Origin of the sequence: Corynebacterium pseudodiphtheriticum DSM 44287 (genome assembly GCF_000688415.1) — a bacterium.
Lineage (GTDB): Bacteria > Actinomycetota > Actinomycetes > Mycobacteriales > Mycobacteriaceae > Corynebacterium > Corynebacterium pseudodiphtheriticum.
This window is the reverse complement of sequence record NZ_JIAH01000006.1, coordinates 115,343-230,685: the sequence shown is the minus strand read 5'-3', so window position 1 is coordinate 230,685 and position 115,343 is coordinate 115,343. Positions and strand designations below refer to the sequence as shown.

The window sequence follows — 115,343 nt, the reverse complement described above, 5'->3', positions numbered from 1 at the left end:
GTACCATCGCTGTGAGTATTTTCCGGAAATTCCGGTGGTAGAGCGTCTTCAACACGCACAATGGCTGCTACGCCTGCGGGGATTTTAGCTCCGGTCATGATTGGCACGATCGTCTCACCGCTATTGTCAGGGTCAATCCCCTGTGGATATTTCAGCGCCGGATCAGCTCCGGCTGGAATATCCGCCCCCACGGAGAAACTACCCGGCAGGCGGTCCAAGGCTGCCTGGCTTAGGGCATACCCATCGACCTGTGAATTAGAAAACCGCGGCGAATCATACGGCGCGGGAACAGCTGTAACGAGGTAACGGTCTAAAGCATCAGCCACCAGAATGGATTCTGTACTCGGCCAGGTACCGAATTGGGCAATCAATTCGGTGATATTAGCCAAGTGTTCTTCTGGAGTTAGCTTTGTGCTTCCAGCCGCTTGCTGTCGACAGTTGCTCATAATTCTATTTAAGCACTGTTCTATTTAAGGTGTGTTCTATTAAGCAGTGTTCTGTTTAAACACCATGTATTCCAAATGCGTTATTTAGCCCCTTCCAACGCTCTCAGCCGGGTATGTTCTAGAACATGTTGAGTCTAGAAAATGTTGAGTCCGACTCAGATTTTCAAGCTATTGCATACTCCCGAGCCAACCAGGCAGAATAGTGGTTACCATGCTGAGCATTCATTATTTTTCCGCCGCACGAGCCGCCGCCGGAACCGCAGAAGAAGTAATCACCGAAACTGACCACGAAACACTAGGGGAACTCCTCGATTCCCGCGCCCAGTTGCATACCGGGACCACAGATTCTGGGATGAGTTTGGCAGACATTTTCCCGCGGTGCAGTTTTCTCGTCGACGGTGCTTCCGCGACTCGGTCTACTTCACTGGCTGGAGTGCAACGCATCGACGTATTGCCGCCCTTTGCCGGTGGTTAAAGCACTACCGCAGACTGTCGCCAACGGATATTCCCCGTTAAGTGACTAAACCCATTAAGCATTTGATCTGACCAAGCACCTAAACTAATAACATGTCTGGAGCACAGGAAGGCACGGGGCCTGGTAGAAAAACTGCACAATCCGCTAAAACTCTAAAACCCGCTAAAACCGCAAAAATCAAGGCTGCACCCGAAGAAGTCGCTGCCAGTACTTGGCTTGTCACCGCGACCTCGGCACTTGACGTCGATCCGCAAGTGCTTCGCGCCACTATCAAGGACGTCCTCGACCTCACCAGTATTGTCGCCCACGAACACTCCCGTCCGGCTGCACCGGTGACAGCATTTCTAGCAGGTTTGGCCGCTGGTCAACGTACTGCTGGGAGCACCCATGCTGAACAAATCGAAGCTATACAACAACATCTAGCGCACCTAGCTGATTTAGCACGCAGTACCAGGTAGGTTGTCCGATATGACGCGAAGGCTTACATCCCGTACTCCAATCACCCGCGTATACCGCGAAGAAATCAACCCTGATATTGCTGCTACAACGGACGCCAGCACTAAGGCACAGTGTGTCAGTCTCGCCAACTCTCGTATTGTTGTCTCCGAACGCGTCGATTCACTCGCGGTCGAAGAACCCTTGCAGATCCGCGTCGATGGCACAGATTTCTTAACGACGATGCGCACACCGGGCAATGATTTCGAGCTCGTCCACGGGCTCCTGCATGCTGAAGGCATCATCAGACGGGCATCCGATATTGCGACAATTCGATACTGTGGCGGGGCAGTCGGCAATGACGGCCTCAACACGTATAACACCCTTGATGTGGCTCTAACCCCTGCAAAAACAGAAGATAGCAACCAAGATTTTGCCACTGTCACCGCAGGCAAAAGCGACAGTCAGCCGTTTTCATTGCCTGTACGCTCAGTGCTCACTACCTCAGCTTGCGGCATTTGCGGAACCACCTCGATCGATGACGTCGAAAAGCGTAGTTCCTACCCTATTCACCCAGTTCGCCCCACCGCAGAATTTGTCTTGTCCTTACCAGCGGCACTAGAAGCTGGCCAAAAAGCATTCCGCCGTACCGGTGGTATCCATGCTGCAGGCGCTGTCAGCAGTGACGGGCAACTCATTCTCGCCCGCGAGGATGTGGGTCGGCACAATGCTGCGGACAAGGTAATCGGTGCGATGTTGATGCATGGTGATTTGCCGGCAAAACAGATGTATTTGGTGATGACCTCGCGCGCCAGCTTCGAGCTCGTACAAAAAGCCGTACTTGCTGGATTCTCCGGATTGGTGACTGTATCAGCGGCCACATCATTAGCGGTTGATCTCGCACGTCAATCAGGACTTTTTCTCAGCGGGTTCACTCGTGAAAATCGTTTTAATTTGTACAATGGATTCTTAGAAGATACCCCCTAGAGACGTTTTATCAGGAGAGATTCATGCTTTCTCGTAACCGCGCAACCACCATTCGTCGCATCGCCATGGGCGCTGTCACGGCCAGCGCCATCACTCTGGCTGGTTGCCAATCGAATGCCGGAAACACTGCTGGCTCCACAGCTGACGATTCCAAAGATACTGCTACAGCGCAGGACGTCACCCTGTTCGCCGCAGCTTCTACCCGCGTAATTGGCGAGGAACTGGTAGAAGAAGCGAAGAAGCTCGACCCACCAGTAAACTTAACGATCAGCAATGCAGGATCCACCGATTTGGTAAATCAAATCAAAGAAGGTGCGCCTGCCGACGTCTTGTTGACCGCGGATACCAAGTCCATGGACAAGGCCAAAGCCAACGGTGACGTCGAAGAATCCAAAATGGTGGCCGCAAACACACTAGTAATGGTGGTTCCCGCCGATAATCCGGGCAATATCAACAGCATCGAAGACCTCAACGAAGACACCACCCTGGTCCTCTGCGACCCGTCGGTTCCATGCGGCAATTTGACAGAGCAACTGGCAGCGGAAAACAACTTAGAGCTACATCCATCCTCGCTGGAACACTCCGTCACCGACACCCTGGGGAAGGTTACCTCCGGCCAGGCTGATGCAGCATGGGTTTATAAAACCGATGCTATTGCTGCCGGTGATAAAGTCGAAGTCATTGAAATTCCCAACTCTGAGGGTTTCGTGAATGACTATCCTGCAGCGGTTCTAAAAAATACGACGAACGCGGAAGCTGCTCAGGCTATTCTCGAATTGCTCCACGGTGAAGCAATGCGTTCGGTGTGGGAAAACGCTGGATTTTTGCCAGCAGCCGCCAAATAAATCACCGTTGAAAATACCGCGCCATGGCACACCCGCATTCTGCTGATTGGACCCCATCCCCAGTTCGACCGAAAAACCCTATTGCCCTGGTTTTTCTCGCTGCGGTAGCCGTGGTGACGGTACTGGGCCCGCTGTTAGCCCTAATCTTGCGTGTCCCTTGGGATCGCTTTACCGAAATTGCCACTAAGGCTTCCACGCTAGAAGCCTTAGGCTTATCCCTGTACGCCGCAGTTTTATCGACGCTCATCACCTTGGCGCTAGGCATTCCGCTTTCACTGTGGTTATTGCAAAGCCGTGCAAGCGGTTGGTTCATTCGCTTACTTTTTGTATTACCGTTAGCAATGCCACCTGTGGTCGCCGGTTTGGCACTCACCGCAGCAATCGGCCGACGTTCTTATACTTCCGGAGTCTTGGATGCGCTTGGCATTAACATCGCTTTTACCTTTAATGGTGTCGTCGCTTCTCACGTCTTTATTACATTACCGTTCATCATCGTGTCCGCAGACTCTGCGCTGCGCCAAATTAACCAAGAAATCATAGATTCCGCACTCAGCATCGGCATGAGCTACCGTCGCGTGATCTGTCACGTGATCCTGCCAACGATTTTGCCTGCGGTCGGCACAGGTGCGGGGTTAGCCTTGGCTCGTTCACTGGGAGAATTCGGCGCCACACTCACTTTCGCTGGTTCCTTACCCGGTGAAACTCGGACGCTCCCGTTAGCGATATATCTTAACCGCGAAGTAGACGCAGATATTGCATACGTACAAGCAGCATTGCTAATCTTCATCGCCATCATCGTTCTCTGCCTGTCGGCTCTTCCAGCAGTATGGAGAAAGCGCCATAAGCACCGCGTAAGTCGCAATATCGGGCTCGATCGGCAGCGGCTGGGTGAGCTCACAAGCGCAACCACTAACCCCGTGGGAATCAACGTGAATGGTTGCCACATTGAAGCAGGTTGCACCACCGCGGTGGTAGGCGCCAATGGTGCCGGGAAAACGACGCTTATGAAAGCAATCGCGGGACGCTTGGGCGGGGCCGAACTGGATTTTTTTGCTGCTTCTGGCCACGAATCCGCCGATAAACCGCGAGTCATCATCCTGACCCAAAACCCAGCACTGCCTCCGGCTTCCACTGTGTTACAGGCAATCACCATGGCAACACGAGATACAGGGCGTGCGGAAGAATTGTTAAACGCAGCTGGGTTAAGTGAGCTAAAATCTGTCCCCGTACCGGCCTTATCCGGAGGCCAATCACGCCAGGTAGCCATCGTCCGTGCTATTGCGGCCAGCCCAGAAGTTTTGATTTTGGACGAGCCATTTGCCGGTCTGGATAGCTCTATTGCTGCCCAATGGAAAGCTTATTTCCGCTCTACCTCCCAACAACGCACAACATTGCTAGTCACGCACAATGGCCATGACATTTCTTCCTTGTCTGATTACGTAATGTCAGTTGCGGCTGGCAAAATTGTCTCGTATGACAAAACTACGAAACTCACTTCTGCACCAAGCACGAAGTTTCTCGCCACGACTCTAGGGCTTAACGCCCTTGTAGCGCGCTTGTCACAGAATGTAGGGGCAAACGCACTGGGTAGCGGTAGCGTGCAAATTAGTTGCGGGCAGCTCTCACTAACCGTGGGGGAAAAACGCATTGAACTTAGCGACGAAGACTTAAAGGCAAACAACGGAGAAAAGCTCCAAGTCCTTGCAACCTGGTTACCTTCAGATGCCTGGTTAAAGAAGGGCGAAGCGAAAGAGACTACCGCTGAAGAAAATTGTTGGGTCGGCACGATCACGGACATCTCCGTGCCGCACCCCACAGTGTGTGACATAACTGTTTGTACTCACGGCGAACAAGTAAAGATTACTGTCTCGCCACTCGATGCTTCCGAACTCGGATTAGAACTCGATGATGAAATCACCTGGGGCGTCAGTGCCGATAAACTGGCTGTAACCAGCCTAGCTGCAGAAGAACATAAGAACTAAGAAAATTCCGCAAACCATCTGGTGGTGAGCACTGCCCACCGCCCCGCCAAAGACACAGCGTCCCCTAGACAGAAAAACTAGGAGCCCGAAGGCATACACGAACTTGCGGGCTCCTAAAATTCTCAGCGCTATTTTTTAGCGACATTCCTCGGCGCAGTGAAAACTAAGCGTGGCTCACACTAGTTTCCACAGGTCCGGCGACTCCAAGTTCAACGACTTTGAGGTTCTGTTCGCGGGCGTCAGCAAGTAATGCTTCGTCAATATCCTCGGTGTGCAGGACCATGATGGTCGGGCCTGCTCCAGACAAATAGGCAGCATAACCGCGATTGCGCAAACGGTTGACCCACTCGGCCGTCACTGGCAGCACATCAGAGCGGTACGGCTGGTGCAACCGATCGCGGGTACCTTCCCACAGCAAATCCGGGTGATGCTGGATGGCCACCGTCATGACGGCTACACGGGAAACATTGAATGCGGCGTCGCCGTGTGTGACGTGGCTCGGCAGCACCCGGCGGACTGCTGGTGTTGAAGCATGGAAATCTGGGACAATCGCAGTCGCACGAATCTCATCGTGTACATCAAGGCTTACAGCCTTATATTCTGGTGCAGAACGTCCGTCCACCGGCACCGTCATCCACGATACCGTGGCTCCACCGAGCACCGAAGCAGCAGCATTATCCGGGTGTCCTTCAAATGCTGAAGACAACTGCACCACCTGGTTATCGGAAAGAGGATATCCGGCAAGGGCATTCGCGGCAGCCACACCAGCGACGGCCGAAGATGCCGAAGATCCTAGGCCACGCGATTGCGGAATGGCGTTGGTACATGTGACTCGTAGGCCGGGCGCAGTAGCATCAGCTGCGTTTAACCCAGATCTTAAAGCTTTGACGACCAAATGTGAGCCGTCCCGTGGAAGGTCATCTTCACCTTCCCCATAGATCTCGATTTGCAGGCCGGATGAGATAACCTCGACTTCGATGACATCATAAATGCCCAATGCAAGACCTAATGTATCGTAGCCTGGTCCCAGGTTTGCTGAAGATGCAGGAACGCGAACGGTCGCTTTCGTGCCGATTTCAAGTTCAGTGCTCATAAACTGCGTAGCTCCCCTGATTCCCTAAACATCCAAACGGATGACAGAATGCACTTTCTTGACGTCTGAAGACTTCTTCAACGCCTCGACGGTGTCGTGCAATACAGATTCTTTCGCACTGTGGGTGACAACAATAAGACGGGCGATACCGTCTTCATTCTCCTCCTGGCGCACAGTGCGCAAAGAAATCCCCTGTTGTGCGAAAGTGGCAGACAGATCAGACAAAACTCCGGCGCGATCGACCACTTCCATGTCGATATGGTAGCGCGTGTGCACCTCGCCGAAATCAGCGATAGGCAGGTTGGCGTAGGTGTTGTCACCTGGTGCGCGGCCGCCATGCACTTTATTCCGGGAAGCTCCCACGAGGTCGCCCAGCACGGCAGAAGCAGTTGGGTCGCCACCGGCACCATTGCCGTAGAACATCAGCGAACCAGCGGCTTCTGCCTCCACGAAGATCGCGTTATAGGACTCATTAACCGAGGCCAGAGGGTGATCTTTCGCCACCAGAGTTGGGTGCACCCGCGCATTAACGGCGTCGTTGCCCTGATCGTCGGTGATCTTTTCACAGATTCCAAGCAGCTTAATGACATACCCTGCTTTATCTGCAGCCGCGATGTCTGCAGCGGTGATGTCACGGATACCTTCACAGTGCACATCTTTGAAGTTGACGCGCGTATAGAACCCAAGTGAAGCCATGATCGCTGCCTTGGACGCGGCGTCGTGGCCATCAACATCGGCAGTGGGATCTGCTTCCGCATAGCCCAAGTCGGTAGCAATTTGCAGAGCCTCGTCGTAGCCCATGCCCTCGGTAATCATCTTGTCCAGAATGAAGTTCGTCGTACCGTTGACGATTCCAGAAATACGCTGAATCTGGTCACCGGCTAGCGAACGGCGCAACATACCGACGACTGGGATCGCCGCGGCCACAGCTGCCTCGAAGTATAGATCTACTCCAGATTCTTCTGCAGCTTGTGCGAGTTCATCGGCATGAGCTGCGACAAGCGCTTTATTTGCCGTAACCACAGATTTACCAGCACGCAGCGCAGCAAGCACCAGCTCGCGGGGATATTCAATGCCGCCAATGAGTTCAACGACCACGTCGACGTCGTCACGCGCGATCAAAGCGTGTGCATCGCCGGTAATCATTTCCGGATCTACACCGCGGCGCGGCTTGGAGGTGTCGTCAACTGCAACTCCGCGCAATTCCAATGGGCCCCCGACGCGCTGACGGAAATCCTCGGAATTTTCCGCAAGCAGGCGGATTACCTCGGTACCGACGGTACCCATTCCTAATACCGCAATTCCAACAGGCTTGCCAGCATTGTTCTCGGTATAGGTTGGTGAATTAGCGACCATGTTGTTTCGCATTCCTTCGTAAATCGTCGTTAGTCAGTTACTCAAACGAGCAATTACGTATCTACGCAATCACTCATTCGGCGGTTTTCACGGGCGTGCGCATTCAATGGTACCGGCTTTAACGGCAGACTTAACTTGCTTGGCGAAATTTATTCAGGCCGCATTCGCTTCAGCATCTGTGCTCAGTACGCGCTTCCACTCCACATAGTCAGCTCAATCCGCGTCCCGCACCACCTCGAGGCTAAGCAAATCCTCAATGGTTTCGCGACGCAGCATAAGCTCCGCTCTTCCGTCCCGTACTGACACCACTGCTGGGCGGGTAAACGCGTTATACCGCGATGACATCGGATAACAATAAGCTCCCGTCACAGCTAGACCCATCAAATCACCAGTACGAACATCCGCCGGGCAAGCAAAGTCTGGGATCAGAATATCCCCAGATTCACAATGTGCACCCACGAGGCGGGTAGATTTTTGGTGTCCATCAGTAAATCGTGAGACCACTCGCGCATCGTAATCTGCGCCGTAGAGTGCAGGACGAATATTATCCGACATTCCACCATCTACCGCAAGATACCTCCGGTAGCGCCCCTCGTCGATTTGCACGTTTTTATCAGTACCGACTTCGTAAACCGTTACCGCTGCCGGACCGACAAGTGCACGACCAGGCTCGACAACAACCTTCGGCGGTTCAATTCCCAAAAAAGCCGCCTTATTATGCACTGCAGTAATCAAATCTTCGGCAATTCCTGCAATGTCCAGCTCGGAGTCATCGGCGAGATACGGCACTCCGTACCCCCCACCCAGGTCCAAAATGGGTAGCTGCAACTCCAAATCTTTGTGCACGCGCGCAAACAATTCCAGCAAGCGATCCGCGGCTAACTTGAAACCATCAGCATCGAATACTTGTGAGCCCACATGGCAATGGATTCCGTGCAGATCTAAGTTGTTCGCCTGGTGCGCGTCGACGATGGCCTGCCAAGCATCACCAGCGGCTAAGGAAAAGCCAAATTTTTGGTCTTCGTGACTGGTAGCAATGAATTCATGCGTGTGTGCATCCACGCCAGGCGTCACTCGCACCAAAACTGGCTGCTTCCTGCCCAGCTCGGCAGCAATCTCATTAAGTTCGACAAGTTCGCCAGGCGCGTCCAGCACCACGTGTCCTACATGTGCGGCAACGCAATGTCTTAAAAACTCCCGGTTTTTGGTATTGCCGTGCACCGTAATGTGTTCGGCTGGAAATCCGGCGCGTAACGCAATCAACAGCTCATTAAGTGAGGCTACGTCTAAAGACAAACCCTCGTCATTGACCCAACGGACAATATGCGTCGACAACATTGCTTTCGAGGCGTAATGCACATTCCTGGCCCCGTGAAACGCCTGCGCCATATCCCGGCATCTGGACCGGAAATCATCTTCATCAAACACCATGACGGGAGTACCGTATTTCTCGACGATTTCTGGCAAAGACACTCCAGCAATAGCCACCGTGCCGTCGTCCTCACGGCAGGCATTACGAGGCCAAACATGGCTAGGTAGTTCGTTGAAATCAGAAAGGTGCATGCTCATGCGACTACATCCGTTCCGGAGCGTTAACCCCCACCATAGTCAAACCGTTATGCAGTACCTGTCGCGTTGCCCGTGCCAATGCCAACCGAGCGCTATGAATTGGTTCTGCGTCTTCACCAGCTTTTGGCAGAATCTGGCACTGGTCGTAAAAACGGTGAAAAGTCGCCGCCAAATCTTCTACGTAACGAGCGATTCGGTGCGGTTCACGCAACTGCGCTGCGGTGGCTACTACCTCCGGGAAATCACCCAGAGTACGGATCAAGTCACCTTCCTTATCGTGCAACAACAGACCGAGCTCGGGTTCATTGCCGTCGACTTTGAGCTCAGCAGCTTTACGTTCGATGGAGCACAGCCGAGCGTGACCATATTGCACGTAATACACCGGATTGTCGGCAGACTGCGCAGTCCACAATTCCAAATCAATGTCCACCGAGGTATCAACGCTGGAGCGCACTAACGAGTAACGTGCCCCGTCCGTACCAATGGCTTCGACCAAATCCTCCAGGGTAATCACGGTTCCAGCACGTTTCGACATGCGCACCGGTTTGCCATCGCGCAGCAGGTTAACCATTTGACCAATCAATACTTCGACGTTGTCTGGCTCATAACCCAGCGCCTGTGCCGCAGCACGCAAACGTCCGATGTAACCATGGTGGTCGGCACCTAGCATATAGATTGCTAAATTGTGGCCACGATCAAATTTATCGGCGACATACGCGATATCACCAGCAATATACGCGTGGTCACCATCCGATTTAATCACCACACGGTCTTTATCGTCACCAAATTTTTCTGCGCGTAACCACCAGGCACCGTCAGCTTCATACAAATTGTCGTTGTCTTTCAGCGTGGTAATTGCTTTTTCGACTGCACCAGACTCATATAAAGAGTTTTCATGGAAATAAACGTCGAACTCAACACCAAATTCGCGTAATGAGGCTTTGATCTGCTCGAACATCATCTCTACGCCAAGCGCACGGAAGTTTTCCTGCACTTCGGCTGGCTCACCATCAAGTGCTGCGGGGTTCTTTTCGACGACTGCACTAGCGATTTCCCGGATGTAATCGCCTCCATAGCCATCTTCGGGAGTCGGCTCACCTTGCGCAGCAGCCACCAACGACCGCGCAAAGCGGTCAATTTGCCCGCCGTGGTCATTGAAATAATACTCTCGGGTAACTTCTGCCCCGCAGGCTTCCAATACGCGGCCCAAAGAGTCCCCAACCGCGGCCCAGCGAGTTCCACCAAGGTGGATGGGGCCGGTAGGATTCGCCGAGACGAATTCCAAATTGATCCGCTGACCAGACAGTGCATCCGAATTTCCGAATGCTTCCTCTTCCCGTAGGATCTTGGCGACGATTTCCCCCTGTGCGTCGGCAGCCAGGCGAATGTTCAGAAATCCCGGGCCCGCAATTTCTGCTTGATCAATCGCGGAGTTTCCTGCTAATGCTGCCGCCAGCCAGCTGGCGAAGTCGCGCGGGTTTGCCCCGGCCTTTTTCGCTACCTGTAGAGCCAGATTACTGGCGTAGTCACCATGCTCCGGGTTGCGCGGCCGTTCCACTGTCACCACCTCAGGCAACGCAGACGTGTCTAAGCCGCGCTCTGCCAAGATGGTGGTGGCGGTGTCTTTAATTAATTGCGAAAGATCAGCTGGAGTCATAGCTCCTTAGTGTAATAGACAAGCAACCTGGCTTAAGAAACAGGCAAATTGAACATTTTTAGAAGTCCACAGAACGGTCGTACGGTGTCCGGCGTTTCCCGACACCTTGCACAACTTAAACCGCTAGCATCGCATGAAGTAACTATTTTCACTTTCGCCACTTTTGGAAGGACTTGCGAGTGCGATCGACACCATTTTTTCAACGGAGCCGTACCACTATCGCCAGCGTTGCTTGCCTGGGCGCTTCCGTTGCGTTGTTCCAACCTTTAACAGCACACGCCGGCATCGCACAACACCCCGCCCGCAATGCAGAGATTACCTGGGAAGACTGCCCCGCGCAGGTTACCGACGACAATGCAGAATGTGGCCGCATCGACGTTCCTACCTACCACGACACCCCAGAAGCTGGCAGCATCTCCGTCGGCTTTGTCCGGCAGAAAGCTTCTGGAAGCTCGCGCGGCGCATTATTCGGCAACCCGGGCGGACCTGGCGGAGACGGTTATTCTTACTTCGCAGGTGACATGTTCGAATGGCCTGATGGCATCACCCAAGAGTGGGACCGTATCGTCGTCCAGCCACGCGGCCTACCGGGTTCTACGCCAGTGCGCTGCGATGAACCCCGAGATATCATTGCCAATAATCCCATCACCCGCCCTGGCGGATTCTGGAAAGATGCCTGCGAGAATTCCACACCGGGATACACCGATTCCTTGACCACGCAGAACACCGCGCATGATTGGGAGTGGGTACGCCAGGCGCTGGGATACGACGAAATCTCGATCCTAGGCCTGTCCTACGGCACCTACTTGGGATCTGCCTACGCAAGCGCGTACCCACAACATACAGATCGGTTAATCCTCGATTCCGCCATGAACCCCTATGCTTCGTGGGGTGGTGTACTCACGCAACAAAAACGGGGATACGACAACGCCTACGCAGATTTTTTCACCTATGTGGCTGACCGCAATGACATTTATGGTCTCGGCACCACCCCGCTAGCCGCCTATAATTCATGGTCGCACAAGGTTTTGGAAGAATCCGGAGTAAACCCCACCAATCTGCCCCCAGCTGCCCGAATTGGTGACCTACCAGCAGGATTGGAATGGTCCGGGGAAATTGGCACAGAAATTATCAATGCCACGAGTCAGGGTTCTGCCCAGCTGGAACATTTAACGCGTTCCGCACTCGCCCCTGGCGCCAGCCTCGATCAATCCTTGACCGCTATCGTCACCCACCAGTTGGTTCCGCAACCACGCCAGTGGGACAAGCTCGCGAAACAAATCAATGGCAGCGAGGATATGTTTGCTGAACTGGAACAGCCTACCGAACTCAGTGATGAAGAAATTGCGAAGATCCAACAAGCGCAAGTTGCCACGATTGCGACGCAGCAGTTATTAGTCTGCAATGAAAACACGACGCCAACGAACCCTGCGTTGCTGCCGGAATACCTGTGGGCAAACTATGTCGTCAGTGATATTCCTACTGCCAATTCTTACAGCTTGGCGGCTGGCCACACGTGCAACGGTGCGGCACCGATTACCGGAGTGGCTCACTTGGATGGCGCCGAACTTGCCGTGCAACCGCTTCAGGTCAGTGCCACTGGAGACCCACAAACCGTCTACGCTGACCACAAAGCTCTTGCCGACGTCATGAACGCGCACGTTCTCACCGTCCATGGCCCAGGCCACGGTCACGTGGGCAACAGCAACAAAGTCGTCGACGATATCGTCGTAGACTACCTTCGGACCGGCAAAACCCCACAGCAGTCCGATGCACCGGGCTACTTCGAGCAATAACCAGCCCTATTTTTCCCAGAAACACCCGCGACCTGCTAATTATTGCCAATGAGAGACGAGATGTTAGTATTTAGGTCGCGGTAAATTCCGCGGGATTGCCCCCGTAGCTCAGCGGATTAGAGCGTCGGTTTCCGGTACCGAAGGTCGAAGGTTCGAACCCTTTCGGGGGCACACTGTATTGTCTCGAGACATCGTTGCTGTTTTCAACGGTGTCTCGAGACTTTCGTCGTTTAGCTCATTTTCTCTCGCACATAAGCCTGTTAATTATCCGGCCCGGGAGCAGACGATGCAGACGGCGGACACCCATCGGCTGCTTCGTATCCAGGGATATTGTCCACCGCGAGCACGGCATTCATAAAGCGTTGAATGCTTGGTTTATCGTCCTCATCTAAATGATCGAAAATCAACCTGCGCACCGACTCCACGTGATCAGGCACTGCTTTTTGCAGCCGCTGCATACCGTCATCGGTGAGCACCACGCTGACGCCGCGGCCGTCACCGCTGAAGCGTTCTTTACGTAGCAATCCCCGCTTTTCCATACGCGTGATCTGGTGCGAAGTTCTGGATCGGTCCCACACCAATTCATCGCATAGTGCGCACAAGCGCAGGCAGTGATTAGGCGCTTCCGAAAGAACGACAAGCACCCCGTATTCCGCAGTCGACAATCCGCTAGCATTCAGCAGTGTCTCGTCTAAAACGCGATTGATCTTACGGTTTGCCTGCAAGATGCTACGCCACAGGTCTTGTTCATGATCATCAAGCCAACGTACTGGTTCCGCCATGACCATATACTAACGAATTTTGTTGACAAGTCAGATTTCACCGGATTGATCACTATCCTGCTGGTTATTCAGATGCGTGCTTAATGAACTAACCGGCGGTCAATTCACGCATCGAATAGCGCTGGGCGCCCACCACCCGGGAATAGCGTTCCGGCATACACGTCAACACGAATACCTGAGTCTGTCGGGCAATTTCACTAAATAACGTCGCCATAAGCCGGAGCCGTCGTGCATCAGTCGATCCCAGCGCATCGTCGACCATAACCGGCACAGGAATTATTGGCAGCTCACCTTCAGCAGTACTGCCCTGCTGGCCGTGAGCAGTCAATGCAGCAACCGCAAAACGAACCAACAACGCCAATTGCTCCTGGGCTCCGCCAGATAGATGCTCAGTCTCTAAAGCCTCATCACCAATGATGCGCTGAGAAATCGCGAGGCTTTCATCTAATTCGAAACTGACAGATTGATCAAAAACCACGCGGGCGAAACGCTCAAGTTCACGGGCAAATGGTTCCATGTATCGCTGGCGTGCAGCATCCCTATGCCGGATTAACGTCTCCCGCAGGCGGGCTGCAGCGTGGGCCCGTCGTTCGACGACTGCATAGTCAGCTTTTCGGTTCTCCAGCTGCGCCTCGGCCTTGTGTAGCCGCTCCGCCGCGCCGGTAGCGGCCTCGATGTGCGAGGTTAGGGCTAGTTTACGATTCTCGGCTTCGCGTATGGTCCTTTGTAACTGAACAAGATGGGCTTTTGCACCCTCCCAGTTCCGCATGGCCATGGAAACATCAGCATCATCGGCAGCGGCTTGTGCAGCTTCCCGTTCGTTGATCGCTTGCTGCCAATGCATATTCGCAAGTTCAACATTTTCACGCAGCTTCTCCATCGAAGCAGAATCCGCACTCACCGAAACTTTTTCTTTAGCGTTAACAACGCGCTCAGTGGCTAGACCGTAGCGTTCACGCACACGCATCGCCTCCGTTTCGGCAGGCCGACCATCATAAACTGCAAGCTTATTTGCTGCGTCTTCCAATTCTTCACGGGCCTGTTCTTCAGCTGCTTCGGCAGTACTCAGTTCTGTTGCAATCTCATCAACAGTCAATCCTGCTAGCTGGTCCGCACTCGTTTCGGTGGCAATTTCGGTGCCAGGTTCAGTACCCGAATCCGCGACTCCACCATCATTGGCATACTGATCTAACCCGGCAAGCTCTTGGACCACATCGTCGATATCCTTATCACCTACGACACCAGCTCGCCGGTTCCGCAAAGCAGTGATTTCTCCATCAAGCGCATCGCACGTGGTATAAATCTTTTCTGCACTCTCCAGATCAGAACACTGGAATTCACGCAATAGTTCGTCTAAATGTGCCCGAGCCTGTTCCAGTGCAGATAGCGCGGACTGGGTGTCTTCCTGTTCCCGCTGTGCACTGCGATAGATCGCAGTAATATCGCCGAACTGCACCGACATGCCGTCGGAAAGCGCAAGGCTGTGTTCCGGCTGGAATTTTTCGGTAGCTTGCTCGTCATGTTCTCCGGCCCCGCTCAGCACAGGCGACCCGAGAGAAATTTCGCGGCTACCGGTGTCATCTACGACAGTGACCGTAGTTGGAGAACCTGCACACAGTTCCAGTCGCGCAGCATGGGCGTCGGCAAGCTTTTGTTCAACCACCACATCATCATGAGCTTGGCGCAGACGTTGCCATGCAGACCGATCTATATACGCGGGTAGAGCCGCCAGCTCCGCACGAGCTTCCCCGATCTTTGTATCAATCCCCTCTACCTGGTCTAGTAAGTGACGCAGTTCCTGTGCCCGCTGTGCGTTGCGTAGTTTGCTCGAGGCCACACGGACTGCCTTGTGCCGATCCCGTTGCGCTCGGTATTTTGCATCAGCCTTGTTTTTCGTATCCTGCAGCTGGTCAATGATTACTGCTTCTTGCCTTGCCGCTTCTTCTGCCTGCTGCAGCTGCTCTGACAGTTCGTCCCGGCGCGATTGCTCCTGCTTAAGTTCGTCGATCAGAGCAGTACGGGCTTCTAATAGCTCTAATTGCGAATTTTTCTGCTGCATTGCTTGCCGTACCGATTCCACAGCGTCGCTCAGCCGTTGCTGTACTGTTTCCGCATTCTGCTTCGCAGCTTCCGAATTGGCATATTCGTGCTCTGCATCGGGGATTTCGCCCGCGGCGAGTTTTTCACGTTCACTGAGTTCTTCGTATTCTGCAACGTATCCAGCTACGTGGTCGAGTTGCTTTTTTGCCTCGTCATAACGGGATTGAGCAGCGTTGAGTTCTTCTTCTGCAGCTTTCAACTCTTTCGCAGGCTTACCGGTCTTTGCAGTGTAATAACGTGCGTATTCTGCATTGACGGCCGCAAGCAGCCGTGATTCTTCCTGCGCTTGTTCCGTGCTCGTGCCTGACACAGGAGAAAAGTCAACGTTTTCTGGGATCTCGATTGCTGTGCCTGCTATGTCCTGGGCCGTCGTATTCACGGAGCCGTTGCCTTCATACCATACATGCCCGGATTGCAATGAGCTTTCCACGCTAGGGATGCCGGCTGCGGCGAGCGAATGGTGTAGTTTTCCTTGTCGGACAAACAATGCATCCAACAGGTCGGTATCAAGATATTCACTGATGATCACGCGGAACTCGTTTTCGGCTTCATCACCGCGCAAACTTGCTTTTTTCGGGCTTTGGAATTTCAGCTCGCATTTTTTGCTCGCGGCCGAGCTGGAAAATTGTTTGTAGATTTCCATGCGGTACGGACCAATCGACAGGTCAAGCCGTATCTCTGGCCATCCGGAGCCGTCGGCAGGAACGAGAGACTTAATATCCTTCGGAAACCCCGAATACTTATAATTCAGGCACGCGTCGATGGCGTCCATGATGGTGGATTTTCCCGCCTCATTATCACCATGAATCACGACGACGCCTGTCTCGGGTAACTCAGAAAGCTCCAGCTGGCTAATTCCTCGGACATTGTGCAGGTTGAGTGAGTGTATACGCATCATCGGCGCGCCTCCTTCGTCAATCGGAATAGTAAGTGTGCGCCGTCACGCGCGGCATCGTCGTGGTCAGCATCATTCAACAACTCTTCAAGCGCAGCCCGGGCATAGCCACTAACGTCGAGATTTTCTAGCTCATCTGCTTCTGGCTGGAGATTCAGCCCCTGCGACGACCGCGATTCATACAGTGCCCCGAAGCTAGGGCGAAGCTCCGCTAACTCACGCTCCAACCGCATGGTATCGGTCAAGCTCAACGCACCGCGCAGATAATATTTCACCACCGTGCGTCGCTTGTTGGCGTAACTGTGCAGGTAGTTCAGAAACCCATCAACGGTAGCGGCATCATCGAGTTCGGGTTGAAGTGCGTGAAATTGCCACTGGCCAATAGTGTGCTTGACGACGCTTACTGCTGCTTGCTGCACGGAGTGTGTGGCGGGCTTGGTGATACTGACGACCAACACGTTCCCAGAATCGGTTTCTCCGCCGTCTGTGGGAAAACCCCAGTCCGTTAGTTTATGAAAATCCGTTGTTTCTGGTGCCCCGGAGAACCATACTTTTCCGGTGGTGCCCAGTGACGCCGTGGAATGGGTATCACCAAGAGCGAGATAATCGATAGTCCCTGACTCTAAAGCTGTTTCCACACAATTCAGATCAATCAAATCGGGCTTGATCTCATCGCCATACGATTCCACCTGCCCGTGGCCCACCATCACGCGGATGGCATTTGTTGGTTTCAGCCCCTCTAGTGCGGCAGCTACCAAATCATGGTCCGGGCTTTTCACCAGCAAGGGAGCGCCAACGAGTTCGACACCATCTGCTACTTCCTGTGGCGTGTTGTTATCGATGACGTGAATATTGGACAATTCCCGTGCACTGAAAAAGATGGAATCCGCCACGAGTGGATCATGGTTTCCGGGAAGCAAATACACCGGCACCGGTAGCGATTGCATCGTCTCTAATGCGCGATCTAATGTCCGTCGCTCTAAGGAATTATCGTCGAAGACGTCACCTGCAACAAGGATGAACGCGCAGCCTTCTTGCTGAGCAAGCTCACCTAATTTTTCAATCGCTAACAGACGTGATTCTTCAAAGCGTGCGCCTGCATCGCCGTCAAGGAAACGTCGATGCATACCCAACTGGAAATCGGAAGTGTGGAGGAAAGTGACGGTCTGATCTGTGCTCGAATGCTTCACAACTACATTGTTAACACAGCCGTCTCACATTACTGCTTCCTGTGCGTTAAATGATGGTACATATCTTCGATATCGGATACGGCACGCAGCAAATCAATATTGGTGTGGCTAACCGCGCGCAATGCTTTGCGCAGAAGGTCTGGGTCTGAATCATCCAGCGCAGGGGCGATCTTTGGGCTGGGCACGGCTGGTAATTCCCTGCCACTCCAAAAAGTTTCTGCACCATCTTCGGTGGCTTTGCGGGCGACGTCCTGTGCAGAGGCAGCGATCATCTCTTCGAGTTGCCGCAGTGAGATTCCGCGCAGATGAAAAACGGCTGCCGGATCGGCGTCCAATTTTCCGCCCAGCTCCTCGGCAAATGCGACCAGGTGTTTACAGATCCACGCACTGTCGGGACAATCGCAATAACAGCGAATATCACTATCATCTTCTGCCAGCAGCACTGCCAGGACGTCGTCGGCAAGCTCACCGGCACGAACTCGCTCCATCGCCCCGGAAGTTTCGGCCAACATCCGCCCTACGGAGTTCAATTCAGAAACCGACCGCGGCGGGAGTTGGATAAGCACCGAAAACGGTTGATTCTGTGAGCCGGCTACCTTGCCATGCGCAGCACCGTTGTGAATATCGATCTCCACTACATGACCGCTGCGGGCGTAATCGATACCACGCTGATAGCGTCCGTTATCCGCATTCTCTAGGATCATCCGACGTAGCTCCAAGCCAGCAGATCCCTGCAATGGGCGTGAGCGTTGCATTTGTCGGACGGTCTCATGCAAATCAGGGGCTTTTTCTACCCGCTTTCGTGCCCCAAAGTTCGCATAAATGACATTATCCGACCCGGAATCCGATTCAGAGTCTTTCACACCCTTGGGTACCCCATTCTGCCTACGCTTATCATTCATAGCTATTGCTCACGGTAACTCATTAATTCTGCCAATTGTTGTGGGTCCAATTCAGTAATCCAGCCTTCACCTTCACCCACGATGGCGCCTGCCAAATGTGTCTTTCCGTCAAGAATATCCTGAATGGATTCCTCCATCGTCCCAGCGCTGATCATCTTATACACCGCCACATTCTTCTGCTGGCCAATGCGGAAAGCCCTGTCAGTCGCTTGGTTTTCCACCGCCGGATTCCACCACCGGTCCATGTGCACAACCATCGAGGCCGCAGTGAGATTCAAGCCGGTCCCGCCTGCTTTCAACGACAGAATCATCACGGCCGGACCGTCGTCTGCCTGGAAATCACTCACTAGCCGGTCGCGCTTTTGTTGCGGAACGCCGCCGTGCAAAAAAGGCACGCTTTCTCCGAGTTGCTCGCTCAAATATGGCTGCAGAATCTCCCCAAATGCCCGGTATTGCGTGAATACCAGCATGCGCTGGCCAGACTGCACGGCGTGATCCACCAGCTCCATGAGTTTCTCAATTTTTCCTGAGCGATGTTGGCCTTTCAGCGTCACTGGTGAGCCATCGCCTAAGTAATGTGCCGGATGATTACAAATCTGTTTCATCCGCGTCAGACTGGCCAACACCATGCCCCGGCGCGCCATGCCTTTATCTTTGGTCTCGAGCTGGCGTTGTACGTCATCAACTAGAGCTTTGTACAGGGCAGCCTGTTCATCGCTCAACGTGACGGTGAGCACTTCCTCTGTTTTTTCCGGAAGATCATCGATGATGGCGGGATCTGTCTTCAGTCGCCGGAGAATAAACGGTGCTGTCAAACGTCGTAACCGATCCGTTAATGCCTCATCATTATCGCGTTCAATTGGTTTCGCGAAGTGGTGTCGGAAAAAGCTTGCCGAGCCCAGCACACCCGGATTGGTGAAATCGACAATGGAACGCATCTCGGACAGGCGGTTTTCTACCGGGGTACCCGTCAAAGCAATGCGATGGCGAGAAGGCAAAGAACGCACGCTTTTCGACGCACGCGTCGACGAGTTTTTAATAGCCTGCGCCTCATCTAGCACTACGCGATCCCATTCTATGCGTCCCAGAGCAGAAAAATCGCGACTCACAGTGCCATACGAGGTAATAACGAGATCACGTTCTGTCGCCACACGAACAAACTCATCACCAGTGGCACGCTGGCTGCCGTGGTGCACCAAGATTCGCAGGCTAGGTACGAATTTCGCTGCCTCCCGGGCCCAGTTTCCTACCACTGAGGTCGGCGCCACGACGAGTGTGGGACCAGTCGATTGTTCGCGGTGTTTTTCGATCGCAGTCAAAGACAACAGTTGCAGTGTCTTTCCTAAGCCCATGTCGTCGGCAAGCACAGCCCCCAGGTTGTTGCGCGACATCCAGTACATCCAATCCACGCCGCGGCGCTGATAATCACGCAACTGCGCATGCACGGTATCTGGGATCTCTACCCTCTGGGGTGCTGGTGTTTCCATGCCTCCGAGCAGGCTAGCGTGCCAGTTCGATCCGGTAAATTCGATGGGCTCATCGGCCATCGACTGTAGCGCCAGCTCGCGGAGATCACCGACGGTCACTTCCTGGGCACTAAAACCCCCATTGCCTGGTGCGCCATCTGCATGGGCGGCACCTGCGTTGTTCTTGACAGCGTCGTTATAGGCCTGTCGCAATCTTTCGGCTTCTGCCGCCAGTTCGTCAGCGTCGGGGGAATCCGCCAAGCGTGCCATCTCCGCTAAGCGTGCGGCTTTTTCCATCCGCTTTTTCGCGCGCTTCGTGGCAGTTTCCGACAGCTGATCCATATAGCTACTGATGCGGTTGAGGGCCTGCGTATCTGCCATAACCCAGTTACCGCGTAACTTGATCAAGCCGGATTTCGAGTTCACCAATTCCGACATTTCGTCGTCGCTCAGTTCCTGGTCGCCGATGGAAAGCCGCCAGTTGTATTGCACGAGCTTATCCATGCCCAGTTGCGATTGGGTTGCTTTCTCATTGACCTCGCGAGTTTCTAGTTTGGCGGTGGTTTCGAGCTGCGACCAGGCACGTGGCAGCATGACAGTAAACCCCGCTGTACGAAGATCAGTAATGTCTGAACTCACGAAGTCCACAACATCTTCGGTATCGACGTAGACATCCCAATCACCTGCATTAGCATCGTCGTGCCGACGACGCATGCGCTCTACCGGGTCCAGGTTTGGTTCCAACATCGGCGACACCCGGATTGCTTCCAGGTGCGATTTACGAAGCAACTCGACGCTCGAGTGGTCGAGCTGGTCTGTACGAATGGGCTGTGGAGAATCTGTTCCGGAACGAACTTGCACTCGGATAGGCCACTGCGCATCCGGTTCATCTGGCGGTTCATTCACAATCACGACTAATTGCAAATCAACAGAAGTAATCGAGTCGTTCCAGTCGTTTAGACCACGTAAAAGCGCTCCTTTACCCCGCCGGATAGGTTGACCTTTCAACAGAGCTTGCGAAAAATCATGCCATGGATAAGGGCGGGGTTCGCTAGCTAATGACTGTAACTGCGCAATGGTTATCCAATGCACCAGGTGGTGGGACAGCTCATCGGAAAGATCACGGTTATTTACCGTCAAAATACCCGGACATGCAGCAATCATTTCGCTAAGCCAGCCACGTTCTGACAATCCGGTAGCAAGGTGCCACTGCGGGAACCATTCACCTGCTTGATAACTCAACCGTATAGTGACTCGCCCAGCCTGAACGAATTTCGTCAGCCCCGTATACATACGAATAAGCCAATATAAATCCGGAGCGATCGCATTGCGCTGAGATTCGGTTGCCGCAGGGGATGCGCTGTCAAGAAACTCGAGTTCACTCAGGATTTTCACAGAATCTTCTGGGGCAAAAAGCCCCATCGGAACCATAAGCGAGACGTCTTTGCCCTTGGGGGTGCGCAAGGATATTCGCGCACGATTACGGAAGCTCCGCCGCTGCAACAAAGACTCCACGATCGGAGGAAAAGTACCAGCTGGGACCTGCTCCGGTAGGACAATTTTCCGTCCTTCTACCCTCTCGATCCATAAACTCAAGCCAGAAACAGGCAGCCATAGACCATGCAGAAGGAACGAAGACATAATGGACAGACTACCAGTTCGTAATCGCGACAGAATCCAATTGTTATTATTCTGTTACTTTTGTCAGTGTTCCCTGCTAAGAGCCTAAAAATCCTGATATTTCTCTGAGTTTGACGCAGCTAACATTTGGGTGAGCTGCGAATTCTCACTACGGTAAGGCATTGGTCCACAAAAACCAGGCGTTTTGCTGTGCACGTCAACAACAGTGACCACCGACAAGGTGCTCGCGGTGGCTTGACCACGCAGGAGGCTGCCAGGTTTTCAGTGGTAAGCAGAGCTCGACAAAAACTCTTGCCTGGCCGACTAACGCCAGGCCGTGTACAAGAAACACGTATTTTACAGTACGTCAGATGTCTATTTATTAGGAGTAACGGTGACAGAATCAACCTGGTTTGTCATCGCGATCATCATCTACATGTTCGGGATGCTCGCGATTGGCTACTGGAGCTATAAACAAACAGATCAATACGACGACTACGTCCTCGCCGGCCGTGGCCTACCACCGTTCGTGGCCGCCTTATCCGCTGGCGCATCGGACATGTCCGGATGGTTGCTCATGGGACTTCCGGGCGCTTTGTTCGCATCCGGCATGGTTGAGCTGTGGATCGCCATCGGCCTCACGATTGGTGCATGGGTCAACTGGAAGGTTGTCGCCCCACGACTGCGTGCTTATTCCGAGATCGCCGATGACTCGATTACGGTTCCTTCCTTCTTCGAAAACCGCCTAGCAGATAAATCCCGTGTCCTGCGTGTTCTGTCCGCAGCGGTTATCATCTTCTTCTTTACCTTCTACGTTTCGTCTGGCATGGTCGCCGGCGGCCGCTATTTCGAGTCAACATTTGATGGTGACTACCTGCTAGGCCTGCTGATCGTGGCTGCCATCACGGTTGCCTACACCTTTATTGGTGGATTCTTAGCGGTTTCCTACACCGACACCGTTCAGGGCATCATCATGTTCCTGTCCCTGATGATCGTTCCGGTCATGGCGTTCGTTTCTTTGGACAACGGCTCCGATATCTTTAGCTTCGCAGCAAACAACAACTACGCCACCGACGGCGTTGTTGAAGCAAACCCCGAATTCTTTAACTTGTTCAACGTTGGTTCTGCTGCAGCCGTGGCAGCCATCGTCGGTAACTTCGCTTGGGGCTTGGGTTACTTCGGCCAGCCACACATCATCGTGCGTTTCATGGCTCTGCGTAACTCCACCGACGCCCGCGCCGGCCGTTTCTGGGGTATCGGCTGGATGCTGCTCTGCGTCATTGGCGCAGTATTCGTAGCCTTGGTCGCTACTGTCTTCTTCACCCAGACCGGTAACTCCATCACCGATCAGGATTCCTTCGAGACCGTATTCTTGGACATGGCACGGGTAATGTTCCACCCATTGCCAGCAGGCTTGGTCCTGACTGCAGTTCTGGCAGCGATCATGTCCACCATGTCCTCTCAGCTACTAGCGGTGTCCTCCTCTCTCATCGAGGACCTCTACAAGATGTTCGCCAAGCGCAAGCCAAACGAGCAGGTCCTGATCAACCTGTCCCGCACTTGCGTTGTTGCCGTTGCCGTTCTTGCAGGAATTCTGGCAGTGAACCCAAGCGATTCCATCCTCGGCTTGGTTGGATTCGCCTGGGCAGGATTCGGTTCCGCATTCGGTCCAGTCGTGCTGTTCTCCCTGTACTGGAAGCGCCTAAATGCTCCTGGTGCTATCGCCGGTATGGCCACCGGTGCAATCGTCTCGGTTGTCTGGGGCGTATGGTTCTCCGACATCATCTACGAAATCGTGCCAGGCTTCGCCGCCTCGGTAATTGTGCTGGTACTGGTCACCTTGGCAACCAAGGAACCAGAGACAAAGGTCAAGAAGCAGTTCGATCAGGCTTCCAAATTGACTGACATTGCTACCGAGAACGAAGACGTAGATTTCGACGAGGCAGCACAAGAGGTTAAGAAGTAACTTCTTCTTTTCCACCTCCGATTATTCTCGTGGCACGAGATCCTACGGCTGCGGGAATATAAGACATCGATAGCCTTTGGGCGAGCAACATCTCGCCCAAAGGCTATTTTTATGGTCGTACGGAAACTGTTCGCAAATTAGGCGATATCGGTTGGCTTAGTGGAGCATGGAACTTTAGCGCAATCTTTGCCGTCCAATCGCTTATGACCGCTCAACTGATGCCGCTGACTCGCACGAAGACCGCAGAGCCGGAAAAACCATCGGCTAAATCTGACAGATCACATTCGGTAGGCACGCTGATCTACCGTGCATTTTTGCTGCTTTTATCCATAGCAACCATAACTGCATTGGTGATGGGTGCATGGTCCAAACTAAACCCCACGACGTATGACAACGCCCTCATGCTCCCTGAGTGGCAGGAGTTAGAGAACCAATTAATAACGACACCACAAAGGCAAAAAATTCCAGGATACGAACGGGACCGCTTCGGCCGTGGTTGGGGACAACAAGGAGCCTGCTCGACGCGAGAAGCCGTGCTTCTTGCATCGAATATGCAGCCACGTTCTGAAGAATATCGCCGTCACTCCAATGAACTACCACAGCCCGCAGAACCAGAATCCTGCAAGATAAAGAATATCGAGATTTGGGATGAATATGCCGGTGGCTCAATTTCGATTGTAGATTCAGCGCGCCACGTAGATATTGACCATATTTTCCCGCTTTCCGCGGCTTGGGACTTAGGGGCACATTCCTGGGAACAGACCCGTCGCCAAGATTTTGCAAACGATTACCGGAACTTGGTTCCTACCGATGCAAGTGCAAACCGAGAAAAATCAGACTCCCTACCAAACGAATGGATGCCATCTGACGTCTCAGCACATTGCTGGTACGCTCGCAGGGTTGCATATATCGCAGTGCTCTATGAGCTATCGATTCCCGAACCAGACGTTAAGCGAATGAATAAGGCGTGCCGACTCTTCGGTCTCTTCGCTGGCTAACTATGCGCTGGTAGAGTGGCATGCGGAGTTTTTGCCCCCACTAATTTCCTTACCGAAAGGGATAGTCCATGACAAGTTTTTTGATTATTCTGCACATAGTCGCGGCGGTACTGTTTATCGGCCCGTTAATGGTTGCTACTTCTGCATTCCCTGCACAAATCCAAGAAGCCAAATCCGGTACCGCTACCGCAAAAGGTGCGGCTTCAGTCCTCTACCGGATCACCAAAACCTACGGCTTCCTGTCCGCGCTTGTTCCGCTGTTGGGTCTCGTAGTTTTCCTTAGCGATATGGAAACCTATGGCACCCAAGGTAAATTCCACGCATCGATTTTATTGGCAATTATCGCTTGGGTTATCTTGCTCGTGGTCATTCTTCCACGCCAACGCACCGCCTTGGGAGCATTGGGGATGCTTCCAGAAAGCGAGGCCTCACCAGAAGAAGACAAGATCGCTAGCTGGTCTCAGGTGAAGAAACAACTATCTATGTACGCCGGAATCTTTAATCTCATCTGGATTGTGGTTCTGGTTCTGATGTTCGTATAAGTCAAACAGATCCCAGAATTCCCGTAGCTTAGCCAACAAACAGCCAACGCCCGGGCCAGGAATATTTTCCTGGCCCGGGCGTTGATTATCTACAGCATAGCTACTTAGAGCACCCTACTAGCTCAGGATAATAAGCTAGCAGGCTGGACGGGAGCTGGCTAATTACGGAATTTTCCGCCTTTGCGGCCGCCCTTGTTCTGCCGACCACCGCCGTCACCGCCTCTGAAACCACCACGCGATGGCGCTCCATGATCTTTCCGGATCTTAATCAATTCACCAGAGATCCGGGTATCAGACAAGCGGTCCAATACTGCGGGATCCAAATCGCGTGGCAGCTCAACAATCGTATGCTCGGCTCCGATGTTAATACGGCCGAAATCTTTGCTACTCAAACCGCCTTCATTTGCCAATGCTCCGACGATGGCACCTGGACGTACGTGTTGGCGTTTACCCACTGCCAAGCGGTAAGGCTGGAAGTTACCATCTCGGTTATTCCGGCCACCGCGATCACGACCGCCACGATCACGGCCACCACGTCCACCTCGGTCATCAAAGTCACGGCCACCGCGTTTATCATTGAAACGGTCTTTGCGCTTATCAGCCGGCTGTTCTTTCAGCAGGAATTCTTTGTCGCCTTGCATCTTCACAGCCAGAGCTGCAGCGATATCGTCCATGGCAACGTCATTGTTCTTCGAGTACTCACGAATCATGGTACGGAAGAAATCTTTGTCCTTCGCTGCAAGCGCCTCAGTGATGCTCTGTGCGAAGTTTTTCTTTCGCACTTCATTTACTTCATCAACCGTCGGCAACTGCATCTCTTCGAGCGTCGCCTTGGTAACTTTCTCAATGGAACGTAGCATGCGACGCTCGCGTGGAGTTACAAACAAGATCGCTTCACCACTACGTCCGGCTCGAGCTGTACGGCCGATACGATGCACATAAGACTCGGTATCGCCAGGGATATCGAAGTTAATAACGTGCGAAATACGCTCTACGTCTAGGCCTCGTGCGGCAACATCAGTTGCAACCAGAATATCTAGACGACCAGACTTCAGCTGTTCAACGGTACGTTCGCGCTGGTTTTGTGCAATGTCACCATTGATTGCCGCTGCGCTATAACCCGCTGCACGCAGTTTTTCCGCAACTTCTTCTGTCTCATGCTTCGTGCGAGTAAACACGATCATGCCGTCATAATCGATGACTTCCAAGATACGGATGAACGCATCAAACTTAGCGCGGTGCTGCGTAAAGAGGTAGCGCTGAGTGATGTTTTCGTTAGTACGCGCCTGGGACTTAACAGTTACTTCTGCTGGGTCATTCAGGTACTGCTTAGATAAGCGGCGAATACCATTGGGCATTGTGGCGGAAAATAGTGCAACCTGTTTTTCCTCAGGAGTATCGGCCAAAATGCGCTCAACATCTTCTTGGAATCCCATGTTGAGCATTTCATCTGCTTCATCGAGCACAAGGTACCGGAGCTTGGAAATATCCAGGCTGCCTTTTTCCAAGTGGTCGATGACACGGCCAGGCGTGCCGACGATAATTTGCGCACCACGCCGCAACCCGGCTAGCTGAATCCCGTAGGCTTGCCCACCATAGATCGGCAAGACCTCGATACCACCGAGGTGTTTGGCAAAAGACTCAAAGCTATCTGCAACTTGCAGTGCTAGCTCGCGAGTAGGTGCCAATACCAAAGCTTGCGGGAATTTCTCGGTGGAGTCCAGCTGAGCCAGAACAGGTAGAGCAAAAGCTGCAGTTTTTCCTGTACCAGTTTGAGCCAAGCCCACCACATCGCGACCCTGCATAAGGATCGGGATGGTTTGTTCTTGAATTGGAGATGGCTTTTCAAAACCTACGGCTTTTACCGCTTCTACCACATTGGTAGGCAGGTCGAGGTTGGAAAAACCCTGAGGACTATCGTTGGCCGTAGCTTGCGCTGCAGCGTCGGTGTGCTCAGAAGTTTCGCCACTCTTAGCAACGGCACCTGCGGTGTCCTTGGTGTTGCCTTGCGAATTTTCCTGAGATTCCGACCTAGTCGATGGAGACTGACTGAAGTTATCCGGCTCGTTGTCGCCGCCGGTGGCGTTATCGGTAATGCTCATTGCCTGATACACACTACGTCAGCAAACAGAAAAACACCATTTAGCGCCAATTTTCGCACACCCGAGTTCCCCACAGCACAAAGCCACCAACCTAACAGTGAGGTGAAACACATTATTTTTCTCTATACTTGTGGCATGACTTCTCATTCAGCTGTTTCCTCTACTCCACACCACTGGGATGGTCGACACGATGGCGATGGTCCAGAATTCCACCGTTGGCATTCAGTTATCGACACAATACGAAGCAAGCCTGGAGCCGCAATTCTCGGCTTCGCATGTGATGAAGGAGCCCGGCGTAATGGATGCCGTCGTGGCGCCGCCGAGGGTCCGCATGTACTCCGCGAAGCTCTAGCTAACCTTCCAGCTCACAACGCACTACCCCGATACGACGCCGGCACCGTCGCAGTCAACGGCACCGATATGGAAGGCACCCAGAACGAGCATGCCAAACTGCAAAAATAGTCGCTACCGCGCAACAGGCATTTCCTGAAGGTTAGCGTCACGGCTAAGCAAGGTTTCACGTCCCGGGATCCAAGCAAAGAATGCCAACGCAGCTACTCCAGCACTGAGTAAGAATGCCCAAGTAAAGCCCCAGTTATCAGCGGCAGCACCTATCGCGAGAGGACCGAAGATCATCCCAAGGTCCATGGACATTTGAAATGCTGCGAGGACTTTGCCTCCGGAGCGTTCATTGCCAATTACATCAGCCAGTGTTGCCTGCTGCGCAGGAACTGCAATCCCAGCTGCTGCACCACTCAGGGTTGAAAGAACAAGCAGAAGCCACAATGTGTCTGCTGTTCCATAAAGCCCGACACAAAGCGCACTAGCTGCGAACCCCACCATAATCATGGGCTTACGGCCGATCCGGTCAGCTAATCGACCCGAAAACTGCAATACTATGGCGTTACCAGCTGCATAGGCAGCTAACGCGTACCCGGCAGCAGCTGCACTATCGGTAAATACCGCAGCAGCAAACAATGGAATGACTGCGACGCGCACCCCCATATTGACCCAGCCATGCGCAAAATTCGACACCAGCACGCTACGAAATGCAGTATCCTGCATAGCTTCCCTATAAGTCATTTTCGCATTGTTCGTGGGCTGCTGCGTCGAAGCATTCATTCTCGGCATTAATACCCAGACCACCACCGCTGCGAAACACAAACCGATACCATAGATCAAAAACGGCCACCGAAAACCCAAAAAAGCAAGAGCTGAACCCACTAATGGCCCGAGGATGCTGCCTAACAAAAAACTCGTGGCATAGGTGGCAGAACATTTACCTCGAATTTCTGGCGGTGCGAGTTTCACGATCAGGCCCATTGCAGAAACGGTAAACATAGTGGAACCGATTCCTGCTAAAAAGCGCAGCAACAAAATTTGCCAATATTCTTGTGCGATAGATATGAGTCCGGTGTTGATCGCGACCAGCAGCAATCCCGTTATGTATACCCGCCGAACACCGAGTTTGTCAGCTAAGATTCCCGCACCTGTCGCAAAGATGAGACGCGATACGGAAAACACCGAAATAACAGCCCCTGCAGCGGCCATGCCAACATCAAAGCTCACGACGAATTGTGGCAATAAAGGCGCTATTAAACCGTACCCCAAAGCAACCAAGAAAAACGCTGCGACCAGGACCCAAATTTCTTTGGGGATCTGCGGCCGTTCTGACTGGCTTTCAGGCTCGTAAGCATCTTTATTGGGGTTCGCAATAGGCATAGTTCTTGCGAGCCTACTCCGCAAGAACTATCAGTGTGGTGTAACCAGCCAGAATCACACCTAACACATAACGAACAAAAATTCGAACTTTTTATATCTCGTGTGCTCCCAGTTCCCTATTATCCAGCGTATGACTACACAACACGCACTTACGCACATCTCGCACACCACCCGTGACGTTGTAACCGAGATTCAGACAACCGCGAGTGATCAGCTCTTCAAGCTGGACAGTGTGCTACATCATCCGCGTTCACTAGCACGACCAATGGCAAACTGGCGTCCGCCACATCTGACCCTTGCAGTCGGTAAACATCGCCAGCTGAAAGCAACTCTTTCACGTTACCGAGTTGGCCCGCTAGCGCAATCAAGAATTCGCGGATACGGCGAACAGCGCACCCCAGCCTATGCCGTCAGCGTACGGCTCACAGACCCGGCCGGAACGCCTCCGCCCATGGTTGTGGCCGAGGCCTGGATTCGGGCTATCGTGCCCCAGGACATGATCAATGCAGTGCACCTCATCGACAGGAAAGATGACACCGCGGCAATCTACGTTTGGCTCGTTGATGCAAATTATGTGCCGATACACTCACCGGCTTCAATGTTTGCAGGTTTTTCTAAAGCAGCATAGAAATCCTTTTGAGATCTATGCTGTGTTCCTAACCAGGGAGCTAAGGGCACAACACAAATTTTTATTGTGACTCAATGCCGTCATCACACGGTTTTAGCTGGAGTTCCCAGTCGTCGGCCTGCTCAACGCATAAGGACAAGACCTCAAACAGCCGGTCAAAGTCAGTGAAAGTTCCCAACTCCAGAATTTCAGGCTCTCCCCCATACTCCAAATCCCCTACTCCGGAAAAATCACTGTCAGTGTCCTGGTCATCTTGATCAACAGGCTCGCCTAAGGGCGATATCAATTCCGCATTCGCATCGGGGGTATAAGCCAGGAAAGACAAGCTGGCGGTTGGTACTCCGTCAGACAATTCCACTGACACGCGCAAATGAGAATTTTCTGCAACGTCCGCGAGCACCACCGCAGGATCATGATGGTGATGCTCAAATTCTAAGTCCGCGATCCGTTCGTCCCGTCCCTCCAGCAAATCGCGGAGGACTGTGACCACTTGGTCTGTAGCAATATGCTCGGCGACAGTAGCCACGGCATCTTCCACAGAAAATGCTACTGACACCAGCGCAGCTTCGAAATATTCATCGTCTTCGTCAACATCAGCCGCCGCAATATAGACATTTGCGGCTGGCAATACCGCATCAATTTCCACAAACTGAATCTCTATATCCGAGGTTATTGGCACAAACAGCACATCGCCATTTACGCGTGATTCCACCCCTTCGGCATCGAGGGCAGCAGCTATATCTTCAAAGAAGCTCATAAGCGCTAATCTACTACGGTAAAGCTAATCATCGACGCGGAATCCTAAATCTCTCAATAATTCTGGACGCCCAGCGCCCCATTCCAGCACGTTATATCCCTTCCAAGCTCGACGCTTGTCAGCTTTAGGGTCGTATTCCACACGAGACTGCGCATCGAAAACCATAGTTGGACGTGAGTGGTGCTGATCAGTCGGCGGTTTATATTGCGGCCAGTCAGAACCCGGTTGACCACTAGAAATAAAACTCGCCCAATGACGCTGCATTTCTGCGGTCAGCCGCTGCATGGCTTCGTCATCACGTCCAACTTTGGAGAGTAAACGAGTTTTCGAAGCTTCCGGGGTGCCAAAAACATTTGATAACTCAGCAGAATGGGCAGCGCCAATTCCGAGCTTCCGCATTAGTTGCGGGGCAAAATCAAAACGATACATCCAGGTTGGGGCTACTTCATTGTGATGGCTAGCGATCCGCACAGTCGGTGCCCAAAACAAAGCATCCGTTACTAAGTCTGCAAATTCCGCACGGCTGCGCGCGCCACCATAAGCTTTCAAAACGGTATCCGTATGTTCTGGATCATAGGGATAGAGCAAGCGTCGCCCCGCTTTAGCACGCCGAGCCGTTCGCTGGAAAAAATAGCGGGTAATCCCTGCTTCATCCAGGTTTGTTCCCAACATCAAAGGAACACGTGCCTGCCTGCCATGCTGAAATGCCACCATCGGGTGTTCCGGCAGAGACTCCGACTCCACCGTCGGCCCGAACGTCGAGTTCAGGAATTGTAACTCCCCTGCTCGCCACATCATAGACATGCCAGCACGCACTAATTCATCCGCACTAAAAGTACGCAGATCTTCTACTGTACTGTCGTGCGACAATCCCAAACGGGTCAGCAGTTGCCGCGCCCATAATTGTGACTGTGCTTTAGAATGAATCAATCCGATAGGCGGTGATTGCGCAATTGCGCGATGGAAAAGGCCGTGCGCCGGCGGTGAGCACAACAGTGCCAACACGGCAGCTCCCCCCGCTGACTCCCCCATGATCGTCACCGAATCCGGATCGCCACCAAATTGCGCGATATTTTCACGAACCCATTCCAAGGCCAAAACTTGGTCCCACAAAGCAGGATTAGCGACGCAATCTCCACCCAGACTGCGTAGATCGAGGTAGCCAAGCACGCCAAGCCGGAAATTCAGAGATACATAAACAACATTCATTACGCGGGCTAAGCGATAACCTCGCAGCATGTTTTGATGGCTTGCACCCATCAGAAAAGAACCACCGTGAAAATAGACCACAACCGGCAATCTTTCCACGGAGTGTGGACGCACAATGTCCAAATGGAGGCAATCCTCATCCCCTGTGAGCCGTTCACTGAGTCCATAGTTCGGTTGCGGGGCCGGTGATTGGTAGCGTGTGCAATCTAAAATTCCTTGCCATGGCCGTGGTGGTTTCGGCCGACGAAACCGCCCTGCACCACCCGTAGGCGCACCAAACGGGACCCCTTTCCAGACTGCAATAGTGCCGTCCTGAGCGAATTCACCTTGAATTTCTCCACTACTGATGCGTACCCGCGGATAATCCGACGTCAGGTGTGACGATTCATCCATAATGCCCCAGGCTAGTTACCCCAGCAAGGATTAGCACGTACCGTCGCAAGCAGTGAAATACACGCGTTGGCATATGAGGTGCCATTACACAACGCATAAGCGCGTAGAATGAATGCAAACTGTCTATTAAGCTTGAAAAGAGCGTAAGTCAGACAGCAAATGCGCAGATTAAACGAATGCACGCAAATTAACGGAAAGAGGCGAGCACCTGCCGTGAGCACTAACAATCCCTTCGGCTTGAGCACCTGGCTAGCAGACGAGTTGTACCAGGAGTACAAGAAAGATCCACAGTCGGTGGATAAAGAATGGCGCGAGTTATTTGATAAGCACGGCGCCCCATCCAGCATTGCCGAGTCATCGGAAGCCAATTCCGAGAAAACCGCCGGCACCACCAAAGCCCAAAAAGCTCAAGGTGGAAAAGAGGCTGCTAGTGTGGCACCACCGACACAGAAATCGTTGTCGCATAAGCGGGAACAACGTGAGTCTGTAGTAGAAGAATCTGCACGTAAGGCTAAGAACAAGGCAGGCGTTGATAAGCGCGACGTCGCTCCAAAAGCGCCGAAGAAGGCACCTTCACCGTTAGACGAACTACCGGACTACGAGGGCGGCGAATCCAAGGCTCTCAAAGGCATGTTTAAAGCCATTGCCAAGAACATGGATGAATCTCTAGAGATTCCAACCGCTACTTCCGTGCGTGATATTCCAGTCAAGCTTATGTGGGAAAACCGCTCCCTAATTAACGAGCACTTGAAGCGCACCCGTGGTGGCAAGATCTCGTTCACTCACATCATCGGTTATGCCCTGGTCAAGGCGACCCAGAAGCACCCTGACATGAATGTGCGTTATGAACTTGTTGATGGCAAAAAACCCACCGTGGTTTACCCAGAAGACATCAACTTGGGCTTGGCCATTGACTTGCCCCAAAAGGATGGTTCCCGCGCGCTCGTAGTTGCCGCACTGAAAAAGGCGCAGGAGAAGAACTTCGCCGAGTTCATCGAAGCCTACGACGACATCGTAGCGCGGTCCCGCAAAAATAAACTGACCGCAGCCGACTTCCAAGGTGCAACGATTAACCTAACCAACCCAGGTGGCATCGGCACCCGACACTCCATTGCGCGTTTGACCAAGGGGCTTGGAACCATCATCGGTGTTGGATCCATGGACTACCCTGCCGAGTTTGCTGGTGCCTCTTCCGACCGTCTGGCAGAACTTGGAGTCGGCCGTTTGGTCACTCTGACCTCTACTTATGATCACCGCGTCATCCAAGGCGCAGAATCCGGCGAATTCCTGCGCACCATGTCACAGTTACTTGTCGACGACGTCTTCTGGGATGAGCTGTTTTCCGACCTGCAAATTCCTTATGAGCCAATGCGCTGGGCCCAAGATATCCCGAACACAGGAATCGATAAGTCCACCCGCGTCATGAACCTCATCGAGGCATACCGTTCGCGTGGTCATCTGATTGCTGATACCAACCCGCTGCGTTGGAAGCAACCGGGCTTGCCTTCCCCAGACCACCGTGACTTGGATATCCGCACCCATGGCCTGACGCTCTGGGATCTGGACCGCACCTTCCATGTCGGTGGATTCGGCGGTAAAGAATCCATGACTTTACGTGAGGTTCTCTCACGCCTACGTACCGCCTATACGCTCAAGGTCGGCTCTGAGTTCACCCACATCATGGACCGTGATGAGCGTGAATGGCTGCGCGATGCCCTTGAAGCCGGAATGCCAAAGCCAACCAATGCCGAACAGAAATACATTCTGCAAAAGGTGAACGCTGCTGAAGCATTTGAGAACTTCCTGCAGACAAAGTACGTCGGCCAGAAGCGTTTCTCCCTGGAGGGCGCAGAAGCTCTGATCCCTCTGATGGACTCGGTCATCGACACCGCCGCGGGCCAAGACCTCGACGAGGTGGTCATCGGCATGCCACACCGTGGTCGTTTGAACGTGCTGTTCAACATCGTCGGCAAGCCACTGGCAGAGGTCTTTAACGAGTTCGACGGCAACTACAAGGGCGGCCAAGCTGGTGGCTCGGGTGACGTGAAGTATCACCTCGGCGCTGAAGGCGAGCATCTCCAGATGTTCGGTGATGGTGAAATCAAGGTCACCTTGACTGCGAACCCTTCACACTTGGAAGCTGTCAACCCGGTGGTAGTTGGTATTTCCCGGGCAAAACAAGACATCCTGGACCGCATCGAAGGCAGCCATGACAAGCGAGTCGTGCCTCTGTTGCTGCACGGAGACGCATCCTTCGCTGGATTAGGCATTGTGCAAGAAACCATCAACTTGATGGGACTAGATGCTTATAACGTAGGTGGTTCCATCCACGTAGTCGTCAACAACCAGGTTGGTTTCACGACTACTCCAGACTCTGGTCGCTCCACTCTGTACTCCACAGATCTCGCGAAGGGCTTCGATTGCCCAGTTTTCCACGTCAACGGTGATGACCCGGAGGCTGTTGTTTGGGTTGGTCAGTTGGCCACGGAATATCGTCGACGCTTCGGCAAAGATGTCTTTATTGACCTAATTTGTTACCGCTTGCGCGGACACAATGAGGCAGACGACCCATCAATGACCCAGCCACTGATGTACGAGCGCATCGGAAACCGCGATTCGGTTCGCCAGAAATACACTGATGAGCTCATCGGTCGTGGTGACCTCTCTGAGGAAGACGCTGAGGCGGCCGCTCGAGACTTCCGCGACCAGATGGAATCCGTGCTTAACGAGGTTAAAGAAGCCGAAAAGAATGGGCCGCAAGAACAAACTGGTATTGCCGCTTCTCAGGAGCTGACTCGCGGTCTGGATACCTCAATTTCGGCAGATACGTTACGTGAGCTGGGTGAAGCTTATCTGAATCTGCCAGAAGGCTTCGAGCTACACGACCGCGTCGCACCAATCGCGGAAAAACGTGCCAAGTCAGCCGTCGAAGGCGGTATTGACTGGGGCTGGGGCGAGCTCATTGCTCTGGGTTCTCTGGCGAGTGAAGGCAAGCAGGTTCGTTTGGTTGGTGAAGATTCCAAACGCGGTACATTCACTCAGCGCCACGCAGTGACTTTCAACCCGAACACCGCTGAGCAGTACAACCCGCTACACGCACTGGCTCAAGAAACCGGCAATGGCGGCAGCTTCGAAACCTACAACTCGGCGTTAACCGAGTTCGCTGGACTGGGCGTTGAATATGGTTATTCTGTCGGTAACTTGGATGCTGTTGTTGCTTGGGAAGCGCAGTTCGGCGACTTCGTCAACGGTGCGCAAACCATCATCGACGAGTACGTCTGCTCTGGTGAGGCTAAATGGGGCCAGTTGTCCAAGGTCATCCTTCTCTTGCCACACGGTTACGAAGGACAAGGCCCCGACCACTCCTCTGCGCGCATTGAGCGTTTCCTGCAACTAGCTGCAGAAGGCTCCATGACCATCGCCCAGCCATCGACGCCAGCAAACCACTTCCACTTGTTGCGTCGTCACGCACTGGGCACAATGTCTCGTCCGCTCGTGGTCTTCACGCCGAAATCTATGTTGCGTGCAAAGGCTGCAACCTCTGAGGTAGCAGAATTTACCGAGGTAACCTCTTTCCGTTCTGTTATCAACGACCCTCGTTTGGTCGATGCCGATAACAACGTCATCGGTGACGCAGACAAGGTGAAAACTGTAATGCTGTGTTCCGGTAAGGTCTACTACGAATTGGAAAAGCGTCGCCAAAAGGATGAGCGTGAAGACATCGCGATTGTCCGTATCGAGATGCTGCACCCAATCCCGTTCAACCGCCTGTCGGAAGCATTCGACAGCTTCCCGAACTTAGAAGAGATTCGCTTTGTTCAGGATGAGCCAGCTAACCAGGGCCCCTGGCCGTTCTACAACGAGCATTTGCACGAGCTGATTCCAGATATGCCTCGTATGCGTCGTATCTCTCGCCGTGCACAGTCTTCGACGGCTACCGGTATTGCTAAGGTGCACCAGCTGGAGCAGAAGCAGCTCATCGACGAAGCATTCGCTGACTAAAACCTGGTTCCAGTACGCGCATTCGCTTAACCCGCTTGCGGTGAGCCAAGGCATCTGTTGTCTTGCATCACCGTAAGCCCCGAAAAGCCATGCAACTGGTCTTTGTAGCGCCCTCAAACGGACACCGCTACATTTCGACGGTGCTGGCTGCAGACTTCCTATCTCTGCAGCCAGCACCGTCGCACCATTGCATGGCTTTTCTGCTGCGCAAACTTAAGTTCGAAGCCTTCGGGAACAACCAAGGCGGCACAACTTTCCAGCTCGCCATCACAGGGGTCCAATCCCTACCGAAGCTTGCGCGGCTTTACAGACGCTAAGCCCCAACCTCGTGCAATCAAGCCTCGTCGCTAACCGAATCTAGGGATTCCCCAGTTACGTTGACGCTAGCCCATTGCCCAACCGCATCCTCGGCGCTGAGACCGTCGGCAAGCTTGTCTTCTAGTTCTTCCAAGGCCCGCTTATCGATCAGCCGAGTAACGCCCTCAATTGCTCCAAATTCCTCTCGGTCAAACAAACGAGAGCTAAACAGTGGTGTGAAATCTTGCGGAAGATCCAATTCTGCATCCGGACAGCCTTCAGCAGATGACGGATTGGTAGTCACGATATGCACCGGTAAAAGGCCCATAACCTCACGGTGTAAGTGTTCGTGAATATCCGTCGCGTTAGGATCACGCTGTCCGTCCTCATCTTGCTGGCTGGCAAGCTCCTTCGCGAGTACCGGGCTCGTGTCTTCCACGAATTTTCCAGTACAAGTAATCATGAAATCTGCTTTTCCGGTCTGCAACTGTTCCCAGCGGTCCGCGGTACTAACGGCGTCGTCGCCGAGTACGTGGGCTTCACGGCCAGACTCACGAAGTACTTGACGGTAAATATACGCCCATAAGAGTTGCTCGGTTGATGAACTGTCTGCAGTAATGCGCACTGCACGGTCTTGAGCATCAGCTGCGGCGGTACGAGAATCTGATTGCTCTTTATTGTTTGCCCGCTCAACCTGATTAACATTCTCTGGTGAGGAGCATGCAGTCAACAGCACGGTGGTTGCCAGCACAGTTACAAGCGAGCGTTTTTTCACGTTATTCATCGTTATTCATCCTAGCCACGCTGTGCAGTTTACAGATTAACTAGCAGGACTAAGATGGGTAATAATGAGTGCCATTACAGAATCAGCAGTCCGCGAAGCCTTGGCGCGCGTCGAAGACCCGGAGATCGGAAAACCAATTACTGATCTCGGCATGGTGAAATCCATAACAATCGACGGCGCCGACGTTAATGTCGAGGTGTACCTCACCATTTCTGGGTGTCCGATGAAATCGACAATTCAGTCGAATACCCAGGCAGCCGTTGCCGAAGTCGACGGCGTGGAGAATGTCTCGGTATCGCTTGATGTCATGAGCGATGAACAACGCAGGGAGTTACGTAACTCCCTGCGTGGATCGCAGCGCGAACCAGAAATCCCGTTTTCCAAGCCAGAAAGCACCACGCGAGTTTTCGCCGTCGCTTCGGGTAAAGGCGGCGTCGGCAAATCGTCAATGACTGTTAACTTGGGGGCTGCGCTAGCAAACCAAGGATTAAAAGTCGGCATCGTCGACGCCGATATTTACGGCCATTCTGTGCCCAATTTACTGGGGTCTACTGAGGCTCCGACCGTGATCGACGATATGCTCATGCCTCCGCAAGCCCATAACCTAAAATTTATTTCCATTGGGCAGTTTGTGGAAGGTAACGCCCCCGTCGTGTGGCGTGGCCCAATGCTGCATCGTGCAATCCAACAATTTCTTGCCGACGTATTCTGGGGCGATCTCGACATTCTGCTGTTGGATCTACCACCGGGAACTGGAGATATTGCGCTCTCAGTCGCGCAGTTGATTCCTAACGCCGAGTTGTTAGTAGTCACTACGCCACAAGCGGCAGCAGCAGAAGTCGCAGAGCGTGCAGGATCGATCTCCCAACAGACGCGGCAACGCGTAGCCGGCGTTATCGAGAATATGAGCGCCATGGTGATGCCGGATGGTTCCACAATGGACATCTTCGGTTCCGGTGGCGGAGAAATCGTTGCTCAACGCCTGACTACACTGGTAGGTACAGAAGTTCCGTTGCTGGGACAAGTGCCACTCGATCCCCCTTTGCGTTCACACAGTGACGAAGGCACCCCCGTGGTTTTGGCAGAGCCCGGCAGCCCGGCAGCAAAAGAAATCACAAAAATCGCTGCCGGTTTAGCGAAACGACGCACCTCACTGGCTGGCAAGCCACTAAACCTTGGGGTTAATTAAATTCTGCAGGGTTGCTCCACGGGATAATTTCTCCGCTGGGGCATCATTTAGGTACGGCACCTCGCCAGCCTAAATCACATCAGCCCAGTTAAATTCCGCTTTACCGCCGGGGTTCTGATAACCTGTGCCTGATTGCCGGGGTCGGCGAGCCTGCTCATCGATGGTATTTTCCTGGTTTCCGGCCCGCTGTTTACCGGCTGAGTCACCTCCGGAGCTTTCTAAGCGATGCTTATGCTCCGGCTGCACCTGGGTACGCTTTTCTTGGCCCTGAGACGTTTTTGCAGAGCCCAGTCCGCTAGCAGCATCTTTCCCGCGCCCCTGTTCTTTCAAAATGGTGCGGGGGTCAAATTGGTTGAAGAAGTCATCGTCTTCGTCGAAAAGCGTCTTCGCGATAGCAGCACGCGGGCCCATACGGCTCAATTGACCAACTTTTTCAAGAGGTGCACGGAATTGTTCAAACTCAGTGCCGAGTTCTTCGAACTCGCCGTTAAGTTCTTTTTTCGCATTATTGATGGCCTTACGGGCGGCAAATACCGCGGCTCGAATATCCTGTAATAGCCCAGGTAAACGCTCGGGACCGATGACGATAATCGCCACCACAATGATGACGGCAATCTCCGACCAACCGATATTGGAAAACACGAAACTAGTTTAGCGTCTAGTCGGAGCGATTTCGAAGCACCGTACGTCCCAACTTTTCAAGACGACGCAGCAAATCGGACTGTGTTTTTTCACATCGGGCATCATCTGATTGGGAATCGTTAGATACATCCGCTATCCCTCGCAGTCGGTGTAACAACGATTCAGGCACTTGCACCTGCTGATCACCGTTGCAGCTACGCAAAGCCTGGGCTGCGCGACGTTGTCTATGGACATCAACACGGCAACTTTCGCAAAGCACAAGATGTACCCGTGCGTTGTGTTCTGATTTGCGTGTCATTTCCCCGTCCACAAACGCGGTGATGGCCTCAGGTCCTAGATGGTCGAATCGACGGCGGGGTTTTGCGACACGCTTCTTTTTCTCCGGGCCGGATTCTGCAGGCGTCATGATAAAAATTGACTCGCCTCCCTCGTGAATACTCAGGTTAGCCACGTCCACATTGCTAACGTGTACGCAGCAAGATCTGGGTTTCTTCGTTGTGGGTCGCTTCTTGCTCTAGGTAGGCACGCAGTTGTGAACGCCCGCGGTGAATACGGGAACGCACGGTGCCCATCTTCACACTCAGCGTAGCGGCAATTTCCTCATAGCTCATCCCTACGACATCACACAAAACGATTGCGACTCGGAAATCCGGTGCAAGCTCATCCAATGCTTTTTGCAACGCAGGATCCAAATTGGCGACATTATAAGCCTGTTCAGGCGTCATACCGTTACCAGCAAAACGCTCATAATCCTCTGGTAGCGATTCCATACGAATCTTGGAGCGATGCCGCACCATGTCTAAGAATAAGTTGGTCGTGATCCGGTGCAACCAACCAGCGAAAGTACCGGGTTGATAATTTTGCAGCGAGCGGAATACACGCATGAATGTCTCTTGCGTGAGGTCTTCAGCATCTTGTGGATTTCCCGCTAAACGAAACGCTAAGCGGTAGACGCTATCAGCGTGCTCAACCACTAACTCGTCCCAGTTTGGCATCGCACCAACACCTTCATCGAATGCTTCGGTGCCGCGCAGTTCCGCGGTGGATTCTATGCTCCCTGGGGCGCCATCCTGGATCGTCATAAGCATGATTGTGCTACAAGTCTCTCAAGAAAGCCAACCTACTACCTGTGTTATCACTGTGAACCACTAACAGCACCAACCAGGCGCTATGCACCGCAACAACCGAGAAACACTACAGACAAAGTCTTCAGCAAAATAACACAGCAAAGCACGCTGGAGAGGACTATGAACACTCGCTGCTGCTTGGGAAAAATTTAACTAAAGGCGTTTAGCAACGGTTTTCGCTAATCACCCGCGCCACGTTGCAGCGTATACTGCAAAAAATATTTAGACTGTTGGTGTGTCTACTTCAGAGAATTCTCCGCACACTTCACCAGTCTCAGCCATGCTCGGATATATTGACTCCACCGCGGTGGTTTCTGAAGGCCTGCAGGCTGCACTCGCCCACGCCCAGGAATATTCGCTGCCTGCCCCGGATGCTACTGTCGGGCAACTTTTAACCACCCTCGCTGCAAGCGCCACGCATCCAGACAACCCAAAAAGCGCAGGCGTAATCGCAGTCAGCCCAGCGTCAAGCGTGGTTGGCCTATATCTCTTGCAAGGCTTACCCGAAAAAGGAGTTTTGACCTGCATTGACCCCGAGGTGGAACATCAGCGACATGCCAAACATGCATTTCGGGAAGCCGGATACAGTGCTTCGCGAATCCGCTTCTTACCGTCACGTCCACTCGACGTAATGGGAAGATTGGCTGCAGCCTCGTACCAAGTGATTTATGCCGACGTACCGTCGACCGATCTCCCGAAATTGGTCGAAACCGCCTGGCCATTATTGGGGCGCCGAGGCACCTTAGTTCTGGCAAATTCGCTTCTCGACGGCACCATTGGTGACTCCTCACGCAACGACCGCGCAACCCACGCTGCACAAACCGCAGATGAATACTGCAGGAAACTCGACGACGCTATCGTCACCCGCCTACCCCTGGGCTCAGGGTTGACTCTGGTCACAAAACTGTAAGCACAAACCTATCCTGACCTGCAGTGCCCCACTTTTAGCAGGCATTCCTGCTGCAAGACATTGCAAACATCACTACCCTGGTCGTGAGTTCAAAGACCCAAGGAGAAATCATGACTGAGATCCATCGACCGGAACTCCACATCACCCCAGAACGTGGCGTGCTAGATGCCCCTGCTGGAGTTCTGCTCGACGGTAATGATTGGCACGTGTTCTATCAGTACCGCCCCGAGGTTCCGGGACCGGCACGCTGGGCACATACGATCTCTCAAGGTGATCCGTTCTCGTGGTTCGAATGCGATGACGTATTAGCACCGGTCGGTGGGGAGCTGACGATTCGTGCTGGTTCTGTGGTTCCTATCGACGGAGACGGCACACAAGATGCCAACTTATATTTCACTTCGGTAACTTCCGCTGGCACGAATATTCAGCTCGCAAAGATGAATGAGCTTACCGCGGATTGCCCGCTGTCTGAAGAACACACAGCCTTAAACCCAGCGATCAATCGTGTCTCGGCGGTGCTCGAAAATCAGGAAGGTTTCCAACGTTTCCGTTCACCGTGTGTGGTTCCGAATTGGCAAACCCCGGTCAATCGAGAAGCTGGGCATGCTGGCTGGTTGATGTTGGCTTTAACTGGTGATGCGGAGACTCCTACCCCGGTTATCGCCACGTCACAGGATGGTCAGTCTTGGGATTTCCAAGGGGAACTGGAATTTGAGGGTGAGCTCGGTTTAGATCTTTCCCCGGAAGAAGGCCAGCTCTCCACTATCGTTGCCCCACGTATTTTGCGTTTGCGTGATGAGGTCGACGGCGAAATCTATGATATTTTATTGCTCACTCTAGAGCGCGCTGGCGTGGATATTTCCGGTTACCTCGTCGGCACGTTACGCGGGACAACCTACCATGTGCGCAGTGGCTTCCGCCGTATCGACCACGGCCATGATTTCACACGCCCACGCAACACCAACATGACCACAGGCACTACCCTGCGGGGATCCACGAATAACTCGACAAACCCGGCTGATTATTACACAGAAGCCGCTCTCTTTGGATTCATCAACGGGGTAGGTCGACACGACGATCCAACCCAGCATCCTTCGCTTACCGACGAAGGTTGGGCGAATGCTTTAACGCTGCCACGCATGATTTCTCTGCAGGACGGTCTGCTGTACCAAACACCACCTGCTGGGCTACCGGAAGCTATATCTGCATCTGAGCGAGCACATGGCTACACCGTTTTGTGTGAGGTTCCGGCCGATGAAGGTTCCGCTCTAACGGTGTCGTTAATGGACTCCAACGGCAAAGAAACTGCCCGTATCACGCATTCCGGTGACACGCTAAGCATTGACCGTAGCGTCGGTCCTAGTGATCGATACCGGGACGAAGCCCCCGCTGTAGCAGAACTTGCCGATGGCGACAGCGATTCTTTGACCATCATTGTTGATGGTTCCACGGTCGAAGTTTTCGCGGATGGCGGCTGCGTGGCAATGACTTCGCGCGTATATTTCGACGGTGGATGCTCTGCGATTGAAGCTAAAACTACTGGGCATGCGAAAATAGAGCGCGACTGGCACCGCAGCGCTTCCTAAATTTAAACTCCCCATGCTCGATGCATGTGAAGAGCTGCGCTCAAGCGGGTTTGCTGAAGCAGTCCACGCGCCCCCGCGCAGTCACTGTCATGATTTCCGGTAGTTTCGCTAAACGCTTTTCCAAGTCTGTAGCAGCAATATGGCGCGCGGACGGGCTCATGCCAATCTGGGCGCTGATCGAGGACTTATCCAAACGCATCGTAAATTCGACGTACGTCGGATCGTCCAATGAAGTTAATAGTCCTTCGGCTTGGTCATGTAGCCGAGCAACCTTGTCTTCTTCCACGTCAACGATGCCCAAAGGTTCCCGCAATTCTTGCAAATGCCCAGCATGGGGAGTCAGCACAACCAGTTGACCACCAGGTTTGAGCACCCGTGCAAATTCCGGCATGTTCCGTGGAGCAAAAACCACAGAAAGAGCATCAGCGCAAGCGCTAGCGATTGGTAGCCGTTGCCACACGTCTGCGACCACAGCTCCTGCTTTCGGATGGCATTTAGCTAGTTGTTTCGCGGCCGGGGTGGAAATATCCAGCCCTATCCCGCGTGCTCCTGCAATGCTATCGAGAGTATGTGACAAGTAATATCCAGTACCTGCGCCCGACTCAATAACTACCGGGGCATGATCGCTACCGGTCAATGCTGCAGTATTAGCCAAATCAACCGCCGCCACCATCGCAGAAGTGACGGCCTCCACAAACGGCGCAAAATGCCCGTGCGAAAGAAACGTTTCCCTCGCTTGCACCATTGCTGCGCTATCACCATCGTGCTTGCGGCCCGCCCCCGGAAGCAGCGTAACGTAGCCTTGTTTAGCAACGTCGAAACTATGGCCAGATTCGGATACTAGACGGCGAAATTCATCTTCCCCGTGCAACGCTGTCCCATCGTTCGGATCAGCCAGCAGGTCAACTACCTCATGGAGCATCTCGTTCTTCCTTTTATCTCTCAGTATCCTGTGCACGTTGTGCATGCGGGGCTTGTTGCGCACGCAGGCGGTCTATTTCTGCTTGACATTCGGCTAGTACCGCATCAACTTGATCCGCACGGTAGCCACGCGGCACAACCGAAAATTCCACCGCTGCAAGCTGCCCGTGTGCGACAGCTCTTCGGTTAGCAGAAACAATCTGGCTCTCCGTCTCTTGGTGTGCAGCATCTGCAGAGTCCCCACTGCTTTGTGCGCTACCAGGGTGGGCTGCCAAGTCATGAATGCCGAAAAATTTAGCCCAGAGCACAATTCCCAATATTACGAGAACCGCGATGATGAGCACTAGAAAAATCCATGATAGAAACATCGGCCCGAATTATTCCTTGTCATTAGTAGTCTACGAAATTATCTAGAATGCTCATGCCGGTTTAGCAGACCCCATAGTCAGATAGACTCGGGCGTTCTAGACTTTGTGTCTGCGTTAGCGCTGATATTGCCCCATTCAACTTTAAATGTGTCGCTTCGGTAGTTCGTCCTAGTTTGTCTGAACCAAGGCAAGGATACTGTTCGGCCCGTCCAAGAATTGTGGCCGCAACTACATCTGCCATTGGGGCTAATTCTGCCAGGGGTTTGTTCCGATGATGTCGGGTACCTAGCTCTACCTGAGTAATAGCAGCAGCACCATAGGCGCCAGCAATATCGATCAACAATCCAGCTTCGACACCAAATCCACCGACAAAAGGAAGCGTTAACGCCGCTGAACGTCGAATCGCATATTCCCCACCCAAAGGTTGCGCGATGTGTGCCAAATGCGGAAATAGTAGTCTTAGCAGGGGTTTCGCAGTTAGTTCCGTCACCCGTCCGCCGCCACTATCGGCACCCTGGTAGCCCCGACGATAGATTGGTTTCACAAGTTGCTTGGTACTATCTTCTGCCAATGGTCGCGCAAGTCTGCCGACTAGTTCAGCAGGGGGCTCTACCAAATCGGCGTCGACAAATACGACATAATCCCCGCATGCTTCTGCAACTCCACGCCACAACGATTCTCCTTTGCCTGGCTGTGTTGGCACACCGCGGCCCGGCGCAGCATCCTGCCAGTTAATAACCTTGGCACCAGCAATTTTCGCACGATGGGCAGTGGCATCGGAAGAATCAGCATCGATAACGATGATTTCTCCAGGCTGCTCTGCAGCAATTGCAGCCACTACTTGCCCAACAGTATTTTCTTCATCGAGTGCGGGGATCACTACGCTTACGCGGTGCATGAAGTCGGTAGCCTGCATCATAATAGCCCGCGAATGGTGTCTTCAGGCGCGCGTAAACCTGCAATTGCTTCTGTCATTTTAATGACATCGAGAGTTTCTGCCACCTCGTGTACGCGGAAAGCTGCTACCCCACGAGCAGCAGCCCATGCGGTTGCTGCCAGTGTCCCGACGACTCGCTCACGGGGCGCTCGTTGTAATGTTTCGCCGATAAAATCTTTATTCGACAGTGCCATAAGAACCGGCCATCCGGTCGCAACAAGTTCATCGCAACGGCGCAATAATTCCAGCCCATGAAAGGTATTTTTTCCGAAATCATGCGTGGGGTCAATGAAGACCTTATTTTCCGGCACACCGCAGGCTACGGCACGTTCTGCTAATGACGTGGTCTGTGCAATCACATCAGCTACCACGTCGTCGTAGTGCACGCGATGTGGGCGGGTGCGCGGAGTGTTGACTCCGGTATGCGAGCAAACGTATCCGACCCGGTGTGCCCCGGCAACTTCAATGAGTTCTGGGTCATATCCGGCCCACGTATCGTTAATGAGCCTAGCTCCGGCGCCAATCGCTGCCTCGGCGACATCAGCACGCCAGGTGTCCACAGAAATGGTGACGTTAGGGTTTAGCTCATACACAGCAGCGATCGTTGGGATTACCCGGTCGATTTCCTCTGCGACATCAACGTCGTCACCGGGCCCAGCTTTTACTCCTCCAACGTCGATAATGCTCGCCCCATCGGCAATGGCTTGTTGTGCACGTGCCAACGCGGAATCTTCGGCAAAAGTCGCGCCTTTATCATAAAACGAATCTGGGGTGCGATTAATAATCGCCATGATCTCAGTCATCAACTCTAGCCTTACTATCTGCGGTGTTCGTCTCAGTAAAACGTTCGTGGACGCGCACAATATGGGCAATAGCCTCGTCTACGTCGTCAGTCACGATGAAGAGATCTAGATCGGCCTGATCGATCATACCTTCTGCGACCAGACGTTGCTGCAACCAATCCACCAGGCCAGACCAAAATTGCTTCCCGACAAGCACGATCGGAAAGCTAGTAACTTTTTTGGTTTGCACCATGCACAGGACTTCAAATAACTCATCGAGCGTTCCCAAACCTCCAGGTAAGCAGACGAATGCTTGGGAATATTTCAAAAACATGGTCTTGCGTGCAAAGAAATAGCGGAAATGAATACCTAACCCAATATAGTCATTGAGTTGCTGCTCAAATGGCAGCTCGATGCCTAGCCCCACGGACCGGCCACCGGATTCGAAGGCTCCTTTATTGGCGGCTTCCATCAATCCTGGTCCACCCCCGGTGATCACTGCGTAATCATTCTCAACTAGTTTGGCAGCGATCTGCTCGCCCCACTCGTAGTATTCCTGCCCGCGTGGGATTCGGGCAGAACCAAAAACCGTCACCGCTTTCGGCAACTTCGCCAAGGCATCAAAGCCAGATACAAATTCGCCCTGGATGCGTAAGATCCTCCAGGGGTCGGCATGCATCCAGTCATGGTCAGCACTGCGTTCCAATAAGCGCTGGTCATAAGTTGATTGCGAAAGGTTTTCGTCGCGCGTGATCACCGGACCCCGCATATTCATTTCCCGACGCTGGCCGTCACGCCTTGCATCGCCGTCACGCCTTGCATCACTATTGTCAGCTTCGTGGGCGGAGTAATCTGCATGCGGGGAACATTGTTCATGCGGGGGCACTGAACGCTCTTTGGGGGTTTCTGCAGCCATATTAGGAAGGTAATTCCTCTTTCTGGAGGTAGTCAACAAGTTGTTGCGCTACCTGGGTAATCTGCGCTGTCGGGCATTGTTCATCGCGTTTATGCGCAAATCCTGGGTCCCCGCAACCGAAGTTGACGGCTGGCACACCTAGCGCACTGAACCGAGCTACATCGGTCCAACCAAGTTTCGCGCGATAATTTCCGCCTACCGCTTCTAATAAGCGCTTAGCGACGGGCGCCCCCAGGCCTGGTAACGCTGCGCCTGCACTGTCATCAATTTCCACGCTCAGTAGCGAATCGTCGGCGAGATTTCTAAGCCCCAATACCTCGAGTGCGTGTGCGAGTGCTTCGTCTTCACTACGGTCCGGGGCGTAACGGAAATTCACGAACATCCATGCATCATCCGGAATAGTATTTGTCGCAACTCCTGCTTCCAGGTGCACAATATTGAGGCCCTCGCGATAAGTACAGCCATCAATCGTCACTTTACGTGCCTCATAATCGGCGACTTTGACCATCACCGGCGCCAGAGTATGGGCTGCATTCGATCCCAACCATGACCGAGCAGAGTGCGCGCGTTGTCCACGCGCAGAGATTTTCAACCGCAGAGTTCCCTGACAGCCGGCTTCAATCATGCCGCCTGATGGTTCACCCAGTAGTGCCAGGTCGCCAGCCAACCACTCAGGGTGATCGCGTTGCAGATGGTACAGACCGTTGTACTTGGTGGCTACCTCTTCGCCCTCATAGGCGATCATCGTGAGATCGCACGAAAGATTGCCGGTTTTTACCAACCGCGCAAAAACGTGTAGGTAAACAGCCAAACCAGATTTCATATCGGTAGTTCCGCAGCCATGCATAATTGTTTGCCCATTCGCATCCTCAGTCAAATGGTGCGGCACGTTATCCGCAATAGGAACGGTATCCACGTGACCTGCGAGAACAACGCGGGTATCACGCCCGGTATTGGTTTTTGCGCAGACCGTATTGTTATAACGCTGCACCACAAAATCGATTGCTGCATGCTTCCGAACTGCGTAGAGCGCGGATTCGATGGCATCAGCAATATTCTTTTCATCATGGGACGGTGATGCAATGTCTACCAATGCCGCAGTCAAAGAGACTGGGTCAGCATCGAAATCTAAGTACGGCACAGCCTGCTCCCCGGAATTCCGCGAGCTATCTTCTTGTTCACTAGACGACTGATGTTTTTGCTCGAGTGGTGTCTTCACAGTGCCCAAGCCTACCGCGCTTGCGGTCTGCATTCGCACCCTATTTTGCACAAACTGCCGGTTCACTCCCCTTCGATACCGCAGCAACTAGCATATTTTCTTGCTCGTGAGTCCACGATCCGGACCATCCGAGGACAAGTAACCGGCATTTACTTCGCCCCGTATCGTGAGCAAGAAAACGTTCTGGACTAGGGTGTTGAGTATTCTGCAAAGCGATTGTTCATTTTAAGCAACAGTCACCGGAGCCATCGGACGCAGATCGACCGGCCATAGCGGGACCGGCCGAAGAGAAAAAGAAAGGCGCAACTCATGTCGCAACCGCAAGCTGGGGCGTCACCAGCGAAAAAACAGGGCGCGAACCTGATGAAAACCCGCCATCTGACCATGATGGGGCTGGGTTCTGCTGTCGGTGCAGGGCTGTTCTTAGGGGTCGGTCTGGGAATCCAAATTTCCGGCACCTCAGTATTGCTGTCCTATATCGTCGCCGGAATTCTTGTCACCCTGATCATGCGCATGTTGGGTGAAATGGCCGCCGCCCGGCCATCATTGGGCTCTTTTTCGACGTTTTCTGGCATGGCTTTCGGTAACTGGGCACGATTCACCAACGGCTGGATTTATTGGTTCATGTTAGTCATGGTGATGGGAGCGGAAATCACCGGAGCATCAGCGATTATTGGTGCCTGGTTTGGTATTGCACCAGTGATTCCGGCCCTCGTCGTTGTTGTCCTTTTTGCTCTGGTGAACTTCGCTAACGTCCGTGGTTTCGGTGAATTTGAGTTCTGGTTCGCCATCATCAAAATTGTGGTGATCATTGGTTTTATTGGCATAGGTTTGCTACTGATTTTCGGCTTGTGGCCGAATGCTACAGGCGCTAACCCCGGCGAGTTCATTGAAAACTTTGCCCCTAACGGTCTCTCCGGCATTGCCGCTGGCCTATTGGCAGTTGCTTTCGCATTCGGTGGCATCGAACTAGTGACCATTGCTGCCGCAGAATCAGAAGATCCAGCAAAAAACGTCAAGACAGCAGTCAATGCGATCATTTTCCGTATTCTTTTCTTCTATATCGGATCCGTACTGGTCATCACACTGCTCTTACCTTTTGATTCCATCCAAGACGCAGACGTTGCTGCAGACTCACCGTTTACCCAGATTCTGTCCATGGCTAATATCCCTGGGGCAGCTGGATTCATGGAACTGATCATCGTTATCGCTCTGCTTTCAGCTTTCAACGCACAGATCTATGCCACCTCGCGCCTGGTATTTAACATGAGCCGCGATGGAAATGCCCCAGCAATTTTCTCCAAGGTCAACAAGGCATCAGCACCACAAAACGCGGTCGTTCTCTCAGTTATCTTCGCTTTTGGTTCAGTCGCGCTGCAATGGTGGAATCCACCTGGGCTACTGGAATTCTTATTCAACGCCGTGGGCGGATGCTTGTTGGTAATTTGGATTCTCACCATTTTGTCGTACTTGAAATTGCACCCAGTGATGAAGCGCAACGGAGAACTGGGAGAACTCAACGCCGGTTTTTACCCATGGGACGCATATATCTCGTTGGCTGCGCTGGCTGGCATCATGATCCTCATGCTGACCGACCCAGGAGCGCGCGGTCAACTACTAGCAGTCGCTGTACTGCTTTCGGGGTTGCTCATCATTTCGATATTCGTGGGACAAAACCGCAAACGCAAAGGCCTATCCAACGTCGTTAAGCAATAAAACCACAATATTTCGGGTATGCTCGAACTCGGATAGCAAGCCACAATTGCACCCGCAATCACAGTTGTGACATGCACAGTTGTGACTTGCGCGCTTGTGACTTGCTTTGACAGTTTCCGAAACAGAATAGGTAGCAGCTTTTCTATGACTTCAGCATCGGCACGTGGACTCGCGACTGTCACTCATGACGGCACCGTCCTCGACGTCTGGTATCCCGCACCAAAGCTCGGAGAATCCGTCTCCTCCAGCAAAACGAGCAAACTAGACGAGGTTCCCCAACAATTCGCCAACCTGGTGGGGCCAGACGAAGAGCGAGGGGTCGCGCGTATAGCTGTGCGTACTGACATCGCCGATTTAGACCAAGCCCCCAAGGATACTTACGACGCTTACCTGCGCCTGCACTTGCTATCGCACCGCTTGATCAAACCCCATGAGCAGAACCTCGAGGGTTTATTCGGCCTGTTAGCAAATGTTGTGTGGACTAACTACGGACCATGCGCAGTGGAAGATTTCCAAATGGTGCGAGGCCGCTTGGCAAGCCGTGGCCCAGTTACCGTCTACTCTGTCGATAAATTCCCGCGTATGGTCGACTACGTAGTGCCATCAGGAGTGCGCATTGGTGATGCAGACCGGGTACGCCTCGGCGCTTATCTCGCAGAAGGTACCACCGTCATGCACGAGGGCTTTGTCAATTTCAATGCCGGTACTCTTGGCTCCGGCATGGTCGAAGGCCGGATATCTGCCGGTGTAGTCGTAGATGACGGTTCTGACGTCGGCGGCGGAGCCTCGATCATGGGCACTCTTTCCGGTGGCGGAAAAGAGGTTATCTCCGTCGGTAAGCACTGCTTGCTTGGTGCTAATGCCGGAATCGGTATCTCCTTGGGCGACGACTGCGTCGTAGAGGCCGGATTGTATATCACCGGTGGCACAAAGCTCACCGTCTTCGGACCGGTAGCCGAAGCCATCGGAGTGTCTCATGGATCAACGGTCAAGGCCAGCACCCTTAGTGGTGCCAGCGGTATTTTGTACCGCCGCAATTCAGTCTCCGGTTCTGTGGAGGCCACCGAATGGAAAGCTTCGGCGGTCCAGCTCAACGAGGAACTACACAATAATTAAGGGCTAAAACCAAAGCGCTGCGGCATAGCTTCCGGTGACGGAAAGCACCGCAACCTAAGATATTGGGGAGTCGAGAACCACTCGGCTCCCCTTTGGGCTTTTTCGGAAAGTCCAAAATTTATTAATCACAAAATTAACTGGCATAGAAACCAATATCGACAGCGCACTGGCCCAATAAAACTTCGTGCGCAGCCCAGTGGAATCGTCAAAGACACTTTCTGAGAGTGCAATTGGCGAGCCTGGGTTCATGAGCAGCACCAAAACAATCTGTGATACCACAAGAGCACCAATACCAGTGATCATAAATGGCACAAGCCCGCGAATCCACCCCACCGAAGACACGCCTTTAAACGTCCACGATCGGTTCAACTGATAATTCCAAATATTCGCAATGACGAACGCCACCACGGTAAAAACGTTATACCAGCGGATGTTGAAATCAGTGCCCAAAAGTGGCAGAAAAACCTCACGCTCGTTTAACGCAAAGACCACCTCTGCGAATTTTTTGCAAATATATACAACGGTGAGGTTGACGATCACTCCGGAGCCACCGACCATCCCAAATTGGATAAATTGACGGAGGCTCGCTAACGTCTGCACCGTCTTCGGAGAAGTTTCGGCCACAAAGTCCCTTTCGACGATTGACCAAGCCACTATTTATCAGAGCACAATCGCGAAACCGCGGCTGCTATACGCTCATCCGTTTCGGTCAGCGAAATACGCACATGGTTTTTACCCTTAGGGCCGTAGAACTCTCCGGGAGCAACGAGAATGCCACGCTCCGCAAACCAGTTCACAGTGTCACGACAGGGCTCATCGCGGCTCGCCCACAAATACAGCCCGGCCTCAGAATTATCAATCCGGAAACCAGCGTCCGATAACGCGCCAAGCAGCTTAGCTCGCCGTTCACCGTAAATCTGTTTTTGTGCTAACTCATGGGCGTCGTCGTCCAAGGCTGCCACCATCGCTGCCTGAATTGGCCCCGGAACCATAAGACCAGCGTGCTTACGTGCCTGCAGCAAAGCGTCGATAATTTTCGGGTCTCCCGCCAAATATCCGGCCCGATACGATGCGAGATTAGAAGTTTTCGATAAGGAATGAATGGCAATCAAGTTGGTAGTATCACCGTCACACACCCTCGGATCCAGGATAGACAGTGGTTCGTCTTCTCCCGCAGACTGCCACCCGAGACCTAAATAGCATTCGTCAGACGCGACAATGACACCGCGAGATTGCGCCCACCCCACCACTTTGCGCAGGTGCTCAATGCCCAAAACTTTACCAGTTGGGTTCGATGGGCTATTGATAAACAGCAAATCGGGGCGCGCTGGGCCGATCTGTGTCAAAGAATCTGCACGAAGAACATTTGCTCCTGCCAAGCGCGCAGAAACTTCATAAGTCGGATACGCCAGCTCCGGTATCACCACAAACTTGGCGCCCAGCAATGTTGGTAACCAGGCAATCGCTTCTTTTGTTCCGACGACCGGCAAAACTGCCTCTACGTGCATGTGATATCTACGCCGCAGCGCAGACGAAATCGAATCGCGTAGCTGCGCAGTGCCAGCAGTTTGTGGATATCCTGGCGCGGAACCGGATTCTGCCAATGCCAGCTGGATGCCTGGGGCTACTGGGTCGACTGGGGTTCCAACCGATAAGTTAATGATCCCGTCGGCATGCGATTCCGCAATCTTTTTCGCGTCGGTCAAGCTGTCCCACGGAAAATCTGGAAGAGAAGGGGTACGCATCATGATTTTAGTCCTTAATCGCTAGTTATTCACCGACGTGGGCTAAGGGATTTTTCTCCCTGGCCAGGCAAGCGCGCCAAGTAGCCAATTAGGCGTCCACGTCTTGGTTTTGTGGCGGAAGCTTGGCAATCATTGGATGGTCAAAGTCTTGTGGCCCCAAGCCAGCGGCACCACCTGGTGAGCCGAGGTCATCAAAGAATCCGACGTTGGCATCGTAATATTCTTCCCACTCGTCAGGGGTATCGTCTTCGTAAAAAATTGCTTCTACTGGACAAGCTGGCTCACAAGCACCACAATCCACACATTCATCCGGGTGAATGTACAGCATGCGCTTGCCTTCATAGATGCAGTCGACCGGGCATTCTTCCACGCAACCGCGATCCATCACATCCACACACGGTTGGGCAATGATATAAGTCATGGGCTCTCCTGATTGATATTCACTATTTCGGTACGACAGCTTTATGGTTTTTGATGACCGACCAAGCTGCTCCTGCTAAGACGGCACATACCAAAGCCACCACGTACGCGACCGCAGCTGACGTGGGCGACATCAGCCCAACTACTCCCACCCAGACTACCGCGGGCAGTAGCTGAATAAGGTAGTTTGCCGACCACAACGTGGCGGTTTTCACCAAAACCATGACCCAGCCGTAGGCTAATGGAATAGTCCACGGCAGGTTCGTAACCTCTACTGTGATGGTAGCGGGCAAATACCAGAGACAAAAAACCGCACCTATTGCGGCAAAAGTACAGAGCCAGGCTAATGCCCCGACAACCTCACTACGACTGAATTCGGTTCGTATTACGCGTTGTCCCACCGGTGCTGCTCCTGTGCTCGAGCAACCGGTCCGGGACCAAACGGCAACTGGTAGTGTTCAGTTCGCAAAATGGGATAAGCATATAGATTCGACAAGGCGTATACCCCGGCAATGGCATCATCATGAGAGGCCACCACCCTATCCGGATTGACGGTCGAAGCTCTTCCGTCGGCGATCCAAACTTGCGTGGCGTGTGCTGCCATTGCTTCACGTTTAGCAGTCACTTCAGCTGGGCTGAGTTCCAAGCCGACATCGACAAAATCATCGGTTCCGTTGAATAAATATTCCTGCCCCGGCCATTGCCAACCCTCTGGCAAAACAAACTGTTGCTGCCCATCTATTACGTCTTGCCGGTACAACACTGACCACCACACTTCAGGATCAATTCCAGATGCATGAACCCGAGACAACGCCTCGTGCGTAGCATTGTGTGCGGCAATGTGATCAGGGTGCCCATATCCCCCGTCAGGGCCATAGGTAATCACCAGATCAGGCGCCTCGGCCCGGAGAAAATCCTCTATAGCAGCTGCCGCTCGTTCGATATTATTTACCAATGCGTTAGGATGCTGCGCGGACTCAGCCCCGGCCATACCGGAGTCTCGCAGATTCAAACGTTGGCCAGAAACTTGTAAGACCTCTAGCGCTTCTGCCAGTTCGCCCAAACGAAATTGAGCCAGATCATCAACGAGTTCCGCCCTGCCAATAATTTCGCCTTCCTCGCCATTCGTGCATGTCAGCACTGTGACCTCGGCGCCTTGTTTAGCAAACCGTGCTAACGCCCCGCCTGTCCAAATAGATTCGTCATCCGGATGCGCGTGGACGGCTAAAACCTTCATTATCTTCCTCCGAGGATAGGGGCCGGGTACCGTGAAATCTGATTGTACCCAGTCCACGTACTACCCTTCTTGCGGGTTTTCTATCTGGAGCCCTCGACCAACACCGCCCACGCCGGCTTTATCCCCAGCAGTCAATAAACGCCACTGTGGAGCCGATTTCAGCCCAGCTGGCCACCGCTCTAACTGTTCTTCCGGGCCAATAATCCCACTGCCCAGAACCCGGATTCTTCGTTCACCGAGCACAGGAATTTGCAATACGTATTCGGAATCTAAGCTACTAACTAAATCAAGTCCGTATTCGGCATCTACACTGCCTTCGAGAACCTGAATCCACGCATCGTCGAAATCTGGTAGGCACTGTGGAATCCACGCGGCTTTCTCAGTACTCAACCCCGGGGCACGACAGAGTAGTTCGTCGGCGAGGTTCACAGAAGAAGCACTCGTATCTTGCCAACTCACCACTGCATCGACGTCCCCATTTGGCACCATTTCTCTGGCGATAGTAGCAAAATCATTTGCAACGACCTCAGCATGGACTCCCACCGCGACCAACTTATCAACCACTGCAGCTGCTGCAGCACTAGCAACGGGATCGGTGGGATCAGCGGCAATCCTTAGTGGACGCTGCAGAGTGCTGCTTTCGCGTAACCGTTCCACTTGCGCGGCAGTCGCGTCACCGTCAATAGTGTTTTTGTTGGCATCGGGTGCTTCCTCACCTCGGGTTTCACTATGGGCGCCGGATTCTGCATATCCCGGGACTCTCACGTCCGTTCGTCGACCAGCCGCTTGTACGGCTACCTCGGGTCTATCAATCAATCTGGCAAACTCGGATCGAGCCAATTGTTGGCTAAAAATCGGTGACTGCGTCAACAAATCAATCTGCATTTGCCTCGGAGTATTGAAGCGGAAAACCTGTGTTCCCGGCAACGAGTTGTAGGCAAGGAATGTGGTTTCTTCAGGGGTGAGATCTGCAAACGATATCTGGCCGGAACGCATGAGATCAAGCCCTTGCCTGGGGTTTCTAATCTCTGTCAGTTCAATCACGTCGATGTTGGCCGGGTCGGCACCCCAGAATCGATCATTACGATGCAATGTTAGCTTGCCACGTGCCCAATCAACACTGTCGATTTGGTAGCGACCTGCACTGGAAGGTATTTCTCTTACTGCTGCGAACGGGGCATTCATCAAGTGCGCCGGCAAGAGATAATGGAATAATTCTTGCCAGTCGTGTACACGCTGGGAAAAAGCAACTTCAACCACTTTGCCCCCGGCGGTAGAGGTGATGTCCGAAATTGCAAAATATCCTGAAGCGCGCACCACACCCGGAGTTGTCGTCATCTGCTGCCACAAATAAATAAAATCTTCGCCGGTAATTGGGGTTCCGTCAGACCATTGCGCTTGCTGTGCGATTTCGTAACGGACTCGCTGCACGACGACTTGGTCTTCAGCACCTTCCGGTTTGGGCTCTGTGGCAACGGCGTCTGTGTCCACGCCTGTTAGTTCCACTTCTTCGGCCGAGTCCAATAATTCCGTAATTTCGCCGTTCACAAAAGCAGATGGCAAGGCCAATGCTGCAATATCATCGACGACGGCTTGTTGGTTCGCCTGCAAATGTGGATTCAGCCCGTTGTGTATTGGGTCAATCCCAATGCCTACTTGGGATTCTTCTACCGAATTGCGGCGGCCTCCTGAACGTTCTTTTGCACCATGATCCGCCCCTGCGTGGTTTTCCGAGGAATTAGAGCTTGCCTTGGCATCACCACGGGCTACATCCGCCGCACTAGATTCAGCTTCTTGTCCGGTTTCGATCGGTGGTGGCCCTGGGTTGGCCACGCATGAAGTCAATAAACCAGCAGCAGCCACGATGACTAACGGAAATCTATAGCTCCGGGTGACTTTCATCACCCAATTTTTATCCGCGCCTATCGCGGCGGCATTTCCTAATCTGCGCATCATGGCTGTTGGTGCGGATCTATCCGCTGTTTCTGCGAATTACTTCTGATTTTTCGCACGCGAGGCTGCACGACGACGTTCAGAAGCGTTCAGCTCAACCTTACGTACTCGTAGAACCTCCGGGGCTACTTCAACGCACTCGTCATTGCCGCAGAACTCCAAGGCTTCTTCCAACGACAAAGTCTTAGCTTTTGCCAGCGTAACGGTAGTGTCCGCGGAAGCTGCGCGCATATTCGTCAGCTTCTTTTCCTTCGTGATGTTGATGTCCATATCTTCATCACGGTTATTAGCACCGACGACCATGCCTTCATAAGCTTCGGCGCCCGGTTCAACGAAGAAGTTGCCACGATCAGCCAGCGACATCAAAGCAAACTGGGTGATCTTGCCCGAACGGTCAGCCACAAGCGAACCGGTTGCGCGCGACTTGATCTGCCCGGCCCAAACATCCATGCCATCAGACATGGAGTTCGCGATGCCGGTACCACGGGTTTCAGTCATAAACTGTGTGCGGAACCCAATCAGGCCACGGGCTGGAATACGGAAGACCATGCGAACCCAATCGCCTTCTTTGATGTCCATGGACTGCATCTGGCCTTTCCGGCCTGCCAATAGCTGGGTGACATTACCTTGGAATTCACCAGGCACGTCGATCGTGACGATCTCATAAGGCTCATGCACCTGTCCGTTAATCGTCTGTGTAACAACCTCTGGCTTACCAACGGTCAACTCAAAACCTTCGCGACGCATCGACTCAATGAGAACCGACAAAGCCATTTCGCCTCGTCCTTGCACTTCCCATGCATCTGGCTTTTCAGTCGGCAAAACGCGCAGCGAGACGTTACCAATGAGTTCCTGGTCCAGACGGTTTTTCAGCAACCGAGCTGTCATCTTGTCGCCACCGCCGCGTCCAGCCAACGGAGAAGTATTCACGCCAATCGTCATGGAGATTGCTGGCTCATCGACAGCGATACGAGGTAGCGCCTTTGGAGATTCTGGATCAGCGACGGTATCGCCGATCATGATTTCAGGGATACCTGAGATCGCAACGATGTCACCTGCGATAGCTTCTTGCGCTGGTTTGCGATCGAAGCCTTCTGTACGCAGCAGCTCGGCAACCTTGACATTGGTAGTCTTTTCGTTGCCGTCTTCGTCGTAGTGAATCCAGGCCACCTGCTGCCCTTTGGTAATCTTGCCTGCGTACACGCGTAGTAGCGCCAAACGGCCAAGAAAGTCCGAGGAGTCCAGGTTGGTGACATGCGCCTGCAACGGAGCATCAACGGTTGCAGATGGCTCCGGCAGAACGTCGTAGATCACATCGAACAGTGGTTGCAGATCTTCTGAATCTGGAACATTGCCATCTCCCGGATTTTCTGTCGAGGCCTTGCCTTCACGCCCAGACGCGTAAAGAACCGGCAAGTCCAGAAGTTCTTCCGCTGCTGCAGCGGCCTCTTCGTTTTCCAATCCGGCGGCGATTTCCAGCAACAAGTCCTGGGATTCTTGCACAACGGCATCGATGCGAGCGTCTGGGCGGTCAGTCTTGTTGACCGCGATGATCACCGGCAACTTCGCTTCCAACGCCTTGGTGAGAACGAAACGTGTCTGTGGAAGTGGCCCCTCGGCGGCATCGACAAGCAGAACTACACCGTCAACCATCGAGATTCCGCGTTCGACTTCACCACCAAAATCCGCGTGGCCCGGGGTATCAATGACGTTAATGATAAGGTCAGCACCGTCTTTACCAAGACCTTTACGGCGGACCGCAGTGTTTTTCGCGAGGATCGTAATGCCACGCTCTTTTTCCTGGTCATTCGAGTCCATGACGCGATCATTTACTTCGCCATGTTCGCCGAACGCTCCGGATTGCTCGAGCATCCCGTTGACGAGCGTGGTTTTGCCATGGTCGACGTGTGCGACGATTGCGACGTTGCGGAACTCAGTGTTCACAGTACTCCTGAAAAATCGTGGGTTTTAACGGTTCAACGATACTCCCCTTGCCCATTCGTTGCACCTTTTCTTTAATGCAATGCCCCCAATCCCCCATAAATCACAATACGAGCACCGAAAACCAATTGTCGTTTGCACCAGGCGGCTTACACCATGCGGCTAACCGTCTTGAGCTCTCTTGAGTTTTCTAAAGAAGCTTGCTCGAGGCTGCAGTTCACACGCGCGGATAATGATGGTTAGGTGACGGATAGAGCACAAATCTCGACATGAAGGCAATAACGCACCCCTATTGCAGATAAGGAACAACCCAACTAATGTTGTGAGAATTGTGAGCAATGTTTTTAGTGTTACTCATGTGACGCCCAAGTGTCGACTACTTCGCTCCATTCATCTTATTCAACGGTAATTTCACAGCTATCGTTCACAGACCATTTCCCGGAGGAACACATGGTTGCAGCCCCCCGCACCCGCACAGTCATAGCTAGCATCGTCGCCAGCTGTGCCTTACTCGCGTCATCGGCACTGCAGGCTCACGCAGCCCCCCAAGCATCCAGTGTGTTACCTGCACCGAACCCTGCCTCGCAACAGGGACAACTGCTCAGTAGTCAACTCAACGATCTGTTTACCCGGTATTCTCCAGTCGATCACCTGGGGCGACCAACTCCGGAAACAGCCGCCCAAATCCGCGGTTTCGCGCACCAGCCATGGGTCCCGCCACAGGCAAAAGACGCCATCTTACAGGCACTGGATTTCGCAATCGGAGCAGGTGAAACTGGCGGACCGGATTTACCTAAACAAGGCCCACAATTCACGCAATTTGGCTGGCCTACGGTCGCCGGTTCCTGCATCAACGGCGCTCATAACAGCGTCGGTACAGCTATCGCAGTACCAGGCCCCGCAGACATTCCCTTGCCTGGCGCCAAAGCACATGAAACCGCTTTCTTGTTCACAGCATTAGGCACCGCACCCGCCGCACAACACCAAGATATGCGCGCTCATTGGTTCAACCTCTCCAATGGCAGGCGCGGCAGCATCAGTCTTGGAAACCACGGTATTAATCCAGAAGGGCCGGCAACCATTTCTGGTGTCGCGGACACCGGTCGCGGGATTATCGTGGTCTTACTAGAAGGCAGCGTCCACACAGAAGATAGCACCTGTAACTACTTCCCTACCGCCGCGATCATTACTAGCTAACACTTCACAGGTCACGATCATGCACCCCGTTAAACACGAAACCTTTGCCACCGAGAGCAAGGTGAATATCGACCCGAAAGGTTTTCACCGCCACGTCGATATTTATCGCACCACCGATTTCGGCTTATACATGGCCCGAGGTGCGGATCACCCACAATTCGGTTATCTCGAATCATGGCTGCTTCCAAAGCTGTCGTTGCGAATCAGCATTTTTCACTACCGTCCAGGCTTCGAAAGACCGCAAGATTTCTACATTGACATTGTCGAAATCAAAGACGCTGTCGAAAACAAACTTCCTACTGCTGAAAACACAGCAGGTGAACCATTGCCTGAGGAAGAATCGGCAACAACATCTACGGTGGCGAAAGTAGAACCGGCTTGGCACACTCGTGACCTCTACGTAGATATCGTCTCCCTCACCGGCCATCCAGTTGAGGTTCTCGATATCGATGAACTTGCGGAAGCCACCTCACAAGGTTTAATTAGCGCCGACGACGCCGAACACGCAATTGAAGCAACTTTACGGGCTGTCGAAGGCATCACGCGGCATAACGACGATATTCTAGCTTGGTTAAGGTCTCTGGACATGCCCATCTCCTGGGCCCACCCCGAATCGTTTACCCTGAGCCCTCCAATAGAGAGCTAGGCTAAAGCCAATGTGGGGCCACAAAATCGATGGAAACTATTTAGGCACCCAGTAACAACGAGACTGCCATAATCGCCATTCCGGCAATCAAGCCATATATCGCGGCATGATGGCGGCCCGTAACCTCGGCCGTCGGCAGGAGTTTGTCCAAACTGATAAATACCATGACGCCGGCTACAGAAGAGAACACGAAACCAAGTGCCACTGGTCCCATCACGGGCATAAGCAAAGCAAACCCGACAAACGCCCCCAGCGGTTCCGCCAACCCCGACAAGGTTGCTGCTGCCCACGCTTCCACCGGGATCCTAGCGCTTCACGCAGCGGGATGGCTACCGCAATGCCTTCAGGAATATTATGGATCGCTATCGCCAACGCTACCCCCACCGCGATTTCTGGTTCTTCTAAACCCGCAATGAACGTCGCCAACCCTTCTGGGAAATTGTGAATTGCGATTGCCACGGCAGTAAAAACCCCGGTCTTCAGAAACCTACTACGTGCGTCTTTCTGAATCTGCAAAGGTTCATGGGGGTTGACGTCTTCTGGGACTAACCTGTCGACCACCAAGATCAGCGCTATGCCTGCGAAAAAGCCAGCAACCGCCCAACCACCGATACTCTCCATGGCCTTTGGCAAAATTTCCACAAACGAGACATACAACATAACGCCAGCAGATAAGCCCAAAGCTATCGCCATAAAAGCCGGACCTGGGCGTTTTTTCGCAACCGCAATCGCGCCCCCGATACCGGTAGAAAGCCCGGCTCCAAGGGTAAGTGCGAACGCAAATAAGATCGTGGAAGTTTCGTACATTCTTTTTATTAGACTTTATTCGACTGGTTAATTTAAGAAGCTCACTAAGCTGGTCAATTTCTGGTGTGCGGATGCAAGGTTTCTACCTACAATGCTTAACCAGAAGTTAATTGCAATACGCGGTATAAACCATGGTAGCCACACAAAACTATAAACACGATAAGCAGGGTGATCGAAGTGCAGTTTTTTCCGCTGCCTGCTAGCGCTGTCCACGTCAGTGACCCAATTCCAGCTGAGAAGGCGTTCAGCGCAGCCATTTTGAGCCTGCCAAGCATTCACGTGGCTCCACCCAGCGGGCGGCACTCTCGCGATGATGAGGACCATGCGAAACAGTTCGAGATTCCAGTAACTATGACGTTCCAGGGTAAATGGCGAATCAACGCGTCGAAGGGGATTATCGGCGTACTTCCCGACGTCGAGGCATTACGCCCATTGCGGACTCTCAAGATTGCAGCAACGGCACGCATTTCTCTCGATTCCGGGTATATAGACCTAGAAATTCTAGCTCCAATTGCACCGTGGATTGTCGCGGTAAATAACCCTGCAGGTCCGGTAACTGTGGGTTCACGATACTATCCCGTGCACTCTAGTTATGACATGCGTACTTACGGCACGTCACACATGTACGCAGTGGTTTCGGGTACCAGTGTGTTCATCGATGGCAATAAACTTGGCTCAATCCCTGTCACAGAGCCGATCGCTACCCCGCTCAACGTTCGGGCATATTGTTCGGAAGGACACGTGGTCGTCGCGCTTCCCCACGGTGACGGGCGTGTAGTAGAGATTCCTAGTCTTGCGCAACCACTGGACATCTACCCTGCAGCCACAATCTTGCAACCACTGCCGCACGGCCAACGCAGCATTCAACAACCTGCCAACCCAATTGGACCACAATCCTCGCCTTAAAGTTCATAAACCTTAAACTTAACGCGCGGGCTTTCCTTTAGGCTCTCACCACGTAAAATTAAGGGAATGAAGTCTTTAGCAGGCGGATGGTCCTCAAGTGCAGCCAAATATTTTTTATGGCATTCTAGCGAAGCAATAGCGGCTTGTTCATCATCGCAATCCACCCGATAAGCGTGGTCTGCAGCCACGTCATTCACTATCCAGAATTGCCGAGCGGACCAGGCCGGTTCTGGTAGCTCACGAAAGACCCACGGATTAGCGGCATCGCGGGCAGCATCGAGTGCTGCCAGTCCAGCTACCCGGTGATCAGCTTGGTTCAATCCCCAGGACAACTCCAAGCTCATGGGCAAAGTCACGACGGCATCAGGCTGAAATTGGCGAATTTTGCGTGCAATCGCCTTTCTTAATTCCAGACTATAAACGAGCTGACCGTCCAGGAAATCTAATATTTCCAGTGACTCCACGCCAATCGCATTACAGGCCTCGCGTTGTTCAGCAGCACGCAGCGGACCGCACTCTTCCGGCGTCATCGTCGCGATGCCGGCCTCGCCAGAGGTTAACAGCAAATAGGCGATCTCAATGTCTGAGTGCTTAATCCAAGCATGTGCGGCCGCAGAGAGACCATATTCGGGATCATCTGGGTGTGCCACAACAACCAGGATTTTCTTAATACCCGAAATATCTAATGGCGTTAATTCAGGTTCTGGTTGTTCCTGGGATTTGGATACTGCTGGTTGTGTCTCATTCATATTTACGTGATTTCCCTAGGGCTTCACAGGCATTTCGCGCTTTTTCACCCAGGCGACCACGCGATAAGTTACCGGCAATAAAACTGCTTCCATCGCCGTCTTCCAGACAAACCCTACGATTACGTAATTCACCAAATCCGAGAATGTACTGATACCGATCGCGGTCGCTGCAATCAGGCAGAACACCAAGGTGTCACCGAATTCGCCAACGACGGTCGACCCCATCAACCGCTGCCATAATGGAGCGTTGGCATTGCGGTTTTTCATCGTGGTCAGCACCCAGGCGTTGAGCAGCTGGCCAACAGCATAACCAGCCAGCGAAGCCGCCACAATCTGCGGAACCAACCCAAGAACTGTAGAGAATGCCTCTTGATTTTCGTAAAAATCAGCAGCTGGCAACCAAATGGCGACATAAAACGCTAGTACCGCCACTAATGCCGAGGCAAAACCTGTCCAAATGGCTACCCGAGTAGCTTTGAACCCATAGCATTCCGCCAAAACGTCGCCAATAATATAGGCGATTGGGAACAAGAAAAATGCGCCATCCGTAACTAGCGGACCTATCGTCACACCTTTACTGGCGGTTATATTCGAGATGACAAAAACAACGACGAACGCAGCCAGAAAAATTGGATATAGCCCGGCACGAATCGGGATGTAGCGAGCGTGGGCATCACCGGTGGTCTGCTGGGAAGCATCTTGCGGGGTGTTCTTTGTCATCTCGAAGTTCTTTCGGGTTGTTCCAGACGGCTGTGTTAAGCGCCGGTCTTCCAATCACATACGTCGCCATCTTGCATAACGTAGTCCTTGCCTTCCAGGCGCACTTTGCCAGCGTTACGCGCTGCAACCATGGAGCCTGCCTCGTCGAGATCAGAGAAAGACACGATTTCACCTTTGATAAAGGTTTTTTCAAAGTCCGAGTGGATCACGCCCGCTGCCTGTGGGGCTGTAGCTCCCTGCTTGATAGTCCACGCACGGGCTTCTTTCGGTCCCGCGGTCAGATAGGTCTGGAGCCCGAGTGTCTCAAAACCAGCACGCGCGAGGGTGTTCAGCCCAGGCTCATTTTGCCCGACAGATTCCAACAATTCGGCTGCTTCGTCTTCTTCTAATTCGAGCAATTCAGTTTCGGTCTTTGCGTCCAAGAAGACGCAGTCGGCTGGCGCTACTAATTCTGCCAATTCGGCCCGCTTCGCCTCATCTGTCAGTACCTCTTCATCAGAATTAAAGACATACAGAAACGGTTTAGTGGTCATCAAATGCAGATCACGCAAGGGAGCCAATCCAATCTCACCGTTTTTCGCAGCTGCGTACAGTGTGCGGTCGTCTTCCAATACTGAACGAGCTGTCTTCGCAGCTTCAACGACCTCGGTCAGGTCTTTATTCTTTTTGGCTTCTTTTTCCAGTCGCGGGAGGGCTTTTTCCAAAGTCTGCAAATCCGCAAGAATAAGCTCAGTATTAATGATGGAGATATCACTAGTTGGGTTGACCTTACCGTCAACATGGATCACGTTGTCATCGGCAAAGGCACGAACCACCTGGCAGATCGCATCGGCTTCACGAATATTCGACAAGAACGCATTTCCCATGCCTTCACCTTCCGAAGCGCCTTTCACGATGCCGGCGATATCTACGAAGGAAACGATGGCTGGCAAAATCCGCTCAGAGGAGAAAATCTCCGCGAGCCGACGCAATCGTGGATCCGGAAGCTCCACCTGGCCGACGTTGGGCTCGATGGTGGCGAACGGATAATTCGCTGCCAGAATATCGCTACGGGTCAGGGCATTAAACAGAGTGGACTTGCCAACATTGGGCAATCCGACGATTCCTAAAGTAAGACTCACACGGCTCATCCTAACGTATTAGCTTTAGGTACTTCGAAGCCATCGCAGGATTGGAGTTAACTTGCCCAGGCAACGATCCCACAGCGCCCTGCGAGTGAATCTGCATCTGCGTTCTTCGCCTAGCAGCTAGGAATAAGGCATGATATTAGGCGTGAGTACGAAGCCAGACCGAGCACAAGATCGCCAGGAGCAAGAACCTGCTCCACAGGATATCGAGTGGTCAGATATCACGCCGCACCCACCCGGCGATCAAGTCGATCGTTCTGTGGTGCTCGGCCACGGCATTAAACAGGCCGCCACCTGGGCATTACGCCTAATTATCCTTGGTGCATTCATTTACTTTTTGGGCAGGATCGTCGGTCGCTTCTGGGCTGGCGTATTGCCGATTGCATTTGCATTAATCATCTGCACCATGCTGGCTCCGATCTCGCGCCAGCTAAGAAATGCAGGCTTTCCGAGTTCACTCGCGGCGCTAATAACCTTGGGCGGTTTCGTCAGCTTAGTAGGCGGAACTATATTCTTCATCGCCCCCGACTTCGTTCGTCAATCCCAAGGCCTTTACTTACAGACGGTGGAAGGCATTCAACGAGTGCAAGTCTGGTTACAAGGCCCACCTCTCCACCTCAATAGCGATGATCTCTCAAATTTCATTGAAGAGGTATTTACCTGGCTGCAAGAACAGGCCGACACCATCGTCGGCGGTGTTTTTGCTGGCATCGAAACAGCAACCTCAATGGTCATCACTCTATTTGTGGTTTTAGTTCTGACCTTTTTCTTCCTCAAAGATGGACATAAGTTCCTACCTTGGCTGCGCCGCGCTACGGGTCGTCGTACTGGTTGGCACTTGACCGAACTCTTCACCCGAGCGTGGCTCACCCTGGGCGGATTTATCCGCGCACAAGCCTTAGTGTCTTTAATTGACGCCATCTTTATTGGTCTCGGGCTCGTTATCATCGGAGTTCCGCTGGCACTAGCACTGGCGATTATCACCTTTATGGCCGGCTTCATTCCCTTTGCCGGGGCGATTACCGCCGGAGCTTTATCGACGCTAATTGCGTTGGTGAGCCTTGGATTTACTGAAGCAATTATGGTGCTCATCGTGGTCGTCGCAGTCCAACAACTTGAGAGCAATATCCTCTCACCGTGGTTCCAGGCGCGCGCAATGAACTTACACCCAGTGGTCGTGTTGATTTCCGTAATTACTGGTACTGCACTGTTCAACCTAATCGGCGCATTCTTGGCAGTACCTGTCGCAGCAATGATCGCCGTCGGTTATCGTTACGTCCAAGACCTCCTCACCTTGAATTCTGGTGAGCGCCGCGCACGCGATATCACTTCGGTGACGATCGCTGGTGAGCTGGCCGCTAAATTCACCGAAGATAACGGACGCAACTTACGTCGTTCCTGGCGGCAAGACGGAAGCACACACGCCCATGCCCACGAGGATGCCGCGAAATACACCAAGGAAGCCACCATTCATCTCGACGATGATCTCGAAGATCAACTCGAAAAACGCATCAATTTAGACGCCCGGCCAAGCATCAACAAGTCCGACCGCCAACATCACCGCTTGGCCACCGACCGCGTGGAACGCTGGTGGGCAAAAATGTCCAAATCAAATAAACATAAGCATCAACCTGATGCCTGATCGCTTTTCCCCTACTCTCCGCAGGCCATACCATGACCATTTCTACAGTTGCCATCGTTTCCGTATTTATTGCACTCGTGTTGGGCATCGCTCTCGGATGGTTCGCACACGGTAGCTTGCGCCCACACGGCACAATAAACGCCACTCGATCCCTTGACCGCCCGAAGTTTGCAGGAGACTCGGGGCTACTCAATGAAGAGTCAGTAAATCAACATCCCCCAGCTTCCCGGCCTGAACCTGGGCTCACGCCCGCGCTAGAATCTCTCGCAGTCGTGGAAAGATCGCTGGAAAGCATCAATGGGCAATTGCGCACCATGGAATCCGAGCGCAGCCATACCGCGGCATCGCTGACCAGCCAAATTCAGGCACTATCACGCACATCTACGCGTTTAAACGAACGCACAGATCAGCTTGTAAACGCCCTGCGCAGCCCAAATGTCCGAGGCCGCTGGGGTGAGATGCAGCTCGAACGCGTCGTTGAGCTCGGGGGAATGGTTGAACACTGTGATTTCAGTGTGCAAACAAGCGCCAAGCTGGGAGAAAGACTCGTTCGCCCCGATATGGTTGTTCATTTAGCTGGGGGTCGGCAGCTCATCGTCGATGCCAAAGTACCGTTCACGTCATATCTGGATGCTCTTGATACCGATGATCCGGAAGAACACGCCGGTTATTTGCGTCGACATGCTCACCTACTGCGCAACCACGTCGCAAATCTTTCAGCAAAACCCTATATTGATGCATTCCAACCCAGTCCAGAATTCGTGGTCATGTTCGTACCTGCGGACCCATTCCTTGATTCGGCACTCAATACCGACCCGGAATTACTCGAGTATGCATTTTCCAGAAACATTGTAATTGCAACACCGACTACACTATTTGGACTCCTACGTACGGTAGCTTTGGGCTGGCGACAAGAAGATTTTTCCGAAAAAGCCAAAGAAATTCATGAGCTGGGCCGTCAGCTATACTCGCGGTTAAATACGGTCAGCGAACATTACAATCGTGTCGGAAGGAGTCTGGACAAGGCTGTTGAAGCCTACAATTCCACGCTCTCTTCACTAGATTCCCGAGTGCAGGTTACTGCTCGACGATTAGCAGAAATGGGAGTGAGTTCACGAGAACCCACCAAGCCGTATCACGCAGCACACCGTGCACGGCACAGCTCCACAGACTCTTCGCCTACGTATGTAGATGTCGCAGACTATCACGAATCTGACTTCCGCTAAGATGACCTACTGTGTCTACACAGTCTCGAAGGTCCCCCGCGCCAGGTTTTTCCGGCCTGTCGTTGTCGCTTGCACTTGTACTAGTGCTGGCCGCCAGCGTGACAGGACTACTACTTAGCATCTTGTTTAATGGCCTTGGCTGGCCTTTCTTGTTGTGTTTTTTGCTTGCCGCGGTTTTCGTCACGCTCTTCGTAGAAGCAGAGTCGTTATTTCTGACCGTAGCGCCGCTTCCGCTAATTTTTGGTTTTTTCGCGTTCTCCACCTCCTGGGGCAACAACATCGCTTCAGCGCCAGACGGGGCCAAGGCTGCATCACGCACGATGGTATGGACCTCGATTTACGCCGTGGTCGAATATTTTCCCGCGCTAGCTTTGATCACCGTCATCTCCATCGGTATCGCTGTGGCTCGATTATTGCTACTAAACAGTCAAGCAAAGATACACGAGCGAAACAGAAGGCAGCAGCGCAGCCGTAATCAAGAATCTAATCGACGCAATATTCGCTCTAGTTCGCGCGCCCGCGAACGCACCAACCGTGTAACCGTAGAAGAATTGATGGCACGTAACCGTGCTGACAACGCTACTTCTTCCCCGGTGCGTTCATCACGGCTCCCCCGATCAACACGCCCAAGCAGTCAACTGGAAGCCAATGCCCGAAGGGCGCAGGCTAGCGCACATGCGTCGAAGTCCGCTAATGAACCAACGGCATCCACAGAACGCATCCGCCCAGCAGCTCCCACTCGTACGTCAGCGCGACGGGCAGGCGAAAGATCTTCGGCCTTCTCCCGGAGCAATAACCGGGATAATTAATGAACCAACCACAATCTTAGTTTTGGACCTGCTTTTTCCGGTTACGGGCTGGACGGAGATCGCGCGGCAGTGAGAACTGGATCGTCTCGGTTGTCGTCGTCACTTCTTTCACATCAGAGAATCCACGCTCATCGAGCCATTGTATGACGTCACGAACCAGTAATTCTGGAACCGAAGCACCACAGGTCACACCAACGGTTTCCACACCGTCCAACCATTCTTCCTTGATCTCATCAGCAAAATCGACCAAGTACGACGCTTTAGAACCAGCATCAAGGGCAACCTCTACCAATCGTTTGGAATTCGAAGAGTTCGTCGATCCCACCACGATTACTAATTCACACTGCGGGGCGATCGCACGAACCGATTCTTGGCGGTTTTGCGTCGCATAGCAGATGTCATCACTCGGTGGATTTTCTAGGTGCGGGAATCGTTCTCGCAATTTATTGACGATTTCCATGGTCTCCGTTACCGAGAGCGTGGTCTGTGAAAGCCAAACAATCTTTTCATCAACCAACGATTCCGGAAGCTTGTCAACCCCCTCCACACCGTCGACAAGATAGGTCACCTCTGGCGCATGCCCAGCGGTGCCTTCGACTTCTTCGTGGCCTTCGTGGCCGACCAGCAAAATATGATAGCCGTCGCGGGCGAAGCGTTCAGCCTCACGGTGTACTTTTGTCACCAGCGGGCAGGTGGCGTCAAGCGTAATCTGTTTTCGCTCACCAGCTTCAGCCCGCACCGCCGGCGAGATACCATGTGCAGAAAACACCAGGTGGGCGCCTTCTGGAGCCTCCGATGCTTCATTTACGAAGATAACGCCCCGCTTTTCAAAGGTCTTCACCACGTACTTGTTATGCACAATCTCTTTGCGCACGTAGATCGGTGCTCCGTATTTTTCTAAGGCTTTTTCCACCGTTTCAACGGCGCGGTCCACACCAGCGCAGTAGCCGCGGGGTGCCGCGAGAAGAACATTGGGTTGTCGCTCAGCCTGTTCAGTCATGCCCTCCAGGGTATCCAATACGTCAACACCCAGTACAATGGGCAGCTGTTACCGGGTACAACCGCTACGCGCATCGTTGGACGAAGGGATCGTTGTTGAGTAAACCACCCGCTACATTAGAGAATCCATGGTCAGTCAGCACTGCCAATACCGAGATCAAGGGCTGGATTGAACGGCTCGGTTATTTGTGGGTCGAAGGCCAACTCACGCAGGTCAACATGAAACCGTCGTGGAAGCTGTCCTATCTCACTTTGCGCGACGTCAACCAGGAAATGTCGGTTTCTCTCACGACCTCCACGCAATTACTGCAAAATTTGCCTACTCCGATTAAAGATGGCGATCGCATCGTGGTGTACGGCAAGCCAGCGTTTTACGCAGGCCGCGGGTCGTTTTCGTTATGGGTGACTGATATTCGGCATGTGGGGGTCGGTGAACTACTCGCTCGCATCGAAAATCTGCGTCGGCAGCTTGCCGCTGAAGGTCTGTTCGACGCCTCGAAAAAACTTCCGCTCCCTTATCTTCCCCGTACAGTAGGTCTGATTACCGGGCGCGGATCAGCTGCTGAACGTGACGTTCTTTCAGTAGCACGTGACCGCTGGCCTGCCGTGGACTTCCGTGTTATTAATACCGCAGTGCAGGGTGCCCAAGCGGTCAGTCAAGTAATAGACGCACTCCAGCAGCTAGACGCCGACGACGAGGTTGATGTCATCATCATCGCACGTGGCGGCGGCAGCGTGGAAGACTTGTTACCGTTTTCCGAAGAAGCTCTGCAACGTGCAGTAGCAGCGGCACGCACACCCGTCGTTTCAGCAATCGGCCATGAACCAGATTCACCGGTTCTGGACAATGTCGCAGACCTACGTGCAGCGACTCCGACGGATGCGGCAAAGAGAGTCATCCCTGACGTCGCCGAGGAACGCGCGCTTCTCGACGAAGCACGCGCCCGAATGGCGCAGGCTATCGGACAGTGGGTAGCACGCGAACGACAAAATCTGGATGCTTTATGCTCCCGCCCGGTGCTGGCGGACCCGCGTACCCCGATCAAAGCCCGGCACGACGAACTCGAAAATGCATTAGCTGCTATTCGTCGGGAAATCCGTCATGTCGTTGGCCAGGAAAGCTCGCGGGTTGCAGCTCTACGCGGACAGGTTTCTGCGCTCGGGCCAGCATCCACATTAGAACGTGGTTATTCAATCGTGCAGGTACTGCCTCGTGATGGCGATTCAGAGGTTGTAACCACGATTGCACAAGCACCTCCTGGTTCTCAATTACGCATTCGCGTCGCCGACGGCTCGATCACTGCGGCGGGTATGGGAACCCAGCATGCGGATTAGGCAACGAGCAGTCCCCTCCTCATGTCATTAACTTGTTGCTGAGTCCCTGTACCTTGCGTTAACTCTGTAATTATTTATTTCGAAAGGCTGCACAATGAACGATTCTTTTGGTACCGGAAATCCTTCCCCAGAGCGCCCAGTTGATGAACTCAGCTATGAACAAGCCCGTGACGAGCTGATTGAGACCGTCAAAATTTTGGAATTAGGTCAGATGGGGCTTGACGAATCGCTAAAGTACTGGGAACGTGGCGAGGCCTTAGCTAAGCGTTGCGAACAGCATTTAGATCGGGCAAACCGCCGTGTTGACGAGGCAATGAGTGCTAGGAATAGCGCAGGAGATGAATCTGGCGCACAGAATCGGGATTCTGGCACCGATCACGGCGAATAAGGATAAAACACGTTATTGAGCACGCCGAACGATACCCGGATTGATTTCCTCTATTTATCCGAACAGGACATGGTTGACGCACAAGTCACAGATTCTGCCCAATGCGTCAAGACTATGGAGGAAACTCTTATGCTGCTTGTCGACGAAGACGCCGGAATTACCGGAATAGCCGACCACCCCAAAAGAAACTTCTGCGAGGAGCAGACATCGCCGTCACTACTGTGACCGAGTTACTCGATTTTTTCGAAGCACATTCCGTCGAGTATTTGGATATGCGTTTTACAGATCTGCGCGACACCGAGCATGCGTTGACCATTCCGGCAAATACTTTTACTGAGGCTTCAGCGGTAGCGGGGTTTGCCTTTGCCGGTTCGTCGATTTATGGTTTCACTACCACCAATGGACCCGACATGATTCTGCGCCCAGATATTTCCACCGCGTATATTGATCCATTTCGTGCGCACAAGACGGTCAATATGAAGTTTTTCGTGCACAAGTCGGCCTCCGACGGCACACCCTATTCCCGGGATCCACGCAGCATTGCCCGTCGCGCTGAAGAATACTTGCAAGACACTGGCATTGTCGACACCTGTTATATCGGGTGCGAGGCGGAATTTTTCGTGTTCGATTCCGTGCGCTATTCCACTTCAGTTAATACTGCATTCCACCGCGTCGATTCTGATGAGGGCTGGTGGCGTTCTGGCGAAAAGACCATGATCAACGGGAGTCTGAACCGCGGAAACCAAATCCAAATTAACGACGGCCGCTTCCCCGTCGCCCCATATAACAAGACCATTCCGGTTCGTGATGAAATCGCACATCACTTGACGGGGTGCGGGTTTGCAGTAGAGCGGTTCCATCACGAGATCGCTACAGGCGGTGCACAAAAGGTCGAGTGCAGGTTCAATACATTGTTGGCTGCTGGCGATGATTTGCAGACCTTCAAATACATCGTGAAGAACGCAGCCGAGTCTATGGGGCGGACTGCAACGTTCATGCCTAAGCCATTAGAAGGTGTTTGGCGTATTCGGAATCAAATAGTTCTACAGCCATTAGAATCTCGGCTGTAGGAAATAACCTGGATGTCAAGCGCTTAGAATTCCGTGCGCCAGGTCCTTCAGGGAATCCGTATCTAGGTTTTGCTGCGCAGCTACTAGCAGGCTTGGATGGTATTCAGAACCAGATTGATCCAGGCAACCCTGTTGATTTCGATTCGTCTGACTCGTCTAGCTTGTCTGACGTCAGCTTCTCCAAAGCAAAAGCAGTTGCGCAAGTGCCGTATTCACTGGAACGGTCCTTAGAAGCTTTGGACAATGACCGAGAATTCCTAACGCGCACAGGCGTGTTCAGCGACTCTTTGCTTGACGCTCATATCCGGTTGAAATACGACAAAGAAATTATGCCGCTGCGTGAAGGGCCTACCCCAAAAGAATTTGAGCTCTATTACAACGTGTAGTGCGCTACCTATGCAGGCTGGTAGGCGTCGGCCTGCAGGGTGTTTGCAATGATCGTGGTGAACTCGTCGTCAGAAGCAACCCCGTCAAATAGCAACGTGGTGCCGTTTTTCTCCACTCCCCACAGCCTGCTTACGGAAGCGTCGTCAGAAGATTTCACGGTCACCTCGCGGCCGACAATCTGACGCGCTTCTTGGTTCGGACGATATTTGCTGTCAAATTTCTGCAACGCTTGCGCAAGTGGCACGCCTGTTTGCGCAATTTGGATGAAACCGCGCTCTGCTGTCACCCATCCAACGACACTGGAGGTTTCGCCGTCGATCAGTTTGCGGCGCGCTGAGTTCGGAACCCAATCCTGTGGGGCCTCCGGGAAGTAGATGTCGTACGCACTAGCACGGGCTTCATTATCGATAAACGCCTGCGGGTCTACTTCGCGCACCGGCTCGAATTCTGGCTCCCCTGGGCTATAAGACCAGAGCCCTGTAGGAGCTACTACCACAATCATGGCAATAACAATGACGGCGACAGAGATAAACATGTCTCGGCCACCTTGAAAAATTGCGGGTTTTTTAGATTCGCCAGCCACGTCCAACAGTATGGCACGTTTAGCTATTAGAGGTGGTAATTCCAGGCGCGAATTCACAACGAATTCACAACGCCCAGCGATGTGTTCAATCAACCATGTGATCGGCTGACTCACACATTTCATCGGCTTTATTAGCGGCTTATTGGGTGTGCCCCACAACGGTTGACTATTTTAGTGGAACAATGGGGGGCACGTTTATGCCCAAGCTAGAACCCAGGAGGATTTATGTCCGCTCCCACCTCGTATATCCCTGATCGCAACCTCGCCATGGAATTAGTCCGCGTTACCGAAGCCGCAGCTTTGGCCTCGGGGCGCTGGGTAGGTCGCGGACAGAAGAATGAGGGCGACGGTGCTGCAGTCGATGCCATGCGCAGCCTGATTAACTCGGTGCATATGGACGGCGTCGTTGTGATTGGCGAGGGCGAAAAAGATGAGGCTCCAATGCTCTACAATGGCGAAAACGTTGGCACCGGCGAAGGCCCAAAGGTAGATATCGCAGTAGACCCGGTTGATGGCACGCGATTGATGGCAGAAGGTCGCCCAAATGCCATTTCCGTCATTGCAGCTGCAGAGCGTGGAACAATGTTCGATCCATCCGCGGTCTTCTACATGAACAAGATCGCAGTTGGCCCAGAAGCACGTGGTGCGATCGACATCAATGCTTCGGTAGCTGACAACGTAGCCGCCGTCGCTAAGGCCAAAGGCATCAAGGTTGCGGAAATGAACGTCGTAGTCTTGGATCGCCCGCGCCACGAGAAATTGATTAAAGAAATTCGTGAAGCTGGTGCCAAAGTACGTCTCATTATGGATGGCGATGTTGCTGGCGCAATTGCCGCTGCACAATCGCATGATTCCAACAGTGTTGACATGATGATGGGCATCGGCGGCACCCCAGAAGGCATCATTACCGCCTGCGCGATGAAATGTATGGGCGGTGAAATCCAGGGCAAGTTGTGGCCACAAAGCGAGGAAGAAGCAGAAAAGGCGCGCGCTGCCGGGCACGACTTGGACAAGGTTCTAACTACTGACGACTTGGTTTCGTCGGACAACTGCTACTTCGCCGCCACCGGCGTGACTGATGGCGATATGGTCCGTGGGGTTTCTTATCGTCCTGCCGGCGCTGTCACACGTAGCTTGGTGATGCGTTCGAAATCCGGCACAACCCGTTATGTCGAATCAATTCACCAGCTCGCTAAGCTGCAGGAATACTCCGTGATTGATTACAGCAGCAAATAAGCAACAATTTATACCGGAAATAATTGCGCAACGCTGGAATACTGGTATGCAGCACAGGCCATTACCCGGCCAAGTGCACAGCTTCCCGGCTACACAAATTACGCAATTAAGTATTGACTTGAAGGTGAGAAAATGACTGAGCAAGAATACCGCATCGAACACGACACGATGGGCGAAGTCAAGGTACCAAAGGACGCTTTGTGGCGTGCACAAACCCAGCGCGCAGTGCAGAACTTCCCTATTTCTGGCCGTGGTTTGGAATCTGCACAGATTCGCGCAATGGGTCTGCTAAAGGCCGCATGTGCACAGGTTAATAAAGACAACGGTGCTCTGGACGGTGCCAAGGCTGACGCCATCATTGCCGCTGCCAAGGAAATTGCTGAAGGCAAATACGACGACGAATTCCCAATCGACGTCTTCCAGACTGGTTCCGGCACCTCATCGAACATGAACACCAACGAGGTTATCGCATCTCTGGCAAAGCAGGCCGGCACCGAGGTTCACCCGAACGACGATGTCAACATGGGCCAGTCTTCCAACGACACCTTCCCAACGGCTACCCACGTCGCAGCTACTGAGGCCGCGGTGAAGGACCTCATCCCTGGTTTGCAACAATTGCACGATTCGCTGCTAAACAAAGCTAAAGAATGGAAGGATGTCGTCAAGTCGGGCCGAACCCACCTGATGGACGCTGTTCCTGTGACTTTGGGCCAGGAATTTGGTGGTTACGCTCGCCAGATCGAGCTTGGTATCGAGCGTGTTAAGGCCACCTTGCCGCGTCTGGGTGAGCTCCCAATTGGCGGTACCGCAACCGGAACCGGACTGAACACCTCCGCTGATTTCGGTGCCCAGGTCACCGAAGAACTGAAGAAGCTAACCGGACTCGAAGAACTGCGCGAGGCAGTAGATCACTTCGAAGCCCAAGCGAACCGCGACGCACTGGTGGAATTCTCAGGTGCGATGAAGGTCATCGCTGGTTCGCTGTACAAAATCACTAACGACATCCGCCTGATGGGTTCCGGTCCACTGACCGGCCTAGGCGAGATCCGGCTGGCTGACCTGCAGCCTGGTTCTTCGATCATGCCGGGCAAGGTCAACCCGGTTCTGTGTGAGACCGCCACCCAGGTCTCCGCACAGGTGATCGGTAACGATGCTGCTGTTTCCTTCGGTGGCACCCAGGGTCAGTTCGAGTTGAACGTCTTCATCCCTATGATGGCACGCAATGTTCTAGAATCGGCTCGTCTGCTGGCTAATACGTCCCGTGTCTGCGCTGAGCGCCTAATCGATGACATCGAGCCAAACCGCGAGATGATGAAGACTTCCGCGCAATCATCCCCATCGATCGTGACTCCGCTAAACTCGGCTATCGGCTACGAAAACGCTGCGAAGGTAGCAAAGCATGCACTGGCCAAGGAAATCACCATCCGTGAGGCCGTCATTGACCTGGGCTTCGTTGGCGATGATCTATCCGAAGAAGAGTTGGATAAGCGCCTCGACGTACTCGCCATGGCCAATACCGACCGCGATCGCTTCTAAGGCTTGCAGTTCTGCCTGCAGCTAGCCTGGCCGCAGGCAGCTGTACACACAGCTCTTACTGCACGTTAAATTAACGCTCTAGGCTCAATGCCTGGAGCGTTAACCATTTCTATGCACACCCAGAAATTCGCCGGCCCCTAATGCAGAATTTTTCTTTAGGCTATCCGCCTATTTTTGCTGTGCACGTAATTCCTTAAGCGAGCTCACGACGGTTATTATTAGTCAATGACTTTGCCAGCTTGCCCAGAGTGCACCAGTGAATACACCTATGAGCTACCTCCAATGATCGTTTGCCCCGAGTGTGCATACGAGTGGAATCCAAGCAACGATTCCACAGATGGCGCTGTAGATGCCTCCAACAACATCATTAAAGACAGCGTGGGCAATGAGCTCGCCGACGGCGACTCGGTCACGATCACACAAACGGTAAAGGTAAAAGGCGCCCAACAACCACTGAAGACAGGCACCAAGGTGCGTAATATTCGCTTGAATTACGACGCCGGCACCGGCCCGGAAGACCACAATATTGATTGCAAGATCGATGGATTTGGCGCAATGACGCTGAAGCCCGCCGTCGTGAAAAAGTCTTAATTACTTTCTCTTCTCCACTTTGCCAACCCCGAAAGGGATTTCTGAGGCTTTTCCGCCAGAAACCTGACAACGCCGCTGAGAAAATCAGGGGCGTATTTTTCTATTCGGGGCTACACATTGTTCTTTCAGCACCCCCTGTGCCCCAACCGATGTCGGCATAACGCACCGGAAATACCCCCAGATTAGGGGTAGAACAAACAGGCCCTAGCTTTACGGCCATGAACACGCATTTCACCCCACCCAAAACCAGGGTTCGAACATGTTCCCGTTTTAAATTTTCCCAGTTCTCTTCCAGGCAATATTTAGCTACAACCCCACACGTCTCAGATTTCACAGCCCTCTAATATTAAAGTGAGGCAAATCCACCCCGACTACGCTTGCAAAACCCCGCCGCCAGCCATTTAATTCACAGCATTTTCTCTCGAAAAACTATCAAGAAAATATCTAACACTCAGGCCATACTAGGCTTATCGAACTCAGCCCCGAATGCATTCCCGCAATCCAAAGCTTCCTTGAAATGGTTGATCAATCATGTATTTTATTTCTTTGCACCCGGCGGGACAAATCACCGGTTCTCATGCACAATGAATTCCGGCGAACGAAATCAGTTCCCGCTGATTATTCGCTGAGAGCACGTTTGTAATCACCGGCTAGAAGCGGGGGATCATTGATGCAGCTACTTCGGAACGGCCTCACGCTGGCTGCCGATTCGGCCTTGAGCTACGGCCTGGTTAACCACATTCGGGGGAATAATGTTAACCAGAATCGTCGTTGTTCAATCACCGTGTCAGGCGCGCGGAGGTCAAGGGCTGCATCAATTGCTCGGGTTTCGCCTGTGAAGACGAAAGGAGGCCCGAGAAGCGGCTATAGCCGAAGCTGCCTATTCAGCGGATACACGATGGGGGTCATCGCGTGTATCGCCAGCGTGCTCTCGGAAAGCGCTTTCGGGGGCGCTTTCCAAAAGGCCACAGGATTCCGACCCAATGGGGGTTATGAGTAATCAATGTTGATCATCGATTGCTCGGGTCGGAATCCGGCTGATTTTAGGAAATAAATTAATAGGGTTGCGAGCGCGAGGCGCCCCGGATCTCACCGCAGTGTTGATCCTGGGCGCCTCGCGTCTATCTAACAAAAGTTCTCGGACTGCACTAGTTCGCTGAGTACGGGAACCTTCTGACCTAATGCAGAGTCTAATCCACTCGTAGTACTCCTCCCCTGATAATCCAAGATCACCAATAGCTATTGAAAATAGGATGGAAGGAAAGCTGATGAGCAGATACCGAATTAGCCTAGCGACATTGCTTGCCGGCAGCTTAGTCGCAGGCTGCACCTCGGACAATGCTTCTGTAACCGAGAGCGACGATGATGCCGTAGCCGATGAACCAGTACAGGAATCCATCGAATTTGCTGACTGGGTGCCCGAACGCGGACCCACGGATCGTCACGCTCCCGACTTCGAATTATTCAACTTATGCGACGAAGCACCAGATTCAGTCTGGGAAAAGGCAGGTTTGCATTATCATCCGGAAATCTCCGAAACGAGAATCTACGGAACACATATCACATGCTTTCTCGGTATGTCCGAAGATCTCACCGAGTCTTACTCAACCGGCCAAGCAGGAAACCTCGCAATTACGGTTGATGATTATTCTATGAAAGAGCTCGAGGAAAAAAGAGAAATTCTCGACATTCCATCCGATTCCTCCATTGCAGAGGTCCACTTCAGGGAATTGACTGCTACTGATGAATGCACTGCTGGAATCGAAACTGTAAAGGGGCGTATAAACATCGGTGACCACGGCAAACTTAGAGGTCTTACACTAGAAGAAAGTTGCATGATCGCACTAGAGAACTTAGAAAAAATCGTTCTCAACTAGATAAAAATCGGGGGCAATTATGGAATTAAACATTTCAACCGAATCACTATCCGCTATCCGATCAAAGCTGGCGGGAATTGGAGCGTCGGCATACCAAGCTAGCCGGGAAAGTGGACGCTCACGCCTCTCTGAGGCTTTTTCACAGATCCCAGGGCTAGGTTTCCTTGCCGCCGAGCATGGTAGAACGCTTTCTGGTAATCCTGGTGCTGCAGCGGAAGAATTCATGGCACTACGTGACAAAATTTCATGGGCCGCCGACAACCTGCACAACCTGGCAAGCGCAGTCTACGAGCAGGATGAATACCTCTCCAGCAGCCTGACCCACATGTATTCTGGCCATCCTTCCGCTAGCAGCAAGTTCTTTACCGCCGCTGAACCATCTGACAAGTCTGCTCCGGTAGCAATCAACAGCCCCGCTATCGGCCGGGTTCCGGATATCAATCTGTTGGCAAGTTATTTTTCCAGCACGGTTGATTCTGCAGCACACCACGACGCTGATCTCTGGCAGCAACTCAGCCAAGCCGCCACCGAAATTTCCGATGGCTTGGAAGAAGTGGCCGCGGATCTAGAAGCAAATAACTATGGTGACGCAATCTCCGGTGGTGCACAGAAACTACGTCATTTTGCAGAAACCAGCCGGACATTGAATGCTAATTCTCAGATCATGAACAGCACCATCAATAACCTGATCGGCACGATTGAGGCGGCACGGAATAACACCAGAGCTGTGCAAGCCGCGGTGGCTCTAAATCACACCCCAAGCGCACGCGAATTGATTGAGAAAACTTATTTGGATATTTTCCCTACCCAATTCAGCACCGCCTTACAGACGGCCGTTCCGCGTCTCCTGGGACTGAGCATCCCTAGCCCAGCCGCTAGCGGCGGCGAAAACCAAGCAGTTGGCACCGGCCATGCAAAATCTGGCGTGGAAGAAGCACGGGCCGCCATGCAGTTGCCCCGTGAAGTTCAACGGACCATCGCCGAATACGGACCAAACCAAGCAACATTTGCTGCCGCAGACAACGGCACAGCACAAGTAGCGAACGTGGGCCAAAATAGTGTGTCAACCCATGCCGCAGCCCACCATTCTGCGGGCACCAATAACACGCCTACTAATGTAGCTTCGCAAGCAGCAACTTTTAATCCAACTAATGCGCAACAAACAGGTTTTTCTGCTCCCAACCATGGTGGCGCTGGATCCCCTGGTTTGAGCCGCTTCGAAGGTACGCCGGGAACCATGGCTGCCAACAATTCGCCTAATGCTGGTGCCGCCCGTGTTTTAGGTAATGGCAATACCGGTACCCCGCTCAACACTGGCATCACGCATCCATCCCCAACAACTACGAACGGTTCCCAACCAATTAATGCATCAGGCACAAATGTGTTTGGTGGTGCACGCGGTGCCAACACATCGTTACCAGGGGTGTCAGAATCAGGACGGGGCGTCAACAACAGCATCTCTGGCCGTGGCGGAATGAATCCTGGCGCGCAACTCGGAATTGGAGCGCGCGGGTTGGGTTCAACTGCGATTCCTGGTGCCGGCGGTTATTCCGGAGGGCACAGCGAAAACTTTTCTGCCCGTCCCATTGGCTCCAGCGGCGGAGCTTCCCATGCGGGTGGCCCCAATCAACCTGGATCCCCCGGGCCACATGCAGGCCAAAACAGCCCCAATGCAACTGGTAACCATGGCTCTAATGGACATGGCGGATCCGGTAGTTCTGGTTCCAATGGACAACACGGTGCCCACAACCCACACGGCAACAGCGCTTCCGGAAACCACAGCTCTCAAGCAGGAAACTCTGGTCGTTCGGGTTCCGGCCACATGGGTCGTGGAATGATGCCAATGATGGGTGGTGCCGGGCAACAAGGGCAAGGTACTGGAACAAATTCCAAACCAAGCCGTGCAAAGGCTGTAACCACAGCAATTGAACGCGAGGGGAACCAAAAAGCACTACTCGGTGAACGTCGACCGGTAGTACCTGGGGTTATCGGTGCCTGGGTGCGAGATTAACGGTTTAAGTACCTTTAATCCGTTCAACCAGATAATCCGTTGGGTACAGCAGATAGCTGTTATCCGTTACGTCGGAAATCGCGTGGATTTCGCCCCCAACGCTTACATGTAAGCGCGGCGAAATTCCACGCTTGTCAGCCGCAAATAATGCCAGTGCCGCTCCCGCCATCGTTGCCATACCTTCAGCTAAGTCATTTCCGTACGTGACTGGGCGAATTAACACCATGTCTGGTTGTGGCACCGCAAAAAGTATCCCAGCGTCGAATTCTTCACCAGGAATGAAACGCTGCACACACCAATCTAAAAATAGCGGCATAGAAGACCAATGCGGGTTCGAGCAACGCAACACATAGGCGTACTCTCCGCCCGGCCCACTACGTCGGCGTTGCACATCCACTTGTGCATTATCTAAAGCGCGAAATAAATTCTTTCGCGCAATTTCCACAATTGTTTGAATGTCGTCGTCAATTTTTCGTACCTCATACGCCGGTAGCCGAAGATAGCTTCCAGCGCCACCAACCACCAGATAGCGAGCCAAATCAAGGCTAAAGCTGCCCCACTCACCACCGCGCTTGGCATCCAAATGCATAAAAGCCCCGCGATAAAGCTGCGACAAGGTCAAACCACGCGCAACGGTTTCGGTCTCGTAACGGATGATCTTTGCGACGAATTCATCCACACTAGCCGACAAGGCAGCACCATCAGCAATGTCTTCTAACAGTGGCGCCAGCTCCCTGCTAGTCTCGTGGCCTTCTCGCCACCGCAAATGAATTTTCCGTCCAGTTAACTGCATGCTTATACCTGCAGTGCTGAAGGTTGTTTCTAATTCAATTTCCAATGCTTTAGCTTGTGCAACGGGTAAGCCCCAATTTTTCTTACCGCGGGCAGGCATAAACCTAGGTTTCGGGTTAATTCTCTTAGGCCACATGGTATTTTCGCGCCGTTGGTAGTAATTCGCAGCCGGTCGCTAAGTGTCCCGACGCGGGTACTGATCCCCGGGACCGTGACCGTTTTCGTCTTCACCGTCACCAACATTATCTATATCAGCTGGTGTATCAGGCAATTCAAAATCGTCCGGCAACGGCGGCAATTCGCCAGATTCCCAAATACCCCCACCAGATTCAATCGCAGCCTGTGGATCAAAGCCTCCTTTGATCAGCTGATTCATGATATGTGCGTTTGGTGCGATTTCAATTTGTTGGCTACCTGGCGTCCAATTAGAAATCGTAGTGATCTCGCCATCGTCATATACGTGCACTAGTGGTGAAACTGTTGACTCCGCACTATCGGCAATCTGCGCAGCCACCGGAGCCATCCGCGAGATACCTTCCAACAGGTCAGTGCCTTCAGTCACCGCACGTACCAACAGCAAATGTCGAGTCGGCATAGAAAATAGCAAGCCATTACTGGTGTCAATTTCCGGTGCCCACATGTCGATAAATTCCTCTAGCAGCAACGGGGCCGAACCGAGATAGTGGGAGCTCGATTCAAAAGTCCATGCTGAAGCCCCTGGTGATTCGGCGGGACCATTATGATATTGCACGTCGATATCAGTAGTGCGCAATTCTTCGCGCAAATTCGTCCGCGCAGCACGCTCTAAAGCATCAATATCATCAATTTCAGACAGCTTTTCCAAAGCAATTGTCTGTATAGAAGAGGCCGTATCCACAGCAATCGTGGCGGAGGTATCCTGTGTGAAACTGAAAAGCGTCGCCGAATCAATAATTTTTTGTTCTTCCGCGCTGAGATCACGCGTCGAAACTAGGCGTAAACGCAACCGCGAATAAATCGATGCGGTATCCAACTGTTCCATATAGGTATCGTCGTCAAGACTTGACATAAATGACGCTGCCAGGTTCGGAATCGCTTTCGGATGCTGCGAGCTTGCTACTTGGCGCACTAAATCATCTAGGCGCACCGACATGCGGCCTCGTCTCGGGTGTTCAATAGTCGCCGACATGCCGTCAAAACGAATCGACGCACCTTCAGCTGCCAGCTGGCGACGCAGCGAGGAACGAAGCTGATCCGCAGTTTTCCGACTTAGGCTCGGAAACGACGGATCTGGCTGCCGCAACAGGCGGTTTTGGCGATAGCGTCGGAACATCATGGTGCTAGTCTAACGGCAACTAGGAATCTAGGCGGTCCAGTACATGTTGTTGTGCAATATCCAGCAACTTCCGCAAAGCCACGACGGCGTCGTCACGTCGTTTTTCCCGCAATAAATCAATGATTTCCGCATTCTGCGAGATAAACGGTTCATGGATATCACGCTGCGCAAGCGACAAAAAGGCAATGCGCGCTTGGGCAATGACCGGGCGAATGTCTTCCACCAGCCGGTCTACTCCAGCAAGCGCCACGAATTCGAGGTGCACCTGGGCATTGAGACTGCCGACGACATGCCAATCATCATGTTCTGCAGCCCGGCGCGCCTCGGTAATAATTGTGTCGAGGTGCGACAAATCAATGCTGTCTAAATCAGATTCTGCCACGGCTGCGCACTCGACGATGCGACGATACGTATAGATTTCGCTGATCGCCTCGGCCGTCAGGGTGCGTACAAAGACCCCACGATTAGGAATGTGTGTAACGAGCCCATCGTTAACCAAAAAACGAAAGGCCTCACGCAATGAGTTTCGTGAGCAATCGAGTTGCCGGGCAAGGCGAGTTTCAGGCAAGCGTTGACCCGGGCGGAGGTCTCCGCGCGTGATGCGCTGCGTGATCTCGCGGGCCAAAGAATCAGCGATCATACACAGTAATTTTATCGTCTTTACTGTCATTAGCAATTTTTCATGACGCATGTGCCCCCTGCGGATTTTTCCGTGAGTTAACCCACAGTTATGCTATCGTTGTTCAACAATCACCACGATATTGGTTCCATGCCACTTCCCAGCAACTGCTGGGAAGTCAGCAGCAAATAATCTCGCTTTCACGAAAGTCACCCTTATATAGCCCTGTAACATCCCACAGCCCTCTAAGAGCAAGGACCTGGAAATGTCTTCATCAAGCAATGCTGGTACTTCGGCCTCCAGCCCCCAGCCAAACAGCACTCCACAACAGCCCAATCTAAAACAAGCGACAGCAACTGCCTCAACACGCAGCATCCTAATGGGTGCGATCTTCCTGATGGCTACTTCTGCCATCGGCCCTGGATTCCTGACGCAAACTGCGGTATTTACTAACCAGCTAGCTGCGGCTTTTGGTTTTGCGATTCTGGTGTCAATCATTATCGATATCGCGGTCCAAATGAATGTCTGGCGCGTCATCGGTGTTTCGGGACTACGCGCCCAAGAACTTGGCAACGTGGTATTTCCTGGCCTGGGCTACTTACTTACTGCGTTGATTGGCATCGGTGGATTTGTTTTCAATATCGGCAATATTGCCGGCGGTGGCCTTGGACTAAACGCCCTGTTAGGGATCGACGCAAAGTTAGGTGGTCTCATCACCGCTGGACTGGCCATTATCGTCTTCCTCTTCCAACGCCTTGGTGCGGCCCTGGATAAGATCCTTGTGGTCCTGGGCATCGTAATGTTCGCGCTGACGATCTACGTTGCGTTTGTCTCCCAACCACCGGTAGGTGAAGCTCTCACCCAAACCGTATGGCCAGAAACCGTAGACTGGGTGGTTGTCACTACGCTGGTCGGCGGCACCGTCGGTGGCTATATCACCTACGCTGGCGCACACCGCATGCTTGACTCCGGCACCACCGGGCCAGAAAACGTCAAGGCTGTAACCCGCGCTTCTGTTACCGCCATTGTGCTGACCGGCGTTATGCGCTTCGTCCTTTTCCTCGCAATCCTCGGCGTCATTGCTGGTGGAATCGTTTTGAACGTCGATGACAACCCAGCTGCAGAAGCTTTCCAAGCCGCCGCAGGTGATTTCGGTATGCGTGCATTCGGTGCAGTCTTGTTCGCCGCTGCACTGTCTTCGGTGATCGGAGCTTCCTATACCTCGGCGACGTTCATCATCCCGAAGAAGGATAAGCTCCGCAAAGCACAAAACATCGTCACCATCATCTTTGTTGTCGCCTCCGCTACTACTTTCGCTTTCCTCGGCTCTGCACCTGCTGCTTTGCTGGTATTCGCCGGTGCTTTCAATGGATTAGTCCTGCCCGTCGGCTTCACGATGATTATTTACGTCGCCATATTCCGGCAGAAAGACCTGCTCTTTGGTTACCAATACCCACGCTGGCTCATCGTCCTGGGCATGATTGGCGTAATCATTGCCTGGTTTTTGGCCATCCGCTCATTCAGCGGAGTCTGGGACTTCGTGTTCTAAACGACAACTAACTCGTCAAAACCACACAATGCAGAACCGCATATAACCACCCCATCCCTGTGTCAGGAGAGACAACCACGATGAGTACCGCATCCGAAACCTCGGCCCTGCACATCGACCTCAACAGCGACCTCGGCGAAAGCTTCGGCAACTGGACCATGGGCAACGACAATGCCGTACTGGACCTGGTCAGTTCCGCCAATATCGCCTGCGGGTTCCATGCTGGCGACCCAAAGGTATTGCTCGATACCGTCAAAGCAGCACACGAGCGTGATGTTCGCATCGGCGCTCACATCGGCTACCGCGACCTGCCCGGCTTCGGCCGCCGTTTCATAGACTACGACGCCGAAGAACTACTCGCTGAAACCATCTATCAGCTCGGAGCAATCAAGGCTGCCGCCTCCGTGGTTGGCGCGGAAGTCAGCTATGTCAAGCCACACGGGGCGTTATATAACCGCATGGCCACCGATAACTACCAGGCAGAAGCAGTCATCGGCGGAATACTGGCCGTCGACCCACAGCTCAAACTCATGGCCCTGTCCGGCACCCCCGTCGTCGGTGAAGCTCGTGCGGCCGGGCTCGAGGTCATCGAAGAAACCTTCGCCGATCGCACCTACACCGACGAAGGCCGGCTGGTCCCCAGGAAACAACCGGGTGCAGTGCATGACGACGTCGACACCGTCGTCAAGCAAGCCCTGGCGATTGCCACCGGGCAGCCATTCGCCTCCGTTAATGGCACACCAGTTGAAGTTTCTGGCCAGTCTATTTGTGTCCACGGCGATAGCCACAAAGCCCTGGAAATGGTGCAAACAATCATCACCGCACTTAAACAGGAGGGCATCGCTATATGTTAATTCCATACGGCGACCGAGGTCTGTTAATCGACTTCAGCGACCACAAGGACCCATTGGGCCAGGTACTGGCCTACCAGTCACAACTGCAGCGCGCAGGCCTCGAATCCATCATCGATCTCGTTCCAGCCGCACAAACCCTGCTGATCACATTCGATCGCAACCCCAGCCAGATAACTCTGCCGGAACTGGACGCACAGGCCGGGGCACACAGTAGCGGCAATGCACACATCATTGAGGTCTCCTATAACGGGGATGACCTGGACGAGCTTGCCGACGAACTCGGTGTCAGCACCGAAGAACTCGTCACTGCACATACTGAGACGACCTGGACGGCCGCATTCGCTGGATTCGCGCCAGGCTTTTTGTACTTGCGCCCTGACCTCACGAACCCACACGCAAAGGTGTTCGCCAATATTTCCCGCCGTAGCCAACCACGCACCTCTATTCCTGCTGGTTCTGTGGGCTTGGCCGGAGGTTTTTCCGCAGTTTATCCCCAAAGCTCGCCCGGCGGCTGGCAGTTGATTGGCACCACAGAAACGCGTATGTGGGATATAGACCGCGACCAGCCAGCTTTACTCCAACCCGGCGATACCGTGCGATTCCAGGAGAAAACATGTTAAAGGTGTTAGAAACCGGACCACAGGCAACTTTTCAGGATCTCGGGCGCGCAGGTTATTCCGGCCTCGGTGTGAGCCCCTCCGGCGCGTTTGATCGCGGTGCTGCCCGTCGTGCAAATCGCATGCTCGGAAATGACGAAAACTCGGCCGTTATCGAGATCCTTTTCGGAGGTTTTGAGGTGGTCGCTGAAAAGCCGGTACGCATCGTTTTTACTGGTACCGATGCGGACGTATTCGTCGATAAGCGACGTATGCGCACCAACACGGTACTCGATATTCAAAAAGGCCAAACAGTCCGCTTGGAAATCGGCACAGGGTTGCGCGCTTACCTGGGTATTTCCGGTGGCTTCGCGGTCGAGCCAGTGCTTGGTTCAGTCGCCACTGACATGCTTTCCGGTATCGGCCCGGATCCGATCACATCCGGGACTAGTTTGCCGACGAATGCGAAAAACCCAACCGTGGAATTACCACGCATCAAGCACCTGCCTACACAATTCGTTCCGAAATCACATGAGGTTCTCGACATTGTTCTCGGACCACGCCAAGATTGGTTCGCGGAGACCGCAGAGCTGTTTAACCAAACGTTTCAAATTTCATCCGATTCGGACCGCATCGGCGTCAATCTGATAGCCAGCCGCCCGTTGCAACGAGCCTATGACGGTGAGCTAGCATCCGAAGGCGCAATGCGCGGTGCGCTGCAAATACCTCCCAGCGGGCACCCCGTGGCCTTCGGTGCTGATCACCCGATTACCGGCGGCTACCCTGTCATTGGTGTACTGACCAGCGAATCCGTCGATAAGATGGCGCAGCTAAGCCCCGGCACTATAGTGACGTTCCGGGCCGCAAATTGCACAAACTAGCGCTCAGCGCTAGGCCGCTGGCGGACCAAAAGCTACTTCTCGTCTGGTTTTTTCAGCAGCTTTTCCCAAACATCGGTATCGCGCCATTCCCCGGCGCGCTCGCCGTAAGTCATTTTCGCCATATGGCTAAACGTGCCGACCTTCTCATAGCCACGGGATTCATGCAGTTTTGCCGAGCCTTCATTCTCTGGGAAAATCCATGCATGGATGGCCCACTTGTGCAGCTCTTCTGCCACCTCAATCAACTTATCCAACAGCGCTCCGGAAACGCCACGACCCTGCGCGTCCGGGTGCAAGTAGATTGAATCCTCCAACACGCCGTGAAACGCCGGTCGGTGGCTGGCAGGTGCACCAGAGACCCATCCCAAAATCTTGGAATCATTGCCCTCTTCTACAGCCACAAACACTGTTTCCATGACTTTCAGGCGGGTGAATTGCTCCCAGGTTGGCGCTTCCGTCTCATACGTTGCGTGGCCGGTCTCTAAACCGAGTTCATAAATTTCGCGAACCTGTGGGTAATCATCCGGCCGGATGGGGCGCAGGTTGAAGTCGTCAGACATTGCTGTTGGTCCTCCCGTGACTATGTCGAGTTCAATGTTTTCGAGCTTATGGTGTCGAGTTCACCGGAAAGTTTTGGTACGACTCGCAGCAATGCGTGAAGTACATTTGTCCTTCGTCAGGCTCCCCAGTTTACACCCCAGCATCAGCGACGTTTCTTCTTGCGCAGTCCACCCGGCGCTTGCCCACGTGCCCGCGTTGCCTTTCCAGATTTTTTCTTGCCGCTGCCACTTTTCCCGGCACCGCTCCCAGAGTTTTTCCCAACACCTTTTACGCTGTTGTTCCCAGTATTTCTCCCAACACCTGCCCCGGGCCTTTTCTTTTGCCGCGTCTCTTTTAGCGCCCTATGCCGCGTCGACCCTGCTTTACGCCCTTTCGCAATTCCGACGAAATCTTGGATGGCATCCCCATCTGCAGCTACTTTCCATACCAAAGCGATCTCAGTCTGTGCCACGGCACGTTGGCTTCCTGAGCGCCCGTCTGTTGGTTCTGTGTCTGACCCCCCTGTTGATTTTGCACCGCCTACATGCTCGCCGTTGTACGGCAGCACACGGATCTGATTTTTCGACAGCATCTTCAAAAGCGGCAGTGGCCCTATCGTCACCCCAACATTGGCTGCAACCACTTGCAAAGACTCACGAAGTTTGTCTACATCAATCGGACCAAGTTTTTCTGCCACAAAATTGATGATCTCGCCTTCGATGTCTCGCGAGCCGACGGGCTCACCAACTTCTGCGAACACGCTGTCTTTCGGTACCGCGATCCCGCATTGCTCGGTATAAAGCTTGACGACGTGAAACTCTCGGCCGATTATGGCTTCATCGATGCGTGAATCAGGTAACCGCATCAGCGCTACCTCGCAGCGATCAGCTGCACTGGCATCGCCATGCGCTACGCTGTCGGCGTTCGCACCGTCGGCAAGCATTGCGAAAGGATCATCCGCCGCCACTGCTTTGAGCCCATGCGGGGTATCACGTTGAAATCGCTGGAACCATTTGCCGGGTTCGGTTCCGGTAGCGAATACGAGGTGCAACATGACGGCCATGCTACCGCGGCTGGAATATAATAAGAGAACTTAGAACACCTTAAAGGAAGGACTCCCGTGGAATTCAAAGCGATTGCCGAATGGACACTGTTTGAAGAAACCCCGATCCCAGACGATGTCTATCCACTCCTGACCAGCGGCGAACAAGCACACGTTGCGTTCAAGACTTTCCGCGACAGTGCGGTTTTTACCAATAAGCGGCTGATTGTCCGGGATTCACAAGGCCTTCGCGGCAAGAAAGTGGAGATGTATTCTCTGCCGTACTCCGCGATCAATATGTGGTCCACGGAAAACGCTGGGACGCTGGACTTCAACGCGGAAATTGAACTCTGGACCCGCGCGGGCCACATAAAGATCAAGATTGGCCGCAAACTGGATGTCCGGGCGATCGATAAGCTCATCGGCGACTGCGTGTTGGGTTAATAGCTTCGGCTTCATTGCAGCTGCTCAGCTTCATGGCTGCTGAGGCGTGTTAGCTAGGCGGCCGTCATGGCTGCTGGGTTGATGTGCGTGCCGTGTTGTAGTGTGCAGGTGTGAACGAAAGCAATAACTCTACCGCTAACGCCGATCAGATCAGCGCTGATCACAACAACCACGAGAGCACTAACCAGACCGGCACCGCTGATACCACGATTCGCGGTGCCGACGCAGCATCCCCGTCCAGTACGGCTATGAAGCCGCAAACGGCAGCAAAGAAACTCGGCATCCACCTGCCTGCCTGCCCTCCGGAGTTTCAAAACGGTGGCATTAGCCATGCGCAGCTGCGCTCATTGCAACACGAACCGCCAGAGTGGCTGCAGCAATTGCGCTTGGAGGGCCCACATCCACGCGCTGAGGTGGCCCGGAAACTTGGTGTCTCCGTCAACGCGGTAAAAACCCACTTGGATAAAGCTCTGACCACTGCCGAGATCAAACAGCTCCTGCAAAACCAGCCAGAGTGGTTGTCCAAAGCCCGTACTCAACTGGCGGAATCCCGCAAGGAAAACACAAAGCCCGGCAACGCTGATTCCAATTAGCTTTCCAGCATCCAATTAGCTTTCCAGCCCGGATCCAGCGGCACCGTTGTCGGCTAGCTAGCGTGCTCCCATAACGCGCGATTAATCGATGTCGGGTCTGGCGCGGCAACCGCTTGCCGACGCCCGGCATCAGTGCGCCACGCGGTCAGCCGAGTCCAGCCATGCAATGAACTTCCCACCCACGCTGGCGTTTCCAAGGCTTCTGCCAGACTCAACACCCCGCGGTGGACTTGCCACCCGGCATTGTGCAAGGCGCTCACACTGCTGTGTGCAGTCACCGATGCTAAAACTTGCGCTTGTTCCGGTGGCAACAGTGCAATTTTGTCCGGCACTGCACTCGGATCTGATGGTGCACCGTTATCTGGCGTTAGACCTGCCGCCCCCGCTGCACTGTCAGTCTCCTGCTTCCAGCCCGGAAAAAACATGATCGCGGCATTCGCTGCTTCCAATACTTTCCCGTTGCGGTGCAACAGCGCGTCATCGGCCCCCACGGTACGAGCTTGCTCACGCAACTGCTGCAGATAGCCGTAATCAGGGCCTTTTACACGCGGGTATACGCGCTGGTCCTGTTCAGTTGGGATATACAGCTCCGTGGTGCTGCGTAATGCGGGTGGGTGCCGCAATTGCCATCGAAGGGCACCGTTTGCACCAACTTCTATTTTCGGGAAATATGTGCCATCATCCGGCAGTTCATCGCGTACCCGCAACAAGAAGGCTTCGATATCCCACTGGTCCAGTCCTGCCTCGCGCGCGCCAAGGCTAAAACGGTGTTCGTGAGCTTCACGGCCAACCACGCGGCCGTCTTTAATGAGGTAAGAATCCAGGATTTTCATCGCCTGCCCGATTATGCCAGAGTCTCCATCTCGGGCTCTTCTCCATCTCAGCCCTCATCACCGTCTCGCCTACGCACTCAGCAGAACTGCTAAGCCCCGACGTTTTACGAAGCGCGTTCAGGCAGCTGCGTGCCGTCAGCAAGATGCTCGGCCAGGCCGTCTTGAATCAGCGTTGCCGACAGCCACGAGGCATTCAGGTACCAGCCATCATTGTCCACTTCAACAACCTGGTCTTTGTGTACCGCGCCCAGGCTGCCCCACAGGGAGGTTTCGGTGGGGTTTGGGCTTCCGGGTACTACGCCGTAGAAAATCCAATCAGCGTCAGCAAGCCCAAGTTCCTCCGCAGAAATATCGTGACTGGATTTATCCGTGAATTGCTGGCTATCCGGCCGCTGCAATCCGGCATCTGCAGCGACAATTCCTGCCATGGATTCGACACCGAAAATATTGAAGGAATCATTTTTCGGGCGTAACAGAGAAATCGTGCCGACGCCATCGTCGATTGCAGCATCCAATGCATCTGCACGCTTCTCGTAGTTCTTCATAAACTTGTCGTATTCTTCGGTTTTATCGAGCGCGTAGGCAAGTAACTTAAAATCGCCTTTCCAGTTTTCACCGCCGCCTTTGCCCAATGTCACGGGTGCGAGTTGCTCTAGTTTTTTCACAATCTCGGAATCCGTGCGCTCGTTAGCGAAGATATGCGTTGGCTTCAGTGCTGCGATGGCTTCAATATCCGGATTCGCGCGTTCACCAACGACTTCGATTCCGTCAAGGTCAACCTCGTCACCATATTCTTCGTGCACAAATTCCGGGATCGCCTCTGCATTCTTAGCGACGGCGACACCTACCGGAACCACTCCGAGCTGCAGGGCGTTTTCCAGTTGTCCCGTATTCAGGACAACCACGCGTTCCTCGCTGCCAGCATCCGCTGCGTTGTTTTCAGGATCAGGTTGCTCAGTACCACATGCTGTCAGTGCGGCAAGCATTCCAACGCCAGCCAGTGCCGCACAGGCTTGTCGAATACGCAAAAATCTCACGAGTTTCTCCTAGTTCAAGCACCGTAGCGCGCAGGAAATCTGCCAATTAGCGTGGTGCAGCCAACAAAACTCACCTACATTAACACAGCCTAACCTGAATTGGCTACGTGAATAGCCACCCAAACAACGGCCGGGCCTTCACTTGGGTCTCGGTATATTCGTCCTCCGGGTCAGACAAGGACACGATCGCTCCGCCCACGCCATAAGTCACCTGTCTGCCCTCAAAAATCAGGGTGCGAATTGTCATGGACAAATCCACTGCCCCATGAAATGAAAAATAACCAAAAGCACCGGAATATGCACCGCGGTGGCTGCCTTCCAGCCGGTCAATGATGTCGAGCGTGCGTTTTTTCGGCGCGCCAGTCATCGAACCCGCGGGAAACAGAGCACGCACGGCTGCAACTGGACTGACCTCTCCCAACCGGGCAGACACTGTGCTGACAAGCTGATGCACGCTCGGAAATGATTCCACATCCCACAATTTCGGCACCTCCACGCTGCCGGGCACCGCAACGGTATTCATATCGTGGCGCACCAGATCCACAATCATCAGATTTTCCGCGCGGTCTTTTTCAGCTGTCTGGAGGCCTTCACGCAACGCCATATCTTCACTATCGCTAGCGCCCCGCGGGCGGGTCCCTTTAATCGGTTTGCTGGTAACCACACCACCTGCGATGCGCACGAAACACTCCGGGCTTGTCGACGCCAACCCGAAATCAGTAAATTCCAGCAGCCCTGCTCGCGCCGACGCATGGTTGTTCCGCAAATACGCGAACGCATCTTTTGCGTGATGCCCGGCAGCTGGCATAGTCAGCCGGTTAGTCAAACAAATTTCATAAGACTCACCGGCTGCAATGAGTTCCTGGGACTGCGCAATCAAATCTAGGTATTCCGCACGCGAATGTAGTTGCTGCGCGACGCTTTGTGGTGCGCCTTCCTCCTCAGTAGTCTTGGAGTGCTTGGGCCAAGCAACAGAGACGCCAGCGTCTGCAGTCTCGAACTCCTGAGCTTCTTGTAATCCTGCGACCATGGCATCCACCCACGCCTGTTGCACAACAGCCGTTTCTGCATTCTCACACAGCGCCACCACATGGCACTGGCCGTCGACAAGAATGAGCGCCCGATCCGCCAACAACAGCTGCGCATCCCAAAAATCCTCGCGCGCATGGGGAGCAGAATAGCCGCAATCCGCCTTGAGCTCGTATCCCAAATAACCCACTAGCCCCAAGCCAAATTCGCACCCAGGCACCGGTGGTTGCACCGCGGAATAGTGCTGCAGCAAGCGCTCAATAGCGTCAAAGACAGATTCTTCGAGTACCTCAGAGCTTTCAGTGCGCCAACCAGTGCCTGCATGAGAAACCTCCACTTCTCCGCGCACTACCGACGCTTTGATGTGCCTGGCCAGTGGCCCGGAATCATCCCCCATACAGATTGCTCCGGAGCCGTCTTCGATCCACCAACGCTGCCCACGCAAATGCTCATAAGCACGCATCGGGTCGGTGGCCAGCGCTCCTGCCGGAAAAGCTCGGGAAATCAACCACGGCTGGGTGTCCGTTGTATTCGACTCGTCACTATGGGGCTCGGCAAGTGTCGATTCGGAAATCTCCAGTCCGGCAATTTCTGCACGCGCTGAATCTGATTCATTATCGCGACTAGCATCATCACGGCTGGCACTATCAGCAGAGGCCCTATCTTCTGCGGCAATCTGCAAAAAATTGCGCACAATTCCCATGCCCTGCGCATCGGCTATGGATTCTGGGTGAAACTGCACACCCCACCACGGTTTATGCTTATGCGCTAAGCCCATCACCAAGTTATCCGCATCCGCGGTGCGAGCGGTGACACGAAAACATTCCGGTACAGGATTGTTGGCGTCATCAGCAACCACGAGCGAGTGATAACGCACCGCCTGATAATCCTGGTTAATACCGGAAAACAACCCGACCCCGTCGTGCGTAATCTGACTCCGACGCCCGTGAAACGGTTCGGGCGCACGCACCACAGAGCCACCTTCTGCCCAGGCCATAGCTTGTTGGCCTAAACAAACCCCCAGCACCGGCAGCCCAACGTGCAACGCGGCCGCCGAATGCCCCAAATCAGACGGGTTCTCCGGCGTTCCTGGCCCCGGCGAAATAATCACCGCACCAAAGCCACCCTGACGCATAAAAGTGGCGAAATCTACTCCACCAAGATCAGCGTCATTGGCGACAACGACAACCTCCTGGCCAGCCATGCGCACATAGCTAGCCAGGTTATTGGTAAACGAGTCGTGGTTATCAACCAGGACTACTTTCAATTACCTAAACCAGCTTCCAGTCTTCCAGGCCCTCATACAGTGGGAAGTCCTGGGTGAGCTTCTCAACGCGGCCACGCAGCTGTGCAACGTCTTTGCCCAGCAATGCCTGCGCAATCACATCAGCCGTTTCCTCGAACGCCTTCTCGTCGAAACCTCGAGTAGCCAATGCCGAAGCACCGATGCGCAACCCGGAGGTCACCATTGGTGGACGCGGATCATTCGGCACCGCATTACGGTTAACAGTAATACCAACCTCGTGCAAGCGGTCCTCTGCCTGCTGGCCGTCTAGTTCTGAGTTCCGCAGATCTGCCAAAACCAAGTGGGTATCGGTGCCGCCGGTGAGCACGGAGATACCAGATTCCTGGCAATCCTGTGCAGTCAGGCGCTCTGCCAAGATGCGTGCACCGTCGATGGTGCGCTGCTGACGCTCCCGGAATTCCTCAGTGGCAGCCACTTTGAACGACACAGCCTTCGCCGCCACCGCGTGCATCAACGGACCACCCTGCTGGCCTGGGAAGACTGCCGAGTTGATCTGCTTAGCGTAGTCCTGTTTCGCCAGAATCAGGCCGGAACGCGGACCGCCCAAGGTCTTATGCACGGTGGAAGAAACAATATCGGAGTGTGGAACTGGTGATGGGTACAGATCAGCAGCCACCAGACCAGCGAAGTGCGCCATATCAGTCCACAGATAAGCGCCAACCTCATCAGCGATGGAACGGAAGGCTTCGAAATCCAAACGACGCGAATACGCCGACCACCCAGCGATGATCACCTGTGGCTTTTCCGCCAAAGCCTGCTCGCGGACCTTGTCCATATCAATGCGATGGGTTTCCGGGTCCACCTCGTATGCAGCAACCTCATACAGCTTGCCGGAGAAATTTAGCTTCATGCCGTGGGTCAGGTGCCCACCGTGTGCCAAAGACAAGCCCATGATCTTGTCACCTGGTTTGATCAGTGAAGCCAATACCGCGGCGTTGGCCTGTGCACCCGAGTGCGGCTGTACGTTGGCAAATTCTGCACCAAATAGATCCTTGGCACGCTGCCGAGCGAGGTCTTCAATGACATCGACGTGCTCACAACCGCCATAGTAGCGGCGGCCGGGATAGCCCTCGGCATATTTGTTAGTCAGTACCGAACCTTGTGCCTGCAACACCGCGCGCGGCACGAAGTTTTCCGAGGCAATCATTTCCAAGGTTCCACGTTGACGGGAGATTTCTCCGTCGATGGCAGCAGCTACCTCTGGGTCAAACTCAGACAGCGGGGATTCAAACATCAAAGCGGGCCTTTCTGCACGCAGGTGGCGATTATGATGCTTATAACAATAACACCAAGCGGTAATGAGACAATACCTACTATGACTACCAGCCCCTACCTGGATTTTTCCCGAGAACACTGGCGCAACCTGCGTAAATCTGTCCCGCAGTTGTTAACGGAAGACGAGGTTGCCGAGCTCGCCGGTATCGGAGAAAATATTGACCTCGAAGAGGTGGCCGACGTCTACCTACCACTGGCTCGTCTACTGCATTTACAGATCGAAGCTCACCGCAGAGTCAACGACGCCGCTCAACAGTTCTTAGGGCACCCGCCGCAAAAGGTGCCATTCATTATCGCGGTCGCGGGATCAGTAGCCGTCGGCAAGTCCACCACTGCCCGTCTGCTGCAGGTGCTGTTGCAAAAATGGGATAAACACCAGCGGGTTGATCTCGTGCCTACCGATGGTTTTTTACTGCCCACGGCAGAGTTGAAAAAGCGTGGATTAATGAAGCGCAAAGGCTTCCCCGAATCTTACGACCAACGGGCGCTGTTGCGGTTTGTTACCGAGGTAAAATCAGGTGCGCCCGAAGCCCATGCACCGGTGTATTCCCATACTGCTTACGACATTTTGCCTGGTGAGGTCCAGCGTATTCGGCAACCAGACATCTTGATCATCGAAGGCCTGAACGTTTTGCAGACCGGCCGCACGCTCATGGTTTCGGATCTGGTGGATTTTTCCGTCTACGTCGACGCTCATATCGACGACATTGAAAACTGGTATATCGAGCGTTTCTTGAAGCTTCGACGCACTGCATTCCGGGAACCCGGCGCTCACTTCGCTCATTTCGCGGATTTGGAAGAAACCGCAGCCCGCGCCGAAGCCCGCGAGATCTGGCAGTCCATTAACTTACCCAACCTGGTAGAAAATATCTTGCCAACGCGCGTGCGGGCCTCGCTAGTACTTCGGAAAAACCACGACCACCTCGTGGAAAAAATTCGGCTCCGCAAGTTGTAATCCTAGTGGCTCCCCCAACGAGAACTTGCCTGCAGAACAGGGCAGATGCAAAGGAATATGCAACGGTTATTTGCCAAATCGTCGTGAGCGTTGCGAAAATTCTCGCAACGCCCGGAGGAAATCAATCTTGCGGAACGCCGGCCAATAAGTATCGGTAAACCAAATTTCCGAATAGGCAGCCTGCCACAGCAAGAACCCAGATAAGCGCTGCTCGCCCGAAGTTCGGATCACTAAATCTGGGTCCGGTAAGCCTTTGGTATACAAGTGATGCGAAATAGAATCTGCCGTGACGGCATCGGCAATCTCGTCTGCGGCCAAGCCTTTCCTTGCTTCCGCGCGAATAAGCTTTTGTACCGCGTCCACTATTTCTTGTCGACCGCCGTAACCCACCGCAACGTTGACGATAACTCCCGTGTTGTCCCTGGTAGTCGCCGCGGCATTTTCCATACGCTGTGCCACCTCAACCGGAAGCAGGTCCAGATGACCAACCAAACGCACCTGGCAATTCGGTTCCCCTTGCGAAAGCTGAACGACGACATCGGTAATGATGTCAAAAAGTAGGTTCAGTTCTTCCGGGGCTCGCTGTAGGTTTTCTGTCGACAATAAATAGCAGGTAACTACTTCTACTTCGGTTTCTGCGCACCAGGAAACCAGTTCTGCGATCTTGTGTGCACCACGTCGGTGCCCATGACTAATGTCGGTGAACCCGGCTTCCCGCGCCCAACGCCGGTTGCCGTCAGCCATGATTGCGACGTGCTTCGGCTGCGGCTTTCCCTGCAAGCTGCGGCGAATACGCGCTTCATAAATGGGATAGACCAATTCCCGCAGTTTCATTGCTACCGCCGATCGTGCACGCCGACTTCGCGCATTGCAGTATCAATGGCCTCGATGTCGAAGGGGTCAAGACCGTGATCTTCTGCGAATGCACGACGACGTCGAAATCTGGACTGTCGTCGGTGAAACGACCAGCCCAACATCATAATCGCCACAACTAAAGCAACGATAACCAGTAAGCCGATTGGTGAAGCTTTCCCGAATTCTGGCCCCATAGGTCCTTCGTGCACCTGGTTTTGGGCCCAGTAAAACGCCTCGGTCGCTGCTTCCGATGCCTGCGCCACCGATGCCGAGACAATGGCTGCAGATAGTGATGTTTGCATTAGTTGGCTTCCTCCAAACCGGCAAACAAATCGGTCTCCGGCAATTGTGTTTCTACCCGACTACGCGCTAATTCGTATTCCTCAGTAGGCCAGAGCTCTTGTTGGGTTTGCACGTCTGTGGCCATAAAGGCGCCAGCTGGATCAATCTGCGTGGCGTGGGCGCGCAATGCCGCTTCCCTGTGTGCAAAGTAGTCACTACACTCCACCTGCGTAGTAACACGAGCCATAATATCCGCCAAGTGTGGAGACCAGCGCTGCATCATCGGCTCATATGGAGAAGACTTACCTTGTTCCAACAAACGGTTATGGAATAACTCCATGCGCTGATAGACAAAGCCATGGCTGTAATAGAGTTTCAACGGCTCCCAAGCTGGAACCTCCGGGAGAAATTCCGGATCACCCGCGCGCTCCCATGCGATCATGCTGATCTCATGGACTTTCAAGTGGTCTGGGTGTGGGTAGCCACCGTTTTCGTCGTAAGTCATGATGACATGTGGCTTAAACTCCCGGATGATTTCTACCAGTTCGGTAGCAACCTTCATGGTGTCTTCGCGAGCAAAGCAGCCATCAGGAAGCGGTGGCATAGGATCACCTTGCGGTAAACCGGAATCAATATAACCCATCCACTTGTGCTGGACACCGAGAGCCTGAACAGACTGCGCCATTTCTTCGTGACGGACAGCCTGCATGTTTTCTTTGACCCCGGGCTTATCCATCGCAGGATTAATAATGTCGCCACGCTCACCGCCAGTGCAGGTGAGAATCAAAACTTCGTGACCATTGTGCGCATACATCGCGGTGGTGGCTGCGCCCTTAGATGCTTCGTCATCAGGGTGGGCATGGATAGACAGCAACCGGTAGCTCACATCGGTCCTTTCACATATTCGCTTGATTCATCATTCTGATGGATCATCTCAAAGTTCTTCGAATCGACGTTACCCGAATCGATTGTGCTGAAATTGATTATATTACCTAATTGTACTGGCTTCTACGCCTGCCTTAAGATGCGAAGAATGAGCACTCGCACGCGCGCACGTTATGGTTCCAACCGTTCCGGCAGTAGGAAAACTCCCGCTAATAATCTCACCGGCAAAATCCTCGTTGCGCTCTTAGTTCTTATGCTCGCAATTGGCTCTTGGGGCCTGTTCCGCTTGTTCAACGCGGACACACCACCTGCGGAAATCACATTGCTCAGCCAAGAGTACCCAGACGACGATACGCTGCGGGTATGGGTTGATATTACCCGGGACGATCCCACCGTTCCCGTCTACTGCATTGTGCAGGCGTTCAATTATGACAAGGCTGAGGTAGGCCGAGTAGAGATCCCCATGGCACCGGGCGAGAAGCGAACCGAACGCATTAGCGTCGATGTCCCTGTTCGTTCTGACGAAAAGGCCGTTGCAGGCGGGGTCTACGGGTGTTCTGGAACCATCCCAGCACATCTAAAGCTCGACAGCTAGCTACTAGGTCTTGTTTGATAAGGGCTAGGGACGAAAAACGATATACACATACGTTAAGATCTAGACAGAATCGTCGCATCGCAGCGAGTTCAAACACGAAGGGTTTGAACGACCAGAAGAATCTAAGGAAGGCTTCATACGGACATGGCTGAAAATAAAAAGCAGTACATCACGCCAGAAACCAAGGCAAAACTGGAAGAGGAGCTGCAGGCGCTTATTGACCACCGCCCGGTAGTCGCTGCCGAGATCAACGAGCGCCGCGAAGAAGGCGACTTGAAAGAAAACGCCGGCTACGATGCTGCTCGCGAGATGCAGGACCAGGAAGAAGCCCGCATCAAGCACATCTCGGAAATTCTTGCTAATTCCACTACCGAGCGCACCGGAGTCCAGGAAGGCGTAGCCAACATCGGCTCAGTTGTCCACGTGCACTACAACGAGGACCCAGAAAATAAGGAAACCTTCCTTATCGGCACCCGCGCTGCCGCAACCGACAACGAGAACCTAGAAACCTATTCGGAACAGTCTCCCCTGGGTGCAGCCATCCTGGGCGCAGAAGAGGGCGAAACCCGTCAGTACACCGCACCTAATGGCAACGTCATTAAGGTGACCGTGGACTCTGCTGCTCCATACGACTCCGCACTGTACGCCACCCCACGCGACAAAAACTAAGAAGGATATCCCCATGACTAACTATCGCAAATTCGCCGTCACCGGAGTGTCCGCGGCTGCTTTGGCTTTGGCTGCTTGTACTCCTCCAAACGAAAATCCTTCAGATCAAAAGGTCGAAACTGGCAACACTTTCGAGGCTCCACGTAGCAGCGAACCAACCAGCACGAACGGTACGAACACTCAAGAAACCGGTGTTGCCGGCACTACCGGAACCAACGGCACCGACAGTACTGGCGAATCAGTGCGCACCACGGAAACCATCATCGGTGGCACTGAGTCCGACCTGGACGACGACGAGGACTCTGAATTAGCCGCGGCCTCTGGGGATTCTGCGACGGGTTCTTCAGGGGCCACAAAAACAACTAGTTCTCGCAAAGTAGCAGCAAATAAGATTGGTTTTATTAACTGCCTGGGCAGTCCGGAACGGAAACCAGCTTACGTTGTACTCGATTGCGCAGACCCCGACGAACGTCTGACAAAAATAAAATGGACGTCTTGGGAGTCTGATTCTGCAAAAGCATCTGCGCAAAACACGGATAACCAAGAAGTATCTCTGGTTTTACGCTCTCCTGTGGAATCAGCCCAAGGAACCGTTTTTTCCGAAATCCTCGTCGACGGGCAACTGGTTACTCCCTAATTACCAGAGTCGGATCGAAACGCCCATAAAAATAAACGGCATGAAAAACTCCGGTGGGCTAGTCATCGCTTAAGCGTAGTGACTAGCCCACCGGAGTTTCGCGTCTCTAGGTGCTAGACGGGACAGACGGCACGGTGTCAGTCGTAGTTACAGACTGTACAACCACAATTCCCGCCACTAGCACGTCAAGTTACACCTAACGTTGCTGGAAATAAGACAGCAGACGCAAGATTTCGGTGTAGAGCCATACCAGGGTTACTGCCAAGCCCAACGCAACGCCCCAAGCCATCTTGGACGGTGCGCCAGCACGGATCATGCGGTCTGCAGCATCGAAATCTGTCAAGAAAGATGCTGCAGCCAAACCAATGCATACCAGCGAGAAAATAATCGCTAGGATGCCACCATCACGCAACGGGTTGTTCCCGGTAAACATAGCGAGCACAAAGTTACCCAGCATCAACACGACTACGCCGATGATGCAGGAAGTCAGAATCTTGTTAAAGCGTGGAGTAACCTTCACTGCACCAGTCTTGTAGACGACCAGCATGCCCAAAAAGACACCAACGGTACCCAATACCGCTTGGCCGATGAGGCTTGCGGCATTAGCTTCTCCGACATGCATGCCGGAGAAAACCATGGAAATACCACCGACGAAGAAGCCTTCAAACACGGCATAGAGCAGAGTCACCACTGGCGAACCCCACTTCTTACCAAAAGATGCAACCAGGACGGTGATAAACCCGGCGATCGCACCACCAATCGTAGCCATCATGGCAATCTGTGGGTTCACCATACCGATGCCAAAATTGAGTATGGCAAAGACCACGATGACCCCGAGAGTGATACCAGTTTTCGTAACCACGTCGTCGACAGTCATCGGACGATCAGCATCACGCTGCTCGGTCATTGGGGCGTAGCCGCCCTGCCCGCCATAGTTATCGTAGGCGTTATAGTTCATCTGTTGCTGGAAGCCGGCGTTATTACCATTCCCGGTTGCTCCAGCAGACAAGTTGCTCATTACGGGGTTGCTGTTACGCACTGTAGTATCCCGCGCCTTTCGTGTCATGGAGTATAGATTCTCACTCAGTGTAACGACGCGAAAGCTTAGAAAGTTCCCACAATTAGCGATCAAGGGATTTCTTTTTCACCTTTAGCTAATTTAATGAGTTTTGGGTAGTTATCGGGTTTTGAGTATCCCGTTCAGCGTTTCCGCTTTTAGTTGTGCCCCCAGTCGGGCTCGAACCGACACTGTATGGATTTTAAGTCCACCGCCTCTGCCAATTGGGCTATGGGGGCAAATACCAAGCGACCAGCAATTATCAGCTGTTTGTTGGCACGGATGATTATTCTAGCACAGAAACAGCTTCAGCTTGTTTCCAGATCACCCCATCAAGAATATCTTTTTCGCTAATCACGAATTCTCGTACTCCACTGTGCCTCTCGATCATGTCCATGATCCCACGTACAGCTACTGCTCCACCGCCAAGTACATCGGCACGCCCAGGGTGGACCACCGGGTTCTGCGCTCGCGCTGCAGCGGAAGTAGCAATGACTTGGTCTAGCAATACACGAAGAGCATCAAAGCGCAGCACGGAACCGTGAATTTGTTCCGGGTCATACTGCTCTAAGCCTTGGGCTAATGCGGAAAGTGTCGTGAACGTACCGGCACAGCCAACCACAGTTCGTGCCTGATTGATTGGCACAAGTTTTTCTACCTCGGACATGCGCTCCGCGACGAAATCGTCTGCGATTTCCACCTCTGTCTCGCTCGGTGGATCGGACGGCAGCATACGCTCGGTAATGCGTACGCACCCCATGGCTGCTGAATGTGCGCCAAGGATTTCCTCGCCTTTTTTACTGACGATGAATTCCGTAGAACCGCCTCCCAAATCGATTACGCAAAACGGGCCGGCTTCAGCAGGGAGATCTTGTACGGCGCCCAAAAAGGACAACTCAGCTTCTTCGACCCCGGTAATCACCTCAGCAGAAACACCAGGTTCAATTTCTCCGAGCAGCTCGGCAGTCATGTTAAAAAAGGCTTGATTGTTTTTCGCGTCACGCACCGCTGCAGTAGCAACCATACGAACTTTTTCCACGTTTTCGAATTTCATGATGTTCACGTAATTCCGTAACGCTTCCCGCGTCCGCACAATAGCTTCCGCTGCTAGCTCGCCGGTAGCATCTACGCTTTGTCCCAGACGGACGATTTCCATCCTGCGCGTAACCTCGTTAATGCTAACCCCAGAAGGAGTGTTGCCAGTCCGGGTGACGTCACTGATCAACAAACGGATAGAATTCGTGCCGCAGTCAACGGCTGCAATGCGGGTCATGAAATTTCCTTCTTTTCGGCTCGGCTATTTTCAGCGACTATTTTTCAGCGTTGCTGAAATCGAAATCATCGAGATCGATTCCCAGGCCTTCACACGAGGGCCAGTCCACCGGGATGGCAATGCCCCGCAAGTTACCATGCTCAGCTGCCATCGCCACCGCTTCTGTGCCCAGGCGGAAATGATCCGGCCCCTTGGCTAAAGCATAAGCAATCAAAACATGGAGACATTTCACGCGTTCCGGCATTCCACCACCAGAAAAATCGGTACCTAAATCTTCCATCGCATTGCGTTCTGCCAAAAAAGCTTCATGCGCGCGTTGATAATCCTCGGCAAGCTCTTCATCTTCCGCCAAGCGGGATTCCATCCACTTCATCACGTGTGCAACTTCCAACCGTGAAGCTTCCGCCGTTAAACGCGGGTCGGTGAGATAAAAAAGTGTGGGAAACGGGGTGCCATCGGGAAGCTTTGGTGTCGTTTTAATCACCGCCGGCGCACCGTCGGGGGTGCGGTACGAAATCTCTACGACACCACGCGGGCGACGTCCCAGCTGCTTTTCGACGGCATCAAGTTCGGCGGAAGTAACACTCATGTGTGCTATTCTCGCACGACCAGTTGCACTACGCGCAACTGGTTACCACAACTTCATCGGTTAGTTGGATCCTCGGCATGTTCTGGGACTTCTGGGGCCACCGGATCGCCCTCTACTTCCTCTCCGTCGGTGGACGTGGGAGCGTCGGCAGGCTCTGGGATCTCTGGTGGTTCCGCAATTGCGTCCCACAGCACTGCGTACCATGGGCGGGCTTCCTCATAGTCTTGCCGTGAGGTGGTCACCGAATCCTTATTAGTAATACGCGGATCGATGATGCGATAAGCAGTCTCTCCGGGTTCTACCAACCCGAAGCGGCTGCGCGCTTGTTCGCGCACATAATCCGCGTCTTTATAACGCTCAATCTCGTCTTCAACCCGAAGTTTTTCGGCTTTCTTCGCCGCAATGGAATCTTCCAAGCGCGCAATTTCGGCCCGGCCCTCATAATAATTACGCAGTGGCACCGCCACCGACAACAAGATCACCAACACCACAGAAACCATCACAGCAACACTGATGAGGTCGAAGCGCTGGTGGAATTTCTTTCGGGATCGACCGGCTACCGCAGTTTTTCCCCCCGGTCCACGCTGGGCGGCGGTACGAGAAGAAACGGGCACGGTTGTCCGTGTCCGCAGCGTAGACTTTTTACGCTCAGTCATGATCTCCTCGAGTTACCGTCCAGCGCGGATTTTAGCCCTGGAAACGTGGGAATGCGTCACGTCCAGCGTAACGTGCGGCCGCATCTAGTTCCTCTTCAATGCGCAACAAACGGTTGTACTTCGCAACACGCTCGGAACGAGCCGGCGCACCAGTTTTGATTTGACCACAAGATAGCGCCACTGCTAAATCAGCAATCGTAGTGTCTTCGGTTTCACCCGAACGGTGCGACATCATTGTGCGATAACCGTTGCGGTGAGCCAGCTCAACCGCATCGAAAGTTTCGGTCAAGGTTCCAATTTGGTTGACCTTCACCAGCAGAGCATTAGCGGCACCTTTGTCGATGCCTTCACGCAAACGCTGCGGGTTGGTGACAAAGAAATCATCACCAACGATCTGTACTTTGTCGCCAATTTCGCGGGTGAGGTTAACGTAGCCATCCCAATCGTTTTCATCCAATGGATCCTCAATGGACACGATTGGATATTCAGCGATCAGTTCAGCATAAACGCTCGCCATTTCTGCACCAGAAAGCTCGGATCCTTCAAACTTGTAGGATCCATTGTCGTAGAACTCAGAAGAAGCCACATCCAGTGCCAACGCAACGTCTTTGCCTGGCTCGTAGCCAGCTTTCTTAATTGCCTCAACGATCACGTCTAGGGCTGCACGCGTTGATTCCACAGACGGAGCAAAACCGCCTTCGTCGCCAAGACCAGTAGACAACCCGCGCTCTTTCAACACCGCTTTCAAGGCGTGGTAAACCTCAGCGCCTTGTTGCAGGGCTTCGGCGAAACTGGTGGCAGACAGCGGAGCAATCATGAATTCCTGAACGTCAACACCGGAATCAGCGTGCGCACCACCATTGAGGATATTCATCATTGGCACTGGCAACACATGGGCATTCGGGCCACCAATATAACGGTACAAAGGCAGCGCAGCGGAATCAGCAGCCGCCTTTGCCACAGCCATAGAGACACCCAAAATGGCATTAGCACCCAATTTGGATTTATTTTCAGTGCCATCGAGTTGCAGCATAGCCGCGTCGATCAGGCGCTGATCATCAGCAACCTGGCCGGCCAATTCGTCAGCGATAACCTCGTTAACGTTTTCTACGGCCTGCAACACTCCCTTACCCAGGTAGCGTTTGCCACCATCACGCAGTTCGTGAGCTTCATGCTCACCGGTCGAAGCGCCGGAAGGCACCCCGGCACGGCCGTGCGCGCCGTCATCCAGAACAACTTCTGCTTCCACAGTTGGATTGCCGCGGGAATCCAAGATCTCGCGTGCAAAAACATGCATGATATCAGCCACAGGCTGGGCCTCCTCTGATTTTCCGGCACACTAGTGCGCCATGTCAGGTGCAGTGAACACCCCTAATTGTTCCAGATTTCACCGAAAGCTGTAACAGGCACCCCGTATTAGCGGGAGGCGGGCTGGTCAATGGCATAAGAATTCGCCGCATCACGAACCTTGAGAACATAGTCGTTCGAGTTGTTGTACGACAAGATCGCCTCGGTCCATGCTTGTGGATCATCCAAATTGCGCCCTCCAGTACACAACAATTTTGCCGCTGCCAACGCAGCATCATCAATCTGCTGTGGATCAGGGTAACCATCGCCAGAAGCATCCAAACCGTAGCGATGCCAGGTTTGGGGAATGAACTGCATCGGACCAACCGCGCGGTCATAGACATTATCGTTATCGAATTCCCCACCATCAGTATCCGGAATATGCACAGTATTATTCGTGCCATCCAGCGGTATCCCAATAATCGGAGGATGCACCCGGCCGTCATCACCTATAGAAGGCCTATCGAACCAATTACCGGCATAACTCCCATGGCGCGTTTCCACCCAACCGATTCCTGCCAACGTCGTCCAGTCCAGATTGCACGACGGCCAGGCATCACGGGCGATCAGCTCCGCATTGCCATAAGCTCGCAATGCTTGCCCCGGGATCCCGGTATCGTCGGCAAGCCCTTCAGACCAATAGGTCAACTTATCAGCGGTGCGTCCTTCGCTATGCACATCAATAGACGGCACCTCTCGGCCCGCTGCCGGTGGTACATTATCCGGCACCGGCTGCAACTGCCGAGTGACCGACGGCCCATCGAGAAACGACAACAGCCACAGCACCACAGAGATCACCAAAATAATCCCCAGTACCGAGGCACAACCAACTTTCAGGCAGCCAGATCTCCTACTGCGAGCTGAATAATCCATCGTGGAACAAACCTACCCTTGCTCCTGTTCCGCACGCTTACCCTCAATCCACAATCGGTCTTGCTCTTCCTGAGAGACCATGCTGGATGTGCCATCAAAAAGATACGGCGCGCGCGAACGCATTTTGGCAATAAAACTGGCCGCAACATCGTCCAAACTAAACGCTTCCCGACGACGCCCTAATTCCGCATGAAACAACAATTGCAGCAAAACATCACCCAGCTCACGCACCAACTGCGCGTCATCAATATCCCGGGTCGTCTCAGCAGACTCAATAACCTCGCAAAGCTCCGCAACCTCCTCGCGCAGATAAGGCACCAGCGTTTTATGGGTCTGCAATAATTCAAATTCACCGATATCACGGGCACGCCGCATGACCTGACGTGCGATATAAAGCTGATCATCCCGCGAACGCGCAGTTATTATCCTCTCGCCGCGACTCACGCGCTCCAGCACGCGCTGGTCCGCTTCATTAGTACTCACCAAAAGTCCTGCCCCAGAAGGATCAGTTCCACGAATAACATCACCAAAATTCCAGCGCACTGTCACCGGCACTTCCTCGGTATAGCTCACCGGGCCAGAAACGCCACTGAATACCTCCAACGGAATTTGCTCGGGCCAACGAGGATCAAGAAGCAGAACAGTCATAAAGACAATCCTATAAGCAACTATGCCCGCTATAGCCACCCCGCCTTTCGCGCTCAGGGATTTCCAGGGTAGCTTTACCATCATGCACAGCGAGTCAAATGCCACCACCAACACCGCGGCAGTGAGCGGAACCGGGGCCACATCCCAGTCCGCACAAACGTCTCAGCAGCAAGGAGACGGAAAATCCAAGCACACGGTCACGATGTGGTCACTTGTCGCGCTCATCATCGGCTCTTGCGTCGGTGCAGGAATTTTCTCGCTACCGCAAAACATCGCTTCAGTAGCCGCACCCGGCGCGATGTTGATTGGTTGGGCAATCGCCGGCGTCGGCATGCTCTCAGTAGCATTCGTTTTCCAGATTCTGGCACAGCGTAAACCACACCTGGATTCCGGGGTGTATTCCTATGTGCGCGCCGGGTTGGGAGATTTTATTGGCTTCGCTTCCGGTTGGGGGTATTGGCTCGGCTCGGTCATCGCGCAGGTGGGCTACGCAACCCTGTTTTTCAACACCATCGGCCACTATGTGCCGCTATTCCACGAATCCAACCGCTGGGCATCGTTTATTTCCGTGAGCATCATGACCTGGGTGATTTTCGCGTTGCTTAGCCGCGGGGTGAAACAAGCCGCAATCATGAACACTGTGGTTACCGTCGCCAAGTTAGTCCCGATCCTGGCGTTTATCGTACTGCTGCTGTTTTTCGGTTTCAGCTGGGATACTTTCACCCTCGATTTCTGGGGCCGTGAATCTAGTGAAGGCTCAGTTTTTGAACAGGTCCAAGGGATCATGTTGTTTACTGTCTGGGTATTCATCGGTGTGGAAGGCGCGTCGGTGTATTCCAAGCAGGCCCGGCAACGCACCGATGTAGGCCGCGCGACCGTGCTCGGGTTCGTTTCCGTTCTCGTCTTGCTGGTGTCTGTGGCGACGTTGTCGTTTGGTGTACTCAGTAAAGAAGAATTAGCGGCCTTGCCAGATAACTCCATGGCCGCCGTGCTAGAAGCTGCTATCGGCCCCGTCGGCGGCTTGCTGATTTCGATTGGACTGTGTATCTCAGTTTTGGGCGCGTATGTTTCCTGGCAAATGCTATGCGCCGAGCCGTTGACCATGATGGCGATTGACGGGTTGCTACCCAAGCGAACCGGTGCCATCAACCACGCAGGCGCTCCGTGGATGGCACAACTGATTTCTACCTCCGTGATTCAATTCGCGGTCATCGTATTCTTCCTCAACGAGACCGCCTATATTTCAATGGTGCAGCTGGCTACGGTGATGTACCTATTGCCGTATATCTTTTCCTCGCTATACCTGCTGCTGTTGGCATCACGCGGCAAAGGCATAACTCACCCACACGCCGGCACGAGGTTCGATTTGTCTGGACCGGAAATGTCCCAGCGCGAAAACCGACGCCATCTTCTTATCGGCGCAGTAGCGTTTATCTATTCCATGTGGCTGATTTATGCTGCCGATCCGGTTTATATTCTCTTCGGTGCACTAGCCGTTGTTCCCGGAATAATCCCGTACGTTTTGACGCGAATCTCGCGCAAAGAAAAATTATTTAACGGTTTTGAATGGTCAATCGTCATTCTGGTGGTCATCGCAGCAGTTATCGCTGCTGTTGGTTTGGCACAAGGCTCGCTACACCTGTAGGCATCGAAGCCGTATAGCCCGGTTACAGCATGCCCTTATCTGGTTGTTGACAGCAGGTTTTTAGTACGGTTAGTACACCGTCGATTCCTGTGACTATCACTTCTATTTGGGAGCTTCTGTGACTCGTATCAGCGCGGATCTCACGCGTTCTACTGCTACCACTACTGGCACTTTCGATACTGCTGCAGCTACGTCTGCTGGTGATTCCTCTACCAGTGACCATGGTCGTACTGCCTGGGCCGACCGGGTCCGGGAGCTTGCAGAACAACGAAACGCGGTCATCCTGGCCCACAATTACCAAATTCCGGAGATTCAAGACATCGCGCACCACACTGGCGATTCCTTAGCGCTGTCCCGGCAAGCAGCCGCCACTGATGCCGATATCATTGTGTTTTGCGGTGTGCATTTCATGGCCGAATCAGCGAAGATTCTCTCCCCAAACAAGAAGGTGCTCATCCCAGATGCACGCGCTGGTTGTTCCTTGGCGGATTCAATCACTGCTGAACAGCTGCGAGAGTGGAAGGCCGAACATCCAAACGCTTTGGTGGTCAGTTACGTCAACACCACCGCCGAGGTAAAAGCCCTGACCGACGTCTGCTGCACCTCATCAAACGCCGTCGATGTCGTCAATTCCTTACCGGCAGACCAAGAAATCTTGTTCTGCCCAGACCAGTTCTTGGGTGCTTATGTGAAACGAGAGACCGGTCGAGAAAACATTCGTATCTGGGCTGGCGAGTGCCATGTACATGCAGGTATTAGCGCCGAACAATTGACCCGGCAAACCCAGGACAACCCCTCGGCAGATTTGTACATCCATCCGGAATGCGGTTGCGCGAACTCTGCACTGTATTTAGCCAATGAAGGCTTGGTACCGCAAGATCGCGTGCATATGCTTTCAACCGGTCAGATGATCACGCAGGCACAAAAACAGCCGCAAAATAAGGTTTTGGTCGCTACCGAGACCGGTATGCTGCACCAACTACACCAGGCAGCCCCCAACATTGATTTCCAAGCGGTCAACGATCGCGCTGAGTGCAAGTATATGAAGATGATCACTCCTGAAGCGCTAGTACGTTGCTTGGAAACCGAAACGGATGAAGTCACGGTTCCAGAAAATATTGCGAATGCAGCCCGTAAATCACTCGAAGCCATGATTTCGATCGGCAGCCCTGGTGGTGCCGAATAAATGGATCACTTGCAGCTTCCTGATTGCTCTGCGCTAATAGACACCGCGTTAGACGAAGATTTCGCTTACGGTCCAGACCACACCTCATTAGCAACGGTCACCACCAGCGCCTCATGCACCGCCGAGTTGAACGCCCGGCAGGACGGTGTCATCGCCGGTTTGGGGCTAATAAAACCAGTATTAAGCGCTGTCGCCCATCGGATCGCGGATCATGAGGTCTCGCAGACGGGCGAGCATGGGCCAGAAAATTTCCGGCTCACTCTGGAATGTAACGATGGCATGCACGTCGTCACTGGGCAGCGCTTAGCGACGATCACCGCTAATACCCATCTGCTCCTAGCTGCCGAGCGAACTCTACTCAACATCATCTCGCACGCCAGCGGCATCGCAACCGAGACCTCCCGATGGGTTCGCGCGATCGCAGATGCAGCAACAGAATTCGCCCAGAAAACTGAGGCTTCTGGCGACTGCCACCAACCAGCGATCCCACAAGCCCGGGTGCGCGACACCCGAAAAACCCTCCCAGGACTGCGCGAGTTGCAAAAATACGCGGTCCGCGCCGGCGGAGGCAGTAACCACCGGATGGGCTTGGGTGATGCCGCGATGATCAAAGACAATCATGTTCACGCCGCTGGCGGTAGCGTCAGCGCGGCTCTTCGCCTGGTTCGTGAGCATAAACCCGATATTCCGTGCGAAGTGGAAGTCGACACCTTAGAACAACTCGATGAAATTCTGCCGCTGCACCCAGACATGGTGTTGCTGGATAACTTCTCCCCCGCCGAAGTTCGTGCGGCAGTAGCGCGTCGGCAAGAGCTCAGCCCGGCAACCAAACTGGAGGCTTCCGGAGGGCTCACACTTGCTCGCGCTGGCGAGTACGGCACCACCGGGGTGGATTATCTTGCGGTGGGCGCACTAACTCACTCAGTGCGTGTAATGGATATTGGATTGGATTTTTCATGACAGCAACTCAGATAGCCCTGATCGGTGCTGGTCCCCGCGGTATTTCGGTTCTAGAACGGCTTGCAGCCTATTTACGCGACTCGTCCAGTTCCGGACAGGCGCAAACGAAGACGCAGGCAGTCCGCCCACAGATAACGATTCACATCGTTGATGATTCCCAAATCGGTGCCGGTCGGGTATGGGACACCACCCAGACTCGTACACTGTGTATGAACACGTTGGCTGATGCCGTGACTTTATTTACCGAGCCTGGTTCCACCGTGGGTGCCTCAGTGCTATCTGGCCCAACACTATACGAATGGATCCGCCTGGTTCGCGGCGATGATCTGCTAGCGGCATTCACTGCAGGTAACCTTAACTATGACACCAACGCTCAGGTAGTTCAGGAAAAAGAAGCACTGTTTCGTGCACACCCGCCGCGAAAAAGCCTAGCAAATGACTACCACGAGGAATTAGTCGGCACAGTAGAACAATCCAATCCTTCTCGCGCGCTTTATGGCGAATACCTGCGTTGGGTCTATCAGGTGGCTCTGGCGCATTTGCCGGATTCTGTGGAAGTCATCGAACACAATTCCCGTGCGGTTGACATGTACACGGTCCCGGACAGCGCTAATACCGACGTCATTACCCTTGCCGACGGCACCAGCTTTTCCGCCCACGCCACTGTGCTAGCCACTGGCTGGGTGCTGAACGCGGATAACGATGAGCAGCACCAATTGCGCGCGGCCAGTCAAGCTGAGCATTTAACCTGGATCAGTCCAAATAACCCAGTAGAACAACCCGTAGACAATATCGCGGCGGAAAAACCAGTGCTGGTACGGGGACTAGGAATGGGATTTTTCGATTTGCTAGCACTATGCACCCTCGGCCGTGGCGGCTCTTTCGACGTAGATCCAACCACGCGCTCGGGGCTACGGTATCGAGCCAATGGGAAAGAACCACATTTTGTAGTTTCTTCCCGCCGCGGCTACCCATTTTTGCCAAAGTCAGATTACGGTTCGCTCCCGCCAAAAGCTCATATGCCCCGTCTACACAACGCCCTGCAGGCTGTGCAGGAGCAAGAGCGGATTGATTTTTCCATCGACCTTGCTCCGGCGATTATTCGCGATGCTATCCAGGCCTTTTATGCAACGCTCTCTCGCCTAGCCCCAGAATCGATCCTCACCAGTACGGAAGACATCAACACCGTGCTGGATTCGACCCCAGTATATGTGTTGTTGGATCCGCACGGTCTCAGCGGTGTGTTAGCCCGGCACACGACTGAGATCTGCAATTTGCAGCCGTATTTACACCCACGCGTCGAATCGACTCAGCAAGTTGCTGAAGCAATGGCCCGAGATATCGACGAAGCCCTAAAAGGTTCCAATTCACCGATCAAGGCTGCTTTGTGGGTATTCGCCTCCTGTCGCAAACACGTTGGGATTGCCGGAAGCCAAGGAAAATTCATGGCAGATTCCACAACCCCAACGCTGTCGCAAATCATGGCTTTAGGACAGATGGTTGGTTCCGGGCCTCCACTGTTTCGTTCCCAACAGTTACTGGCGCTTGTCGACGCCGGACTGGTGGAGTTTTTGGGCGCCCAACCACGTTTGACCATTGGTTCTGCAGAGTTCACGCTCACCTGCGGTTCGGGTGTTTCTGCACGGCGGGCCAGTGCGACAACGCTCGTCGATGCTTGGTTACCAAAGCCTGATATCCGCTTCCCTGCCGATCCGTTGAGCCAGGCTTTATTCGCTTCCGACCGGATCCGTCCGTTCTCGATTGACGGAGTGGAACAAGGTTCGCCGGAAACTGCGTACGCGACGCGTCGGACGATTCGCCCGGACGGCAGTCAGGATTCCCGTCTGCACATCATTGGTATTCCCACACATGCGCAGATGCCAGATACCACGATTTCCCCAATGCCAGGTACCGACCCGATCATGTTGCAAGAAACGGATAAAACCGCACGCAGCGTGCACGCGATTATTCAGGATCTGCGCGACGAAGCTCCACAGCCGTAGCTGCTTGGGCTAGCCCAGCTAACACCAGCTGGGTCATCCACTTCTGATGATCCGGCAGGATGTCGTGCCCCAGACTGGTTAATTTCCGAGAAAGCACGCCGATGGTCAATACAAAGCGGCGCGCGTGCAGCTCGGGCGTCACGAAGCCGTACTGCGCTGCAGTGGCTAAAAGTTTTTCAATTGGCTGCATATCACGGTTCCGGACCGCGGTGGCGAATTGCTGCACGAGATCTTGCCGCTCTGCGTAGCGCGAAACTTGCTCACTCAGCGGACCGACACCTTGTTCTACCAATTCGGTGACAAGATCTGTCCAGGTCTGCCATGGGTGCGCTTCCCAGTGGCCATCGTATTTTTCGATAATTGCGCAGTGTTGCGAATAGACGTGGTCCCCCACGGCTAAAATTAACGCCCAGCGATCCGGAAAATTCCTGTGTACGGTGGCCACTCCTACTCCCGCAGCCGTGGCAATCGCACGAAAAGTGACATCGATACCGTGTTCTTGGAACAAGCGGTGGGATGCTCGAATGATGGCTTCTCGGTTCGCTTGGGCATCAGCGCGCACTGCGGCTCCTTTCTTCGAGCAGAGCGGCAAGTCATTCAATCCGCCTGTGGTGGCCCCATTTTCTTCCGTTATATATTACACCGGGCTATCACTTCGGTGGCCGTTTCGGGCTGGTCACTGTCGCGTCGTTCGGGATCCAGAACCGCAGGGGTGCAGCAACATTCTTGGAAATGCCGATGCGCGGTCCAGCTACCCATTCAGGTTCCTGCGAGCGTATGCCAAGCTGTGGATTCATTGTTGCGGTTCCTCGTGGCGGCAGGCTGTCCATGTGGGCAGGCACTTGTTCTACAGCGAGGTGATTGTGTTCGGTACCCACTCCGAAGGCTTTAGCAAGGTTTCCAGGGCCGGACGCTAAACGGGTATAGCTGACATCGCCCCGGCGGCTACGCGCTATCGGCTCACCGGCGATCACTCGCCCAGAGCGAAGCAAGCACCCTTGGCCGGTGCCTTCCGGACCACACACCAAGTTGCAGCAACGATGAATACCATAAGAAATATAGACGTATAGGCGTCCGCCCGGCCCCCAAAGCGCGGCGTTTGCCGGTGTCTTGCCACGGAAACTATGCGCAGCTGTGTCGATGCCATGTAGATAGGCTTCCACCTCAGTAATTTCGATGGTCACAGAGCCAAAAGACAGGGTTCTGCCCAAAAGCAAGGGCGCAACTACATCGGCATCAGCAGAAAAATCTAGCATTCGTGCACACTCCACTAGCCACTAGAAGTCATAATTGATTACAGCTGTTCGCCACTGTTTACTACTACTCACTCCTATTCGCTCAGCGAAAACACCGAGCCGCTGGATTTCTGCACTCGAGGTTTCCCTGGCTTCTTACGTCGCGCTTCGCCACGTGTAACAGCACCGGCTTCATCTTTGCCAGTAGTCTGTGGTTTCTGTGCTCCGGATACGTCAGTTTTTTCCACATCGAACATCTCGGTGAGGAAATCCGCCATCCACTGCAGGAGTTCCACATCGCGCAACTTCGGGTCCGTCACGTTGCCACGACCAGCTTTCGGGAACGGTAGCTGGATCGCTTTGGCGGCTGCACGGTAATTCGCACCAGGGTGTGTGCGTTTCAAACGCACTTGCTTGGAATCCGGTAATTCCACCGGGCCCACTTTGATTCGTGTTCCTTGCACCATGATGTCGGTGACCCCGGCGCGCCGAGCTTGGTGGCGCAGGCGTGCCACAGCCAGCAAACGCTCGACCTCTTCCGGGATCGGGCCATAGCGGTCTTCCATTTCCTCAACTACCAAGTGTAGGTCTTTATTGTCCTGTGACGACGCCAGCTTGCGGTAAACCTCCAAACGCAGGCGTTCCGAAGAAATATATTGTTCCGGGATATGTGCATCCACCGGCAAGTCGATACGAATTTCTTTCGGCGACTGATCTGTGGCATCCAGTGCCTCACCGCGGGAAAGCGCCTTGAAGGTTTCGACAGCTTCGCCGACCAACCGGACGTACATATCGAAGCCGACGCCTGCGATATGACCAGATTGTTGGGCGCCCAGCACGTTTCCGGCACCGCGCATTTCCAGGTCTTTCATGGCCACTGCCATACCGGCACCGAGATCGTTGTTTTGCGCGATCGTCGCCAAGCGGTCATAGCTGGTCTCAGAAAGTGTGGCTCCTTGCGGGTACAAAAAGTAGGCGTAGCCACGCTCCCGGGAGCGTCCAACGCGACCGCGCAGCTGGTGCAACTGTGACAGCCCCATCTGGTGGGCATTTTCCACGATCAAGGTGTTGGCATTAGCAATATCCAAGCCGGTTTCCACGATCGTGGTGCATACCAGCACGTCATATTCGCGATCCCAAAAACCTTGCACAGTACGTTCCAGCAGGTCCTCGTTCATTTGCCCATGGGCAACGACGACGCGGGCTTCTGGCACCAGTTCACGGATTTCCCGGGCCTTTTTCTCGATATCCGCGACCTTGTTGTGAATCACGAAGGTCTGACCATCGCGTAACAGCTCGCGGCGGATCGCAGCCGCAACTTGCTTGTCTTCGTAGGCACCGACATACGTCAGGATCGGGTGCCGGTCTTCCGGTGGAGTAAGGATCGTCGACATTTCCCGGATGCCCGCCATCGACATCTCCAGGGTGCGTGGGATTGGAGTCGCAGACATCGTGAGCACGTCGACGGATGAACGTAAGGCCTTGATGTGTTCTTTGTGCTCCACACCGAAGCGCTGTTCCTCATCCACGACGATCAAGCCGAGGTTTTTCCACTGCACGCCAGTCTGCAGCAACCGGTGAGTACCAATCACGATATCGACGGTGCCGTCGGCAAGCTCTTTAATGATCTGCTTGGCTTCTCCCGCGGTACTAAACCGCGAAAGCACCCGCATCTCAACTGGGAAGCCTGCCATGCGTTCAGCAAATGTGTCATAGTGCTGCTGTGCCAACAGCGTGGTCGGCACCAATACCGCGACTTGTTTTCCATCTTGCACCGCTTTGAAAGCAGCACGCACCGCAACCTCGGTTTTGCCATAGCCAACGTCGCCGACGACAACGCGGTCCATCGGGACCGACGATTCCATATCCGCTTTCACTGCTTCGATGGCCAGCATCTGGTCTTCGGTTTCGACGAACGGGAAGTTATCTTCCATCTCCGCTTGCCAAGGAGAATCCGGGGCAAAAGAATATCCCGGCGCGGCTTGGCGCTTCGCATAAAGTTGCACCAGCTCGCCAGCGATTTCGCGGACCGCTGCGCGCGCCTTTTTCTTGGTGTTTTTCCAGTCCGATCCGCCCATTTTGGACAGCGTCGGTGCTTGCCCGCCGGTGTATTTGCTCAGCAGGTCCAGTGATTCCATGGGCACCCACAATTGGTCTGCGGGCTGTCCGCGCTTCGACGCTGCGTATTCCAGCACGATGTATTCGCGGCGAGAGCTTTCCCCACCGGCATTGATCGTGCGCTCAGCCATCTTGATGAACTTGCCGATGCCGTGGGTTTCGTGGACGACGAAATCGCCTTTTTTCAGTGCCAGCGGGTCCACTCGGTTGCGCCGTTTGGCGGGTCGACGTTTGGCACCGGCGATATCGCCGACACGGTTACCGGTCAGATCGGTTTCGGTAACCACGACCAACGGCAGTGTCGCACCGTCGTGCTGGTTGCGGACTTTCGGAAAGACCAATCCGGCGTGGCTCAATGCTTGATACAGCGTGATCTCGCCAGCGTTGGGTTGCCAGCCGGGCTCTGCCACGTGCGCCGAGATGCCGTTTTCGCGGAATCGTTCCGCCATGCGTTTGATAGCACCGGCTGCCGGGGCGATATATGCTGCGCGTCCACCCGACTGGCAATGGGCGCGAAGCTGCGACATCATCGCTTCGATTTCTTTGGCGTCGCCTTTCGGCTGTGGACCAGCCTCAAATTCGAGCGGCAACGTCGCTGCTTCATCTG

103 protein-coding genes, 2 tRNA genes and 2 pseudogenes (2 of these 107 running past the window's edge) are annotated in these 115,343 nt (G+C 53.4%); 47 read left to right on the top strand and 60 right to left on the bottom strand.

Features of this window, described 5'->3' with window-relative positions; all coding sequences use genetic code 11:
* Positions 1-446: the 5' portion of a molybdopterin molybdotransferase MoeA gene (locus tag O146_RS0104110; RefSeq protein ID WP_051619243.1), read on the bottom strand. It extends 877 nt beyond the left edge of the window; only the first 446 of its 1,323 coding nucleotides appear in the window; it begins with the start codon at positions 444-446; its stop codon lies off the left edge, out of view.
* A gap of 211 nt (positions 447-657) precedes the next feature.
* On the opposite strand from O146_RS0104110, the gene O146_RS0104105 reads away from it, so the two are divergent.
* The 5 genes from O146_RS0104105 (at position 658) to O146_RS0104085 (ending at position 5,170) form a co-directional block, all read left to right on the top strand.
* Positions 658-921 carry a MoaD/ThiS family protein gene (locus tag O146_RS0104105; RefSeq protein ID WP_023019650.1) on the top strand — a complete coding sequence of 88 codons (264 nt, stop codon included), beginning with the start codon at positions 658-660 and terminating at the stop codon, positions 919-921.
* 92 nt (positions 922-1,013) lie between these two features.
* On the top strand, positions 1,014-1,379 hold the full coding sequence (locus O146_RS0104100; protein ID WP_155896224.1) for a DUF6457 domain-containing protein: 366 nt from the start codon (positions 1,014-1,016) through the stop codon (positions 1,377-1,379).
* A gap of 10 nt (positions 1,380-1,389) precedes the next feature.
* Entirely contained in the window at positions 1,390-2,343 is a 954-nt protein-coding gene (fdhD, locus tag O146_RS0104095; protein WP_081820564.1) for a formate dehydrogenase accessory sulfurtransferase FdhD, read from the top strand.
* A 23-nt stretch (positions 2,344-2,366) separates the two neighbouring features.
* A complete protein-coding gene (gene modA, locus O146_RS0104090; RefSeq protein ID WP_021353080.1) occupies positions 2,367-3,188 on the top strand; it encodes a molybdate ABC transporter substrate-binding protein in 822 nt (273 codons plus the stop codon).
* A gap of 23 nt (positions 3,189-3,211) precedes the next feature.
* The gene (locus tag O146_RS0104085; protein WP_027017736.1) at positions 3,212-5,170 is read left to right on the top strand and encodes an ATP-binding cassette domain-containing protein; all 1,959 of its coding nucleotides are present in this window, start codon (positions 3,212-3,214) and stop codon (positions 5,168-5,170) included.
* 163 nt (positions 5,171-5,333) lie between these two features.
* On the opposite strand, the gene thrB is transcribed toward O146_RS0104085, so the two are convergent.
* The 4 genes from thrB to argS form a co-directional block, all read right to left on the bottom strand.
* Positions 5,334-6,263: a homoserine kinase gene (gene thrB / locus O146_RS0104080; protein WP_027017735.1), complete on the bottom strand. Its 930-nt coding sequence runs from the start codon at positions 6,261-6,263 to the stop codon at positions 5,334-5,336.
* Positions 6,264-6,287: 24 nt separating this feature from the next.
* A complete protein-coding gene (locus O146_RS0104075; protein ID WP_021353076.1) occupies positions 6,288-7,619 on the bottom strand; it encodes a homoserine dehydrogenase in 1,332 nt (443 codons plus the stop codon).
* Positions 7,620-7,832: 213 nt separating this feature from the next.
* The gene (lysA, locus tag O146_RS0104070; protein WP_027017734.1) at positions 7,833-9,188 is read right to left on the bottom strand and encodes a diaminopimelate decarboxylase; all 1,356 of its coding nucleotides are present in this window, start codon (positions 9,186-9,188) and stop codon (positions 7,833-7,835) included.
* Positions 9,189-9,192: 4 nt separating this feature from the next.
* On the bottom strand, positions 9,193-10,845 hold the full coding sequence (gene argS / locus O146_RS0104065) for an arginine--tRNA ligase (protein WP_027017733.1): 1,653 nt from the start codon (positions 10,843-10,845) through the stop codon (positions 9,193-9,195).
* Positions 10,846-11,024: 179 nt separating this feature from the next.
* Here argS and O146_RS0104060 point away from each other — a divergent pair, with 179 nt between their 5' ends.
* Together O146_RS0104060 and O146_RS0104055 are read left to right on the top strand one after the other, a co-directional pair.
* The gene (locus tag O146_RS0104060; protein WP_027017732.1) at positions 11,025-12,641 is read left to right on the top strand and encodes an alpha/beta fold hydrolase; all 1,617 of its coding nucleotides are present in this window, start codon (positions 11,025-11,027) and stop codon (positions 12,639-12,641) included.
* 97 nt (positions 12,642-12,738) lie between these two features.
* Positions 12,739-12,812, top strand: a tRNA-Arg gene (locus O146_RS0104055).
* 89 nt (positions 12,813-12,901) lie between these two features.
* Here O146_RS0104055 and O146_RS11070 read toward each other — a convergent pair.
* The 5 genes from O146_RS11070 to O146_RS0104025 form a co-directional block, all read right to left on the bottom strand.
* Entirely contained in the window at positions 12,902-13,423 is a 522-nt protein-coding gene (locus tag O146_RS11070; protein ID WP_035000577.1) for a MarR family winged helix-turn-helix transcriptional regulator, read from the bottom strand.
* A gap of 88 nt (positions 13,424-13,511) precedes the next feature.
* The gene (locus tag O146_RS11065) at positions 13,512-16,421 is read right to left on the bottom strand and encodes an AAA family ATPase (protein ID WP_035000541.1); all 2,910 of its coding nucleotides are present in this window, start codon (positions 16,419-16,421) and stop codon (positions 13,512-13,514) included.
* Positions 16,418-17,608, bottom strand: coding sequence for a metallophosphoesterase family protein (locus O146_RS0104035; RefSeq protein WP_027017731.1), 1,191 nt, complete (start codon positions 17,606-17,608; stop codon positions 16,418-16,420). The genes O146_RS11065 and O146_RS0104035 overlap by 4 nt, the downstream gene beginning before the upstream one ends.
* Before the next feature lie 29 nt (positions 17,609-17,637).
* On the bottom strand, positions 17,638-18,510 hold the full coding sequence (locus O146_RS0104030) for an SWIM zinc finger family protein (RefSeq protein ID WP_023019661.1): 873 nt from the start codon (positions 18,508-18,510) through the stop codon (positions 17,638-17,640).
* Between the two features lie 2 nt (positions 18,511-18,512).
* Entirely contained in the window at positions 18,513-21,617 is a 3,105-nt protein-coding gene (locus tag O146_RS0104025) for a DEAD/DEAH box helicase (RefSeq protein WP_023019662.1), read from the bottom strand.
* A gap of 373 nt (positions 21,618-21,990) precedes the next feature.
* Here O146_RS0104025 and putP point away from each other — a divergent pair, with 373 nt between their 5' ends.
* The 3 genes from putP to O146_RS0104010 all read left to right on the top strand — a co-directional run bounded on the left by putP (position 21,991) and on the right by O146_RS0104010 (position 25,102).
* Positions 21,991-23,562 carry a sodium/proline symporter PutP gene (putP, locus tag O146_RS0104020; RefSeq protein WP_021353066.1) on the top strand — a complete coding sequence of 524 codons (1,572 nt, stop codon included), beginning with the start codon at positions 21,991-21,993 and terminating at the stop codon, positions 23,560-23,562.
* Positions 23,563-23,765: 203 nt separating this feature from the next.
* The gene (locus O146_RS0104015; RefSeq protein WP_051619242.1) at positions 23,766-24,560 is read left to right on the top strand and encodes a GmrSD restriction endonuclease domain-containing protein; all 795 of its coding nucleotides are present in this window, start codon (positions 23,766-23,768) and stop codon (positions 24,558-24,560) included.
* 68 nt (positions 24,561-24,628) lie between these two features.
* On the top strand, positions 24,629-25,102 hold the full coding sequence (locus tag O146_RS0104010) for a hypothetical protein (protein ID WP_027017728.1): 474 nt from the start codon (positions 24,629-24,631) through the stop codon (positions 25,100-25,102).
* Positions 25,103-25,260: 158 nt separating this feature from the next.
* Here O146_RS0104010 and O146_RS0104005 read toward each other — a convergent pair whose 3' ends face one another.
* Positions 25,261-27,204, bottom strand: coding sequence for a DEAD/DEAH box helicase (locus O146_RS0104005; RefSeq protein WP_027017727.1), 1,944 nt, complete (start codon positions 27,202-27,204; stop codon positions 25,261-25,263).
* Positions 27,205-27,339: 135 nt separating this feature from the next.
* Here O146_RS0104005 and O146_RS12390 point away from each other — a divergent pair, with 135 nt between their 5' ends.
* Entirely contained in the window at positions 27,340-27,666 is a 327-nt protein-coding gene (locus O146_RS12390) for an arginase family protein (protein WP_208853938.1), read from the top strand.
* A gap of 3 nt (positions 27,667-27,669) precedes the next feature.
* On the opposite strand, the gene O146_RS0103995 is transcribed toward O146_RS12390, so the two are convergent.
* Entirely contained in the window at positions 27,670-28,926 is a 1,257-nt protein-coding gene (locus tag O146_RS0103995; protein WP_027017726.1) for an MFS transporter, read from the bottom strand.
* A 130-nt stretch (positions 28,927-29,056) separates the two neighbouring features.
* On the opposite strand from O146_RS0103995, the gene O146_RS0103990 reads away from it, so the two are divergent.
* The gene (locus O146_RS0103990) at positions 29,057-29,554 is read left to right on the top strand and encodes a hypothetical protein (protein ID WP_081820563.1); all 498 of its coding nucleotides are present in this window, start codon (positions 29,057-29,059) and stop codon (positions 29,552-29,554) included.
* A 61-nt stretch (positions 29,555-29,615) separates the two neighbouring features.
* On the opposite strand, the gene O146_RS11060 is transcribed toward O146_RS0103990, so the two are convergent.
* Positions 29,616-30,311 carry a hypothetical protein gene (locus O146_RS11060; protein WP_023019669.1) on the bottom strand — a complete coding sequence of 232 codons (696 nt, stop codon included), beginning with the start codon at positions 30,309-30,311 and terminating at the stop codon, positions 29,616-29,618.
* 24 nt (positions 30,312-30,335) lie between these two features.
* A complete protein-coding gene (locus O146_RS11055; RefSeq protein ID WP_035000539.1) occupies positions 30,336-31,913 on the bottom strand; it encodes a carboxylesterase/lipase family protein in 1,578 nt (525 codons plus the stop codon).
* Positions 31,914-32,126: 213 nt separating this feature from the next.
* On the opposite strand from O146_RS11055, the gene O146_RS0103975 reads away from it, so the two are divergent.
* A complete protein-coding gene (locus O146_RS0103975; RefSeq protein ID WP_027017724.1) occupies positions 32,127-35,915 on the top strand; it encodes a multifunctional oxoglutarate decarboxylase/oxoglutarate dehydrogenase thiamine pyrophosphate-binding subunit/dihydrolipoyllysine-residue succinyltransferase subunit in 3,789 nt (1,262 codons plus the stop codon).
* Positions 35,916-36,249: 334 nt separating this feature from the next.
* On the opposite strand, the gene O146_RS0103965 is transcribed toward O146_RS0103975, so the two are convergent.
* A complete protein-coding gene (locus O146_RS0103965; RefSeq protein WP_027017722.1) occupies positions 36,250-36,996 on the bottom strand; it encodes a hypothetical protein in 747 nt (248 codons plus the stop codon).
* Positions 36,997-37,060: 64 nt separating this feature from the next.
* On the opposite strand from O146_RS0103965, the gene O146_RS0103960 reads away from it, so the two are divergent.
* Positions 37,061-38,185 (top strand): Mrp/NBP35 family ATP-binding protein, encoded by a 1,125-nt coding sequence (locus tag O146_RS0103960; protein ID WP_035000538.1) that lies wholly within the window; start codon positions 37,061-37,063, stop codon positions 38,183-38,185.
* Between the two features lie 69 nt (positions 38,186-38,254).
* On the opposite strand, the gene tatB is transcribed toward O146_RS0103960, so the two are convergent.
* Both tatB and sigE read right to left on the bottom strand, forming a co-directional pair.
* Positions 38,255-38,827, bottom strand: coding sequence for a Sec-independent protein translocase protein TatB (gene tatB, locus O146_RS12985; protein ID WP_027017720.1), 573 nt, complete (start codon positions 38,825-38,827; stop codon positions 38,255-38,257).
* Positions 38,828-39,288: 461 nt separating this feature from the next.
* A complete protein-coding gene (gene sigE, locus O146_RS0103950; protein WP_023019674.1) occupies positions 39,289-39,915 on the bottom strand; it encodes an RNA polymerase sigma factor SigE in 627 nt (208 codons plus the stop codon).
* A 319-nt stretch (positions 39,916-40,234) separates the two neighbouring features.
* Between sigE and O146_RS0103945 the strand changes: the two genes are divergently transcribed.
* Both O146_RS0103945 and O146_RS0103940 read left to right on the top strand, forming a co-directional pair.
* Entirely contained in the window at positions 40,235-40,864 is a 630-nt protein-coding gene (locus tag O146_RS0103945; protein WP_023019675.1) for an O-methyltransferase, read from the top strand.
* Between the two features lie 110 nt (positions 40,865-40,974).
* Positions 40,975-42,450 carry a GH32 C-terminal domain-containing protein gene (locus tag O146_RS0103940; protein ID WP_027017718.1) on the top strand — a complete coding sequence of 492 codons (1,476 nt, stop codon included), beginning with the start codon at positions 40,975-40,977 and terminating at the stop codon, positions 42,448-42,450.
* 40 nt (positions 42,451-42,490) lie between these two features.
* On the opposite strand, the gene O146_RS0103935 is transcribed toward O146_RS0103940, so the two are convergent.
* The 6 genes from O146_RS0103935 to dapE all read right to left on the bottom strand — a co-directional run bounded on the left by O146_RS0103935 (position 42,491) and on the right by dapE (position 47,593).
* Positions 42,491-43,372 (bottom strand): methyltransferase domain-containing protein, encoded by an 882-nt coding sequence (locus O146_RS0103935; RefSeq protein ID WP_027017717.1) that lies wholly within the window; start codon positions 43,370-43,372, stop codon positions 42,491-42,493.
* A 13-nt stretch (positions 43,373-43,385) separates the two neighbouring features.
* A complete protein-coding gene (locus O146_RS11050; RefSeq protein WP_161970010.1) occupies positions 43,386-43,679 on the bottom strand; it encodes a DivIVA domain-containing protein in 294 nt (97 codons plus the stop codon).
* A 121-nt stretch (positions 43,680-43,800) separates the two neighbouring features.
* Positions 43,801-44,637: a glucosyl-3-phosphoglycerate synthase gene (locus tag O146_RS11045; RefSeq protein WP_081820572.1), complete on the bottom strand. Its 837-nt coding sequence runs from the start codon at positions 44,635-44,637 to the stop codon at positions 43,801-43,803.
* 17 nt (positions 44,638-44,654) lie between these two features.
* Positions 44,655-45,479 (bottom strand): dihydropteroate synthase, encoded by an 825-nt coding sequence (gene folP / locus O146_RS0103920; protein WP_197490255.1) that lies wholly within the window; start codon positions 45,477-45,479, stop codon positions 44,655-44,657.
* The gene (locus O146_RS0103915) at positions 45,472-46,233 is read right to left on the bottom strand and encodes an LOG family protein (RefSeq protein WP_051137479.1); all 762 of its coding nucleotides are present in this window, start codon (positions 46,231-46,233) and stop codon (positions 45,472-45,474) included. Before O146_RS0103915 ends, folP begins: the two co-directional genes overlap by 8 nt.
* A 142-nt stretch (positions 46,234-46,375) precedes the next feature.
* Positions 46,376-47,593 (bottom strand): succinyl-diaminopimelate desuccinylase, encoded by a 1,218-nt coding sequence (gene dapE / locus O146_RS0103910; protein ID WP_369707485.1) that lies wholly within the window; start codon positions 47,591-47,593, stop codon positions 46,376-46,378.
* Positions 47,594-47,902: 309 nt separating this feature from the next.
* Here dapE and O146_RS0103905 point away from each other — a divergent pair, with 309 nt between their 5' ends.
* Positions 47,903-49,309, top strand: a complete 1,407-nt coding sequence (locus O146_RS0103905; protein ID WP_021353042.1) for an amino acid permease — start codon at positions 47,903-47,905, stop codon at positions 49,307-49,309.
* Positions 49,310-49,453: 144 nt separating this feature from the next.
* Positions 49,454-50,425 (top strand): 2,3,4,5-tetrahydropyridine-2,6-dicarboxylate N-succinyltransferase, encoded by a 972-nt coding sequence (dapD, locus tag O146_RS0103900; RefSeq protein ID WP_027017713.1) that lies wholly within the window; start codon positions 49,454-49,456, stop codon positions 50,423-50,425.
* 54 nt (positions 50,426-50,479) lie between these two features.
* On the opposite strand, the gene O146_RS0103895 is transcribed toward dapD, so the two are convergent.
* From O146_RS0103895 to typA, 7 genes are all read right to left on the bottom strand, one after another.
* Positions 50,480-50,983, bottom strand: coding sequence for a GtrA family protein (locus O146_RS0103895; protein WP_126849698.1), 504 nt, complete (start codon positions 50,981-50,983; stop codon positions 50,480-50,482).
* Positions 50,984-51,078: 95 nt separating this feature from the next.
* Positions 51,079-52,173, bottom strand: a complete 1,095-nt coding sequence (gene dapC, locus O146_RS0103890) for a succinyldiaminopimelate transaminase (RefSeq protein ID WP_027017712.1) — start codon at positions 52,171-52,173, stop codon at positions 51,079-51,081.
* Between the two features lie 85 nt (positions 52,174-52,258).
* Positions 52,259-52,591, bottom strand: coding sequence for a ferredoxin (fdxA, locus tag O146_RS0103885; protein WP_021353038.1), 333 nt, complete (start codon positions 52,589-52,591; stop codon positions 52,259-52,261).
* A gap of 22 nt (positions 52,592-52,613) precedes the next feature.
* Positions 52,614-52,883: a hypothetical protein gene (locus O146_RS11040; RefSeq protein WP_126849615.1), complete on the bottom strand. Its 270-nt coding sequence runs from the start codon at positions 52,881-52,883 to the stop codon at positions 52,614-52,616.
* A gap of 92 nt (positions 52,884-52,975) precedes the next feature.
* Complete coding sequence (locus O146_RS11035) at positions 52,976-53,827, bottom strand: PIG-L family deacetylase (RefSeq protein WP_035000535.1); 852 nt, start codon at positions 53,825-53,827, stop codon at positions 52,976-52,978.
* A gap of 60 nt (positions 53,828-53,887) precedes the next feature.
* Entirely contained in the window at positions 53,888-55,729 is a 1,842-nt protein-coding gene (locus O146_RS11030) for an ABC transporter substrate-binding protein (RefSeq protein ID WP_051619240.1), read from the bottom strand.
* A gap of 90 nt (positions 55,730-55,819) precedes the next feature.
* Positions 55,820-57,724: a translational GTPase TypA gene (gene typA, locus O146_RS0103860; protein ID WP_021353033.1), complete on the bottom strand. Its 1,905-nt coding sequence runs from the start codon at positions 57,722-57,724 to the stop codon at positions 55,820-55,822.
* Positions 57,725-58,171: 447 nt separating this feature from the next.
* Here typA and O146_RS0103855 point away from each other — a divergent pair, with 447 nt between their 5' ends.
* On the top strand, positions 58,172-58,918 hold the full coding sequence (locus tag O146_RS0103855) for an Rv1157c family protein (RefSeq protein ID WP_021353032.1): 747 nt from the start codon (positions 58,172-58,174) through the stop codon (positions 58,916-58,918).
* A gap of 19 nt (positions 58,919-58,937) precedes the next feature.
* Positions 58,938-59,564: a ribonuclease FAU-1 family protein gene (locus tag O146_RS0103850; protein WP_027017711.1), complete on the top strand. Its 627-nt coding sequence runs from the start codon at positions 58,938-58,940 to the stop codon at positions 59,562-59,564.
* Between the two features lie 40 nt (positions 59,565-59,604).
* Here the strand turns inward: O146_RS0103850 and zupT are convergent.
* Positions 59,605-60,371: pseudogene (zupT, locus tag O146_RS11025) on the bottom strand (zinc transporter ZupT).
* Positions 60,372-60,548: 177 nt separating this feature from the next.
* On the opposite strand from zupT, the gene O146_RS0103840 reads away from it, so the two are divergent.
* Positions 60,549-61,277 carry a hypothetical protein gene (locus tag O146_RS0103840; RefSeq protein WP_152514627.1) on the top strand — a complete coding sequence of 243 codons (729 nt, stop codon included), beginning with the start codon at positions 60,549-60,551 and terminating at the stop codon, positions 61,275-61,277.
* Here O146_RS0103840 and O146_RS11020 read toward each other — a convergent pair.
* From O146_RS11020 to ychF, 3 genes are read right to left on the bottom strand one after another with little or no spacing between them, the layout of a single operon-like run.
* Entirely contained in the window at positions 61,274-62,026 is a 753-nt protein-coding gene (locus O146_RS11020) for a PIG-L deacetylase family protein (protein ID WP_021353028.1), read from the bottom strand. The two genes, O146_RS0103840 and O146_RS11020, sit on opposite strands and share 4 nt — an antisense overlap.
* Before the next feature lie 15 nt (positions 62,027-62,041).
* Complete coding sequence (locus tag O146_RS0103830; RefSeq protein WP_027017710.1) at positions 62,042-62,746, bottom strand: queuosine precursor transporter; 705 nt, start codon at positions 62,744-62,746, stop codon at positions 62,042-62,044.
* Between the two features lie 35 nt (positions 62,747-62,781).
* Positions 62,782-63,867: a redox-regulated ATPase YchF gene (ychF, locus tag O146_RS0103825; protein ID WP_027017709.1), complete on the bottom strand. Its 1,086-nt coding sequence runs from the start codon at positions 63,865-63,867 to the stop codon at positions 62,782-62,784.
* A 151-nt stretch (positions 63,868-64,018) separates the two neighbouring features.
* Between ychF and O146_RS0103820 the strand changes: the two genes are divergently transcribed.
* Genes O146_RS0103820 through O146_RS11010 form a run of 3 tightly spaced genes read left to right on the top strand, consistent with a single transcriptional unit; the run spans position 64,019 to position 67,550 of the window.
* Positions 64,019-65,515 (top strand): AI-2E family transporter, encoded by a 1,497-nt coding sequence (locus O146_RS0103820; RefSeq protein ID WP_027017708.1) that lies wholly within the window; start codon positions 64,019-64,021, stop codon positions 65,513-65,515.
* Between the two features lie 32 nt (positions 65,516-65,547).
* Complete coding sequence (locus tag O146_RS11015; protein WP_081820561.1) at positions 65,548-66,741, top strand: DNA recombination protein RmuC; 1,194 nt, start codon at positions 65,548-65,550, stop codon at positions 66,739-66,741.
* Between the two features lie 11 nt (positions 66,742-66,752).
* Complete coding sequence (locus O146_RS11010) at positions 66,753-67,550, top strand: DUF6542 domain-containing protein (protein ID WP_024272776.1); 798 nt, start codon at positions 66,753-66,755, stop codon at positions 67,548-67,550.
* Between the two features lie 16 nt (positions 67,551-67,566).
* On the opposite strand, the gene O146_RS0103805 is transcribed toward O146_RS11010, so the two are convergent.
* The gene (locus O146_RS0103805) at positions 67,567-68,550 is read right to left on the bottom strand and encodes a 4-hydroxy-3-methylbut-2-enyl diphosphate reductase (protein ID WP_023019693.1); all 984 of its coding nucleotides are present in this window, start codon (positions 68,548-68,550) and stop codon (positions 67,567-67,569) included.
* 95 nt (positions 68,551-68,645) lie between these two features.
* Here O146_RS0103805 and xseA point away from each other — a divergent pair, with 95 nt between their 5' ends.
* The 4 genes and pseudogenes from xseA to O146_RS11005 all read left to right on the top strand — a co-directional run bounded on the left by xseA (position 68,646) and on the right by O146_RS11005 (position 71,728).
* On the top strand, positions 68,646-69,884 hold the full coding sequence (gene xseA / locus O146_RS0103800; protein ID WP_027017707.1) for an exodeoxyribonuclease VII large subunit: 1,239 nt from the start codon (positions 68,646-68,648) through the stop codon (positions 69,882-69,884).
* Positions 69,885-69,978: 94 nt separating this feature from the next.
* Positions 69,979-70,272 (top strand): exodeoxyribonuclease VII small subunit, encoded by a 294-nt coding sequence (locus O146_RS0103795; RefSeq protein ID WP_027017706.1) that lies wholly within the window; start codon positions 69,979-69,981, stop codon positions 70,270-70,272.
* Positions 70,273-70,287: 15 nt separating this feature from the next.
* A complete protein-coding gene (locus O146_RS12980; RefSeq protein ID WP_081820560.1) occupies positions 70,288-70,497 on the top strand; it encodes a hypothetical protein in 210 nt (69 codons plus the stop codon).
* Positions 70,479-71,728 (top strand): annotated as a pseudogene (locus tag O146_RS11005) (glutamine synthetase beta-grasp domain-containing protein). The gene O146_RS12980 and the pseudogene O146_RS11005 overlap by 19 nt, the downstream one beginning before the upstream one ends.
* Before the next feature lie 8 nt (positions 71,729-71,736).
* Here the strand turns inward: O146_RS11005 and O146_RS11000 are convergent.
* Positions 71,737-72,312: a DUF4245 domain-containing protein gene (locus tag O146_RS11000; RefSeq protein WP_024272774.1), complete on the bottom strand. Its 576-nt coding sequence runs from the start codon at positions 72,310-72,312 to the stop codon at positions 71,737-71,739.
* Positions 72,313-72,537: 225 nt separating this feature from the next.
* Here O146_RS11000 and glpX point away from each other — a divergent pair, with 225 nt between their 5' ends.
* The 5 genes from glpX (at position 72,538) to O146_RS0103760 (ending at position 79,563) form a co-directional block, all read left to right on the top strand.
* A complete protein-coding gene (glpX, locus tag O146_RS0103780) occupies positions 72,538-73,548 on the top strand; it encodes a class II fructose-bisphosphatase (RefSeq protein WP_021353015.1) in 1,011 nt (336 codons plus the stop codon).
* A 132-nt stretch (positions 73,549-73,680) separates the two neighbouring features.
* Positions 73,681-75,084, top strand: coding sequence for a class II fumarate hydratase (locus O146_RS0103775; protein WP_027017705.1), 1,404 nt, complete (start codon positions 73,681-73,683; stop codon positions 75,082-75,084).
* A gap of 225 nt (positions 75,085-75,309) precedes the next feature.
* Positions 75,310-75,675 carry a zinc ribbon domain-containing protein YjdM gene (locus tag O146_RS0103770; RefSeq protein ID WP_027017704.1) on the top strand — a complete coding sequence of 122 codons (366 nt, stop codon included), beginning with the start codon at positions 75,310-75,312 and terminating at the stop codon, positions 75,673-75,675.
* A 1,268-nt stretch (positions 75,676-76,943) separates the two neighbouring features.
* The gene (locus O146_RS0103765; protein WP_155896222.1) at positions 76,944-77,552 is read left to right on the top strand and encodes a hypothetical protein; all 609 of its coding nucleotides are present in this window, start codon (positions 76,944-76,946) and stop codon (positions 77,550-77,552) included.
* 19 nt (positions 77,553-77,571) lie between these two features.
* Positions 77,572-79,563 (top strand): hypothetical protein, encoded by a 1,992-nt coding sequence (locus O146_RS0103760; RefSeq protein WP_027017702.1) that lies wholly within the window; start codon positions 77,572-77,574, stop codon positions 79,561-79,563.
* A 4-nt stretch (positions 79,564-79,567) separates the two neighbouring features.
* On the opposite strand, the gene O146_RS0103755 is transcribed toward O146_RS0103760, so the two are convergent.
* The 4 genes from O146_RS0103755 to O146_RS12975 all read right to left on the bottom strand — a co-directional run bounded on the left by O146_RS0103755 (position 79,568) and on the right by O146_RS12975 (position 82,703).
* On the bottom strand, positions 79,568-80,356 hold the full coding sequence (locus O146_RS0103755; protein WP_152514626.1) for a hypothetical protein: 789 nt from the start codon (positions 80,354-80,356) through the stop codon (positions 79,568-79,570).
* Between the two features lie 174 nt (positions 80,357-80,530).
* The gene (locus O146_RS0103750; protein ID WP_027017701.1) at positions 80,531-81,670 is read right to left on the bottom strand and encodes a hypothetical protein; all 1,140 of its coding nucleotides are present in this window, start codon (positions 81,668-81,670) and stop codon (positions 80,531-80,533) included.
* Between the two features lie 19 nt (positions 81,671-81,689).
* Positions 81,690-82,310 carry a GntR family transcriptional regulator gene (locus tag O146_RS0103745; RefSeq protein ID WP_034645279.1) on the bottom strand — a complete coding sequence of 207 codons (621 nt, stop codon included), beginning with the start codon at positions 82,308-82,310 and terminating at the stop codon, positions 81,690-81,692.
* A 93-nt stretch (positions 82,311-82,403) separates the two neighbouring features.
* Positions 82,404-82,703, bottom strand: a complete 300-nt coding sequence (locus O146_RS12975) for a hypothetical protein (RefSeq protein WP_162163366.1) — start codon at positions 82,701-82,703, stop codon at positions 82,404-82,406.
* Here O146_RS12975 and O146_RS0103740 point away from each other — a divergent pair.
* From O146_RS0103740 to O146_RS0103725, 4 genes are all read left to right on the top strand, one after another.
* The gene (locus tag O146_RS0103740) at positions 82,669-83,838 is read left to right on the top strand and encodes an NRAMP family divalent metal transporter (protein ID WP_162163368.1); all 1,170 of its coding nucleotides are present in this window, start codon (positions 82,669-82,671) and stop codon (positions 83,836-83,838) included. The two genes, O146_RS12975 and O146_RS0103740, sit on opposite strands and share 35 nt — an antisense overlap.
* Before the next feature lie 80 nt (positions 83,839-83,918).
* The gene (locus O146_RS0103735; RefSeq protein ID WP_027017698.1) at positions 83,919-84,692 is read left to right on the top strand and encodes a 5-oxoprolinase subunit PxpA; all 774 of its coding nucleotides are present in this window, start codon (positions 83,919-83,921) and stop codon (positions 84,690-84,692) included.
* Positions 84,686-85,312: a 5-oxoprolinase subunit B family protein gene (locus O146_RS0103730; protein ID WP_027017697.1), complete on the top strand. Its 627-nt coding sequence runs from the start codon at positions 84,686-84,688 to the stop codon at positions 85,310-85,312. The genes O146_RS0103735 and O146_RS0103730 overlap by 7 nt, the downstream gene beginning before the upstream one ends.
* Complete coding sequence (locus O146_RS0103725) at positions 85,306-86,169, top strand: 5-oxoprolinase subunit C family protein (protein ID WP_027017696.1); 864 nt, start codon at positions 85,306-85,308, stop codon at positions 86,167-86,169. Before O146_RS0103730 ends, O146_RS0103725 begins: the two co-directional genes overlap by 7 nt.
* Before the next feature lie 32 nt (positions 86,170-86,201).
* Here O146_RS0103725 and O146_RS0103720 read toward each other — a convergent pair whose 3' ends face one another.
* Positions 86,202-86,729: a GNAT family N-acetyltransferase gene (locus tag O146_RS0103720; RefSeq protein WP_021353001.1), complete on the bottom strand. Its 528-nt coding sequence runs from the start codon at positions 86,727-86,729 to the stop codon at positions 86,202-86,204.
* Between the two features lie 143 nt (positions 86,730-86,872).
* A complete protein-coding gene (locus O146_RS10995; RefSeq protein ID WP_035000534.1) occupies positions 86,873-87,763 on the bottom strand; it encodes a LysR family transcriptional regulator in 891 nt (296 codons plus the stop codon).
* A gap of 66 nt (positions 87,764-87,829) precedes the next feature.
* Here O146_RS10995 and O146_RS0103710 point away from each other — a divergent pair, with 66 nt between their 5' ends.
* Together O146_RS0103710 and O146_RS0103705 are read left to right on the top strand one after the other, a co-directional pair.
* Complete coding sequence (locus O146_RS0103710) at positions 87,830-88,195, top strand: PH domain-containing protein (protein ID WP_021352999.1); 366 nt, start codon at positions 87,830-87,832, stop codon at positions 88,193-88,195.
* A 248-nt stretch (positions 88,196-88,443) separates the two neighbouring features.
* Positions 88,444-88,788, top strand: coding sequence for a DUF5997 family protein (locus O146_RS0103705; RefSeq protein WP_024272769.1), 345 nt, complete (start codon positions 88,444-88,446; stop codon positions 88,786-88,788).
* Between the two features lie 53 nt (positions 88,789-88,841).
* Here O146_RS0103705 and O146_RS12135 read toward each other — a convergent pair whose 3' ends face one another.
* From O146_RS12135 to glyA, 4 genes are all read right to left on the bottom strand, one after another.
* Positions 88,842-89,621 carry an aminotransferase class IV gene (locus O146_RS12135; protein ID WP_021352997.1) on the bottom strand — a complete coding sequence of 260 codons (780 nt, stop codon included), beginning with the start codon at positions 89,619-89,621 and terminating at the stop codon, positions 88,842-88,844.
* A gap of 104 nt (positions 89,622-89,725) precedes the next feature.
* Positions 89,726-90,658, bottom strand: a complete 933-nt coding sequence (locus tag O146_RS0103695) for an ABC transporter substrate-binding protein (protein WP_021352996.1) — start codon at positions 90,656-90,658, stop codon at positions 89,726-89,728.
* Between the two features lie 103 nt (positions 90,659-90,761).
* Positions 90,762-92,954: a chorismate-binding protein gene (locus tag O146_RS10985; protein WP_035000533.1), complete on the bottom strand. Its 2,193-nt coding sequence runs from the start codon at positions 92,952-92,954 to the stop codon at positions 90,762-90,764.
* A gap of 4 nt (positions 92,955-92,958) precedes the next feature.
* The gene (gene glyA, locus O146_RS0103685; protein WP_027017694.1) at positions 92,959-94,227 is read right to left on the bottom strand and encodes a serine hydroxymethyltransferase; all 1,269 of its coding nucleotides are present in this window, start codon (positions 94,225-94,227) and stop codon (positions 92,959-92,961) included.
* A gap of 81 nt (positions 94,228-94,308) precedes the next feature.
* Here glyA and coaA point away from each other — a divergent pair, with 81 nt between their 5' ends.
* The gene (gene coaA, locus O146_RS0103680; RefSeq protein WP_035000532.1) at positions 94,309-95,223 is read left to right on the top strand and encodes a type I pantothenate kinase; all 915 of its coding nucleotides are present in this window, start codon (positions 94,309-94,311) and stop codon (positions 95,221-95,223) included.
* A 66-nt stretch (positions 95,224-95,289) separates the two neighbouring features.
* Here the strand turns inward: coaA and O146_RS0103675 are convergent, their stop codons facing one another.
* Genes O146_RS0103675 through mca form a run of 3 tightly spaced genes read right to left on the bottom strand, consistent with a single transcriptional unit; the run spans position 95,290 to position 97,246 of the window.
* A complete protein-coding gene (locus O146_RS0103675; protein ID WP_021352992.1) occupies positions 95,290-96,057 on the bottom strand; it encodes an isoprenyl transferase in 768 nt (255 codons plus the stop codon).
* Positions 96,058-96,059: 2 nt separating this feature from the next.
* Entirely contained in the window at positions 96,060-96,380 is a 321-nt protein-coding gene (locus O146_RS0103670) for a hypothetical protein (RefSeq protein ID WP_021352991.1), read from the bottom strand.
* Entirely contained in the window at positions 96,380-97,246 is an 867-nt protein-coding gene (mca, locus tag O146_RS0103665; RefSeq protein ID WP_023019714.1) for a mycothiol conjugate amidase Mca, read from the bottom strand. Before mca ends, O146_RS0103670 begins: the two co-directional genes overlap by 1 nt.
* Before the next feature lie 147 nt (positions 97,247-97,393).
* On the opposite strand from mca, the gene O146_RS0103660 reads away from it, so the two are divergent.
* From O146_RS0103660 to O146_RS12570, 3 genes are all read left to right on the top strand, one after another.
* Entirely contained in the window at positions 97,394-97,840 is a 447-nt protein-coding gene (locus O146_RS0103660) for a DUF4307 domain-containing protein (protein WP_021352989.1), read from the top strand.
* 144 nt (positions 97,841-97,984) lie between these two features.
* Positions 97,985-98,509: a transcription elongation factor GreA gene (gene greA / locus O146_RS0103655; protein ID WP_021352988.1), complete on the top strand. Its 525-nt coding sequence runs from the start codon at positions 97,985-97,987 to the stop codon at positions 98,507-98,509.
* Between the two features lie 13 nt (positions 98,510-98,522).
* Positions 98,523-99,146, top strand: coding sequence for a hypothetical protein (locus O146_RS12570; protein WP_027017692.1), 624 nt, complete (start codon positions 98,523-98,525; stop codon positions 99,144-99,146).
* A 196-nt stretch (positions 99,147-99,342) separates the two neighbouring features.
* Here the strand turns inward: O146_RS12570 and O146_RS0103645 are convergent, their stop codons facing one another.
* From O146_RS0103645 to O146_RS0103610, 8 genes are all read right to left on the bottom strand, one after another.
* A complete protein-coding gene (locus O146_RS0103645) occupies positions 99,343-100,185 on the bottom strand; it encodes a Bax inhibitor-1/YccA family protein (protein WP_023019717.1) in 843 nt (280 codons plus the stop codon).
* Positions 100,186-100,368: 183 nt separating this feature from the next.
* Positions 100,369-100,442 (bottom strand) — tRNA-Leu (locus O146_RS0103640).
* Positions 100,443-100,489: 47 nt separating this feature from the next.
* Positions 100,490-101,476, bottom strand: coding sequence for a Ppx/GppA phosphatase family protein (locus O146_RS0103635; protein WP_027017691.1), 987 nt, complete (start codon positions 101,474-101,476; stop codon positions 100,490-100,492).
* A 37-nt stretch (positions 101,477-101,513) separates the two neighbouring features.
* Positions 101,514-102,065 (bottom strand): DUF501 domain-containing protein, encoded by a 552-nt coding sequence (locus tag O146_RS0103630; protein ID WP_021352984.1) that lies wholly within the window; start codon positions 102,063-102,065, stop codon positions 101,514-101,516.
* A 53-nt stretch (positions 102,066-102,118) separates the two neighbouring features.
* Positions 102,119-102,721, bottom strand: coding sequence for a septum formation initiator family protein (locus O146_RS10980; RefSeq protein ID WP_021352983.1), 603 nt, complete (start codon positions 102,719-102,721; stop codon positions 102,119-102,121).
* A gap of 31 nt (positions 102,722-102,752) precedes the next feature.
* Positions 102,753-104,030, bottom strand: a complete 1,278-nt coding sequence (gene eno / locus O146_RS0103620) for a phosphopyruvate hydratase (RefSeq protein WP_027017690.1) — start codon at positions 104,028-104,030, stop codon at positions 102,753-102,755.
* A 107-nt stretch (positions 104,031-104,137) separates the two neighbouring features.
* The gene (locus tag O146_RS0103615; RefSeq protein WP_051619238.1) at positions 104,138-104,941 is read right to left on the bottom strand and encodes a lytic transglycosylase domain-containing protein; all 804 of its coding nucleotides are present in this window, start codon (positions 104,939-104,941) and stop codon (positions 104,138-104,140) included.
* 12 nt (positions 104,942-104,953) lie between these two features.
* On the bottom strand, positions 104,954-105,589 hold the full coding sequence (locus O146_RS0103610; RefSeq protein ID WP_023019721.1) for a MazG nucleotide pyrophosphohydrolase domain-containing protein: 636 nt from the start codon (positions 105,587-105,589) through the stop codon (positions 104,954-104,956).
* A gap of 202 nt (positions 105,590-105,791) precedes the next feature.
* Between O146_RS0103610 and O146_RS0103605 the strand changes: the two genes are divergently transcribed.
* The 4 genes from O146_RS0103605 to O146_RS0103590 all read left to right on the top strand — a co-directional run bounded on the left by O146_RS0103605 (position 105,792) and on the right by O146_RS0103590 (position 111,383).
* Positions 105,792-107,234, top strand: coding sequence for a basic amino acid/polyamine antiporter (locus tag O146_RS0103605; RefSeq protein WP_027017688.1), 1,443 nt, complete (start codon positions 105,792-105,794; stop codon positions 107,232-107,234).
* A gap of 127 nt (positions 107,235-107,361) precedes the next feature.
* A complete protein-coding gene (gene nadA, locus O146_RS0103600; RefSeq protein ID WP_051619264.1) occupies positions 107,362-108,420 on the top strand; it encodes a quinolinate synthase NadA in 1,059 nt (352 codons plus the stop codon).
* Positions 108,421-109,380 carry a carboxylating nicotinate-nucleotide diphosphorylase gene (gene nadC / locus O146_RS0103595; RefSeq protein ID WP_023019723.1) on the top strand — a complete coding sequence of 320 codons (960 nt, stop codon included), beginning with the start codon at positions 108,421-108,423 and terminating at the stop codon, positions 109,378-109,380.
* Positions 109,377-111,383, top strand: coding sequence for an FAD/NAD(P)-binding protein (locus O146_RS0103590; RefSeq protein ID WP_027017686.1), 2,007 nt, complete (start codon positions 109,377-109,379; stop codon positions 111,381-111,383). The genes nadC and O146_RS0103590 overlap by 4 nt, the downstream gene beginning before the upstream one ends.
* Here O146_RS0103590 and O146_RS0103585 read toward each other — a convergent pair.
* From O146_RS0103585 to mfd, 3 genes are all read right to left on the bottom strand, one after another.
* Positions 111,346-111,945 carry a TetR/AcrR family transcriptional regulator gene (locus O146_RS0103585; RefSeq protein WP_027017685.1) on the bottom strand — a complete coding sequence of 200 codons (600 nt, stop codon included), beginning with the start codon at positions 111,943-111,945 and terminating at the stop codon, positions 111,346-111,348. The genes O146_RS0103590 and O146_RS0103585 overlap by 38 nt on opposite strands.
* An 88-nt stretch (positions 111,946-112,033) precedes the next feature.
* Positions 112,034-112,639, bottom strand: a complete 606-nt coding sequence (locus tag O146_RS0103580; RefSeq protein ID WP_027017684.1) for a DNA-3-methyladenine glycosylase — start codon at positions 112,637-112,639, stop codon at positions 112,034-112,036.
* A 74-nt stretch (positions 112,640-112,713) separates the two neighbouring features.
* Positions 112,714-115,343, bottom strand: the 3' portion of a protein-coding gene (mfd, locus tag O146_RS0103575; RefSeq protein WP_035000569.1) for a transcription-repair coupling factor. It continues 1,093 nt past the right edge of the window; only the last 2,630 of its 3,723 coding nucleotides appear in the window; its start codon lies beyond the right edge, outside the window — the gene reads right to left on this strand; the stop codon is at positions 112,714-112,716.

Coding starts and splice junctions, on each gene's coding strand:
- O146_RS0104105 (WP_023019650.1), top strand. CDS start 658: ATGCTGAGCATTCATTATTTTTCCGCCGCACGAGCCGCCGCCGGAACC.
- O146_RS0104100 (WP_155896224.1), top strand. CDS start 1,014: ATGTCTGGAGCACAGGAAGGCACGGGGCCTGGTAGAAAAACTGCACAA.
- fdhD (WP_081820564.1), top strand. CDS start 1,390: ATGACGCGAAGGCTTACATCCCGTACTCCAATCACCCGCGTATACCGC.
- modA (WP_021353080.1), top strand. CDS start 2,367: ATGCTTTCTCGTAACCGCGCAACCACCATTCGTCGCATCGCCATGGGC.
- O146_RS0104085 (WP_027017736.1), top strand. CDS start 3,212: ATGGCACACCCGCATTCTGCTGATTGGACCCCATCCCCAGTTCGACCG.
- thrB (WP_027017735.1), bottom strand. CDS start 6,263: ATGAGCACTGAACTTGAAATCGGCACGAAAGCGACCGTTCGCGTTCCT.
- O146_RS0104075 (WP_021353076.1), bottom strand. CDS start 7,619: ATGGTCGCTAATTCACCAACCTATACCGAGAACAATGCTGGCAAGCCT.
- lysA (WP_027017734.1), bottom strand. CDS start 9,188: ATGAGCATGCACCTTTCTGATTTCAACGAACTACCTAGCCATGTTTGG.
- argS (WP_027017733.1), bottom strand. CDS start 10,845: ATGACTCCAGCTGATCTTTCGCAATTAATTAAAGACACCGCCACCACC.
- O146_RS11070 (WP_035000577.1), bottom strand. CDS start 13,423: ATGGCGGAACCAGTACGTTGGCTTGATGATCATGAACAAGACCTGTGG.
- O146_RS11065 (WP_035000541.1), bottom strand. CDS start 16,421: ATGATGCGTATACACTCACTCAACCTGCACAATGTCCGAGGAATTAGC.
- O146_RS0104030 (WP_023019661.1), bottom strand. CDS start 18,510: ATGAATGATAAGCGTAGGCAGAATGGGGTACCCAAGGGTGTGAAAGAC.
- O146_RS0104025 (WP_023019662.1), bottom strand. CDS start 21,617: ATGTCTTCGTTCCTTCTGCATGGTCTATGGCTGCCTGTTTCTGGCTTG.
- O146_RS0104015 (WP_051619242.1), top strand. CDS start 23,766: ATGACCGCTCAACTGATGCCGCTGACTCGCACGAAGACCGCAGAGCCG.
- O146_RS0104010 (WP_027017728.1), top strand. CDS start 24,629: ATGACAAGTTTTTTGATTATTCTGCACATAGTCGCGGCGGTACTGTTT.
- O146_RS0104005 (WP_027017727.1), bottom strand. CDS start 27,204: ATGAGCATTACCGATAACGCCACCGGCGGCGACAACGAGCCGGATAAC.
- O146_RS12390 (WP_208853938.1), top strand. CDS start 27,340: ATGACTTCTCATTCAGCTGTTTCCTCTACTCCACACCACTGGGATGGT.
- O146_RS0103995 (WP_027017726.1), bottom strand. CDS start 28,926: ATGCCTATTGCGAACCCCAATAAAGATGCTTACGAGCCTGAAAGCCAG.
- O146_RS0103990 (WP_081820563.1), top strand. CDS start 29,057: ATGACTACACAACACGCACTTACGCACATCTCGCACACCACCCGTGAC.
- O146_RS11060 (WP_023019669.1), bottom strand. CDS start 30,311: ATGAGCTTCTTTGAAGATATAGCTGCTGCCCTCGATGCCGAAGGGGTG.
- O146_RS11055 (WP_035000539.1), bottom strand. CDS start 31,913: ATGGATGAATCGTCACACCTGACGTCGGATTATCCGCGGGTACGCATC.
- O146_RS0103965 (WP_027017722.1), bottom strand. CDS start 36,996: ATGAATAACGTGAAAAAACGCTCGCTTGTAACTGTGCTGGCAACCACC.
- O146_RS0103960 (WP_035000538.1), top strand. CDS start 37,061: ATGAGTGCCATTACAGAATCAGCAGTCCGCGAAGCCTTGGCGCGCGTC.
- sigE (WP_023019674.1), bottom strand. CDS start 39,915: ATGCTTATGACGATCCAGGATGGCGCCCCAGGGAGCATAGAATCCACC.
- O146_RS0103945 (WP_023019675.1), top strand. CDS start 40,235: ATGCTCGGATATATTGACTCCACCGCGGTGGTTTCTGAAGGCCTGCAG.
- O146_RS0103940 (WP_027017718.1), top strand. CDS start 40,975: ATGACTGAGATCCATCGACCGGAACTCCACATCACCCCAGAACGTGGC.
- O146_RS0103935 (WP_027017717.1), bottom strand. CDS start 43,372: ATGCTCCATGAGGTAGTTGACCTGCTGGCTGATCCGAACGATGGGACA.
- O146_RS11045 (WP_081820572.1), bottom strand. CDS start 44,637: ATGCACCGCGTAAGCGTAGTGATCCCCGCACTCGATGAAGAAAATACT.
- folP (WP_197490255.1), bottom strand. CDS start 45,479: ATGACTGAGATCATGGCGATTATTAATCGCACCCCAGATTCGTTTTAT.
- O146_RS0103915 (WP_051137479.1), bottom strand. CDS start 46,233: ATGAATATGCGGGGTCCGGTGATCACGCGCGACGAAAACCTTTCGCAA.
- O146_RS0103905 (WP_021353042.1), top strand. CDS start 47,903: ATGTCGCAACCGCAAGCTGGGGCGTCACCAGCGAAAAAACAGGGCGCG.
- dapD (WP_027017713.1), top strand. CDS start 49,454: ATGACTTCAGCATCGGCACGTGGACTCGCGACTGTCACTCATGACGGC.
- O146_RS0103895 (WP_126849698.1), bottom strand. CDS start 50,983: ATGGTCGGTGGCTCCGGAGTGATCGTCAACCTCACCGTTGTATATATT.
- dapC (WP_027017712.1), bottom strand. CDS start 52,173: ATGATGCGTACCCCTTCTCTTCCAGATTTTCCGTGGGACAGCTTGACC.
- fdxA (WP_021353038.1), bottom strand. CDS start 52,591: ATGACTTATATCATTGCCCAACCGTGTGTGGATGTGATGGATCGCGGT.
- O146_RS11035 (WP_035000535.1), bottom strand. CDS start 53,827: ATGAAGGTTTTAGCCGTCCACGCGCATCCGGATGACGAATCTATTTGG.
- O146_RS11030 (WP_051619240.1), bottom strand. CDS start 55,729: ATGAAAGTCACCCGGAGCTATAGATTTCCGTTAGTCATCGTGGCTGCT.
- O146_RS0103855 (WP_021353032.1), top strand. CDS start 58,172: ATGGTTGCAGCCCCCCGCACCCGCACAGTCATAGCTAGCATCGTCGCC.
- O146_RS0103850 (WP_027017711.1), top strand. CDS start 58,938: ATGCACCCCGTTAAACACGAAACCTTTGCCACCGAGAGCAAGGTGAAT.
- O146_RS11020 (WP_021353028.1), bottom strand. CDS start 62,026: ATGAATGAGACACAACCAGCAGTATCCAAATCCCAGGAACAACCAGAA.
- O146_RS0103830 (WP_027017710.1), bottom strand. CDS start 62,746: ATGACAAAGAACACCCCGCAAGATGCTTCCCAGCAGACCACCGGTGAT.
- O146_RS11015 (WP_081820561.1), top strand. CDS start 65,548: ATGACCATTTCTACAGTTGCCATCGTTTCCGTATTTATTGCACTCGTG.
- O146_RS0103805 (WP_023019693.1), bottom strand. CDS start 68,550: ATGACTGAACAGGCTGAGCGACAACCCAATGTTCTTCTCGCGGCACCC.
- O146_RS0103795 (WP_027017706.1), top strand. CDS start 69,979: ATGAACGATTCTTTTGGTACCGGAAATCCTTCCCCAGAGCGCCCAGTT.
- glpX (WP_021353015.1), top strand. CDS start 72,538: ATGTCCGCTCCCACCTCGTATATCCCTGATCGCAACCTCGCCATGGAA.
- O146_RS0103775 (WP_027017705.1), top strand. CDS start 73,681: ATGACTGAGCAAGAATACCGCATCGAACACGACACGATGGGCGAAGTC.
- O146_RS0103770 (WP_027017704.1), top strand. CDS start 75,310: ATGACTTTGCCAGCTTGCCCAGAGTGCACCAGTGAATACACCTATGAG.
- O146_RS0103765 (WP_155896222.1), top strand. CDS start 76,944: ATGAGCAGATACCGAATTAGCCTAGCGACATTGCTTGCCGGCAGCTTA.
- O146_RS0103760 (WP_027017702.1), top strand. CDS start 77,572: ATGGAATTAAACATTTCAACCGAATCACTATCCGCTATCCGATCAAAG.
- O146_RS0103755 (WP_152514626.1), bottom strand. CDS start 80,356: ATGCAGTTAACTGGACGGAAAATTCATTTGCGGTGGCGAGAAGGCCAC.
- O146_RS0103750 (WP_027017701.1), bottom strand. CDS start 81,670: ATGATGTTCCGACGCTATCGCCAAAACCGCCTGTTGCGGCAGCCAGAT.
- O146_RS0103745 (WP_034645279.1), bottom strand. CDS start 82,310: ATGATCGCTGATTCTTTGGCCCGCGAGATCACGCAGCGCATCACGCGC.
- O146_RS0103740 (WP_162163368.1), top strand. CDS start 82,669: ATGGGTGCGATCTTCCTGATGGCTACTTCTGCCATCGGCCCTGGATTC.
- O146_RS12975 (WP_162163366.1), bottom strand. CDS start 82,703: ATGGCAGAAGTAGCCATCAGGAAGATCGCACCCATTAGGATGCTGCGT.
- O146_RS0103735 (WP_027017698.1), top strand. CDS start 83,919: ATGAGTACCGCATCCGAAACCTCGGCCCTGCACATCGACCTCAACAGC.
- O146_RS0103730 (WP_027017697.1), top strand. CDS start 84,686: ATGTTAATTCCATACGGCGACCGAGGTCTGTTAATCGACTTCAGCGAC.
- O146_RS0103725 (WP_027017696.1), top strand. CDS start 85,306: ATGTTAAAGGTGTTAGAAACCGGACCACAGGCAACTTTTCAGGATCTC.
- O146_RS0103720 (WP_021353001.1), bottom strand. CDS start 86,729: ATGTCTGACGACTTCAACCTGCGCCCCATCCGGCCGGATGATTACCCA.
- O146_RS10995 (WP_035000534.1), bottom strand. CDS start 87,763: ATGTTGCACCTCGTATTCGCTACCGGAACCGAACCCGGCAAATGGTTC.
- O146_RS0103705 (WP_024272769.1), top strand. CDS start 88,444: ATGAAGCCGCAAACGGCAGCAAAGAAACTCGGCATCCACCTGCCTGCC.
- O146_RS12135 (WP_021352997.1), bottom strand. CDS start 89,621: ATGAAAATCCTGGATTCTTACCTCATTAAAGACGGCCGCGTGGTTGGC.
- glyA (WP_027017694.1), bottom strand. CDS start 94,227: ATGTTTGAATCCCCGCTGTCTGAGTTTGACCCAGAGGTAGCTGCTGCC.
- coaA (WP_035000532.1), top strand. CDS start 94,309: ATGACTACCAGCCCCTACCTGGATTTTTCCCGAGAACACTGGCGCAAC.
- O146_RS0103675 (WP_021352992.1), bottom strand. CDS start 96,057: ATGAAACTGCGGGAATTGGTCTATCCCATTTATGAAGCGCGTATTCGC.
- O146_RS0103670 (WP_021352991.1), bottom strand. CDS start 96,380: ATGCAAACATCACTATCTGCAGCCATTGTCTCGGCATCGGTGGCGCAG.
- O146_RS0103660 (WP_021352989.1), top strand. CDS start 97,394: ATGAGCACTCGCACGCGCGCACGTTATGGTTCCAACCGTTCCGGCAGT.
- greA (WP_021352988.1), top strand. CDS start 97,985: ATGGCTGAAAATAAAAAGCAGTACATCACGCCAGAAACCAAGGCAAAA.
- O146_RS12570 (WP_027017692.1), top strand. CDS start 98,523: ATGACTAACTATCGCAAATTCGCCGTCACCGGAGTGTCCGCGGCTGCT.
- O146_RS0103635 (WP_027017691.1), bottom strand. CDS start 101,476: ATGACCCGCATTGCAGCCGTTGACTGCGGCACGAATTCTATCCGTTTG.
- O146_RS0103630 (WP_021352984.1), bottom strand. CDS start 102,065: ATGAGTGTTACTTCCGCCGAACTTGATGCCGTCGAAAAGCAGCTGGGA.
- O146_RS10980 (WP_021352983.1), bottom strand. CDS start 102,721: ATGACTGAGCGTAAAAAGTCTACGCTGCGGACACGGACAACCGTGCCC.
- O146_RS0103615 (WP_051619238.1), bottom strand. CDS start 104,941: ATGGATTATTCAGCTCGCAGTAGGAGATCTGGCTGCCTGAAAGTTGGT.
- O146_RS0103610 (WP_023019721.1), bottom strand. CDS start 105,589: ATGACTGTTCTGCTTCTTGATCCTCGTTGGCCCGAGCAAATTCCGTTG.
- O146_RS0103605 (WP_027017688.1), top strand. CDS start 105,792: ATGTGGTCACTTGTCGCGCTCATCATCGGCTCTTGCGTCGGTGCAGGA.
- nadC (WP_023019723.1), top strand. CDS start 108,421: ATGGATCACTTGCAGCTTCCTGATTGCTCTGCGCTAATAGACACCGCG.
- O146_RS0103590 (WP_027017686.1), top strand. CDS start 109,377: ATGACAGCAACTCAGATAGCCCTGATCGGTGCTGGTCCCCGCGGTATT.
- O146_RS0103580 (WP_027017684.1), bottom strand. CDS start 112,639: ATGCTAGATTTTTCTGCTGATGCCGATGTAGTTGCGCCCTTGCTTTTG.